The following is a 115,343-nucleotide window of genomic DNA, read 5'->3' as shown; positions in this document are numbered from 1 at the left end:
TGCATCTGCAAGGTGACATTCATGGCATTGATAAACACGATAAAGGTGACCAGACCAATGAGCGCGGCATAGCCTTTATCGCGTGCGGCGAGACCAACGGGAATGCCGACTGCAAACACCAGCGCCAGATTTGCCAACACGGAGACGGCGGATTTAGCAATCAGTTGCCCGGTATGTTGAATCAGCGGATGACCGAGAAACGGCAGGTACTCTGCCAGGTTGCCGTTGCCGAAAATATTTCCGAAGGCGATAAACAAGCCGACAATCGGCAAAATCAGCACCGGACCAAAGAGGGACTTCCCGAAATTTTGTAGGGCGTTAACGGCTCTGCTCATAACGTTCTCTCTTATATGAACCGCGAAAAAGGGGTGAAGATGCATTAACGTTAGCAGGTGCACGCAAAAGTAAGCTACCTATCTTATTGTTTTAAAAACAAATGACCTGAAAGGTAACATGTAACGTTACGACCTGTGATCGCGGTAACATGGCTGATCGAACCGGCTAAACGCAGCGAAGCGCTTTCCAGATTCTGGGAGGCTGTTTGTAATCGGCAAAGTCACGCATAATACTTACGCTTAACGAATTAACAGGCTTTGTGGGCCAGGGATAAAGGATGAAACTGAAACGTTCGACGGCGATCGCTATCGCCTTCTTTAGTGCGTTCATATTGGCAGGTTGTGATAACAACGATAAACCTCAGGAAGCGCAGGCCGCTGCTGCGCCAGCCGCGAGTCAAACGCCACCCGCGACAAAACCGGATGGCGAAAAACTCAAACAACTGGCGGCGAGCAGTGAAGGCAAACCGTTAACGCTGGTAGATGCCTCAGAGGTCCAGCTTGAGGGCGCGGCTGCCCTGGTATTGACCTTTTCCGTTCCGCTCGACCCGGATCAGAACTTTGCCCAGACTGTCCACGTGGTGGATAAAAAGAATGGCAAAGTCGACGGGGCATGGGAACTCTCCACAAACCTGAAAGAACTTCGCCTGCGTCACCTCGAACCCAACCGCGAACTGTTGGTATCCGTTGACCGCGGGCTGGTGGCGCTTAATAAAGCCACTTTTGGTATTGATTACGAAAAGGCGATTACCACCCGTGATATTCAGCCTACCGTTGGCTTTGCCAGCCGTGGTTCTTTACTGCCCGGAAAAGTGGTGGAAGGGCTGCCGGTTATGGCGCTTAACGTCAATAATGTGGACGTTAACTTCTACCGCGTGAAGCCGGAATCGCTGGCGGCTTTCGTTAGCCAGTGGGAATACCGCAACGCGCTGACCAACTGGGAGTCGGACAATTTGCTGAAAATGGCCGATCTGGTTTACACCGGGCGGTTTGACCTCAATCCGGCACGTAACACCCGCGAAAAACTTCTGCTTCCGCTGGGGGAAATCAAGCCCCTACAGCAGGCCGGAGTCTATATCGCCGTTATGAACCAGGCGGGGCACTATAGCTATAGCAATGCGGCGACCCTTTTTACGCTGAGTAATATTGGCCTGTCCGCCCACCGTTACCATAATCGGTTAGATATTTTCACCCAAGGCCTCGAAAACGGTGCGGCGCAATCGGGTGTCGACGTTGTCCTGCTGAACGATAAAGGCCAGACGCTGGCGCAGGCGACCAGCGATGCACAGGGACATGCCACGCTGACCACGGACAAAGAAGCTGCACTGATTCTGGCGCGTAAAGACGGCGAAACAACCTTGCTCGACTTGCAGCTTCCTGCCCTCGATCTGGCGGAATTTGCGATTGCCGGTGATCCAGGTTACAGCAAGCAATTCTTTATGTTTGGTCCGCGCGATCTCTACCGTCCCGGCGAAACCGTGATCGTAAATGCTCTGCTGCGTGACAGCGACGGTAAACCGCTCGCCGATCAGCCCGTGAAGCTTGAGGTGGTCAAACCGGATGGCCAGGTGATGCGTACCGTGGTAAGCCAGCCGACAAACGGTCTGTACCATTTTACCTACGCCCTGGATGCCAGCGCGCAGACCGGTACATGGTCGATTCGCGCCAATACCGGGGATAACCAACTGCGTAGCTGGTCTTTCCATGTAGAAGACTTTATGCCAGAACGCATGGCGCTGAATCTGAGCCCTCAACCGACACCGCTTAAGGCCGATGAGGATGTGGATTTCAACGTCGCTGGCTATTACCTGTACGGTGCGCCGGCCAACGGCAATACCCTGCAGGGCCAGCTCTATTTGCGCCCTTTACGCGAAGCGGTAAAAGCCCTGCCTGGTTTTCAGTTTGGCGACATTGCCGATGAAAATCTGACGCGTACTCTGGATGAAGTGCATCTGACACTGGATGAAAAAGGCCATGGTCAGGTTACAGCCCCCAGCCAGTGGCAGGAAACTCACTCACCGTTGCAGGTTATTTTGCAGGCAAGCCTGCTTGAATCGGGCGGTCGTCCGGTCACGCGTCGTGCTGAACAGGCTATCTGGCCTGCGCCTGTGCTGCCGGGTATCCGTCCGCAGTTTGCCTCGAAAGCGGTTTACGATTACCGCACCGATACCACCGTCAACCAGCCGATTGTTGATGAAAATGGTAATGCCGGTTTTGACATTGTCTACGCCGATGCGCAGGGCGTGAAAAAAGCGGTCTCTGGCCTGCAGGTACGATTGATTCGCGAACGTCGCGACTACTACTGGAACTGGTCGGAAAGCGAAGGCTGGCAGTCACAGTTTGATCAAAAAGATCTGGTAGAGAATGAGCAGACGCTGGATCTCGCCGCTGACGAAACCGGGAAAATTACCGTACCGGTAGAGTGGGGCTCATATCGCCTGGAAGTCAAAGCGCCTGATGAAAGCGTCAGTAGCGTCCGTTTCTGGGCCGGTTATAGCTGGCAGGATAACAGCGACGGCACCGGGGCCGCACGCCCTGACCGTGTCACGATGAAGCTGGACAAACCCGCCTATCAGCCGGGCGATACCATTAAGCTGCACATCACCGCACCGGCGGCAGGCAAAGGCTACGCCATGATTGAGTCCAGCGAAGGGCCGTTGTGGTGGCAGGAAATCGATGTGCCCGCGACAGGGCTGGATCTCTCTATTCCGGTGGATCAGAAATGGCGTCGCCATGACCTCTACCTGAGCACGCTGGTAGTGCGTCCGGGGGATAAGTCCAAATCGGCAACGCCGAAACGCGCCGTAGGCTTGCTCCATCTGCCGATGGGGGACGAAAACCGCCGCCTCTCCGTGGCCCTGGAAAGTCCGCAAAAAATGCGTCCGAACCAGCCGCTGACGGTCAAGGTGAAGGCCAGCCTGAAAAACGGCACCGTGCCAAAACAGGTCAACGTGCTGGTCTCCGCAGTAGATAGCGGAGTGCTGAATATCACGGATTATGTTACGCCAGACCCGTGGGAAGCCTTCTTTGGGCAAAAACGCTATGGCGCCGATATCTATGACATCTATGGTCAGGTGATTGAAGGGCAGGGGCGTCTTGCCGCGTTACGTTTTGGTGGTGATGGTGACGAGCTCAACCGTGGCGGCAAGCCACCGGTTAACCATGTCACCATCATTGCCCAACAGGCGCAGCCGGTTACGCTGGACGACAAGGGTGAAGGAACGGTTACGCTGCCTATTGGCGACTTTAACGGTGAACTGCGCGTAATGGCGCAGGCCTGGACCGCGGAAGACTTCGGTAACAGCGAAAGCAAAGTGATTGTCGCCGCGCCGGTGATTACCGAGCTCAACACGCCTCGCTTCCTGGCCGGTGGCGATACCAGCCGCCTGACGCTCGATATTACCAACCTCACCGATAAGCCGCAGACGCTGAATGTTGCGCTGGCGGTAAAAGGCTTACTGGCGCTGGAAAGCGAGCAATCGAAGCCGGTGAACGTAGCGCCAGGGGCGCGGATGACGCTCTTTATTCCGGTACGTGCGCTGGACGGTTATGGCGATGGCGAAGTGACGGCTGCCATTTCAGGCTTGACGCTGCCGGGGGAAACCTTCGCGACGCAGACTAAATCGTGGAAAATCGGTGTGCGTCCGGCTTACCCGGCACAGACCATCAGCAGCGATGTCATGCTCTATCCGCATGAGACCTGGAATGCACCGGCTGAACATACGAAACGTATTTCGCCAGTGGCCCTGCAGGGGCAGTTGTTGCTGAGCGGACGTCCTTCACTCAACATCGCCCGTTACATTCAGGAGCTGAAAGCCTACCCGTACGGATGCCTTGAGCAGACGGCGAGCGGGTTGTTCCCGTCGTTGTATACCAATGCGGCTCAGCTTAAGGCGATGGGTATCAAGGGCGACAGCGATGAACAGCGCCGTGCGGCGGTGGAAATCGGTATTGCCCGCTTGCTGCAAATGCAGCGTGATGACGGTGGCTTCTCGTTATGGGATAAAAACGGGCCGGAAGAGTACTGGTTGTCCGCCTACGTGACTGACTTCCTGGTCCGCGCCTCAGAGCAGGGTTACAGCGTGCCGGTGGAGGCGCTGAATAATGCCAATAGCCGTCTGCTGCGTTACTTGCAGGACCCGGCGGTGATGGCTGTGCGTTACAGCGACGATGTCCAGGCGACAAAATTTGCGGCGCAAAGCTATGCGGCGCTGGTGCTTGCACGTCAGCAGAAAGCCCCACTCGGCGCGCTGCGCGAATTGTGGCAGCGTCATGCGCAGGCGAAAGCGGGTCTGCCTCTGCTGCAACTGGGGGTGGCACTCAAGCTGATGGGCGATGCTCCACGCAGTGAACAGGCACTGGCGCTGGCGTTAACGACACCGCGAGCGAAAGCGCAGCGCTGGATGGCGGATTACGGTAGCGAACTGCGTGATAACGCGCTGATGCTGTCGTTGCTGGAAGAAAACTCACTGTTGCCGGATGCGCAGAACAAGTTGCTGACCACCTTATCTGAACAAGCCTATGGCCAACGCTGGCTCTCCACGCAGGAAAGCAATGCGCTTTATCTGGCGGGGCGTCATTTGCAGAACTTGCCGGGGACATGGCAGGCACAGACCTCCCTGACCAGTGAAGAGCTGAAAGGCGACAAACCGCAAACCCGTGAACTCAACGCGGACCAGATGACGGCGCTGACGGTGACAAACACCGGTGAAAGCCCGATGTGGCTGCGTCTCGACAGTACAGGGTATCCGGAGTACACCCCGGCACCGGCCAGCAATGTCCTGAATATCGAACGTCAGATCCTCGGTACCGATGGGCAGACAAAATCACTAGCCTCGCTGAAAAGCGGCGAACTGGTGCTGGTCTGGCTTGAAGTACGCGCCAGCCACAACGTGCCAGATGCGCTGGTGGTTGATCTTCTGCCAGCCGGACTGGAACTGGAAAACCAGAATCTGGCCAGCAGCAGCGCGAGCCTGCAGGATAGCGGCAGCGAAGTACAGGAACTCCTTAACCGTATGCAGCAGGCTGATATTGCCCATATGGAATTCCGCGATGATCGCTTTGTCGCCGCCGTCTCCGTTAGCGAAGGGCAGCCAGTCACGCTGGTTTACCTTGCGCGTGCGGTAACGCCGGGAACCTATCAACTGCCGATGCCGCAGGTGGAATCTATGTATGTGCCACAGTGGCGGGCGACAGGGGCCGCAAGTGGTCCGTTGATCGTTCGCCCATAGCATGAATAAAGGGCGCACCTGGCGCTCCCGCGGGCTTTGGCTTGCGGGAGCGTTTCTTCTTATTCCGTTGGTTCTTTTTATCGCCGACAAACTCTGGCCGCTGCCTCTAAAAGAGGTCAACCCGGCGCGCGTCGTTGTGGCGGAGGATGGCACGCCGCTCTGGCGCTTCGCTGATGCCGAGGGGATCTGGCGCTACCCGGTGGCGATAGAAGATGTCTCTCCGCGTTATTTACAGGCGCTTATCGAATACGAGGACCGCTGGTTCTGGAAACACCCTGGCGTAAACCCGCTTTCGGTCGCCCGTGCTGCATGGCAGGATCTGCTGGCTGGCAGAGTTATTTCTGGCGGCAGTACGCTCACTATGCAGGTTGCGCGTCTGCTCGATCCCCATCCGCGTACCTTTGGCGGTAAAGTGCGCCAGCTATGGCGGGCGTTGCAACTTGAGTGGCATCTCTCCAAGCGCGACATTCTGACGCTCTATCTCAACCGTGCCCCGTTTGGCGGTACGTTGCAGGGCGTTGGGGCGGCAAGCTGGGTTTATCTGGGTAAATCCCCCGCGCAGCTCAGCTATGCAGAGGCGGCACTGCTGGCCGTCTTGCCACAGGCACCGAGTCGCCTGCGCCCTGACCGCTGGTCGGAGCGTGCCCAGGCGGCGCGGGATAAAGTACTGGATCGCATGGTTTCGCAGGGCGTGTGGAGCCAAAAACAGGTAGAGGAGTCGCGTGAAGAGCCGGTCTGGCTGGCACCGCGTCAGATGCCGCAACTCGCGCCCCTCTTCTCTCGTTATATGTTGAGCAAAGACCCGGGCCTCAAAATTACCACCACACTTGATGCCAGCCTCCAGCGTCAGCTTGAAGAGCTGGCCGCTGGCGTGAAATCTCGTCTACCCCAGCGTAGCTCGCTGGCGATCATCGTTGTCGACCATACGGACATGAAAGTGCGGGGCTGGGTGGGGTCGGTGGATATTAATGACGATAGCCGTTTTGGCCATGTCGATATGGTCAGCGCCACCCGCTCGCCGGGATCGGTATTAAAACCCTTCATTTATGGCCTGGCGATGGATGACGGTCTGATTCATCCCGCTTCATTACTACAGGATGTGCCACGGCGAACGGGGGACTATCGTCCCGGTAATTTTGACAGCGGTTTTCACGGACCGGTCAGCATGAACGAGGCGCTGGTTCGCTCCCTTAACCTTCCGGCGGTACAGGTTCTGGAGGCCTACGGGCCGAAGAAATTTGCCGCCACGCTGCGCAATGCCGGGTTGCCGCTTAAATTGCCGGAAGGCGCGGAGCCTAACCTGTCACTTATTCTGGGTGGCGCAGGCGCCCGTCTGGCGGATATTACCGCAGCGTATAGTGCCTTTGCGCGCCACGGCAAGGCCGGACAGTTACGCTTTCAGCCAGGCGATCCGTTGATGGAGAGAACGCTGATGTCGCCGGGCGCGGCCTGGATTATTCGCCGCATTCTCGCCGGGGAAGCGCAGCCGTTACCGGACAGCGCGCTCCCGCAAGTGGTGCCGCTGGCCTGGAAAACCGGCACCAGCTACGGTTATCGTGACGCCTGGGCCATTGGGCTGAATAGCCGCTATGTGATTGGCGTCTGGACGGGCAGGCCGGACGGCACGCCGGTTGCGGGCCAGTTTGGTTTCGCCAGCGCAGTGCCATTGCTCAACCAGGTGAACAATATGCTGCAGCCTCGTTCCGCGCTGGAGCTGGCGCGTTTACCGCAGGATCCGCGCCCGGAATCGGTCAGCCGCGATGTCATCTGCTGGCCTGGCGGGCAGAGCTTACCGGAAGGTGACAGTAATTGTCGCCGCCGCCTGGCGACCTGGCTTCTGGATAACAGCCAGCCACCCACGATGTTGATGGCGGAACAAGAAGGGGCGCGCGGCATTCGTTTCCCGGTGTGGGTTAACGCGCAGGGGCAACGGGTTGCGGCAGATTGCCCCGATGCGCAACAACGCACAATCATCGTCTGGCCTTTACCGCTGGAACCCTGGTTACCCGATGGCGAGCGCCGGGCGGCAAGATTACCTCCGCGCTCGAAAACCTGTCCTCCGCGTGATGAGAACGCACCGCCGCCGCTGTTGCTCTCGGGGATCCGCGATGGCGCAGTGATCAAACGGTTACCGGGGCGCTCGCAGGCAACGTTACCGCTACAGGCCACCGGTGGCGAAGGGCGACGCTGGTGGTTTTTAAACGGAGAGCCGCTGGACGGTCATGATCAACTATTAAGCCTCAACCTTGATAAAAGCGGTCAGTATCAGTTACTGGTGATGGATGACGCCGGGCAGGTCGCGGCGGTAGAGTTCGCGGTGCAATAACGCAACACATATACGCATCCTTTTTCACGCTGCCTTTGTGTTGGTTGCACGTGTACGCCCCGGTGACTGATTTATGTAAGTACCGGGGATGCCTGCGCTTGCCGCCTTGATGTAACCTGAATAATGTGGTGAAGAGACGTTTTGGTGAATGGTGTTGCTGAAACTCGTCTTATTTTAAAAAAATGTTACCTTTATCCATAGGCAATGCCCGCGTTGCTCTTTATAATCCGCGCCAGGTCATACGTATGTATGTACGACAACAGAACAACTTACAGGGGTTAACATGGCTATTGAACGTACTTTTTCCATCATCAAGCCGAACGCGGTGGCAAAAAACGTTATTGGTAGTATTTTCGCGCGTTTTGAATCTGCTGGTTTCAAGATTGTTGGCACGAAAATGCTGCATCTGTCCGTTGAGCAGGCTCGTGGTTTCTACGCTGAGCACGAAGGCAAACCGTTCTTCGACGGCCTGGTTGAGTTCATGACCTCCGGCCCGATCGTGGTCTCCGTACTGGAAAGCGAAAACGCGGTGCAGCGTCACCGTGACCTGCTGGGCGCTACCAACCCGGCTAACGCGCTGGCAGGTACTCTGCGCGCTGATTATGCTGACAGCTTCACCGAGAACGGCACCCATGGTTCCGATTCTCTGGAATCTGCGGCGCGCGAAATCGCCTATTTCTTTGGCGAAGGCGAAGTTTGCCCACGCACTCGCTAATTTCCGCAGCCTTACGCACCCTGTTGTGCAAAGCCCATCGGAAATTGTAAGCAGATTTACACTTTATTTTGCCAATGCCGCGCGCAGTCGTGGCATCTGCACAGCAGAATTTGTACAATGCAGCGCCCCGTGAATTGCAAAACGCATTCCCGGGGCGCTTCTTTTTTCAACCCTCCAGGGGCCATAACGTGTAATAACGAGGCCGGAATACACAACTATGTCTGAACAGATTGTCACGCCTGAGAACGTCGCACTGACGGTTCCCAATAAAGATGCAAAAATGAACCTGCTGGATCTGAATCGTCAGCAGATGCGCGAGTTTTTCAAAAACTTAGGCGAAAAACCCTTCCGCGCCGATCAGGTGATGAAGTGGATGTACCACTATTGCAGCGACGATTTTGATGAGATGACCGACATCAATAAAGTGCTGCGTAATAAGCTCAAAGAGGTCGCGGTAATCCGCGCTCCTGAAGTCGTGGAAGAGCAACGTTCCTCCGATGGCACCATCAAATGGGCGATTGCCGTAGGCGATCAGCGCGTTGAAACGGTATACATTCCGGAAGACGATCGCGCCACGCTGTGCGTTTCCTCACAGGTTGGCTGTGCGCTGGAGTGTAAATTCTGCTCCACGGCGCAACAGGGCTTCAACCGTAACCTGAAAGTGTCAGAAATTATTGGCCAGGTCTGGCGCGCGGCGAAAATTATCGGTGCGGTTAAAACGACCGGCGTACGTCCTATCACTAATGTGGTGATGATGGGCATGGGCGAACCGCTGCTGAACCTGACTAACGTGGTGCCGGCCATGGAAATCATGCTGGATGACTTTGGTTTTGGCTTGTCCAAACGTCGCGTTACGCTGTCGACTTCTGGCGTGGTTCCTGCGCTGGACAAACTGGGTGACATGATTGATGTCGCGCTGGCTATTTCACTGCATGCGCCGAACGATACCATTCGTGACGAAATTGTGCCGATCAACAAAAAGTACAATATTGCGACTTTCCTCGAATCGGTTCGCGGCTACATTTCGAAGTCCAATGCCAACCAGGGGCGCGTGACCATTGAATACGTCATGCTTGACCATGTGAACGATGGCACTGAGCATGCGCATGAGCTGGCGGCCTTGCTGAAAGATACGCCGTGCAAGATCAACCTGATTCCGTGGAACCCGTTCCCGGGCGCGCCGTATGGTCGCAGCTCGAACAGCCGTATCGACCGTTTCTGTAAAGTGCTGATGAGCTATGGCTTCACCACCATCGTGCGTAAAACACGCGGTGATGACATTGACGCGGCATGTGGTCAGTTGGCTGGTGACGTTATTGACCGTACGAAACGGACGATGCGTAAACGTATGCAGGGTGAGCCGATTTCGATTAAAGCGGTTTAGTGTTCTGGCGTCGCGGCAGGCTTCTGTGTCGCGACGCATAAACATGCTGATTTAATCGCCTGATTATAGTTGTGCAATCAATAATTACTGTGCGTTTCTCTCGACTTTAAGGCAGTATGTAGCGATGGAACAATAGCTTAGCAAAAGTACGAAAAGCTGTTCTGTTATGACCGGCCTGACAGTCTTATACTGTCGGTCTAAATTTAACTGACCCTGACATTTCGCGGCGCGCCCAGGCAATGCTTACTACGCGCCTGAATCTTAAATTTTCACGTACCAGCAGTTGTAGCGAATGAATACTGAAGCCACTCACGACCAAAACGAAGCACAAACCACGGGCGTTCGTCTGCGCAATGCCCGTGAACAACTCGGACTTAGCCAGCAGGCGGTAGCTGAGCGCCTCTGTCTCAAAGTTTCCACGGTACGCGATATTGAAGACGATAAGGCTCCTGCCGAATTGGCTTCAACATTCCTGCGTGGTTACATCCGCTCGTATGCGCGTTTGGTGCATATTCCGGAAGAAGAATTGCTGCCGATGATTGAGAAACAGGCCCCGATTCGGGCGGCGAAAGTCGCGCCGATGCAGACCTTTTCTCTGGGTAAACGTCGTAAAAAACGTGACGGCTGGTTAATGAGCTTTACCTGGCTGGTGCTGTTTGTGGTTGTTGGCCTGACGGGCGCATGGTGGTGGCAAAACCACAAAGCGCAGCAGCAAGAGATCACCACAATGGCCGATCAGTCATCTGCAGAGCTGAACGCCAGTGGTAGCAGCGAAGGGCAGAACGTTCCGCTGAATAACGATGCGGTCAGCACTCCGACAGAAACACCAAATACTACGGCTGCGACTACGCCAGTTGAGCCAACGGCGCCGACAACAGCAGCGCCTGCAACAGCCGCGCAAACGCCTGCGGCAACCGCGCATTCCAACGCCGTTGTCTCGCCTTCTCAGGCACCTGTTACTCAATCCCCTGCCGCTCAGCCATCGGCTAACGCGAATAACGCGCCACTGCCGACTGACCAGGCGGGTATCGCCTCCCCGGACGCCGCACATGCGCTGGTCATGAACTTCAACGCCGACTGCTGGTTAGAAGTGAGCGATGCAAGCGGTAAAAAATTATTCAGCGGCATCCAGCGTAAAGACGCGACGCTGAATTTGACCGGCCAGGCGCCTTACAAGCTCAAAATCGGTGCACCTGCTGCGGTACAGATTCAATATCAGGGTAAACCTGTCGATCTGAGCCGCTTTATCAGAACTAACCAGGTTGCACGCCTGACCCTCAATGCCGAACAATCAGCAGTACAGTAACAGACGGGCAACGCGGGAGATTTTTCATGCATAACCAGGCTCCGATTCAACGTCGGAAATCGAAACGGATTTACGTTGGTAATGTGCCGATTGGCGATGGCGCCCCCATCGCCGTGCAGTCAATGACAAACACCCGCACCACAGACGTGGACGCGACGGTTGCGCAGATTAAAGCGCTTGAGCGCGTTGGCGCTGACATAGTTCGTGTTTCCGTTCCTACCATGGACGCGGCAGAAGCCTTCAAACTGATTAAGCAACAGGTGAGTGTACCGCTGGTCGCGGATATTCACTTTGACTACCGCATTGCGCTGAAAGTCGCGGAATACGGCGTCGATTGTCTGCGTATTAACCCAGGCAATATCGGTAATGAAGAACGTATTCGCATGGTTGTTGACTGTGCGCGCGACAAAAATATCCCTATCCGTATTGGCGTCAACGCCGGATCGCTGGAAAAGGATCTGCAGGAAAAATATGGTGAGCCCACGCCGCAAGCGCTGCTGGAATCCGCCATGCGCCATGTCGATCACCTCGACAGACTCAATTTCGATCAATTCAAAGTCAGCGTAAAAGCCTCCGATGTCTTCCTGGCGGTGGAGTCATATCGTCTGCTGGCAAAACAGATCGATCAACCGTTACACCTTGGCATCACCGAAGCGGGCGGGGCGCGCAGTGGCGCGGTTAAGTCAGCGATCGGCCTGGGCTTACTGCTGTCGGAAGGGATCGGCGATACGCTGCGTGTCTCGCTGGCGGCGGATCCGGTTGAAGAGATCAAAGTTGGCTTCGATATCCTGAAATCACTGCGCATCCGTTCGCGTGGCATCAACTTTATCGCCTGTCCTACCTGCTCACGTCAGGAGTTTGACGTGATCGGCACCGTAAATGCCCTTGAACAGCGCCTGGAAGATATCATCACGCCGATGGATGTTTCGATCATCGGTTGCGTGGTGAACGGCCCTGGCGAAGCGCTGGTTTCTACGCTTGGCGTGACCGGTGGCAACAAGAAAAGCGGCCTTTACGAAGATGGCGTGCGCAAGGACAGACTGGATAACGACGATATGATTACCCAGCTTGAAGCCCGCATCCGTGCGAAAGCATCAATCCTGGATGAAGCTAATCGTATTGCTGTGCAACAGGTAGAAAAATAACGTGATGGGAAGCGGCTGGCTTCCCGTGTATGATGAACCCGCAAGGCGCAAGCCCTGAGGGTTCATTTTTTGTATTCAAAAAGAGAATAAACGTGGCAAAGAATATTCAAGCCATTCGCGGCATGAACGATTATCTGCCTGGCGAAACCGCCATCTGGCAGCGCATTGAAGGCACACTCAAAAACGTGCTCGGCAGCTACGGTTACAATGAAATCCGTTTGCCGATTGTAGAGCAGACCCCGTTATTCAAACGCGCGATCGGCGAAGTTACCGACGTGGTTGAAAAAGAGATGTACACCTTTGACGATCGCAACGGCGATAGCCTGACGCTGCGTCCAGAAGGTACAGCGGGCTGTGTACGCGCCGGCATCGAGCATGGTCTTCTGTACAATCAGGAACAGCGCCTGTGGTATGTCGGTCCGATGTTCCGCTATGAGCGCCCGCAAAAAGGTCGCTACCGCCAGTTCCATCAGTTGGGTGTCGAAGTGTTTGGCCTGCAGGGCCCGGACATTGATGCCGAACTGATTATGCTCACTGCACGCTGGTGGCGTGCGCTGGGTATCTTCGATCATGTTAGCCTCGAACTGAACTCTATCGGCTCGCTGGAAGCACGTGCGAACTATCGCGATGCGCTGGTGGCGTTTCTTGAGCAGCATAAAGAGCAACTGGACGAAGACTGCAAACGCCGTATGTACAGCAATCCGCTGCGCGTACTGGATTCTAAAAATCCGGACATTCAGGCGCTTCTGAACGCGGCGCCAGCCCTGGGCGATTATCTGGATGAAGAGTCTCGCGAACACTTCGCGGGCCTGTGCCAACTGCTGGAAGCTGCGGGTATTGCCTACACGGTTAACCAGCGTCTGGTGCGCGGTCTTGATTATTACAACCGCACCGTTTTCGAGTGGGTGACCACCAGCCTGGGTTCCCAGGGAACGGTCTGTGCAGGTGGCCGTTACGACGGTCTGGTCGAGCAGCTTGGCGGTCGCGCAACGCCGGCGGTTGGCTTCGCGATGGGTCTTGAACGACTTGTTTTGTTGGTTCAGGCAGTTAATCCGGAATTTAAAGCAGAATCCGTTGTCGATATATACCTGGTAGCGTCAGGCGAAAACGTACAGTCCGCTGCAATGCAACTGGCTGAACAGGTACGCGATGCGTTACCTGACGTTAAGCTCATGACGAACCACGGCGGCGGTAATTTCAAAAAGCAATTTGCCCGTGCCGATAAGTGGGGCGCTAAGCTCGCACTGGTGCTGGGTGAGTCTGAAATCGCTGACGGTAACGTTGTAGTGAAGGATTTACGCTCTGGTGAGCAAAATACGGTAACGCAGGACAGCGTTGCGGCGCATTTGCGCACACTACTGGGCTAATCTCCCCGGTGAATTATCGTTAAGGAGAAGGACTGCGTGGAAATTTACGAGAACGACAACGAACAGGTAGACGCGCTCAAACGCTTTTTTGCTGAAAATGGCAAAGCGCTGGCTGTTGGTGTCATTTTAGGTATTGGTGCGTTAGTTGGCTGGCGCTACTGGACAAGTCACCAAACCGAAACAGCGAGATCGGCTTCACAAGGCTATGAAAACGCCATTACCGCGATTCGTGCTGATAAACCTGAAACGCTGACGGCGGCGGAGAAATTCGCGGCTGAGAATAAAAATACCTATGGCGCGCTGGCATCACTGGAACTGGCACAGCAGTATGTTCAACGCGATGAGCTGGAAAAGGCTTCCGCGCAACTGCAACAAGGTCTTGCCGCCACCAGCGATGACAACCTTAAGGGCATGATTAATATTCGTCTCGCCCGTATTCAGGTGCAGCTTAAGCAGCAAGATGCTGCGCTGAAAACGCTTGATAGCGTGAAAGGCGACGGCTGGGCGGCCATAGTTGCCGACCTGCGTGGCGAAGCGCTGCTTAGCAAAGGCGACAAACAAGGTGCACGCACCGCTTGGGAAAATGGCGTTAAAAACAACGCATCCCCGGCGCTGAGTGAAATGATGCAGATGAAAATCAACAATTTGTCCATCTAAGAGGGACCCGATGCAATTGCGTAAATTACTTCTGCCAGGACTGCTGTCCGTCACCTTACTGAGCGGTTGTTCCCTGTTTAACAGTGAAGAAGACGTTGTCAAAATGTCCCCTCTGCCGACGGTGACTAACCAGTTTAACCCGTCTACCGCGTGGAGTACCTCCGTGGGTAGCGGTATTGGCGATTTTCATTCTAATTTGCATCCGGCGCTGGACAGTGGCGTGGTCTACGCTGCTGACCGTCGCGGTACGGTAAAAGCGGTTAGTGCGAGCGACGGCAAAGAAGTCTGGTCCGTTAACCTGGCAGAAAAATCTGGCTGGTTCTCCAGCAGCCCGGCGCTGTTGTCCGGTGGTGTGACCGTCGCAGGCGGCCATGTCTACGTGGGCAGCGAAAAAGCGAAGGTCTATGCGCTGAATACGAACGACGGTTCCCAGGCATGGAAAACCAACGTTGCCGGTGAAGCGTTATCCCGCCCTGTTGTCAGCGACGGCCTGGTGCTGATTCATACCAGTAACGGTCAGCTACAGGCGCTTAATGAGAGCGACGGTGCGGTGAAATGGACGGTTAACCTTGATATGCCGTCACTGTCCCTGCGTGGCGAATCCGCACCGGCTACTGCCTACGGCGCAGCCATTGTGGGTGGCGACAACGGTCGCGTAAGCGCCGTGTTGATGCAGCAGGGCCAGATGATTTGGCAGCAGCGTATTTCTCAGGCAACGGGTCCGACTGAAATCGACCGTCTGAGCGATGTCGATACAACGCCGGTGATTGTAAACGGCGTGGTTTATGCGCTGGCTTACAACGGTAACCTGACGGCGCTGGATTTGCGTAGCGGCCAGATCATGTGGAAACGTGAACTGGGTTCAGTGAGCAATTTCATTGTCGATGGGAACCGCATCTACATGATTGACCAGAATGACCGCGTCCTGGCGCTGACCACCGACGGTGGTGTGACGCTGTGGACACAAAGCGATCTCCTGCACCGTAACCTTACCGCTCCGGCGTTGTATAATGGTTACATCGTGACCGGTGACAGCGAAGGCTACATGCACTGGATTAACGTCGAAGACGGGCGTTTTGTCGCGCAGCAGAAAGTGGACGGCTCCGGTTTCCTGACCGATCCTGTTGCTGCGGAAGGCAAACTGCTTATCCAGGCTAAAGACGGTACGCTGTACGCCATCACGCGTTAATCGCGCGAAGGTGGTCGTTCGTGAGAAGACGGCTCCTGTTGCAGGGGCCGTTTTACTGTTTTTAAAACGTCGCCAGCGTTGCGACGTTTTGATTTTGAATTCTAAGTAATGAGGCTTTAAACATGATACCTGTGGTCGCGCTGGTCGGGCGCCCTAACGTTGGAAAATCCACGCTTTTTAACCGTTTAACACGCACCCGTGATGCGCTGGTAGCGGATTTTCCGGGGCTGACCCGTGACCGTAAGTACGGTCGTGCTGAAGTCGAAGGTCGTGAATTTATCTGTATCGATACGGGCGGTATTGATGGTACGGAAGACGGCGTAGAAACCCGTATGGCGGAACAGTCGCTGCTGGCGATTGAAGAAGCCGATGTGGTGCTGTTTATGGTGGATGCGCGCGCCGGGCTGATGCCGGCTGACGAAGCCATTGCCAAACACCTGCGTTCGCGTGAAAAACCGACATTCCTCGTCGCGAACAAAACGGACGGCCTGGATCCGGATCAGGCGGTTGTCGACTTCTACTCGCTTGGCCTGGGTGAGATTCACCCGATTGCCGCCTCGCATGGCCGTGGTGTTGTCAGCCTGCTGGAACACGTTCTGTTGCCGTGGATGGATGAAATCGATCCGCCGGAAGAGCTGGATGAGGACGCTGCCTACTGGGCGCAGTTCGACGACGGTAAAGATGAAGACGGCGAAGAGGAAGAGCCGGAAGACGACTTCAACCCGCAGGACCTGCCTATCAAGCTGGCTATCGTCGGGCGTCCTAATGTCGGTAAGTCCACACTGACTAACCGTATCCTCGGGGAAGAGCGTGTTGTGGTTTATGACATGCCGGGCACCACGCGTGACAGTATTTATATCCCGATGGAGCGTGATGGCCGCGAGTATGTTCTGATCGACACCGCGGGCGTGCGTAAACGCGGCAAAATCACCGATGCGGTGGAAAAATTCTCGGTAATCAAAACGCTGCAGGCGATTGAAGACGCTAACGTCGTGATGCTGGTTATTGATGCCCGTGAAGGTATCTCTGACCAGGACCTCTCACTGCTTGGCTTCATCCTCAATAGTGGGCGCTCACTGGTTATCGTGGTCAACAAATGGGATGGCCTCAGCCAGGAAGTGAAAGAGCAGGTCAAAGAGACGCTGGACTTCCGTCTGGGCTTTATCGACTTTGCTCGCGTGCACTTCATCTCCGCACTGCATGGCAGCGGCGTAGGTAACCTGTTTGAATCCGTGCGTGAAGCCTATGACAGCTCGACCCGCCGCCAGAGCACCGCGATGCTGACCCGTATCATGAATATGGCGTCCGAAGATCACCAGCCGCCGTTGGTTCGCGGTCGTCGCGTGAAGCTGAAATACGCGCATGCCGGCGGTTATAACCCGCCGATTGTGGTGATTCACGGCAACCAGGTAAAAGATCTGCCGGACTCCTACAAGCGTTATCTGATGAACTACTTCCGTAAATCGCTGGATGTGATGGGCACACCTATCCGTATTCAGTTTAAGGAAGGGGAAAACCCGTATGCAGATAAACGCAATACGCTGACGCCAAACCAGATGCGTAAACGTAAACGCTTGATTAAGCATATCAAGAAAAGTAAGTAAGGTCGGAAATACCGGTGGCATTATCGCCACCGGTTGACATTCTGGGAGGATATTTATGGATCTTAAATGCCCAACCTGCCACAACCCGCTGGAATTGATTGGCACGCATGGTCACTGTCATGGCTGTGATAAAGATTACGCACTCAACGCGCTATGCCCGGAGTGCCAGCAGCCGCTGGACGTGCTCAAAGCCTGCGGAGCGGTGGACTATTTCTGCCAGCAGGGCCACGGCCTGATCTCCAAAAAGCGGGTGGTCTTCGCCCTGCAGGACGCTTAATCACAGACGCCGCTTTCGCCCTTTTTCCACAAATCCACCAGCGAGGGCGGTGCCTCCTGTTCCGGCACCAGCAAGATGATATCGGTATAGTGCGCCTGATTGTGGTGGGTCCAGATTATCTGAATGCGGAAATAACGCTGGTCGCCGCGCCCTGGAGAATCCGTCTGCCCCGGCGGAAAGCCACGAGGCAGCGCTTGCTGTAACACATCAATCACCCGCGCTCGCTGCTCTGGTGTGAGAGCGGAAAGGGCGATTCTGCGCAGGCCGCTCAACTGTGGGATAAACGCCACCCCCCCTTCGCGGGCAAGCTCAATGACCGCGTCCTCAGTGAGCTCGGGAATATTCATCACAGCACCCCTGTCTCAATCCAGGCCTGTTTAATGGCTTTTGCGGTCTCTTTTCCCGACCGTTTTTCGCCGTGGGCGACGGTCAGACGGGCGAACGCCGCAAAATCCGCGTTCTGCGCCAGCGCCCGATCGCAGACGGTGTCATACCACGCGTAGCCTGCTTTCTCCCAGGCGTGGCCGCCGAGCGCGGTGGCGGCGAGATAGAACGCACGGTTAGGGATGCCGGAGTTAAGATGTACGCCGCCGTTATCCTCGCGGGTTTTTATAAAGTCCTTCATATGCGCGGGCTGGGGGTCTTTGCCGAGCAGCGGGTCGTCATAGGCGGTGCCAGGTTCTGCCATAGAACGCAACCCCTTACCGTTGATGCCTGCGGCCAACAGCCCTTCGCCAATAAGCCAGTCCGCTTCTTGTGCGGTCTGTTTATGCAGATATTGTTTCACCAGCGAGCCGAAGACATCGGATAACGATTCATTAAGCGCCCCGGATTGTTCGAAATAAATCAGCCCGGCTTCGGTCTCCGTTACGCCGTGGCTAAGTTCGTGGGCGACAATATCCGGCGCGATAGTGAAACGGTTAAAGATCTCGCCGTCACCATCGCCAAATACCATCTGCTGACCGTTCCAGAACGCATTCTGGTATTCACGTCCATAGTGAACGGTACCGATAAGCGTCAGGCCCTTATTATCCAGTGAATCGCGATGATAAATTTTCCAGAAAAAATCGTGCGTCACACCCAGATATTCCCATGCTTCATCTACGGCGATATCGCCATTTGATGACTGCCCCTCAAAGCGCACCTGCGTGCCTGGCAACTCCTGAGTCTGTTTCGCATCGTAAATGTCCCGCTGCAACTGGCCCGCTTTCGCGACATGCGGCGCGGCAGGTTTGCCCGGCATATGTGCCATGAGCGTCTGGACATGGGTTAGGGTCTGGCGGGCGCACTTTTGCTGTACGTCGGAGCCGTTATCAATAATGCGGCGCAGGATGTAGGGCGGGATAACACTGTGAAGTCGTGTCGCTGTCATGCTGCTCTCCTGATTGTTGGCAAGGCTGACTACAAGTTTATGTGACATTCGCCTTTTTTACCCCTTACGCGGCAAAACTGTCGGTTTCGACCATCATTAACTGCTCAATCAGAAAAGAGGGTCGGGTGTGGCTAAAACAATTTCACCGCTTGCGTTAACCGGGTTTTTGCTCATCGCCGTGACGTATGGTATGGCGCGTTTTGCCTGGGGGCTGATGCTGCCATCGGTAGGGCAGGATATTGCGCTGAGCCCACGGTCGGCGGGTGTTATCGCCGCCTGTAGCTATATCGCCTACTGTTTTTCTTCGCTCTGGGCCGCCCCGGTAACCGGGCGTTACGGCGCCCGTACCACCGCGATCGTCTCGGCACTCTGCGCTGCGCTTGGGCTGCTGATCCTGGCGTTGTCTTCAGGTGTACTACACCTTGCGCTGGGGCTGTTTATCGCCGGTCTGAGTTCGGGGCTGGCATCGCCGTCACTGGCTGCGGCGGTCAGCCAGGCGGTGGCAGAGCGTCGGCAGTCCACCACTAACACCTTTATCAATGCCGGTACTGGTGGCGGCATCATCCTTTCCGTACCGGTAATGCTTTTTATCCCCTTTGGGTGGCGTGGAGCCTGCGTAGCTTTCGCGGTGCTTGCTCTGCTTTGCCTGCTACCGGTGATGCGCTATTTACCCGCCGCCCGAGCGCCGGGGGCTAAAAATGAACAATCCTGGCGGCAGCTCTTACAGTGCCAGGCACTGCGGCGGCTGGCGCTGATTGCGTTTATCTGTGGGATAGCGAGCGCGGCGTGGTGGAACTTTGGGCCCGATATTCTGCAAAAACATCTGCACCTTGGAAAAGAGACCACCAGCATGCTGTGGCTGGTGAGCGGCGGGGCGGGAATTGCTGGCGTCTTTACCGGCGCGCTGGCCGCCCGGACAGGCTGGAGCCCGGTTTACTGGCTGTCGCTGCTTTTTATGGCCGCGCCGCTGGCGCTACTGGCGGTAAGTCATGGTTATTGCGGGTGGCTTATTCCGGCGGCGGCCCTCTGTGGCGTGGGTTATATCACGCTTTCCGGCGTGCTGCTGGTGTGCGGTGCGTCCGCAACGGCAAATGCTCCCGCCGCTGGGGTGGGCATTGTCTTTTTTATGCTGGCGGTGGGGCAGGTGGCGGGGGCGATAATTTTTGGGCAACTCTATGCAGTACTGGGGACGGCCTGGTCGCTTTTGATTTTTGCCGGGCTGGCGTTTTTTGTTATGTTGCTGACCCCGACGAAGCCGTGAATTAGTCTGCGCTACGGGGTTTAGACGCGCGCGCTTTTTTCGCAGGGATGACGCTTTTCACTTCACTCTCTATCCAGCCATCGGCGAGACGGGTGGTAAGCGTATCGCCCGTTTTGACCTGTTTCGCCTGTTTCAGCACTTTGCCATCGGCGGCCGTGGTGACGCTATACCCGCGTGCCAGCGTCGATAACGGGCTGACCGCCTCCAGGTGCGTCACCGCCTTGCCGAAACGCTCTCGCGTTACGCTTAACTGTGCGCGCAGGCTTTCCGCCAGCCGGTATTCCAGTTGCTGAATACGCGTCTGCGCACGCCAGATCCGCGGCTGCGGGTTTTGCTGATTCAGACGCTGGGCGACGCGGCGTTGTCTCTGGGTAGCCTGTTTAAGCTGGCTATCCAGGGCGACACGCATCCGCTGGCGGAGTTTTTCCAGCACGGTTTGCTGACGGGCGAGGCGCAACTGCGGATGCTGCTGTTGCAGCCTGTGATTAAGTTGGGTAAAACGCCGGGTTCGGTTAGCAATGAAAAAATCCATTGCCATCTCAAGACGTTGTTGAGCAGACTGGATCTGGCGCAGCAGCTCCGTCTGGTTGCGACTGACGATTTCCGCTGCGGCAGAGGGGGTAGGGGCACGTAAATCTGCGACAAAATCCGCAATGGTCACATCGGTTTCGTGACCGACGGCGCTGACCACCGGAATGCGGCTGGCAAAAATGGCGCGCGCCACGCGTTCATCGTTAAAGCTCCATAAATCTTCCAGCGAGCCACCGCCACGGCCAACAATCAGCACATCACATTCCTGACGCGCGTTTGCCAGTTCAATGGCGCGCACAATCTGCCCCGGCGCATCGTCCCCTTGTACCGCAGTGGGGTAAATGACCACCGGCAGAGAAGGATCGCGTCGCCTCAGGACGTGAAGAATATCATGCAGCGCAGCGCCGGTTTTCGAGGTGATAACGCCAATACAGTGGGCCGGTGTGGGGAGCGGTTGTTTGAACTGCTGATCGAAAAGCCCTTCCGCTGACAGCGCCGCTTTCAGTTGCTCATATTTCTGCTGCAGCAACCCTTCACCGGCGGGCTGCATGCTTTCAACGATTATCTGGTAATCGCCGCGCGGGTCATAGAGCGTGACGGAGGCGCGCACCAGTACCTGTTGGCCATGCTGCGGGCGGAACGTTACGCGACGGTTGCTGTTACGGAACATCGCACCGCGAACCTGCGCCGTGTCGTCTTTAAGCGTGAAATACCAGTGACCAGAGGCAGGCTGTGTGAAATTGGAGATTTCACCCGTTATCCAGACCTGGCCCATTTCGCGTTCCAGCAGGCTACGTACTGTTTGATTCAGGCGAGTAACGGTAAAAATTGCGGGGCTTTGAAGAGATGACATGTGAGCTAGATCAAATTCTAAATCAGCAGGTTATTCAGTCGATAGTAACCCGCTCAGAGATGAGTGCAAGTATTTTTCGCAAAAAAATGTGGAAGCAATCGGTTACGCTCTGTATAATGCCACGGCAATATTTAACCACCCAGGTCAGAGATATTGCCCATGCTACGTATCGCTAAAGAAGCCCTGACGTTTGACGACGTCCTCCTCGTTCCCGCTCACTCCACCGTTCTGCCGAATACTGCCGATTTGAGCACTCAGCTCACTAAGACCATTCGTCTGAATATTCCGATGCTCTCCGCAGCAATGGACACCGTTACGGAAGCGCGCCTGGCAATTGCCCTGGCACAGGAAGGCGGCATTGGCTTTATTCATAAAAACATGTCCATCGAACGCCAGGCTGAAGAAGTTCGCCGTGTTAAAAAACACGAGTCCGGCGTGGTTAAAGACCCTCAAACCGTTCTGCCAACCACTACCCTGCGCGAAGTGAAAGAACTGACCGAGCGTAACGGTTTTGCCGGTTACCCGGTGGTTGCCGAAGACAATTCACTGGTGGGTATCATTACCGGTCGTGACGTTCGCTTTGTCACCGACCTGAACCAGCCTGTTAGCGTATACATGACGCCGAAAGAGCGTCTGGTCACCGTTCGCGAAGGCGAAGCGCGTGAAGTTGTATTCGCGAAAATGCACGAAAAACGCGTTGAGAAAGCGCTGGTTGTCGACGATAAATTCCGTCTGCTCGGTATGATCACCGTGAAAGACTTCCAGAAAGCGGAACGTAAACCGAACGCCTGTAAGGACGAGCAAGGCCGTCTGCGTGTCGGTGCGGCGGTTGGCGCAGGTGCGGGCAACGAAGAGCGTGTTGATGCGCTGGTTGCGGCAGGCGTTGACGTTCTGCTGATTGACTCCTCTCATGGCCATTCCGAAGGCGTTCTGCAGCGTATCCGTGAAACCCGTGCCAAATATCCGGATCTGCAAATCATTGGCGGTAACGTAGCGACGGGCGCAGGCGCACGTGCGCTGGCTGAAGCCGGTTGCAGCGCAGTGAAAGTCGGTATCGGCCCTGGCTCTATCTGTACCACCCGTATCGTGACCGGCGTGGGTGTTCCGCAGATTACGGCTGTATCCGACGCGGTTGAAGCGCTGGAAGGCACCGGTATTCCGGTTATTGCTGACGGTGGTATCCGCTTCTCTGGCGACATCGCCAAAGCGATTGCCGCTGGCGCTGCAGCGGTGATGGTCGGCTCCATGCTGGCAGGTACCGAAGAGTCCCCGGGCGAAATCGAACTCTACCAGGGCCGCTCTTACAAATCTTACCGCGGGATGGGTTCTCTGGGCGCGATGTCCAAAGGCTCCTCTGACCGTTACTTCCAGACGGATAATGCCGCTGACAAACTGGTGCCGGAAGGTATCGAAGGTCGCGTGGCGTATAAAGGCCGCCTGAAAGAGATCATTCACCAGCAAATGGGCGGCCTGCGTTCCTGTATGGGGCTGACCGGCTGTGGTACCATCGACCTGCTGCGCACTAAAGCGGAATTCGTGCGTATCAGCGGTGCGGGCATCCAGGAAAGCCACGTCCATGATGTGACCATCACCAAGGAATCCCCGAACTACCGTATGGGCTCCTGATATTTTCCACGCCCGGCTAAATGCCGGGCGATTTTGTTTCACTTGCCTCGGAATTAGCGTCAATGACGGAAAACATTCATAAACATCGCATCCTTATCCTCGATTTCGGTTCTCAGTACACGCAACTTGTTGCCCGCCGCGTGCGTGAGCTTGGTGTTTACTGTGAACTGTGGGCATGGGATGTCACCGAAGCGCAGATTCGTGAATTTAACCCAAGCGGTATCATTCTTTCCGGCGGCCCGGAAAGTACCACTGAAGATAACAGCCCGCGCGCACCGCAGTATGTGTTTGAAGCTGGCGTGCCGGTATTTGGCGTGTGCTATGGCATGCAGACCATGGCGATGCAGTTGGGCGGCCATGTCGAAGCGTCCAGCGAGCGTGAATTCGGCTATGCACAGGTAGAAGTTCTGACCGACAGCGCCCTGATTCGTGGTATTGAAGATTCCCTGACCGCAGACGGCAAACCGCTGCTGGACGTGTGGATGAGCCATGGCGATAAAGTGACGGCTATCCCGTCTGACTTTGTTACTGTTGCCAGCACCGAAACCTGCCCGTTCGCCATTATGGCTAACGAAGAAAAACGCTTCTACGGCGTACAGTTCCACCCGGAAGTGACCCATACCCGTCAGGGCCTGCGTATGCTCGAGCGTTTCGTTATCGATATCTGCCAGTGTGAAGCTCTGTGGACCCCGGCGAAAATCATCGACGACGCTATCGAACGCATCCGCGCGCAGGTTGGCGACGACAAAGTGATCCTCGGCCTGTCCGGCGGCGTTGATTCCTCCGTGACGGCGATGCTGCTGCACCGTGCAATCGGCAAAAACCTGACCTGCGTGTTCGTCGATAACGGTCTGCTGCGTCTGAATGAAGCTGAGCAGGTAATGGATATGTTCGGCGACCACTTCGGCCTGAACATTGTTCACGTGGAAGGCGAATCACGCTTCCTGAGTGAACTGGCGGGCGAGAACGATCCGGAAGCCAAACGCAAAATCATTGGTCGCGTGTTCGTTGAAATCTTCGACGAAGAAGCTCTGAAACTTGAAGACGTGAAATGGCTGGCGCAGGGCACCATTTACCCTGACGTGATCGAGTCTGCCGCATCGGCGACCGGTAAAGCGCACGTAATTAAGTCTCACCACAACGTGGGCGGCCTGCCGAAAGAGATGAAGATGGGCCTCGTTGAACCGCTGCGTGAGCTGTTCAAAGACGAAGTACGTAAAATCGGCCTTGAGCTGGGTCTGCCGTACGACATGCTCTACCGTCACCCGTTCCCGGGGCCAGGCCTTGGCGTTCGCGTTCTGGGCGAAGTGAAGAAAGAGTACTGCGACCTGCTGCGTCGTGCCGATGCCATCTTTATTGAAGAGCTGCGTAAAGCTGACCTTTACAACAAAGTTAGCCAGGCCTTTACCGTCTTCCTGCCGGTCCGCTCGGTTGGCGTGATGGGCGATGGCCGTAAGTACGACTGGGTTGTCTCTCTGCGTGCCGTTGAAACCATCGACTTTATGACCGCGCACTGGGCACACCTGCCGTACGATTTCCTCGGCCGTGTTTCCAACCGCATCATCAACGAAGTGAATGGTATTTCCCGCGTGGTGTATGACATCAGCGGTAAACCGCCAGCGACGATTGAGTGGGAATAAGCGATAACGTCTTCTGCCTTAAATCAACCCTCTGTTTTACAGAGGGTTTTTTTATTTCTCTAATCATTTATCAGAAAAGACAAAACAGCAGGTTTATTGCTGGTGGTCTGAATATGGTCTATATTAAAACCATCTGCATCATGTAGAGCACGAGGGAAATAGGCAATGAAAGTTGAGACAATTAGCTACGTTAAAAAAAATGCGGCCACGCTCGATTTATCAGAACCCATTCTGGTGACGCAAAATGGTGTGCCAGCTTATGTTATAGAGTCCTATGACCAGCAGCAGGAACGGGAAAACGCCATTGCTTTGCTGAAGCTGCTTACCCTGTCAGAGAAAGATAAAGCTGAGGGGCGCGTGTTCTCAAAAGACCAATTACTGGATGGCCTTGCGGATTAAACGCAGAACACGCAATGCTAAGGGACTTCTATGGAACAGCAGGTTACCTTTGAATACACGCTTACTGTAAGACTCTGTGTCGACACCATAGTGAGTTATCTGCGCCGTGTTGATGTCGAGCCGCGTCCGGTTATCGCAGATATTCTTGCACAGTTTGAGAGTACCGTTGGTCAGTTCCCGTTGGGCTGCCAGATTTTCCCTGAACTGCTGAAAATTGGCTGCGCCAAATACCGGGAGTTTAACCACGCTGACGGTTACCGGGTTTTGTATGCAGTAGAGGGAACATTAGTAACAGCGCATGCGATCCTGGCACATCGGCAGGACATCCAGCAGTTACTGTTTAAGCGTTTGATAATGGCCTGATAAACCTGAATGCGCGTTGTCCGGCAATAATACGAACCTACGAAGACACTAGTGAGCCTCAAGCTGCTGGTGTTTTTTTATGTGTGGTTAGCAGATTGATGATATTTACTATGCAGTCGCTAAGTGGCTACCTGGCACAGCTTTTCTGATATCTAACATAAAATTTAGAGGAGCGCGCAGTATGCAGCCTGTACGTTTAATGGGTGATGGATATGAACCTCATGTGGCGCAATTGGGAGAGCAATTGAGCTATTCATTGCCCGTCGACTCCGGATTCGTCAGTTTTAGCTTCACATTTACTATCCGCCAGGCCGACCTTGATGTCCTGCTCTCTGATGACTACCGCCGTGCGGTGCTTGAAGTCATTGCACACACGCTGCTCCAGCGCTCAACTCTGCCCGGTAATACCTGTTTTACCCAAAGCGACTTCGATAGTCTTGTCGCAGATACGCTCCATTCAACGCGCGATTTTCTCGAGGCGTTCATCGCAAAAGTAAGCCAGGAGAACCACATTGTGATTGAAAAATATGTGCACGATATTTTGAACAGGCGTTTAAACACAAAGTAAATGGACTTCTCGCCCCACCATTCCAGGCATTAGACGGGGCGGGCATTTTATGCCAACCTTCTGGCTGAGTGTTCTTTGTATGCCCTGGATTTGCTCATCGACGCTTTATCTTCATTGCGCTTGCGGCCTCATTGGATACGAGGAATGCGAGCGAAGGGCGAATCATCATCGGAACACGGACTTCGGCCCCTCTCACTTGCCACGATGCTCACTATGTTTAAAAAACTTCTCAGCGCCCTTAGTGGCAAAAAAGAACAGACCCCAGGCCCTGTGGAATCGGAACATACGCAGCCAGAACACGCCCCGGTTCCAAATGAAGAGATGATCGTGGCGTATGACGCCAACGGGCGAGAAATGCATATCGCCCGCAGCGACTGGCGAAATAATGTTTTCCTGCCCGGCCTTGAACAAAAGTGGAATAACGCGGCGGAACTTTATGATGCGATCCTGGGAGGCCTGAACGATGGTTTTGCCGCCGATCTCATTCCTGCCGCCGCGCGCCTGGTAGAGATTGATGACGATCCCGAACGCAGCCATACCATTCAGAGCATTGTTCTGATGGAAAATAGACGGCTGGTTGAGGCTGAAAACACCCTGCAGGCCGGTATAGCGAAAGTCGGGGCCACGGGAATTTTGCTGACCAATCTGGCAAAAGTTTTCTCTCACAAGGGTGACGATGCCCGTGCCGAGAAACTGCTCTGGCAGGCTATCGAAGCCGATCCAAATCTGGATAACGGTTTGCTCTGGTGGGCGAGTATTAAGCAGGAGCGTGAAGGGGAAGCGGGATATGTCGCGGGACTACGTACCGTCGCGGCGCTGCCCGGCTCCTGGCGCGCGCAACTCTGGCTGGCGCGCTATCACCTGGAACATAACAATGTAGCGGCCGCCCGTGCACTGTATGACGAAGTTCTCGCCGGTGGGAGATATGACGGCAGTTCGCTGATGATGATCTCCGGCGATCTGGGCAGAAACGGCGAGATTGCGCTGCTTGTTGAACTCATAGCTCCCGTGTATGACGAGCAGCGCCACGATCCGATGGCCGGTATTAACCTGCTGCGTGCTTATCAGGAGCTGGCTAACCCCGACGAAGGGGAAAAGCTGTTGAGCCGGATGTATGCGCTGGACTACCCACCGCTTAAACAGTATCTGGATGAATCCGCCCGCGCCTTTCAGAAAATGCGCGAGCAGTACGCCCAGGGCACACCCACCGATCCTGGCGAGGTGGAAATCAATACGCTTGCCCTTACGCAGCCTGTCTGGCAGTACGGGCTGTGTAATGCCGACTGGCTTTTCGGGCAGAAACCGCAAGGGGCAAACACGGTCGGTTTCTTTGTGCTGAGTAAAATCGACGATGACCCGACACCGTCCGAATCGCAGCGTGAGGATGACCTGGGGCGCCTTACCCGTGCAATCCCACTGTATCTTGCCGAGGCAACCCACTACTGGAGTGATTATGCCGCCCGTTGTTACGTGCAGGTCGCCGCGGGCATCGGGCCGGTTGTCTCAACCCATGCGTTTGATGGCAATGAGCTGTTCGACCTTGTCCCGCCAGAAATGAAATACTTTGTGACCGGGGAGGTGGGTTGCTCAGGAGAAGGGGAACAGCGTCAGTGGCAGCTCACACTCAGCCTTTGGGATTGTACCCAACGAACCCAATGCGGTACTGAGAGCAGCACGGTAGCGCAGTCTGAGCTGGGAGCGCTGGTGCTTGAGCTGGAGCAACGCCTGCTGGCAAAAGTGGGAGCGGTGAACCCTCAGCCGCTGGATGCGTTCTATGCGCGTCCGTCCGTTGATGCGATGGATATCTATCTTGGTGAACTGGGCCAGGCCTTTATGTTAACGCTGGTGGCTAACCAGCAGGTGCCGCGTTCAGCCGTATGGGGTGAGCGGACAATGCTGGAGTGGCCGCTCAACATGGCGTTGCAGTGGCCGCAGGCGGAAGTGCCGAAACTGATGTACATCTCCGGGCTGGGGAAAGCTTTTGATTATCAATCGGAGGTGCTGGGCGAATATAAAAAGCGTACGCTGGAACTGTTGCGCACCGCCACGCAGGAAAACAGCCCGGCGGCACAGCTTGCCCCCCTGGTCTGGAAAATATTCGGCATGCAGGATGAATTCAGCGCCGGGCAGCAAAATATGCCAGCGCACGCCAGCCCGGCTTATGCTGAGTGGCTCACGCGCGTTGCCGAAAAGTAGCCGTTCGAAGTCTGGAATCATGTGAGGAGGAGGGAGAAATGACAACGCGGAACATTGAACAACGCTTCTGGCGCTCTCCGCTTGTGCCGTGGGTCGAATGGCGTTCTACCGTACAAAGTACGCAGGCCTATAAACTGCACCAGCACCCTCAGTTGTCTATTGGCGCGATTATCGACGGCGAGACCGTTACGCGTTGCAGTGGTCATGAATATCACCTCTCTCAGGGCGATATGGTGCTGATAGCGCCCCGTGAAGCACACAGTTGCAACCCGGCAGCCGAACGTCCACGTAGCTATCACATGTTGTACCTTGATGAGGCATGGTGCCTGCAACAGTTGGCGCGCGCGCCAGGGCAGCATCTTCACTGCGCACAAACCGTGTTACGCAATCCTTCATTCTTCACCGCCTTTATGCACATTATCTCCCTGATGGAAGAAAACCAGACAGGGGAATTACAGGAGGCGGTACGTGCGCTGCTTGTCTGCCTGCCCGGCCTGCAAACTGCGGCGAAACCGGCTGGATTCTGCAACCATATGCAAACGACGCTACTGGCCGATATTCAGCAGCCCCCGTCGCTGGATTGTCTGGCACAGCGGTACACGCTGCGTAAAGAGACGTTGATTCGCCAGTTTAAGCTGGCGACAGGGCTGACGCCAGGAGCCTGGATCAATAATGCCCGTGTGGAATTTGCTAAAGCACAGTTGCGGGCGGGCAGTGATATCGCCGATGTGGGCTATCAAAGCGGTTTTGCCGATCAAAGCCATTTTCACCGCACGTTCGTCAGTTTTACCTCTTCCACGCCCCGCCAGTATGCGCAGGGGCGATCAATATCAGACAATAATTAAGTCTGACAACGCCATAAAGTGACCTCGTCTTTTACTGATGAGGTTGCTATGTCTTTGTTACCCGAATTTATTCCCGCCGCGTTTCCACTTCTTGCGCTTTCACACTTTGTGGCGCTGGTCAGTCCTGGCCCTGATTTCTTCCTGTTGGCCGGTTACGCCATCCGCTATCGCCTGCGGGGCAGCGCCGGAATTGGACCGGGGATCGCGTTGGGAAACGCCTTTTATATTGTGCTGGCGATGTGTGGCTGGCGGCTATTACAGGATTACGGGCTGCTGTTTCGTCTGATTGAAATTGCTGGCGCGCTCTATTTAATCTGGATTGGCGGGCATCTGTTGCGCAGCCGTAAGCAGGTGCTGGCGCTCAACGCCACCCGGATGGATTGCCCGTCGTGGCGAAAACAGTTTCTACTAGGGCTGGGGTCCGCGTTACTTAATCCCAAAAATGCGCTTTTTTATCTGGCGCTGATGACCTCGATCCTTGGCGCGAACGTCACATTTGCACAGCAGATCTTTTCCGGCGCATGGATGAGCCTGGCGGTGCTGGCGTGGAATCTTGCCATCGCGACATTGATCGGATTATCCGCCATACAGATACGTCTCACAGCCTGGGTGCATATTATTGAGCGCATAGCCGGAGCTGTCCTCGCCGGATTTGGCGTGGCGATGATCCTGACGATGGTGCGTCATGCGTTGATGTGACAAAACCCGCGTAAAGACGTGTACAAATAAAAACAGTGCGTTAGCGTTGTGCAGAAGAATCGATAGGTTGGCTTACTTGCTGAGACTGGAGCTTATCCTGATGATGATACCAGGCACCAATTGAGGAATAGATAAAACGACCAAAGAAAAAGATAAAGCTGATTAGCAATACGATACGGGTCATGCGACTGTCAAATCGATGGCGTTTTCGCATAGGGGTTGCCTGACTCACAAAAGGTTCCTTAAGGTTTGCCCCATAAAAAGGGCGACCTTGACATTAAGGCACAGAGTGCGGGCGAGGTCAATTCTTAACCATGCAAAATTTCACCGGAGGAAAATATTAATCGATTTTATATAAAATAAATTAAGTATTTAAGTCATGAATGCTAATCTGCGTCTCTTTTTAAAAAGCGTAAAAATTAATTAATTCGGCGAGTTTTATTTGATGTGCATCAATCATTAGTTGCCCTACAGAACTAAAATTCACGCTCATTTTCTATTTACGCACTTACAGTCAGGTTGGATGCCTGCCTGAAATACCCATTGGGAAGCTGGGTTTTTTGTCGAGCATCTATGACTCTGTTAAAAAAATATCATCAGCACAAAGACAAATGGTGGGCATTACCGCTCGTGTTGCCATGTCTTTTACTGCCACTGTTTAACCTGGCGAATACCTATACGCATGTCGCGGGTGAAACGGTTGTCCTTTTCTCCCTGCCGATGGCGCTGATGTTCAGTTTGATGGTGGTCTTTGGCTGGGCAGCGCTACCCGGCATGGTTCTCGCACTGGTCCTGAATATCGGCATGCACGATATCTCTGAGCTTGTGGCGCAAATTTTTCATTTGCTTATTCCCGTGGTCATCAGTTGGGGCGGCTATCGCGTTTTTGTTACGCGTCGGCAGAATATTGCCTACGGAAACGCCGCCTTTATTGCCCAGCGAATTTTCTGGCAGGTGTTTTGCCCGGCAACGATTTATTTGATTATTCTCGAGTTCGTTATCTGGCTGGCGCTGTACGATACGGATTTTAGTAAGACCGATATATTATCGTTAAATATTCATTTACTGATTGATTATCAGGCGTTACTGGTCGGGACCATGACCGGTATTCCGCTCTGCTATTTGGTTATTCGTATCATTCGCCATCCGCGTTATCTGCGAAGCTGGTTATCGCAACTGCGCCATGAATTTGACCCGAAAGTGACCCGCTGTGAGATGGCTATCTGGCTGAGTATCCTGGCCGGATTGGTCATACTGTTGCTCATGCCGCTGAATGAAAATAGCTCCATTTTCAGCACCAACTACACGCTCTCTCTGGTATTGCCTGTCATGTTATGGGGAGCATTACGCTATGGATACCGGTTTATATCGGTGCTCTGGACGCTGCTGTTGATTGTCTCGGTACACTATTTTTATCGTTATCTTCCCGTCTATCCGGCTTATGAAATCCAACTGGCTATCGCCTCGTCGAGTTACCTGGTTTACTCTTTTATCATCCTTTGTGTATCGGTACTGGCAACTCGACAACGGCATGTTCATGCCCGCGCTCGTCGTCTTGCCTATCTTGATCCCGTCGTTCAGATACCCAATCTGCGCGCCCTCAATCGTGCGCTGGCGGGGTCACCCTGGTCTGTTCTCTGCTTTTTAAGTGTGCCGGAACTGGAAGTGCTCGGGCGTAACTATGGCGTGATGCTGCGCATTCAGTACAAGCAAAAACTGTCGGACTGGCTTAAAAACAGCCTCGATGAGGACGAACGTGTCTACCATCTCTCAGGCCATGATCTGGCTATTCGCCTTAACACTCAGTCGCACCAGAGCCGGATTGAAGCGCTGGATGCCCAAATTAAGGCATTTCGTTTCTTCTGGGATGATATGCCGCTGCAGCCGCAGGTGGGCATGAGCTATTGCTATGTGCGCTCTCCGGTACAGCACCTCTACTTGCTGCTTGGCGAACTGAGTACCATTGCTGACTTGTCGCTGGCGACAAATCATCCGGAAAGCCTGCAGCATCGCGGGGCGGCGAACCTCCAGCGTAGTCTTAAGGACAAGGTGGATATGATGAACCGCCTGCAACTTGCGCTGGAGGAGAACCGTTTTAGTTTACTGGTGCAACCTATCGCCGGGATACGCGGCGACAGCTACCATGAAATTCTGCTACGCATGAATGAAGAGAACGGCCAGTATATTAATCCGGATGATTTTCTGCCGGTCGCCCATGAGTTCGGCCTGTCATCACGTATCGATCTTTGGGTTGTGGAGCATGTGCTGAGTTTTATGTCTGCTCATCGCGCAACGCTACCCGCACAGCGTTTTGCCATTAATCTGTCGCCCGCCTCTGTGTGTCGGGCACAGTTTTCTCTGGAAGTGGGGCGGCTGTTGAAAAAATATGGCATCGAGGCGTGGCAGTTGATCTTCGAGATAACCGAGAGTAATTCGTTAACCAATCTGGAACAGGCAAATCAAACGCTCGGCCAACTGCAACAAATGGGCTGTAGCGTAGCGATTGACGATTTTGGTACCGGCTACGCCAGTTATTCCCGGCTGAAAAATGTGAATGCCGATATCCTGAAAATCGACGGCAGTTTTATCCGCAATATCGTTTCCAATAGTCTGGATTACCAGATCGTCGCCTCTATTTGCCATCTGGCGAGAATGAAAAAGATGCAGGTTGTGGCGGAGTATGTCGAAAATGAAGAGATACGCAGCGCAGTGTTTGCGCTGGGTATCGATTATTTGCAGGGATATTTGATTGGTAAACCAGAGCCGCTGGAAAATCTGCCAGGGAAGATTCAGGCGGCCTGATTTTACGCCGCTACGCCGGGCGACTGCTCTTCTTCAACTTTAAGTCGCCAGCCGGTGACGGCTTCCCAGTACTCCTGTTCCCGTTCCAGGTCGAAGAGAACCAGTGCATTCTGGCTGAACCAGTCGTGCGGGAAGCTCAGCGTCCAGTGGTTATCATCGGTCGTAAGACGCAGGGTGGGTGGCGTCGTTGTCGCCTGCCGCTGGTTATTCAGCAACACCCCAAGGCGTAAAAGCTGAATTAACGGCAGATAGTGCTTTTTCTTAAACAACGTGAAGCGCGGTAAGTCATCCAGCTTGATCGCTTTGCGGTGATAGCGCACCAACGTGGCCATCATCAGTTGCTGCTCCTGGTTATAGCCCGGCAGATCGCTGTTTTGCAGGATATAAGCCGAATGACGATGCATACCGCTGTGGTTAATATTTAAACCGACTTCATGCAGCATGGCTGCCCATTTCAGTAGCGCCGCCAGTTGCGGGTTAATGAGCTTCGGATTTTGCGCCTGCCACTGATCGTACATGTGCATGGTGGTTTCCAGCACGCGACGCGCCTGTTCGCGGTCGATATTGTACTGATTCGCAAGGCTCTGCGCCGTACGGCTGCGAATATCCTGATGGCGGAAACGGCCTTCCATTTCATACAGCACGCCTTCGCGCAGCGCACCGTCTGAGAGGCGAAGTTCATTAATTGCCAGCGCGTCAAATACCCCGCAGAGAATTGCCAGACCTGGAACGAAGACCGCTTTACGTTCGTCGGACAGACCCGGCAAGCTCAGTTCGTCGAAGTTTTTGAACTTCACAACTTCGGCGACCAGTTTTTTGAGGCGCTCAGGCGTGATGATGCCGTCCTTTTCCCCTAACGCCAGTAGCACTTCATGGGCCGCTTTGATACTGCCGGACGCGCCAAGCGCGACGTCCCAGCCCTGAATACGGAACTGCCAGGCCAGCGTTTCCAGTTTCTGCGTTGCGGCAACGCGGGCACGCTGGAAGTTTTCCGCATTGATTGTTCCGCCCGCGAAATAAAGCTGTGCGAAGCTGACGCAGCCCATACGACGGCTTTCCACCAGTTTGGGCTCAAAATCTTCGCCAATGACCAGTTCGGTCGAACCGCCGCCGATATCAATAACCAGCTTACGGCCTTTTTCCGGCTGCGTATGTTCAACGCCCATAAAAATCAGGCGCGCTTCTTCGTTACCCGCGATGATTTCGATGGGGTAGGGAATAACCTTTTCTGCCCGTTTAAGAAACTCCGGTGCGTTGAGCGCCTGGCGCAACGTGTGGGTCCCTACAATACACACGCTTGAAGGATCAAAACCCTGCAGGCGTTCTGCGAACAGCGACAGACACGCGAGACCGCGCTCCATAGCCTCTTCGCTCAGCATATTATTGCTGTCGAGGCCATCCGCCAGATGTACGCGTTGTTTCAGACGGCCAATGATCTGCATGGCGCCATCAACAACGCGGGCAATCACCATATGAAAACTGTTCGAACCCAGGTCGACCGCAGCAAATTCCTGTGGTCGTGCTGTCTTTTCATTTATCGGCATAGATTAGTCAGACTGTTCAAGTGATGTCAGATATTCATGAATCGCGAGCTGTGCGCGTACTTTGCGGCGGTTGCCGCGCGGCACATATCGATTACTGAGTTCTTTATCGACGTAGCGTGCTTTGACGGTATCACTGAACAGAATATCAATGATATCCAGTACCTGCTGTTTAAGGCGCGGATCGAGCAACGGCGCCGCTACTTCAATACGGTAATCGATGTTTCGCGTCATCCAGTCAGCAGACGACAGATACACTTTTTTATCGCCGCCATTCTCAAAAATATAGATGCGATCGTGTTCAAGGAAACGGTCAACAATGCTAATTACGCGAATATTATCGCTGATGCCTTCCAGTTCAGGGATAAGCGAGCACATACCGCGCACCAGCAAATTCACCGGCACGCCAGAACTGGAGGCTGTATACAGCCGGTCAACCAGGCCTTTATCCACCAGGTTGTTGATTTTTAGCGTAATGCCCGAAGGAATGCCTTTCTGCGCATTGGCAATTTCGGTATCGATCATTTTGTAGAGCAGATCGCGCGAGTTTTGCGGCGAAACCATCAAATAATCGAAATTTACCGGACGGTACGGGTTCTCAATAAAGTTAAAGACCCGGCGCACTTCATTGGTGATGCGCGCATCGGCGGTCAGCAATGAGTAGTCGGTATAGATACGCGCGGTCTTTTCGTTAAAGTTGCCGGTACCGATATGAGCGTAACGTACCACTTCGTCGTTTTCCATACGCGACACCAGGAACAGCTTGGCGTGGATTTTCAGCCCCGGCGCCGAGAAGATAACCTGCACACCGGCTTCGGTCAGACGCTTGGCCCAGTGGATATTAGCCTCTTCATCAAAACGCGCCTGCAGCTCAACCACCACGGTTACTTTCTTGCCGTTATGGGCGGCGTGGATCATGGAGTCGATGATGCGCGAGTCTTTCGCCACGCGATAGATATTGATTTTTATTGCCAGCACGCTTGGGTCAAACGACGCCTGGCGCAGCAGTTCCAGCACGTGCTCAAAGGTGTGATACGGATAATAGAGCAGCACGTCGCGCTCGCGAATGGCATCAAAGCCGTTGCGGAACTTATCAAACCAGACATGGCGCAGGCGCGGTAATGGCTTGTTCACCAGGTTTGCTTTCCCGACGTTCGGGAAGCTGATGAAGTCTTTAAAGTTGTGGTAGCGACCGCCCGGAATAATGGAGTCGTAGCGGGAAATGGTCAGCTTCTCGCGCAACATCTCAACCATGGCATCCGGCATATCACGCTGATAAACAAAGCGTACCGGCTCTGCCGTCAGACGCTGTTTCAGGCTTGAAGACATCAGCTCCATCAGACTCGATTCCATCTCGTGCACCAGATCGTATTCGGCGTCACGGGTCATTTTCATCGAGTAGGCGTTCAGCGCGTCGTAATCAAAGAAGCCTTTGAAGATATCATCCAGGCAATAACGCAGGATATTATCCAGCAGGATCATCGGCTTGCGGCGGCGCGGCGCTTCCGGCGGCAGGTTTACAAAACGCGGCACTTTGTCAGACGGAATTTCCAGCAGGGCGTAGCGAATATCATCGCCACGGATGATTTCCACCGCCAGGTAGGTGTAGTCGTCTTTTAAGAAGCGAATCAGATTGGTTTCGCGATTAATCAGTGTCGGCGTGATGTGCTGGCGCAGATACTGTCGGAAGTAGTGGCGCAGCCAGTTTTGCTGATTGGCGGAAAGCTGGCGTTCGTTAATCAAAAAGATCTGATTACGTGCCATTTCCAGCAGGAGTTCGTTATACAGGCCGTCAAATTCCTGATCGGCTTTCAGTACGCGGGCCTGTATTTTACCCAGCAGGTGGCGTGAATGGGTGTTGGTGCCTTGTCCTTGTTCTTCGCTAATAATGATGCGGCGTTTAAGTTCTGCGAAGCGAACTTTATAGAATTCATCAAGGTTGTTGGAATAAATCCCTAAAAAGCGCATGCGTTCGATGAGCGGGTTACTCTTATCCGCCGCTTCCTGCAGAACGCGCTCGTTAAAGCACAACCAACTTAGTTCTTTTTCCAGATATAGCTTTTCCTGACCCATTACAACTTACACTCCGGTTAACTCTCGGGACACGGCAATTCCTTCTCGCTATGGCTGTGTCCTCGTGTGCAGGTAAACGTGTTGGCGTTCGTTTGAGTGACACCCATATTATGGCGAGCTTTGCCATTAGATGTCCAACTGTGACAGATAAGTATGACAGTAATCCGGTTTTACCCGCAGAAAGGTGTTGCGCGCAACGATATGTTACGCGCAGGCAAAGAAAAGATTCGCTTACTCGGCCGCGTAGCCCTGTTCTGGCAGGCAAACGCCATCAAGCCAGGCTTTGTTTTCTTGCATAGCCAGACGGCCATCAATAAACCAGCTCACAACCAGCGGGTAAATCGCATGCTCCTGAGTCTGGACGCGGGCGGTCACGTCTTCTTCGGTATCGCCCTCAAACACCGGCACCTGTGCCTGTAAAATGACCGGGCCGCCGTCCAGTTCGTCGGTAACAAAATGCACGGTGGTGCCGTGAACGTCATCACCGTTCTCCAGTACCTGGCGGTGGGTGTGTAAACCGGGATATTTAGGCAGCAGGGAAGGGTGAATATTGATAAGGCGACCGGCGTAATGTGCTACGAAGTCCGGGCTGAGGATACGCATGTAGCCAGCCAGCACAACGATATCCGGGGCGTAAGCGTCAATCTCCTGCATCAGTTCGCGGTCAAACGCTTCGCGACTGGCAAACTGAGAGGCAAGAAGCGCATGGGCGGGAATGTTGGCTTCCCGCGCACGCTCAAGGCCGAATGCATCGGCCTTGTTACTGAATACTGCCCGGATGGTGCCATTGATTTTCTTCTGCTTGCAGGCATCAATTATTGCCTGCAAGTTGCTTCCGTTGCCGGAAATGAGCACCACAATGTTTTTCATTCGATGACCACGCGTTCACTGGAATCGGATGCTTTGATAATACCGATTTTCCACGCGTTTTCACCTTTGGCATTCAGGAATGCGATGGCCTTATCTGCTTCATCAGCAGGCAGGGCGATAACCATACCGACACCACAGTTGAAGGTGCGATACATCTCGTGACGGCTGACATTGCCCGCCGTTTGCAGCCAGTTAAAGACGGCCGGCCATTGCCAGGAGGACTCGTCGATCACCGCCTGGGTATTGTCTGGCAGCACGCGCGGGATGTTTTCCCAGAAGCCACCGCCGGTCAGGTGGGCGATGGCGTGCACGTCTACGTTTTCAATCAGCTCAAGGATCGATTTCACGTAGATGCGGGTCGGAGTCAGCAGGTGATCCGCGAGGGATTTTCCTTCAAGCTGTGTCGTTTCAGGATCGCAACCGCTCACTTCGATGACTTTACGCACCAGGGAGTAGCCGTTGGAGTGCGGACCGCTGGACGCCAGCGCAATCAGCACATCGCCGTCGGCCACTTTGGAACCGTCAATAATCTCGGATTTTTCAACAACGCCAACGCAGAAACCGGCAACATCGTAATCTTCGCCGTGGTACATGCCCGGCATTTCGGCGGTTTCGCCGCCAACCAGCGCACAGCCAGACTGCAGGCAGCCTTCCGCGATACCGTTAATCACGCTGGCTGCGGTGTCGACATCCAGTTTTCCTGTTGCGTAATAATCGAGGAAAAACAGCGGCTCTGCGCCCTGAACGACCAGGTCATTCACACACATGGCGACCAGGTCGATGCCGATGCTGTCATGGCGTTTCAGATCCATCGCCAGACGCAGTTTGGTACCTACGCCGTCAGTGCCGGAAACCAGTACTGGTTCACGATATTTTTGCGGCAATGCGCACAGCGCGCCGAAGCCACCCAGACCGCCCATCACTTCCGGACGACGAGTTTTCTTCACCACACCTTTGATTCGGTCAACCAGAGCATTACCTGCGTCAATATCAACACCGGCATCTTTGTAGCTAAGAGAGGTTTTATCGGTCACTGCTTGAGTCCCCACGCGTTTGCTTGCGGTTCACCCGTCATATTTCAGGCTGTTCCCCGAACTAATCAGGTTTTGGAAATAAAATTCGGCGCAATTCTAACAGTGAAGGCAAACGTTTGCGAGTCCATTATTTCAGGCCGCCGGGGATTCTTACGGTATACTCTTTTCCAGTCTGCTTGATCCGGATCAACGCCGCACCTGTAGCGTGGCGGAGAAAAAGCGGTATAATCCGGCGATTTTTTTTGTGGCTGCCACCGTTTTGGGGAAGGAGAAGAGTATGAAGGTCGTGGAAGTAAAACACCCACTCGTCAAACACAAGCTGGGCCTGATGCGTGAAAATGACATCAGCACCAAACGCTTTCGTGAACTCGCCTCGGAAGTCGGTAGTCTGCTGACCTATGAAGCGACTGCCGATCTGGAAACGGAACGTGTGACTATCGAAGGCTGGAACGGCCCGGTAGAAGTCGAACAAATCAAAGGCAAAAAAATCACCGTAGTCCCTATTCTGCGTGCCGGTCTGGGCATGATGGAAGGGGTGCTGGAACACGTTCCGAGCGCGCGCATCAGCGTGGTGGGTATCTATCGTAATGAAGAGACCCTGGAGCCGGTACCGTATTTCCAGAAACTGGTTTCTAACATCGACGAGCGTATGGCGCTGGTCGTTGACCCGATGCTGGCAACGGGCGGTTCTATGATTGCCACAATCGACCTGCTGAAAAATGCAGGCTGCCACAGCATCAAAGTGCTGGTGCTGGTTGCTGCCCCGGAAGGCCTCGCCGCGCTGGAGAAAGCGCACCCGGACGTTGAGCTGTATACCGCGTCCATCGACAAGGGCCTCAATGAGCACGGATACATTATTCCGGGCCTCGGCGATGCCGGCGACAAAATCTTTGGTACGAAATAAATGCTTTAAAAATCAAAAGCCGACTTTGAAAGTCGGCTTTTTTTTGGCGTAAACCAGAACAGAATCCGCCTGATTTCATCCCGCAGTCCACAACACTGCGGGATGGGTGATGAGCGGAACATATACCCTAACCACATCGAGTTGCCGGCAAGGACAAGCGAGCGAATCCTGATGATCTTACGTAAATAAGTGATTCGGGTGGACGAGTACGGCCAACGCACCAGCGTCTTGACGTGTGAAGGGGATAAACAACAACACTCAGAGGAAAACACTATGACGCGCCGTGCTATCGGGGTGAGTGAAAGACCGCCGCTTTTACAGACAATCCCGCTTAGTTTGCAGCACTTGTTCGCTATGTTTGGCGCAACCGTGCTGGTGCCAATCCTGTTTCATATTAACCCGGCCACCGTACTGTTATTTAACGGTATCGGAACGCTGCTTTATCTGTTTATCTGTAAGGGCAAAATCCCGGCTTATCTGGGATCGAGCTTTGCGTTTATTTCGCCGGTACTGCTGCTTCTGCCGCTGGGTTACGAAGTGGCGCTGGGTGGTTTTATTATGTGCGGCGTGCTGTTCTGCATTGTTTCCTTCATCGTGAAGAAAGCAGGCACCGGCTGGCTGGACGTGATGTTCCCGCCTGCGGCAATGGGCGCAATCGTTGCCGTCATCGGTCTGGAGCTGGCCGGTGTTGCGGCCAATATGGCCGGTCTGCTGCCTGCTGATGGGCAGTCTGCGGATTCCAGAACCGTGCTCATCTCGCTGGTAACGCTGGGTGTGACCGTGTTTGGTTCCGTACTGTTCCGTGGTTTTATGGCGATAATCCCGATTCTGATCGGCGTGCTGGCCGGTTATGCGCTGTCGTTTGCAATGGGTGTTGTTGATACCACGCCGATTGCCAATGCGCACTGGTTCGCGCTGCCAACCTTCTACACGCCACGTTTCGAATGGTTTGCTATCTTCACCATTCTGCCTGCGGCGCTGGTGGTTATTGCTGAGCATGTGGGCCATCTGGTCGTTACCGCCAATATCGTGAAACGCGATTTGATCCGTGACCCTGGCCTGCACCGTTCCATGTTTGCCAATGGCTTCTCAACCATTATTTCCGGTTTCTTCGGCTCAACGCCGAACACCACCTATGGTGAGAATATTGGCGTTATGGCGATCACCCGCGTCTACAGTACCTGGGTTATCGGTGGCGCGGCAATCATCGCGATTCTGCTCTCCTGCGTAGGTAAACTGGCAGCGGCAATTCAGATTATCCCGGTACCGGTGATGGGCGGTGTCTCTCTGCTGCTGTACGGGGTGATCGGCGCATCCGGTATTCGCGTGCTGATCGAATCCAAAGTGGATTACAGCAAAGCGCAAAACTTGATCCTGACCTCCGTCATTCTGATCATCGGCGTCAGCGGCGCGAAAGTGCACATTGGCGCGGCTGAACTGAAAGGAATGGCGCTGGCGACTATCGTGGGTGTTGCGCTGAGCCTGATCTTCAAATTGATCAGTGTCCTGCGTCCGGAAGAAGTGGTACTGGACGCCGAAGACAGCGAAGCAAATCAGCATTAATTGTCGCTCTGCAAACCGGGTGTCATGCCCGGTTCAAACGCGGTAAAGTTTTATGATAAACTTACCGCGTTTTTTAAAGCCCTGTTGAGGTACGTCTGAACACACCGGCGCAGCTTTCCCTGCCACTCTATCTTCCTGACGATGAAACTTTTGCGAGTTTCTGGCCAGGCGATAACCCTTCTTTGCTGGCGGCGTTGCAAAATGTCCTACGCCAGGATCATAGCGGATACATCTATTTCTGGTCGCGTGAAGGGGCAGGACGTAGCCATCTGCTTCATGCTGCCTGTGCTGAACTCTCTCAGCGTGGTGATGCGGTCGGCTATGTGCCGCTTGATAAGCGCACCTGGTTTGTACCGGAAGTGCTTGAAGGGATGGAACATCTCTCGCTGGTCTGTATCGATAATATCGAGTGTGTTGCAGGCGATGAACCCTGGGAGATGGCCATCTTCAATCTCTATAACCGTATTCTGGAATCAGGAAAAACGCGGTTACTGATCAGCGGCGATCGTCCGCCACGGCAGTTGAATTTGGGGTTGCCCGACCTGGCTTCGCGCCTGGACTGGGGGCAAATCTACAAGCTGCAACCGCTCTCTGATGAAGACAAACTGCAGGCGCTCCAACTGCGTGCGCGGCTGCGCGGGTTTGAGTTGCCGGAAGATGTGGGGCGTTTTCTGCTCAAGCGACTGGATCGCGAAATGCGCACGCTCTTTGACACGCTCGATCAGCTCGATCGCGCGTCTATTACCGCTCAGCGTAAGCTGACCATTCCCTTCGTAAAAGAGATCCTGAAACTGTAGGCCCGGCAAGTATCGCACCTGCGGGCCCGTGGTATTAGTAGACGATCTCAAGAACCTGTTCTGGCGGGCGACCAATGCGCGCTTTACCGTTCGCCACAACGATCGGACGCTCCATTAGCTTGGGATTATCAAGCAGCGCCTGCAACAGCGCCTCTTCTGAGAGATGGCTATCTCCCAGTCCCAGTGATTTATAGAGATCTTCTTTCTGGCGCATCAGCTCCCGTGCGCTGGTCATCCCCAGCATTTTCAACAGCGCTTTAAGCGTGTCGGTATCCGGCGGCGTTTCCAGATACAGGACAACTTGTGGATCAATGCCGTTGGCTTTTAGCAGGCTTAGGGTATCGCGGCTCTTGGAGCAGCGAGGGTTGTGGTAAATCTTCACCGCGTCTGTCATCGGTTCTCCTTGTTACATCTTCTGATACGGGCGGAACGTTTTCTGCAACTGACGAAGCTGATCGATACGCGCATCGTAACGGGCCTGCTGCAGACTGCCCAATTTGACCTGCGAACTGGCGCTCCCCAGCAGCGTAATGGCCTGATCCAGCTTACCCGTCAGCGCCAGCCCTTCGGCACGCGCCGCCAGCTCTTCATCGCGATGGCCTAATGTGGCTTCCGCTTGCGCCAGCAGCTCCCAGCCGTTTACATCGTCCTTCCAGTTAAAGGTGTAACGATTGAGTATCGCCTCTGCCTGGGCTGCCTGACCGCTGCTCAGATAGGCGTTTGCCAGGTTGAGCTGCAATACCGGGTTGGTTTTAATTTCCGCCGCATTTTTCAGACGGTTAATCGCTTCGTTGTTTTTGTTCTGCCCTAAATCAATGTCGGTCGCCAGGTCGATATACCAGGCATTTGTCGGATTGGCGCTCAGCAGGGGTTGCAGCGTTTTAGCGGCGTCGGCGAAGTTCTTCGCTTCCATTGCCTGCAGGGCGCGACCATATTGCGCGGCATGCTGCTCGCGCACATTGCCTTTTGCCCAGGCATCTAACATATCGCTGGTGAGCTGATTACGCCCGGAGTTATACATCCCCAGGGCTCTGGCTTTGGCCAGGTAAAATTCTTCGGAGGATTGCACGACCACCGGGCGCATCTGGTTGGCGCGGTTACGCGCATCGGCAAGACGGCTTTCCGGTAAGGGGTGGGTCAGCAAAATTTCCGGTGGACGAGAGGCGTAACGTGATTGATCAAGCAGCTTTTCCAGGAAGGTTGGCATTGCCTGCGGATCAAAACCGGAGCGTTGCAAAACCTGAATCCCGATGCGGTCCGCTTCCTGTTCGTTCTGCTGCGTAAAGGTGATCATGCCCTGCTGCGTACCGGCCAGTGTACCGGTGAGCGCCGCCATCCCGGCCTGCGGGCTTGCCATGGCTAACAGAATGGAGCCCAGTGCGCCGGCCCAGGTCAGGGGGGCGCTACGCTTCTGATCTTCCATGGCACGCGCCAGATGGCGCTGGGTCACGTGGGAAATTTCGTGCGCCATCACCGACGCCAGTTGGCTTTCGTTATCCGCATAGCGAAACAGCGCTGAATGCAGCACCACGTTGCCGCCAAAGAAAGCAAAGGCGTTGATTTCGTCATTATTGACTAAGTAGAAATGAAACGGGGTCTTTACCGAGTTTGCATGCGAGACCAGGCGCATGCCCAGTCCGTTGATGTACTGAACCAGTAAAGGATCGTTGATCAGCGGCGCACTGCCGCGCAGCTGGCGAACATAATAGTCGCCCATCTGCATTTCCTGACCAATGGACAGGGTGCTTCCTGCGGAGGTTCCCATATCGGGCAGACTGTCTGCAGAATCCGCAAAAGCGGGCATCATCTGGCCGAGCGTCAGCGTGGCGATAAGGGTTGCGACCAGCGTTTTTTTCAACTGCCTGAACATAACCTCAATCCTGTAATTTTTGGGGTAATCATTTGACCTGACGAGCCGGGGTTCGTTCCGGCGAAATAAAACAGAGAGTTTATCCCCCCTGAAGGGGGAATAACACCTTTTTGCCCGCTCATCATGTTTCCTGTAAAGGCGACGAAAAGCGAAGTCTTTTTTGTGACATTTCGATACAATTCCTGAACTCACACCGGTCAATCCGGCTCCTGGAAGGAACATATGCTTGAATTATTGATACAGTGGTATCGCCGTCGCTTTAGCGACCCGGAAGCGATCGCGCTGCTGGTCATTTTGCTGGCAGGTTTTGTCATTCTCTTCTTTTTTAGCGGCCTTCTTGCGCCGTTGCTCGTTGCCATCGTGCTTGCCTATCTTCTCGAATGGCCAACCGTCCGTCTGGAAAGAGTCGGTTTCTCCCGCCGCTGGGCCGCCACGATGGTGCTGCTGCTGTTTGTCGGCATTCTGATGATTATGGCATTTGTTGTAATGCCGGTTGCCTGGCAGCAGGGGATGAATCTGATTCGCGACATGCCGGGTATGCTCAATAAACTTTCCGATTATGCTGCCACGCTGCCACGACGTTACCCGATGTTAATGGATGCGGGCATCATCGATGCAATGGCGGAAAACATGCGTGCCCGGATGCTGGGCATGGGCGATTCTGTGGTGAAATACTCCCTTGCATCGCTGGTCGGGCTGCTGACGCTGGCGGTCTATCTGGTTCTGGTGCCTTTGATGGTCTTCTTCCTGGTGAAGGATAAAGAACAGATGCTCAATGCGGTGCGCCGCGTCTTACCGCGTAACCGTGGGCTGGCAGGGCAGGTCTGGAAAGAGATGAACCAGCAGATAACCAACTACATTCGCGGCAAAGTGCTGGAGATGGTTGTCGTCGGTGTTGCCACCTGGTTAGGTTTTCAGCTCTTTGGCCTTAACTATTCATTGCTGCTGGCGGTGTTGGTGGGGTTCTCGGTGCTGATTCCTTACATTGGCGCGTTTGTGGTCACCATTCCGGTGATTGGCGTGGCGCTGTTTCAGTTTGGTGCGGGCACCGAGTTCTGGAGCTGTTTTGCCGTCTACCTGATAATCCAGGGGCTGGATGGCAACCTGCTTGTGCCGTTACTGTTTTCCGAAGCGGTTAACCTGCACCCGTTGGTCATTATCCTGTCGGTAATTATCTTTGGCGGCCTGTGGGGGTTCTGGGGAGTGTTCTTCGCCATCCCGCTGGCGACGCTGGTGCAGGCAGTGATTCACGCATGGCCAGATACCGTGGTGGTTGACGACCATCACGTCTGACGTGATGTCTTCCCCGCTGGCGCGGTGCTTAGCGGGGCTACCAATCGTAGATACTGTGAACGCCTTCAACCTTTTTAGCCATGGCTGATCCGTTTTCCCGCATGACAACTACAGCAACATCTTTGTGCCCCCCTGGCGCAGAGCGTGCAGCGAGCGGGGCGGGAGGCGAACGCAGTGCGAAGCACCGATTTCTTTGCGGGGCCGCGGGGATTGTAAAGGGGAACGCGGTGTTCCCCTTTACCCGTTCACGTGTCCGAAGGTGACATTTCGCCATGAACATAAGGTGAACGGAACCCTCCTCCTGAGCCGCATATTCCCCTCACCCCAACCCTCTCCCCGGGGGAGAGGGAGAAAACCGGTCGTAGCCCTGATAAGTGCTGCGCCATCAGGGACGCGGTTAGTGGCCGTTATTTTGGTTACGCAAATAGATAATCCAGTAAGTAATCCCTACCAGCAGCCCGCCGCCGATAATATTACCTATCGTCACCGGGATCAGATTGGCCGTGATAAAATTGCTGACTGTTAATGCCGGATAATTTTCCGGGCTGGCGTGAATGCTGGTCCAGAATCCTTCGGGTGCAAAATAACGAATAACAATAGAAAGCGGGATCAAAAACATATTCGCGATGCTGTGTTCGAAGCCGCTGGCGACAAACATACCGATAGGCAACAGCATCGCCATAATTTTATCGGTTAGCGTATGCCCGGAATAACTCATCCACACAGCCAGACATACCATTAAATTACATAACGTCCCCAGGCAAACGGCTTCAATGAATGTATGATGCATTTTATGGTCGGCGGTCTGTAATACATTTAATCCCCAAAGACCATTACCACTCATATATTGCCCGGCAAACCAAATCAGCGCGACAAAAAACAGGGCGCCGACAAGGTTACCGAAATAGACAATTATCCAGTTGATAATCAACTGTCGCCAGCTTATTAGCCCGCTGGCTTTTGCCATCACCGTCAATACTGTCGAGGTGAACAAATCTGCGCCACAGACCACCACCAGGATGAGGCCCAGCGAGAAGCACACGCCGCCGGCCAGTTTTGCCAGGGCGGTTGCAGGGGCAGGCCCGGTCGTGACGGTAATATAGAAAACGAATGCAATGGAAATAAATACACCAGCCGTGACCGCGAGAAAGAATGAAAGTTCTTTCTTCTTGCTGACTTTATATAACCCTGCCTGTTCGGCGACCTTTGCCATTTCTGCGGGAAGTCGCAGATCAAAAGCATTGCTGGTATCCATGAGAATCTCCTGAGTCTATGCATTAATGAGGGAGCAATATCGACACCCGCATTTATATGCATAGGGCGTACCAGCCATATAGCCGGTATCGCCTCTAAAGCGTTAATTCGCTCACACTTAAACTCAGAAACTCAATTACAATACTTCCCGAACGGTAATACCCAACCGCTGCATACGTGATAACAGCGTGGTACGTTTCATCCCTAATTTTGACGCCGCACCGCGCGGCCCGGCGACAATACCGTTTGTTTCCCGCAGCACCTGAATAATACGCTGACGTTCCTCTTCATCGTTTTCCGGCGGCTCAGTGTGCATCATTTCCGCCACGCGGGGCAGGGGAAAAGGAAAAGGATCATGGGCCACAGGCTGCACCATGCTACTGGGTTGCGCATTCAAATGCAGGCTCAGCGTATTATCGCGTGAGAGCAGGACCGCACGTTCGAGAATATTTTCCAGTTCGCGCACGTTGCCTGGCCATTCGTAGCGCATCAACTGGCGCATTGCATCGGCAGGAATGGTGTCGATTTGGCGGTTTAAACGGCGCGCCAGTTTTTGTGTGAAGTACCTGACCAGCAACGGGATATCGTCCGGGCGATCGCGCAGCGGCGGCAACACCAGCGGGAACACATTCAGGCGATAGAACAGGTCGTTGCGAAACTCCCGGTCAATGACCATCTGTTTCAGGTCGCGGTTAGTCGCGGCGATGACCCGAACGTTAACGGGAATGGTGCGGGTGCCGCCAATGCGCTCAATCTCCCGTTCCTGTAGCACACGCAATAATTTAGGCTGCAGTTCAATCGGCATATCGCCGATTTCATCGAGGAACAGCGTCCCCCCATCCGCCATTTCAAAGCGTCCACGGTGGGTGTTGATAGCGCCGGTAAATGCCCCTTTATCATGACCAAACAGTTCGCTTTCCAGCAGGGTCGACGGAATGGCGGCACAGTTGATTTTCACCAGCGGTTTATCTTTGCGCAGACTCATCTGGTGAATGGCACGGGCAATAATCTCTTTCCCTGTACCGGTTTCGCCAAGAATCAGCACCGTACTGTCACTCAGGGCAACAATATTGACCTGCTGGAGCACATCGCGCATGGCGTCGCTCTGATAAATAATGTCGCCAAAGCTCTGGCTGGAAAGAATTTGCTCGTTAAGTTTGTTGTTCTCGTTTTTGAGGTTTTCTTTCAGATGCGTCACTTTACGATAGGCATCGGCATTATCGACAGCAATGCCAATTCTGTCGGCAATCTGTCGAAGTAATCGACAGTTTTGTGCGTTAAAAATCGACAAATCCCGGTGTGCCAGTACCAGTACGCCGGTGGACTGATGGCTAAAAGCCAGCGGCAGAATAAAGACCGTCTCCAGACCTTGCGCCTCCAACTGTTGCAGCAAGGGATCATTTAGCCACAATTGCGGCTCGTCCCTTTTTTGCAACAGGGTCGCATGATTTTCATTGAGCGCCGTATGCAGCAACTGGCTATCGCTGCGTAGCGGGTATTGCTGGCTTGTTGGCGGCTGAACTGTGAAATCCGTCGAGTTCCACATAAGCTGGCGCGAGCGCAGGGCATCGCGGAGCACCATTGCGACCGTATCCACGCCAAAGAAGCGGTGGATTTCGCGCGAGACATCAGCCACCAGTTCATCAATATCAAGGTGAGACAGTACCGAGTTGGTGATATCGACCAGAACCCGGTCATGGTCAAGCTCCTGGCGCAACAGCGAAACGGATTGCTCCAGCTTGTCGCGCTCAATATCACCCTCTAAACCTTGCGCCGCGAGGCGTGCCAGCCAGGCAAACATGGTGCTGTCTTTTTCGCAAAATTTACCGCCATCGGTGCGCACAAAGCGCAGCTCAGCCATGGTCTCTCCGGCAAGTAAAATCACCTGTTTTGAGCTGTCGCTGATTGAACCGGCATATTCACTGGTGCAGAACTCAACGCTTCCGTCATCAAAACAGCGGTAGAATCGCGAATTACTGAGGCGAAGTTCGACAAACTGAATGGGGCTGAACGGAGGTGGTAGGGGAATGAACGCCCGCAGGACGGACGCCTTATCTTTCTGTTCCAGCAAATGCTGTAAAATCATGGATACTGCATCCTTCCAGAATCAATTGTACAGAAAAGCAGAAAAAAACAGTCATAAATCAACATAATGTGACTTCCTTATCCGTTTTTTCATATCAAGTGATTGTTCTTCGGTAAGAGAGCGGGCCACCCGGTATACTACTATACCCCCTTATTTTGTAGTGTTACCCGCTTCACGTATAGCTAATTGTCATACGAATTGACGTTTTATTGATATCACTAATGGTTAATCCAGCCGCCGCACCATCAGATAAATCGCCGGCTCACCGGCAATGTCTTTCAATTGCTGCAAGATGAGCTGGCTCCAGCTACGCCAGGGATCATCCGCTTCTTCTGCCAGTTTAGCAAAGGCGGGGGCCAGTTTATTGACGTGACTGGCATCAATGATGATTTCGCCAAACGTCAGTAGCCCCTGCATTTTCTTACGAGCGCCCTCTTCCAGTAGCGCAAGCCAGCGCTCGTAGTCGGCAAGTGGACATTCCAGCACCACGTTGAGGCAGTCGATTACCCCCACGTGGTGACCAATAGCCAGCGAGTAGTACATCACCTGGCGGCTTTTTTCCTCGACATTGACGCTGTCATCGACAAATTTTTGCCGCAGCGTCCAGAACATCACTTTGCTGCCCTTCTCAGACATGCTTTCCCTCCATCTCGGCGCGCAGTTGCTGCACGATGGTGTCCAGACGCGGATCGGCCGCCTGCTGCAACCAGGCATTGATGCGCGCGGAACTTTCGCGTGGATCGCCTTCGGTCAACAGCGCGAAGAAGTGATCGGCAATTTCACGTCCCTGGCGATAGCCTGCCAGACGACGCGCCAGACGCTCGATATTAACGCGCATGGCCAGCGGTACGGCAGGCCAACGGACGGTCGCCGTTTCATTTTCAGCCTGGTGATGATCTTCGGCGTGCAGTTTCTGCTCCAGCAGGCCGAGCGCGACGGCGAAACCGTGCACCGTTGCCGCCGGGGTCGGCGGGCAGCCGGGGATCCATACATCAATGGGGACGATGGTATCGCTGCCGCCCCAGACGCTGTAGAGATCGTGAAAAATACCGCCGCCGACGCCGCATGCGCCATAGGAGATCGCGATTTTGTGGTCAGGCGCGGAATGCCAGGCACGCAGCGCGGGCATACGCATGGCGCGGGTTACCGCGCCGGTAAACAGTAAAATGTCGGCGTGACGCGGCGACGCAACGACTTTAATGCCGAAGCGTTCGGCATCGAACAGCGGGGTGATCGCGGCGAAGATCTCAATTTCACAGCCGTTACATCCCCCGCAGTCCACGCGGTAAACATAGGCAGAACGTTGAATATCGCGAAGCAGCACTTGCTTGAGTTTTTGCGCTTGTTCATCCAGCGTTATGGGCTGACTGACATGCTGCTTTAACGTCAGGGAATCGGCGCTCATGCTTGCTCCTCAATATAATAATGGACGTTGGTGCTGCCGCGATGCTCCAGTGCCGCCCGACGTTTACATGCCGGGCAGACATTCGCCTGGGCGCGCAGGGTTTCCACCAGCGCCGGGTTCGATTGATGAAGCGCCAGTAATTCAGCCGCCAGGGCGACGGATTTTTCCGGCGCAAAGGGGGCGTGGCACTCGCTGCAATGCTGCAGCCGAAAGGTCGCGCGCACATAGAGATCTTCTTTGCGGGTCACTGCCAGCTCAAACTCTTCTGACAGGCGAATGGCGTGCGTTGGGCACACCTCTTCGCAGCGGCCACAGTAGATGCAGCGGCCAATAAACAGTTGCCAGATGCGGGCGTTGTCATCCGGATGGGTTTCCATCGTCAGCGCGTTGGCAGGGCAGGCGGTGGTGCAGGCGCCGCAGGCGATACACTGCTCAGGATTAAGCTCGGGTTTGCCGCGAAATCCAGGGCAGACCTCCAGCGGCGCAAACGGGTATTTCACCGTGACTTCGCCCGCTCTGATAATGGTTTTCCACAATTTAAGCATCGTATCTTCCTTATCTCAGCGGCGAATTGCGACGTTCAATACTGTAACGCTCGATCTCTTTGTACGGCACGGTTGTGGACTTGCGCTTACGTACATCCACCAGCGTGACGCGGTCCGTACAGGAATAGCAGGGGTCGAGACTCCCGATAATCAATGGCGCATCGGAAACGGTATTGCCGCGCAGCATATAGCGCAGCACCGGCCAGTTAGCATAGGTCGCCGCACGGCAGCGCCAGCGGAACAGCTTCTGGTTGTCGCCGAGCATGCTCCAGTGCACATCCTCGCCGCGCGGTGCTTCCACATAACCCAGTGCGAATTTATGCGGCTTGTAGCTGAACCCTTCGGTTAACAGCGCGGTGTCTGGCATATTGTCGAGGGCAAACTCAATCATCGAGAGGGAATCAAGCGTCTCTTTGATACGTACCATCACGCGCGAGAAAACATCCCCGGCAGGCCAGCTAAACAAGGTTTTTGGCAGATTGCCGTAGTCGGCATAAGGATGGTCAAAGCGCAGATCACGGCTAAAGCCACTGCCGCGAATCAGCGGGCCGACCGGGCTATAGTCGCGCGCAATCTGACGGTCCAGCACCCCAACCCCCTGGGTACGCTGTGCCATATTCGGCGTTGAGAGCAGCATATCTACCAGTTGGACGACTTCCGCGCGCATCTCCTTCACCAGTTGGATAGTTTTAATGCGCTGCTCTTTCAGGATGTCGCGCCGCACGCCGCCAATCAGATTCAGGCCATACGTTTTACGCGAGCCGGTCAGCAGTTCTGCCATGGTCATTGATTTTTCGCGGATGCGGAAAAATTGCATAAAACCGGTATCGAAGCCGACGAAGTGGCTGGAAAGCCCAATGTTTAACAGATGGCTGTGCAGACGTTCCACTTCCAGCAGAACCGAGCGGATAGTGTGAGCGCGTTGCGGCACAACAATACCCAGGGCGTTTTCTACCGAGGTGGTGTAGGCCACGCTGTGGGCGAAACCGCATATCCCGCAAACGCGGTCTGACAGGAACGTCACTTCGTTATAACCCATGCGGGTTTCCGCCAGTTTTTCCATACCGCGGTGAACGTAGAACAGGCGGTAATCGGCATCGACAATGCGCTCGCCATCAACAAACAGACGGAAGTGGCCCGGTTCGTCAGACGTGATGTGCAGCGGGCCGATGGGCACGATACGCGCCGAGCTATCGCCATCGTTGATAAACGGGTAGTTTTCCGTATCGGTGGTCGGCTCCGGGCGCAGACGGTAATCCATGGTGTCTTTACGCAGCGGATGCAAATCGTCCGGCCAGTCGTCCGGCAGCACCAGACGGCGCTGATCCGGCAGACCCACCGGGATCAGACCGTACATGTCGCGGATTTCACGCTCGCCCCAGACGGCAGCGGGCACCTTCGGAGTGACGGAGGGGAATTCACGCGTGTTGGCATCCACCAGCGCTTTTACCACAATCCAGCATTTTTCCGCCCCTTCCATAGAAAGGGCGTAGTAGACCGCATAATGACCATTCAGAGTTCGTTCATCGTTACCGAATAACACCGGTAACCAGCCGTCATGCTGGTAATAGAGATAATGCACAATATCCGGCAGCAGATTGAGTTTTACCGTAATGGTGGTCTGCTCAAAAGTTTGCCGCTCTTCTTCAAGAATGGCACCGGGAAATTGCGCGTTTAACGCCGCAAGACAGGCACCGCCACGAGGGGCATCGAGACTGATACTCTCTAAATAACTCACTTTAACTCTCCCTGAACCCGCGCGGGTGTTGCGGTTGCGGCGGTGGTGTCAAACGACGCCCAAAGCCAACTAAATTGTGTTGATTGTTCATCATTACCGGACATCACGATGGCAGAAGCATTTGCCAGCATTTTGCTTACCGGTTGCGGAATATGGGTCCCCATCACCAGCATCATCACCAGCAAAATGACCATCGGCACTGTGGTGAGCCAGCCGAGCTCACCGCTGGCGACTTCCTGAGGCGGCGCGGCAAACAGCGCTTTGGCGACCATGCGCACCAGCCCGCCAAGCACAATCGTCAGCAGCAGCAGCAGTACGATAGTCACCAGCAGATGATCGGCTGCCAGCCCGGCGGTGACGGTCATAAACTCGCTGAGGAAAATATTGAACGGGGGCATGCCGCCCAGTGCCAGCGCGCCGCCGCCGAGCAGAACTGCGGTAAACGGCATGACTTTCAGCATGCCGCATACCACGTCCAGATTGCGGGTGCCGTATTTCAGCAGCACGTTGCCGGAACCGCAGAACAACAGCGTTTTGGCCAGGCTATGATTCAGCGTGTGCAGCAGCGCGGCGAGAATACCCAGCGGGCCGCCGATACCGAGCGCCACCGCCACCAGCCCCATGTTTTCCACGCTCGAGTAGGCGAGCAGGCGTTTCATATCCTGTTGAACGAGGATAAAGAACGCCGCCACCGCCACCGAGAGCAGGCCGAAAATCATCAGCAAGGTATTGGGGAACGTGCTGCCGATGGCATGGCAGATAATGATGTAGTAGCGAATCAGCACCAGCAGCGCGCAGTTCAGCAGTACCGCTGAGAGCAGGGCGCTGACCGGGCTTGGCGCTTCACTGTGGGCATCCGGCAGCCAGGCGTGCATTGGGAATAACCCGGTTTTGGTCCCAAAACCGATCAGCACGAAGACAAATGCCAGCACCATGAGTGTTGGGTCGAGCTTACTGCTCTCTTTAAGAACTTCGGTCCAGAAAATCGCATGGTCAGGCTCCACCATAAAGCTGGCAGCATTGGCATACACCAGGACCGTACCGAACAGGCCAAACGCGACGCCGACAGTACAGATAATGATGTATTTCCACGCGGCTTCCAGCGAAGAACGCTGACCGTAAATCCCCACCAGAAACGCTGAGCTCAGTGTGGTGGCCTCAATGGCTGCCCACATGACAATCAGGTTATTACTGGTGACCACCAACAGCATGGTGAAGAGAAACAGGTGGAAGAAACCGTAGTAGTTGCACAGGGTGCCCACGGTGATTTCTCCATGATCAACTTCATGGCGCATATAGCCAATGGAGTACAACCCGGTGATAAAACCGATAATCCCCAGAAGCGACAAGAACAACCCGCTTAAGCTGTCGATATGTAGCCAGCGATGGGCGGCAAAAATCTCGCCCTCTGTTACAGCCTCCGCGACCGTCCACAGCGCCACGACCATCAGCACGACGATACCGACAAAATGCACGGTGGTGACCAGAGCGCGCGCGGCATTCCCTCGCAGACGGCACAGGAAGCAGAGTGCGGAGATGACCAGCGGCGTGAGCAACAGCAAGGTAAACATCAATGCGTGACTCATGTTGTTATCCTTTCAGCGCCGTAAGGTTATTAACGTCCAGCGTGCCGTGGGTACGCCAGATTCTTCGCGCCAGTATTGTCATGACGATCACCGCGAAAATGGCGTCGGTGGCGATACCGATTTCAACCAACTCCGGCGCACGCCATGCCAGCAGTGCCAGCACCAGATGCGAACCGTTCTCCATCAGGCAGTAGCCAAACACCTGGCGCAGGATATTGCGTTGGCTGACGATGCACAGTAGCCCCAGCAGGAAGTGGCCGAGCGCCACCGCCAGCGCGGGTTTCAGTTGCGCGACCAGCGGCAACTGCACCGGACGCACCACAAACCAGCACAGCAGCACGATGCCTGCGGCCATTAGCACCAGTGCGGCAGGGCCAAACAGGCGTTCTCCCTGACCCTCTGGCGCCATTTTGCGAAATGCATAGCCCATAATCAGCGGCACCATCAGAACCTTGGTGAAGAAGGCGCTGATGGACCACATCCGCAGTTGTTCTGCATCCAGCAGTTGTGAGAGGGTGAAAAATATCGACACCAGCACCAGTGATTGCAGGGCGTACAACCAGCAGGAGACGGTGTAGCGTCTGGCGCAAGTGACTAATAACGAGGTGAACATCATCAGCCCCGCCAGATTGTTAACTACCAATGTTCCCGTCATCTTCGACTCCCTTTATCCAATCCACGCTGCGGCAATGAGACTTGAGCACAGCGACATCACCACCAGAATCCCCAGCACCAGTTTCATGGCATACGGTAGCGGTGCCGCCTGTGCCACCTCTTCGCTGGGTTCACCCGGCACCACGCGCCCGAACCAGTAGATAAACCAGCCGAAGCTGGCGACCGATTCCACCAGCGCCAGGATCATCACCGCGAGCAGAATGGGGTGCTGATCGGAGAGGGCGAACCCGGCGGCAAACAGGGGGAACTTGCTGAAAAAACCGTTGAAGGGCGGCACACCGGTAATGGCGAGCGCCGCAACGCAAAAGCCGATCCCGGCGATAGGGAGCGTGCGCATCACGCCACGAAGACGCGGCAGCATACGCGTACCGCAGCTATAGCTGAGTGCCCCGGCTACCAGGAAGAACAGGCTCTTGGCGAAGGCATGGTTAAAGATGTAAACAATCCCCGCGTTGAAGGCCATTTTCGAACCGAAAATCGACATCGACAGGGCGAGGAAAATCCACGCCAGTTGGGAAATGGTCGACCAGGCAAGCAGGCGCTTCATGTCTTTTTGCGGCAGGTACATCAGGAAACCGTACACCAGGGTGATGGTCGCCATGGTGACACCGACCCAGCCAATGACTTCCGGGATCTGCCCACCTTCGGAAATAGCGCGGGCAAAAATGTAAACGCCCACTTTCACCATCGACGCGGCGTGCAGGTATGCACTGACTGGCGTCGGCGCTTCCATAGCATCCGGCAGCCAGGCCTGCAGCGGCAGTTGTGCCGATTTCCCCCAGGCGGCAAACAAAATCCCACCGTAGACGATTAAGGCGCCGCTGCCGTTTAACTGGCTTAAGGCGCTCAGCGCGAAGGTGCCGGTTTGCAGAAACAGCGTGGCCGCCGCCAGATACAAGCCCAGCGAACCGACGTGGGTGATCAGCAGCGCTTTCATCGCCGAGCGTTGGGATTTCTCGGACTGGTAATAGCTGATGAGCGCCCAGGAGCAGCCGCCGGTGATTTCAAAAAACAGCAACTGGCCCAGCAGCGTGGAGGAGAGCACCAGGCCGGACATCGCACCGATAAAAATCAGCAAGAATGCGTAGTAGCGATTGCTGCCATCGTGCGGGTGTTCCTTATTGCCACGGGTCAGATAGCCCGTGGAGTAGAGCGCCACCAGCAGACCGAGGAAGACCACCACAAACAGAATCAGAGTACTGATTTTGTCTACCGTCATCCCGAACAACGCTATCTGTCCGGCGCTAAGCAGCGGGATATCTACAACCTCGCTGCCTGCGGCATGAAAGCCCGCCGCCAGTGCGACCGTGGCAATAGTTGCCAGCAGCGCGAACACGGTGGACAGCATGGGGGCGGTCTGTCTGGGGGCCAAAGAGACGACCAGCGCGCCGATAAACGGCAGGAGCAGGGTCGTCAGGGCAATTGTTTCCATAGTAATTCAGCGCTCCTTACAGACCGGTTAACCAAAGAACATATGACAGCGCGGCGAGACTAAAACCGAGCCAGGTAAGGTGGTGCGTCAGTAAAAACCGCCCGCGAGCGAGCGAGTTTTCCACCACTGACGCAATGACAAACACCACCAGTAATTTGACCAGCGTGATGGCCAGCGAAAGCAGCATGGCCCCGACGGTCAGCGAGCCGGCATTGCCAAACGGGAAGAAGAGCGCCAGGAACAGCGAGGCCATCACCACCTGTTTCAGGCCGATCCCCCATTTCACCAGCGCCAGTCCTGCCCCGGAGTATTCGGTCAGCGGCCCTTCCTGTAACTCTTGTTCCGCCTCTGCAACGTCGAAGGGGATTTTGCCCATTTCAATAAAACAGGCGAATCCACAGGCGAGCATCGCCAGCAGCGTGGCAACAGGGGAGACCCAACCGGCCGCCAGCGTAGTGCTGATCGCGCCGATATTGGTCGACCCGGCCAGCAGCGCCAGCACCAGCAGCGAGAGAATCAGCATCGGTTCCACCAGAATGCCGAGCGTCAGTTCGCGACTGGCGCCAATCCCGGAAAACGGACTGCCGGTATCGAGGCCGGAGAGCGCAAAGAAGAAGCGGAACAGGGCGAACAGGTAAATCAGCGTGATTAAGTCGCCCGCGCCGGCGAAAGGCGAGGTGCGCACAAACAGCGGCAATGTCATCGCCACCACCAGCATGCTGCTCAGCAGCACCCAGGGCATGACGCGGAACATCATGCCGGACGAGGCCGGAGCCACCTCCTGACGCTTAAGCAGTTTTTGCAGATCGCGATAGTCCTGTAAGACGCCAGGACCCTGGCGAGAGTGCATCCGTGCGCGAATCTGCCGGGAGATCCCGGTAAATAATGGCGTTAATGCCAGCAGAAACGCCGCCTGGCAGAGGGCAAACAGACCCAGTGACCAGTCAGGGGTTGGTTGTATCATCTTCTCTCCCTCCTTAGACGGCGATAGTCAGCAGCAGGATCACCAGCGCGGCGATCACATACAGACAATAGAGACGGAAATCGCCGCTTTGCAGATACTGCACCGCACGTGCAATTCGTTTGGTTATCCTGACCAGCGGCAGGATGATTTTGTCGTCCCAGAACGGCTCTGTGCGGGTGGCAGCAATAGTTACGCCCCCCAGGCTGCGCTGTAACGGCTGGGCAGGATCGAGCTGTTTACGCATGCGATAAAGCGGGCCAAATACCACGCGCAGAGGCTGCGTAAAGCTGCCGGCAGACGGGGCCATCCCTTTTTCCCAGGCATAGCCGCATGCCCATGCATCACCGGTGCGCCGGAAGTTGCCACGGGTGTGACGGTTGATGTACCAGAACAGGCCCGGCAGTATGGGCATCGCGATAAGCAGCAGGAAGATCACCGAGGGGGTCAGTACTGCCTGCTGTGCGTCGCCTGGCATCAGCGTTGCGCCTTGCGCCACGGCCAGCGTTTGCTGGGAAGAAAGCGACTGGGCAATGTGCAGCAGGTGTGGCGCAACCAGATTTGCCCCGACGCCTGCCAGTACGCAGAACAGCGCCAGCAGACACATAGCAATCACCATCGGCCAGGGGACTTCCCGCGCATGGTCGGCTTTTTCGCTGCGCGCGTTACCGCAGAAACTCACACCGTAAACTTTGACGAAGCACATCGCGGCCAGTGCGCCGGTGATAGCCAGCATGACGATGGCGATGGGCCCTGCCAGCCGGGGAATAATGGCGTCCACGCGGGTGAGGGAGAACAGCGACTGGTAGGTATACCATTCACTGATAAAGCCATTGAGCGGCGGCATGGCGGAAATGGCCAGACAACCAATCAGGAACGCGCCTGCGGTCCACGGCATCCGTTTGGCCAGCGCGCCCATTTTTTCCATATCCCGTGTGTGCAGGCGAAAGATAATGGCTCCGGCGCCGAGGAACAGCAGCCCTTTAAACAGCGCGTGGTTGAGCAGATGGAAGAGTGCGCCGAGCAGACCGATGGCGGCGATCACCGGATGGTGGAGCGCAATGCCAGCCATGCCGACGCCGACGCCCATCAAAATGATGCCGATGTTCTCGACCGTGTGCCAGGCAAGCAGGCGTTTGATGTCATGTTCTGCCAGCGCGTAGAGCACGCCAAGCACCGACGACACTGCGCCGAAGGCCAGCACCACCACGCCCCACCACAGCGGAATACCGCTATGTCCGAGCAGGTCGATACCAACTTTAATGATCCCAAAGATACCAATTTTGACCATCACCCCCGACATTAATGCCGACGCGTGTGACGGCGCGGCCGGGTGCGCGCGCGGTAGCCAACTGTGCAGTGGCAGCATCCCCGCTTTGGCGCCAAAACCGAAGAACGCCAGCAGGAAGACGGCGGAGGCGACGCCCGGTGATAGCGACAACTCACGGAAGCTGGCGAAATCCAGGCTACCGCTCTGACGCCACATCAGGAAGAAGGCAACCATGATCAGTACCGACCCGGCGTGGGCGATAAAGAAGTAGAGCAGACCGGCGTGAATGGATTCGTCGTCCTGATCGGTGATGACCAAAAACCAGGAGGCCAGCGACATCATTTCAAACAGCACGATGAACCAGAACGCGTTGTCCATCACCACCAGACCGACCATCGATGCGATGAACAGGTTCATAAAGAAGCCCATCGCGCCGACGCCTTTGCCGACATATTCGCGCACGTAGGAGAGCGAATAGAGGCCGCAGACGGTCACCAGCAGGGAAATCACCAGCACCATAAAGGCCGCCAGACTGTCCATCCGCACGATAAAATGGGCAAACGCGAAGGGACCGACGGCCTGCCAGTGCAGCGTCTGCGCACCCGTTAACGCGGTGACGGCGCTCGCCAGTCCGAGCAATCCGCCCGCCATCGCCGACAGACCGGCGACCTTAATCGCCAGCTCCTCCTGGCGGGCCAGTAACAGTGACGCGACGCCGCCAGCGACATATAACAAGATTGACCACATCAATAATTGCAGGGCATCCATTAGCGTTGCTCCGGCGTGGGTGAAGAAGAGTCGAAGGTCATGTCCGTCGTGTTGAGCGCGGCCAGCAGCCGGCGCGCTTTCAACTGTTTATTGAGCGCGTCTTCCTGTACCAGATGCAGCGCATGTGTCGGACAGGATCTGATGCAGGCGGGACCTTCCGGCAGGAAGTGACAGAGGTCGCATTTGACAGCGATAGTCTGTACCCCTGCGTTCCAGCGTAAAAACGGCTGCATGGTCGGCGGGCTGGCGGGAACATCCCGGAGTTGTTCTTCCGGAACGAAGTTTTCGTAGCGTGCAGGAATGTTGAGTGGACGGCTGCCTGACGGGGTAATCGCACCGAACGGACAGACCAGACCGCAGAGTTTGCAGCCGATACAGAGCGTTTCGTTGAGATAGACCGCGTCATCCTTGAAGGAAATCGCGTTCACCGGGCAAACCTGTTTACAGGGCGCATCGTCACAGTGTCGGCACATGACCGGCGCGGTTTTGGTGTCCGTTTTAACCAGCGTTAATCGTGGGTGGTACTGCAACCCTTCAGTCTTATGAACATCCGAACACGCGGCAAGGCAGGTATTGCATCCTATACACCACTCGGGATCTGCAATCACAAAGCGGTTCATGTCGGCTCCTTGAGAAGAAAGCGAGAAAATCGTTGAGCCTTCTTAAGCACAAGTCATGCCAGATGTTAAAGTTATTATTTATCAGGTTGTTATGTGTTTCGTCGGTGGTGAGGCAACAAAAGTGATGGTCAGGGGCGAACGAGAAGTAGCCATTGTCGGCACTAGTGTCGAAATGAGTGAAAAAGTGTGATCAAGTTCAAATAATTGGCGGGAGAGGCAAAGACAGAAAACAAGGGCGGCCTTAGACGGGACGCCCGGAAGAGGGGGGGATGCAATTTGAGCCCGCTTAGGCGTTCTCTTTCAGCCAGTTGAGCACGATGTCGTGATGATTGCTGGTTTTGAAATCATCAAAAACATGCTCGACTTTGCCATCGGCGTCGACAAGGAAACTAATGCGGTGAATGCCGTCGTAGGTTTTGCCCATAAAGGTCTTTTCACCCCAGACGCCAAACTGCTCGCAAATTTGGTGATCTTCATCGGACAGCAGCGTGAAGTTCAGCAGCTCTTTTTCGGCAAAACGGGAAAGTTTTTCCGGTTTGTCAGTGCTGATACCCAACACTTCAACGCCCGCTTTCTTCAAATCATCCATGTTATCGCGCAGGCCGCATGCCTGGACGGTACAGCCTGGCGTCATCGCTTTCGGGTAGAAATACACCAGAACACGCTGTCCCTGGAAGTCGGCCAAATTTACTTGTTCTCCGTCTTGATCCGGCAAGCTAAATTTCGGTGCGATATCACCGGCTTTCAGTGGATTCATTACTTAACTCCATCCTGTTCATCATGCTGTGAATAGTTGACCACGTTTATACTGCCTTGTGCATTCAATTCTGTACATAGTGCTTTGAATGCCTGGTCAATATTTGATGCGTCCTGCGAGGCAGGACTGTGAGCGGTTATCTGAATAAAAAGCTGCGCGGCCCTGGTGGCGTCGCCCGGTTGTGTGCGGGAGACCAGCTCAGCGATATTCATCTGAAAGGTGTCGAACAAGGCAGTAAAACGCTCAATCAGATGCGGCGAGTCAGGAACTTCAACCTGAACCCAGACGGTGGCAGGCATGGCAGGGCGAGGACGCGCGGCGGTACGCTTCATCACGATCAATAAATCCAGCTCTGCGCCCTTAAGCGGCAACGTTGATTCAATCAGCGTAATAGCGTTCCATGAGCCGGAGAGCAGCATAATAAACGTGAACTCTTCTCCCAGCATAGCCAGACGACTGTCTTCAATGTTGCAACCGCAACTGCTGACGTGGCGCGTGATGGTATTAACGATACCCGGCCTGTCGGCACCCAGCGCAGTAATAACCAGAAAATGTTGTGATGAGGCAGTCAAACCTGTGCTTCCTGTCAAACCTGAGATAATCATAAGGAAAGCATAAAAAAAACCGGCATACAACCGCCGGAACGCCTCACGTCACTTGCTTTTATTACAGCACCACACGTACCATTGAGATTCTTGTTTGCACAGAGGATGGCCCATGTTCACGGGAAGTATAGTCGCGCTTGTTACGCCAATGGATGATAACGGTAAAGTCTGTCGGCCAAGCCTGAAAAAACTGATTGATTACCATGTCGCCAGTGGAACATCGGCGATTGTTTCTGTAGGAACGACCGGCGAATCCGCCACGCTCAGCCATGAAGAACATGGGGATGTGGTGATGATGACGCTGGAACTGGCAGACGGGCGTATTCCTGTTATCGCAGGGACTGGCGCAAACGCCACCGCGGAGGCCATCAGCCTGACGCAACGTTTCAATGACAGCGGCATCGTGGGCTGTCTGACAGTAACCCCTTATTACAACCGTCCGACACAGGAAGGCCTGTTCCAGCATTTCAAAGCCATCGCTGGACACACCGATCTGCCTCAGATTCTGTATAATGTGCCATCGCGCACCGGCTGCGATTTGCTGCCGGAAACCGTGGGTCGTCTGGCGGAAATTAAAAATATTATCGGTATTAAAGAAGCGACCGGGAACTTAAGTCGCGTTCATCAGATCAAAGAGCTGGTTTCAGATGACTTTCTGCTGCTCAGCGGCGACGATGCAACCGCGATGGACTTTATGCAACTCGGTGGTCACGGCGTTATTTCCGTTACCTCGAACGTGGCGGCACGTGATATGGCCGACATGTGCAAACTGGCAGCGGAAGGGCAGTTCGCCGAAGCGCGTGTGATCAACAAGCGCCTGATGCCGTTACACAACAAACTATTTGTCGAACCCAATCCTATCCCGGTGAAATGGGCATGTAAGGAGTTGGGGCTTGTGGCAACCGATACGCTGCGCCTGCCGATGACACCGATCACCGATCATGGTCGTGAAGTGGTTCGCTCCGCGCTTAAGCATGCCGGATTGCTGTAAAGTTTAGGGAGATTTGATGGCTTACTCAGTACAGAAGTCGCGCCTGGCGAAGGTGGCGGGAGTTTCATTTGTAATGTTACTCGCTGCCTGCAGTTCGGATTCACGCTACAAACGTCAGGTCAGTGGTGACGAGTCCTATCTGGATGCCGCACCGCTTGCGGAACTTCATGCGCCAGCTGGCATGATCCTGCCGGTGCAGAATGGCGAATATAACATTCCTGCCACTAACGGCAGTGGTGCTGTGGGTAAAGAGCTGGATATCCGTCCGCCGGCGCAGCCGCTGGCACTGGTAACGGGTGCGCGCACTCAGTTTACTGGCGATACGGCAACCCTGTTGGTTGAAAATGGCCGCAACACAAACCTGTGGCCGCAGGTTGTCAGCATTATCCAGGCGAAAAACTACGCCATCGCGAAGCGTGACGACGCCAGTCAGACGTTGACGACCGACTGGGTTGACTGGAACCGCCTCGATGAAGATCAGCAGTATCGTGGCCGTTATCAAATCTCGGTGAAACCGCAGGGTTATCAGCAGGCGGTGACCGTTAAACTCGTAAATCTGGAGCAGGCGGGTAAGCCGGTTGCAGATAGCGCATCGTTACAGCGCTACAGCACGGAAATGCTGAATGTTATCTCCCAGAGCCTGGATAAAACATCCACTGACGCTCAGGCTGCCGCCGAAAACCGCAGCGTGAAGTCGCTTGATGTTCAGTCCGGCGCGGATGATACCGGTCTGCCGATGCTGGTGGTGCGTGGTCCGTTCAACATAGTGTGGCAGCGCCTGCCGACAGTGCTGGAAAAAGTGGGCATGAAAGTGACCGACAGCACCCGTTCTACCGGTAGCATGGCCATCACCTACAAACCGTTGTCCGATAGCGCATGGCGCGATCTGGGCGCGCGTGACCCGGGCCTGGCGTCTGGCGACTATAAACTGCAGGTCGGTGATTTAGATAACCGCAGTAGCCTCCAGTTTATTGACCCGAAAGGTCATACGTTAACACAGTCGCAAAACGACGCCCTGGTGGCAGCGTTTGAGGCCGCGTTTAACAAGTAATAATAAGGGCCGGATACCTCCGGCCTTTTTTTATTTGGCTGACGCAAACGTGTGCGTCGGTGTAAAATAGCTTTTTTAGTTAAATCATCACACCTGGAGTGACAAAGATGCAAAAGCAAGCTGAGTTGTATCGTGGCAAAGCGAAGACCGTATACAGCACGGAAAACCCGGACCTGTTGGTGCTCGAATTCCGCAATGATACGTCAGCAGGGGACGGCGCGCGTATTGAGCAGTTCGAGCGTAAAGGCATGGTTAACAACAAATTCAACCATTTCATTATGAGCAAACTGGCAGAAGCGGGTATCCCAACTCAGATGGAAGCGTTGTTGTCCGATACCGAATGCCTGGTGAAAAAGCTGGACATGGTACCGGTAGAGTGTGTGGTGCGTAACCGTGCTGCGGGTTCACTGGTAAAACGTTTAGGAATTGAAGAAGGTATCGAGCTGAATCCGCCGCTGTTCGATCTGTTCCTGAAAAACGATGCCATGCATGACCCGATGGTGAACGACTCCTACTGTGAAACGTTTGGCTGGGTGAGCAAAGAGAATCTGGCGCGCATGAAAGAGCTGACTTACAAAGCGAACGATGTACTGAAAAAACTGTTTGATGATGCAGGCCTGATCCTGGTCGACTTCAAACTGGAGTTCGGTCTGTTCAAAGGTGAAGTGGTTCTGGGCGATGAATTCTCACCGGACGGTAGCCGTCTGTGGGATAAAGAAACGCTGGCAAAAATGGACAAAGACCGTTTCCGTCAGAGCCTGGGCGGCGTGATTGAAGCGTACGAAGCCGTTGCCCATCGTCTGGGTGTTAAGCTGGACTAAGCGATAATCCGCTGCAAACCGGGGGATGCGCGCATCCTCTGGTTCCTTGCCTCTTTTTTCTTATGGTAATCCTCCCCGCAACCGCCTACGATCATTATTAATACGTTAGATAATGAGGTGGTTATGCGCTGGCAAGGGCGTCGTGAAAGCAACAATATTGAAGACCGGCGCGATGAATCGGGCGGACCCGTTATTCGGGGGCCAGGATTTCGTCTGCCGGGCGGTAAGGGCGGCATCATTCTGCTGGTGGTGGTCATTTTCGCCAGTTACTACGGTGTGGATTTAACGGGCCTTATCACCGGGGAACCGGTCGGCAACAGTTCTCAGCAGCGCTCCATCAGCCCTCAGGAAGATGAAGCGGCGAAATTCACCAGTGTTATCTTCGCCACGACCGAAGACACCTGGGGGCAACTTTTCGAAAAAATGGGGCGCTATTACCAGCAACCCAAACTGGTGATGTACCGTAACCGGGTGACAACGGGCTGCGGTACCGGGCAATCCGTTATGGGGCCGTTTTATTGCCCGGCGGACAGTAAAGTCTATATTGATCTCTCCTTTTATGACGACATGAAGCACAAGCTTGGGGCGAACGGTGATTTCGCTCAGGGGTATGTCATTGCTCATGAAGTCGGACATCACGTGCAAAAATTACTCGGTACAGAGGCTAAAGTACGCCAGCTCCAGCAAAATGCGTCACAAACCGAGGCCAATGCGCTGTCGGTACGTCTGGAATTGCAGGCCGACTGCTATGCCGGGGTCTGGGGACACAGCATGCAACAACAAGGCGTGTTGGATGCAGGCGATCTGGAAGAGGCGCTGAATGCCGCGACCGCAATGGGCGACGATCGATTGCAGAAACGTAGCCAGGGGCTGGTTATCCCCGATACGTTTACCCATGGCACCTCCGAACAGCGTTATAACTGGTTCAAACGCGGGATGGACAGCGGCGACCCAGCCCAGTGCAATACGTTTAGCGGTACGCTTTAGTGTTCGGTGCCGGGACATCTGAATGTCATTAACTGTATTAAGTGCCCAAATGGCGGATCAGGGGATCCGCCGTTTGCTGGTTATCGCGGGTGAAGGTGAGGTGTGCCTGCAACAGGCCAATCACCTTCGAGCCTCATTACCCGGCGACTGGCTGTGGGTAGGTGAATCAACAGACTGGCCGCTACACTGCGCGCCGCGTGCGCTCACCACCTTGCTTGGCCGCGAATTCACCCATGCCGTGCTGGATGCCCGTTACGGTTTTGATGTCGCCGCGCTCGCGGCGCTCAGTGGTACGCTGAAACCGGGCAGTTTTCTGGTCCTCCTTACTCCGCCGCTTGATGCATGGGCGCAACGGCCTGATAACGACAGTTGTCGTTGGAGTGACACCGCCGAGCCGATTGCCACGCCGCGCTTTGTTGAACACTTTTGTCGGGCGCTGCGGCAAGACGAAAACGTGATGCTCTGGTCGCACGCACATCCATTCCGTCCCCCTGATTTTTCTGCGCGCCCCGCCTGGCATGCCGCGACAGGCGCGCCCGAAGAGGAACAGCGAGCGATTCTGGCTGAACTTGCCGTGATGCCGCCGGGTGTCATGGTGGTGACGGCACCGCGCGGGCGAGGGAAGTCAGCCCTGGCGGGTATGCATATTGCGCGTCTGGCAACGTCGGCCATTGTTACCGCACCGGGACGTTCTGCAACGGATGTGCTGGCACACTATGCCGGAGAGATGACTTTTATTGCCCCGGATGCGTTACTCGCACGCATTGCCCAGGGGGAGCCGCTGTCAGAGTGGTTAGTCGTCGATGAAGCGGCAGCCATTCCGGGGCCGCTGCTGACGACGCTCGTCTCGGCGTTCCGTTATGTATTGTTGACCACCACGGTACAAGGTTACGAAGGGACCGGGCAGGGCTTCTTATTAAAATTCTGTGCCGGTTTTCCTCATCTCATACACCGCCAGTTGCACACTCCCCTGCGCTGGGCAGAAGGCTGCCCGCTGGAAGCGTTTATCAACAGGGTGTTGTTGTTTGACGATGCGTCGGCGCTGACGAAACCGACGGGCGAGGCGACAATCCTTTCGCTTGACCAATCCGCATGGTCCACAGACCCCTCACTTCCGTCTGCACTCTATCGGCTGCTTGCCAGCGCCCATTACCGCACCTCTCCTCTGGATTTGCGCCGTATGATGGATGCGCCGGGGCAACATTTCTGGCTCACGAAAACGCCGGATGCATTACTGGCAGCGCTCTGGCTGGTGGAGGAGGGGGGATTGTCAGCCGGACTCAGCCAGGCTGTCTGGGCGGGATTTCGTCGTCCTCGTGGGAATCTGGTGGCGCAGTCGCTGGCGGCCCACGGGGGCAGCCCACTTGCTGCGACGTTGCGCGGTTTACGCGTGAGCCGCATTGCCGTCCATCCGTCACGTCAGCGGGAAGGGCTTGGGCAGGCGTTAGTTGCGCATGCCCGCCAGCATGTGACGGGCTGCGATTACCTCTCGGTGAGTTTCGGCTATACGGCTTCGCTGTGGCATTTCTGGCAGCGATGCGGGTTCCAACTGGTCAGGCTTGGCAGCCACCGGGAGGCGAGCAGTGGCTGCTATACCGCCATGGCAGTATTGCCGCTGACGGCGGCAGGACAGGCGCTTGCCGCCAATGAGCAGCGCAGGCTGGCGCGAGATTTACCCTGGCTTGATACCTGGAAAGGGGAAAAGTTACCCCTTACTGTCAGTCCAGAGACTACCCTTAATGAAGATGACTGGCAGGAACTGGCCGGGTTTGCCTTTGCTCATCGCCCGCTCTCTTCGTCAACGGGTGCGTTGCAAAGGTTGCTGGTGCAGGTCGATTTACCCCTGAATGCATTACGGATGCAGCTCACAGAGAAGCGCAGTGAGGCAGATATTTGCCACGCACGGGCGCTTTCGGGCCGCAAGGCTCTGCTGGTCGCACAGCGCCAGGAGGCCGCATCGGCACTGTCCTTACTCAATCCTGAACGCACGATTTTGCTGAAAGAGCAGGTGCGCCAACTGCAATTTTTTTAACTAACTCATTCAGTTAAATGGCATGGTGATTATTCCTCCCCGGCGTAAACTGCAGGCAACGAATTAAGGAGACCGCCATGAAACATGATCATTTTGTTGTTCAACAACCGGCAGGCGCCGCGAAACAGTTACTGCTTTTCTTTCATGGCGTTGGCGATAACCCGGCGAACATGGGGCAGATTGGCAGCTACTTCGCACCGCTGTTTCCTGAGGCGATGATTGTCAGCATCGGGGGTGTGGAGCCCTGCGGTCCAACGGGGCGTCAGTGGTTCTCCGTGCAGGGTGTTACCGAAGAAAACCGCCAGGCACGCATTGATGCCATTATGCCGGTATTTATTGAAACGGTTCGCTACTGGCAGCAGCAAAGCGGCGTAAACGCACAGGCCACCGCCCTGATTGGTTTTTCGCAAGGCTCCATCATGGCGCTGGAGGGCGTAAAAGCGCAGCCCGATTTGGCATCCCGCGTGATCGCCTTTAATGGACGTTACGCCAGTCTGCCGCAGACGGCCTCGACGGCATCAACCATTCACCTGATTCACGGCGGTGAAGATCGCGTCATTGATTTGGCCCATGCGGTTGCGGCGCAGGAAGCGTTGCTACGTGCAGGTGGCGATGTGACGCTCGATATTGTGGAGGATTTAGGGCATGCGATTGATGATCGCAGTTTGCAGTTCGCCCTCGATCACCTGCGTTATACCGTACCGAAGCACTATTTCGATGAAGCGCTGAGTGGCGGTAAACCGGATGACGATGACATTATTGAATTGATCTAACAAAACGTGCCCGGCTCATGACGCAGCCGGGCAGATTGGGCGGGATTACTTCTTCTGGTCTTTCTTCGGCCAGTCGTCCTCATCATCCCACTTATCGTTAAAATCACGATGCGGTGGGAGCTCCGGTTTGTTAGCCATAAATTTTTTGTGATCGACGCGGTTAAGGTCTTTGATCACATTCAGCAGTACACCGAGTAAAAAAACCAGCACCAGAATCCACCAGTATTTCGCGAACCATTCCATGCGTTCCTCCCCGTCAGGCGATGAGTTGTTCCATGATGCGTTGATACATGCGGGCGAGCAGCTGCAAATCCGCCGCATTCACACATTCATTGATTTTATGAATAGTGGCGTTAACTGGCCCCAGTTCAACGACCTGCGCGCCCATACGCGCAATAAAGCGACCATCTGATGTGCCGCCAGTGGTTAACAGCTGCGGTTTAATCTCATTATAGTGCTCAACGGCATTGACCACCGCATCAACCAGCTTACCCCGACCGGTCAGGAACGGCTGACCAGAGAGCCACCAGTCAATGGTGTAGCGCAACTGATGTTTCTCCAGCAGTGCGGCAACGCGTTCTTTGATCATCCCATCGGTAAGTTCGGTGCTAAAGCGGAAATTGAACTGTAGATAGAGATCGCCTGGGATCACATTATTACTGCCAGTACCTGCCTGAATGTTCGCCACCTGCATGCTGGTCGGTGGGAAATATTCATTACCCTGATCCCATTCGATCGCCACCAGCTCATTGAGCATGGGCGCCGCGCGATGTACCGGGTTATCCGCCAGATGCGGATAGGCAACATGCCCCTGCACGCCGTGAATGGTTAAATTGCAGGTCAGCGAACCGCGACGACCATTTTTGACCACATCGCCCACCACTTCGGTACTGGAGGGTTCACCCACCAGGCAGTAGTCCAGGCGTTCATTGCGCGCCATTAAGGCTTCAACGACTTTCACTGTACCGTTGGCGGCGCTGGCCTCTTCGTCAGAGGTGATCAGAAACGCCAGACGGCCTTTGTGCCTGGGGTGAGCCGCAACAAAACGTTCAGCGGCGACAACCATGGCCGCCAGCGAGCCTTTCATGTCGGCCGCGCCGCGACCAAACAGCATGCCATCGCGGATGGTAGGTTCAAACGGCGGGTTGATCCAGCGGTCAGCATCCCCGGAAGGCACAACGTCAGTGTGTCCGGCGAAGGCCAATGTTTCACCCTGTCCACGCCATGCCCAGAAATTCAGTGTGTCGCCAAAATTCATCGGCTCAACGGTAAAACCGATGGCGCGAAGACGTTCGATCATTAACGCCTGACACCCTGCATCATCGGGGCTCAGAGAAGGGCGACGAATAAGCTGTTGCGTCAGCTCAATAACCGGGCACGACATAAACTACACCTCGTTGATAAACGTCTCATAACTGGATTCATTGAAACCCAGCAGCATAGGCTTACCGGGCGCGCAGAGCAATGGGCGTTTGATAATTGCCGGCATTTCTAACATCAGCGCGGCGGCGGAATCCGCGTTTGTGATGGTTGCGCGCAGCGATTCATCCAGTTTGCGCCAGGTGGTACCCCGGGTATTGAGCAGCGCTTCCCACCCCAGTTCCGCAATAAATTGCTGCAATAGATCGGCATCAAGACCGTCTACGCGATAATCGTGAAAACGATAATCAACCTGATGTGCTTCCAGCCAGCGGCGGGCTTTTTTGATGGTGTCGCAGTTTTTGATGCCAAACAGAGTAAGCATGGTGAATCCTTTTGTCTTATCTTTGGTTAATTGCCCAAAAAATTAGAATAATAATGGGCGAATAAACATATAATATCATTTCATTCGCAGGGTAATCATACTTCCTGTTATTAAATTTACCCGCCAGGGTTTGCCATCAGCAATATGTACGAGTTTAAAGAAATACTAAGGGTGATAATTAATAATGTGAAAATGATGTCATTTACGAGCCTGGCCAGCTTGTTAAATAAACAAAAGTTTCACCTGATGGCAAAAAATCATCTTATTAGCTACTTCAAAGATACGTTCTGACTACACCTTGATGACGCTACAGGCCGGGGTACATCAGGGTTTGTACTAAATGTTTCCGAATATTGCTATCGCTCACATTAAATAGCCAAATTCTGGAGCATAGTTATTTCGTCAATGCAAATACTATGAGAGACCAATCAAAGCAATTGGTTGAAATATCTTCACAGCGATGTCGGATTCTCGTAGAATAAGCACAATAATAAGAGAGGTAGTTATGATTGAACATGAACTGGGGAACTGGAAAGACTTTATCGAAGGCATGCTTCGTAAATAATTCCAGAAGAATCATAAAAGCAGTGATTGCTTAAAACGATAAAAGTGTGAAATTAATCACGCAATAAAAGGCGACCTTAACAGGCCGCCTTTTTGTTTGCTCATTATTCCTGACGTTCTTTCAGCGGAAAGCGCCGTCTGACCAGCACAAAGAACAGAGGAACAAAAAAGATTGCCAGCACAGTTGCTGAAATCATCCCGCCCATTACCCCGGTACCCACAGCATGTTGGCTACCGGAGCCTGCGCCCGTACTGGTTGCCATCGGCAAAACGCCAAAGACAAAGGCAAGAGAGGTCATCAGAATCGGGCGCAGACGCTGACGGCAGGCGTGCAGTGTTGCCGACAGCAGATCCTGACCCTTCTGGTTCATTTCGTTGGCGAACTCGACAATCAGGATGGCGTTCTTCGCCGATAGCCCGATAACCGTCAGCAGGCCCACCTGAAAGTAGACGTCATTTTCCAGTCCGCGCATCCAGGTGGCGAGCAGCGCGCCAATCACCCCGAGCGGTACGACCAGCATCACCGAGAACGGCACTGACCAGCTTTCATAAAGCGCGGCCAGGCAGAGGAACACCACCAGCAGAGAAATCGCATAAAGCGCCGGTGCCTGTGAGCCTGACAAGCGCTCCTGATAGGACATGGCCGTCCACTCCAGACCAAAGCCGCCGGGAATCTGGCTAACCAGTTTTTCCATGGTATCCATGGCGGTACCGGTACTGATACCCGGTGCCGCTTCACCGACAATCTCTACTGCCGCATAGCCGTTATAACGTTCCAGACGCGGGGAGCCGGTTTCCCAGTGCGAGGTGGCAAAGGCGGAGAAGGGCACCATGCCGCCGCTGCTGTTACGCACATACCAAAGATTAATGTCGCTCGGCAGCATGCGGTATTTTGCCGCTGACTGAACGTAGACTTTCTTCACGCGGCCGCGATCCATAAAGTCATTCACATAACTCGAACCCCAGGCAGTTTGCAGCGTGTCGTTGATATCATTGATTGAGACCCCGAGCGCCTGAGCTTTACGCTGATCGATATCGACCTGTAATTGCGGGCTGTCATCGAGGCCGTTGTGACGCACGCGCGTCAGCATCTTATTGCTGTCGGTCATTTGAATCAGTTTGTCGCGCGCCGCCATGAGCGCATCGTGCCCGGCCCCCGCGTGATCCTGCAATTCCATATCGAAACCGGCGGAGCTGCCCAGGCCACTGATTGCCGGCGGACTGCTGGCAATCACGCGGGCTTCGTTGATATGGCGAAACGCTTTGGTGGCACGCTCAATGATGGCAAAGGAACTGCCGGTTTTCGGATCGCGTTCGCCCCAGTCTTTCAGACGCACAAACATACGTGCGACGTTCTGGCCGTTCCCGCCGGGGCCGGAACCAACGGTGGCGAAGACGGACGCGACATTGTTTTTCTCATTTTTGAAGAAGTAATCTTCAACCTTTTGCACCACTTTCAGCGTCTGCTGCTGCGTCGCGCCGCTCGGCAGTTGTACCGATGCCATAAACATCCCGCGATCTTCAAGCGGTAAAAAAGACGTTGGCAGGCGCAGGAATAAAAACACCATGCCGCCCAGCAACAAAACGTAGAGCAGGATCCAGCGCAGGCTGCGGTGCAGAATTTTCGCCACGCCATTTTCGTAACGGTCGGCGTTGCGGTTAAACATGCGGTTAAACGCGCCGAAGAAACCTCTTTCCCCGTGGTGCTCGCCTTTATGCAGAGGTTTAAGCAGCGTGGCGCACAGGGCTGGTGTGAGGATCATCGCCACCAGCACGGATAACACCATAGCGGAAACGATAGTGATGGAGAACTGACGATAAATCGCCCCGGTGGTACCGCCAAAAAACGCCATCGGGACAAATACCGCCGAAAGCACCATCGCGATACCCACCAGTGCACCCTGGATTTGCGCCATCGATTTTCGCGTCGCTTCTCTGGGCGAAAGACCTTCCTCGCTCATGATACGTTCGACGTTTTCCACCACGACAATCGCGTCGTCCACCAGAAGGCCGATGGCGAGGACCATCGCAAACATGGTGAGGGTGTTGATGCTATAGCCAAAGGCGTAGAGAACGGCGAAGGTCCCCATTAACACCACCGGCACGGCAATCGTCGGGATGAGCGTTGCGCGGAAATTCTGCAAAAAGAGATACATCACGAGGAAGACCAGCGCGATAGCTTCCAGCAGCGTTTTCACCACATCGATAATGGATTCTTTAACGAAAGAGGTTGTCTCGTAGGCGACCCGATATTCCAGGCCATGCGGAAAATATTGCGACAGCTCATCCAGGCGTTTTAGCACTAATTCCGAGGTCGCCATCTCATTCGCACCGGAGGCCAGCTTAATCCCCAGCCCGGAGGCGGCGAGACCGTTAAAGCGGCTCAGGAAGTCATATTTCTCAGCACCCAGTTCAACCTCGGCGACATCGCCAAGGCGCACTTCGGAACCATCCTGATTAACCCGCAGGGTGATATTTCGAAACTGCTGCGGTGTCTGGAGTAGCGATTGTGAGTTAATCGAGGCGTTCAGCGCCTGACGGTCTACCGAAGGTGAGCCGCCGAGCTGACCAACGGCGACCTGGGCGTTCTGGGATTTAATCGCGCTGGTCACATCGTCAGTGGTCATCTGGTAGCTGTTAAGCTTCGCCGGGTCGAGCCAGATACGCATAGCATACTGTGAACCGTAGGCATCGATATCGCCAACACCATTCACGCGGCTTATGGGATCCTGAATATTACTGGCGACATAGTCGGCGATATCTTGTTTATCCATCGAGCCGTCGGTAGAGACAAACGCCAGCGTCAGGATGTTGGTGTCACCGGTTTTTCTTACCGTTACCCCCTGGTTCTGAACGGCCTGGGGGAGTTTACGCAGAGCAGACTGTAACTGGTTTTGTACCTGCTGCACGGCCTCGTCGGGGTCCGTACCGGCGGAGAAACTGAGTGTAATCGTGGCCTGCCCGGCGCTGCTGCTTTGTGATGACATGTACATCAGATTATCGAGGCCGGTCATGTTCTGCTCGATAACCTGCGTCACGGTGTTTTCCAGCGTCTGGGCAGATGCGCCCGGGTAGTTAGCGGTAATACGGACATTAGGTGGGGCCAGATTAGGGTATTGCTCCACTGGCAGAGAAATAATGGCAAGGGTTCCGGTTAAACAGATCAGGATCGCCAGTACCCACGCAAAAATGGGGCGATCAATAAAAAAATTCGCCATCAGAAACAAGACCTCGTTGTTTTGCTGCGCATTGTTATTTTGACATTGCTGAAATCAATGAATGTGTGCTCAATGTAGCGGGAACAGATAAAGCAAACGTGGAGAAAAAAAGGAGATAATGTAAATTATCATGCTTTTTCAAGGCACAATTATGCTGTGTCTCCTTTATCCCCGTTTTGCTGCATCCGTTTCAGAAATTCTTTTCTTTTCCTTACGTTTGCTGGCTTTTAAGCGTACGCGGCGCCGGGAAACGCAGTTCGACTAATGTCCCACCGCCAGGCGGGCGCGCAAAGTTCAGCGTGCCGCCAAGACGGCTTGCTCGTTCGCGCATAATATTCAATCCGTAATGTCCCTGAGGTTCATCGGTCGTGCCGATGCCTTTTCCATTATCGCGAATATAAACCGAATACTGATCGTCCGGGTCCGTAACGCAACTGACGGTGATGGTACTGGCGTCGGCATGTTTAATCGCGTTGATCACCGCCTCGCGCACTATCTGCAAGATGTTTACCTGCTGCTGTGCATCCAGCATAAGCGTTGGCAGGCGGCAATCCAGCTCGAGCTTCGCGGTCGTCTGGCTCTGGAGAAGCGCCATTGCTTCATTCAGAACGGCGGGCAGATCGCTTTGGGAAACCGTCAGGCGGAAGGTCGCCAGTAATTCCCGCAACTGACGCCAGGCATCGTTCAGGGCACGGGAAAAATCGGTGATGATGGTTTGGGCGGGCGCGTTGTCCTCGGGCACTGCTCGTTTGAGCAATGCCAGTTGAATACGCAGATAAGAAAGCACCTGGGCCAGCGAATCATGAAGTTCCATGGCGATGGTGGCGCGCTCTTCCATCAGAATCAGTTGCTGGTGCTGTTTTTGCGCCTGATTAAAATAGAACCCGCGCCCCATAATCGTGGCCACGCTTTGCAGTAATGGCGTGGAAGCCTGGGCATTGACGCTTTGCCAGCGTAATTCGCCAAAAACGCTCTCTTGCATGCTGACGGGTAACACGTTAACCGGAAGGTCTTCCTGCGCCTCACCGTGATGAATGGACCAGTGATCGCCCATTGTTAACTCCAGATAGCTTGCCGCTTCGTGCTCATAGACTATCTGCAGAATGTGACGAAAACACATAACGTCGATCTGGCTGGTGTTGAGCGCCTGCGAACATTGATACAACACTTCGAGGCGACGGTGGGCTTCCTGCAGGTCATACGTCTTCTCTGCGACCTGGGCTTCGAGTGTGCGGTAGAGTTTGTGCAATTCACCAGACATTCGGTCAAACGTGGACGCCAGCAGCCCCAATTCGTTATCCAGATGGGTATTGAGTAACGGATAGGTAAAATGTCCTCGCTGAATCTCCTGGCTCGCCACCATCATTTGCGCAAGGGGGTTAACGACCTGCTGGCGAATGCGCCGTAGCGTAAAAAAGACCAGCAGGAAAATCCCCATCGCGCCAATGAGCGAGATGCCCAACACCAGCAACATTTTCCGTTCCGAATAGTGTTGTAGCGCCAGAACAAACTGGTCGATGTTATCGACATATTGCTGAATATTATGCTGATACCAGACCGAGTCGGCTGTGCCTAATCGGGCATCCATCTCCTGCCAGCTTTCCTGTAACTGCGCATAGCGCTGCCCAACAATTTCAGGCACATACCAGCGGTTTAACGTGTGTAAAACCGGTGAGTTCAGCGATTGCTGATAGATTTGGCGATGTGCATTTAATTCTGCGGAGCCGCGTTCCAGGTCATACCCCAGACGATAGCTTTGCATACGCAGAGAACCGGCGATATTAACGGCTTCCGCATCGCGCAAGCTGCTGGCAAGCGTCATTAGCGCCGCGCCCGTTGAGAGCAGCGAAAGCAAGACGATATAAAAAAAGGCTCTGGCAAGGCTGGATGAAACAGGTCGTTTTACAGTCACAACAGCAATTCCCGCTATCCAGGGGTGGCGGACGAAATGGCATCGCCGGACGGCTCATCAAATGAGATTAATTTTGACTTATGCCACGATAAATTGATCTGCAACATGCGCGTGACAATTAAGTAACGCTTCTGGGCAAATGTACATTGCCTGCGCTGAACAGCCCAGGTAAATACATTGTTCATATAAAAAATAAGGTTTATTAAACCAGAAAAGAAGACCGCCATGAATCGTTTTATTATGGCTAACAGCCAACAATGTATAGGGTGTCGCGCCTGTGAAGTGGCCTGTGTAATGGCACATAACCAGGAACAACACGTTTTAAGTCACGAACATTTTCATCCCCGAATTACGGTCGTAAAGAATAAACGCCAGCGCAGCGCGGTAACATGTCACCATTGTGAAGCCGCTCCTTGTGCCCGCAGTTGTCCGAACGGCGCAATTAGTCGTGTAAATGATTCGGTGCAAGTTAACCAGGATAAATGCATCGGTTGTAAATCCTGTGCGGTGGCGTGCCCCTTCGGCACCATGCAGATCCTTGTCACACCGGTCGGCAATGGCATGGTAAAAGCCACGGCACACAAATGTGATCTCTGTGTCGATCGCGCTGAAGGCCCCGCCTGTGCGCAAAACTGCCCGGCAGACGCTATTCAGGTCGTGAGTCGTGATGATCTGGCTGACCTGGCGAAGGCGCGCCGTTTACGTGCGGCCAGCCAGGAAGCTCAACCGTGGCACAGTATGGCGGCGTTGGTCCCGGCATTTAACGATCGCAAGGTCAAACAGATGCTCAAAACGTCGCCGCGTGGAGAGCCCGATAAGCTGGCGCTGGCGGCGCGCAAAACCGGCTTTGCTGAAATCTATCTGCCGTTCCGCGCCGATCAGGCTCAGCGTGAAGCGGAGCGTTGCCTGAAATGCGGTGAGCACAGCGTCTGTGAATGGACCTGCCCGCTGCACAACCATATTCCCCAGTGGATTGAACGTGTAAAAGCCGGGGATATCACCGCAGCCGTTGAGTTATCGCACCAGACGAACTGCTTACCGGAAATCACCGGGCGCGTCTGTCCGCAGGATCGTCTGTGCGAGGGGGCGTGTACCGTTCGCGACGATTACGGCTCGGTCACTATCGGCAATATTGAGCGTTACATTTCCGACCAGGCGCTGGCAAAAGGGTGGCGGCCTGACCTTAAGCATGTGGCAGCGGTAGATAAACGCATTGCGATCATTGGCGCGGGGCCTGCCGGTCTGGCATGCGCCGACGTGCTGGCGCGCAACGGCGTGAGTACCACTGTGTTTGATCGTCACCCGGAAATCGGCGGCCTGCTGACTTTCGGTATTCCGGCCTTCAAACTGGATAAATCACTGCTTGCGCGCCGCCGGGAAATTTTCAGCGCGATGGGTATTCGCTTCGAACTGAATTGCGAAATTGGCCGGGATATTACCCTGGACACCTTGCTTGAAGAGTACGATGCCGTGTTTGTCGGCGTCGGTACGTACCGGTCGATGAAAGCGAATTTACCGAATGAAGATGCGCCTGGCGTCTATGACGCGCTGCCGTTCCTCATCGCCAACACCAAACAACTGATGGGGCTACCGGATTCGCCGGAAGAACCCTTTATCAACACCGCCGGGTTGAATGTAGTGGTGCTGGGTGGCGGTGATACGGCGATGGACTGTGTACGGACATCGCTGCGTCACGGGGCCAGCAAAGTGACCTGCGCCTATCGTCGCGATGAGGCCAATATGCCGGGCTCGAAAAAAGAGGTAAAAAACGCGAAGGAAGAGGGGGCTGAATTCGAGTTTAACGTCCAGCCGGTCAACCTGGAGCTGGATGAATCGGGCTGTGTCACGGGGGTTCGCCTGCTACGCACGCAGTTGGGTGAAGCGGATGCGAAAGGGCGTCGCCGTCCGGTACCAATAGAGGGCAGCGAGTTTGTGATGCCAGCAGATGCCGTCATCATGGCTTTTGGTTTCAATCCGCACTCCATGCCGTGGCTGGAAACGCACGGCGTGGAGGTTGATGACTGGGGCCGTATCGCGGCGAACGTCAACAGCGCATACCGTTATCAGACCAGCAACCCGAAAATCTTCGCCGGTGGCGATGCGGTTCGCGGTGCAGATTTGGTGGTGACAGCCATGGCGGAAGGTCGTCATGCTGCACAGGGGATGATGGACTGGCTGGGCGTTACAGCACCGAAAGGCCACTGATTACCCGTCGCGACAAAACAGACTTCGCAGCGTAATATGAGAGTGACCGTATTACGTTGTGGAGTCGGTATGTCGTTCAACATAGAAGTCATTAAAGATAAAGTCCTTTCAGATAACTATTTCATTCTTCGCAATATTACCTACGATTTGACCCGCAAAAATGGTGACGTGATTCGCCATAAACGCGAGGTTTATGACAGAGGAAATGGCGCCACTATTCTGCTGTATAACCCGGATAAAAAGAGCGTGGTCCTGATTCGCCAGTTCCGCGTCGCGACCTGGGTTAACGGTAACGAAGACGGTCGCCTGATTGAAACCTGCGCCGGCCTGCTGGACGACGATGAACCGGAAGTGTGCATTCGCAAAGAGGCCGTTGAAGAGACGGGATATGCAGTGAGTGAGGTTCGTAAGGTATTCGAGCTTTATATGTCCCCCGGTGGCGTCACCGAAATCGTCCATTTCTTTATCGCCCGCTATGACGACAGCATCCGGGCAAATAATGGCGGCGGTGTCGAAGATGAAGACATTGAAGTGCTGGAACTCCCCTTTGCGCAGGCCCTTGAGATGATGAAAAGCGGCGAGATACGCGACGGCAAGGCGGTGATTTTACTGCAATATTTGCAATCATCAGGTCTAATGGATTGATTTTACTAGGGTTAAAAAATAAATTTTAGATAAAGCTATCCGACAAATCCGATTGAGCGGCAGGCGCGGGAACACGAAGATACGCGGGTTGTGTGTTGCGATTCTCTTCCGGGGCTGTTTTATTCATGCGTTACCGCGTTTTGCTTGCTTTCATTCTGGGTGTGTGCCCGACGTCCTTCCTGTGGGCTGCACCCGCGCAGCAGGCTTTTTCCGACTGGCAAGTAACCTGTAATAATCAAAATTTCTGCGTGGCACGAAATACGGGTGAGCACCATGGCCTCGTCATGACTCTGGGGCGCAGTGCCGGGGCGCAGACCAGTGCTGCTTTGCGCATCGATCTGGGCGGCAAAGAACTTCCCCCCTTAAAAGAGGCGCCCATTGCGCCACGCCTGCGCCTGGACGACAAACCGCTCGGGCTGGTCGGTCAACGCTGGCAAATCACTCCCTGGCATTTAATGACCGATAACGCACAGACCATTACGGATTTTTTGCAAACTATTCAGGAAGCCCAGGCGATCACTTTGCAAGACGGGAAGGGGACGATTTCCCTGGTTGGCCTAAAAGCGGCATTGCTGTTTATTGATGCCCAGCAAAAACGCGTCGGTAGCGAAACGGCGTGGATCAAAAAAGGGGACGATCCACCGCTGAGTGTACCGCCGGCCCCGGCCCTTAAAGAAGTCGCGCTGACTGACTCCAGCCCCTCACCGTTAACGCAGCGAGAACTCAATGACTTACTAGATTATGGCAACTGGCGGATGAATAACAGCCAGTGCTCGCTTGACCCCATGCGCCGGGAGGTTCGGGTCACGGCGTTAACGGATGATAAAGCCCTGCTGATTATTGACTGCGAAGCAGGCGCGTACAACACGGTGGATTTAGCCTGGATGGTCTCGCGGGAAAAACCGTTCTCTTCACGCCCGCTACGCTTACACCTGCCATTTACCCCTTCGCGCGGTACCAACGAACTGGAATTGATGAACGCCAGGTTTGATGAGAAAACCCACGAGTTGACGACGCTTGCCAAAGGTCGTGGGTTAGCGGATTGCGGCGTAATGACACGCTGGCGTTTTGATGGCCAGCGCTTTCGCCTGACGCGTTACGCCGAAGAGCCTGAATGTGATAACTGGCATGGACCAGATGCCTGGCCCACCCTGTGGATCACGCGTTAAAAAAGCAAAACGCCAACAAACGTTGGCGTTTTTTAGAGTTTGTACCCTCATCCCCATGGGAGAGAGTATCATGCGGCACAGCCGGGCAGGGCGCTTACAGCAGGCGCTTTGCTTTTTCGACAATATTCTCGACGGTGAAGCCGAAGTACGGGAAGAGCTTATCCGCAGGCGCGGATTCGCCGTAGCCAGTCATACCGACAATCGCGCCTTTCAGCCCGACATATTTGTACCAGTAGTCGGCAATACCAGCTTCAACGGCAACGCGGGCGCTGACATCCGAAGGCAGGACCGACTCGCGGTATTGCTCATCCTGGGCATCAAAAATATCGGTTGAAGGCAGCGATACCACGCGGACTTTATGCCCCTCCTGAGTCAGTTTTTCCGCCGCTTTTACCGTGATTTCAACCTCAGAGCCGGTGGCGATCAGGATGATATCCGGCTTACCATCGGCATCTTTCAGGATATAACCGCCTTTGGCGATTGCTTTAACCTGCTCCGGTGTCCTGTCCATTTGCGCCAGGTTTTGTCGGGACAGAATTAAGGCCGTCGGGCCGGTGTGGCGTTCCACCGCCAGCTTCCAGCCAACCGCAGCTTCGACCTGATCGCAGGGGCGCCAGGTACTGAAATTCGGTGTCAGGCGCAGGCTGGCCAGTTGTTCCACTGCCTGGTGAGTTGGACCATCCTCCCCCAGACCGATAGAGTCATGGGTATAGACCATGATTTGTCGGGCTTTCATCAGCGCCGCCATACGTGCCGCGTTGCGCGCATACTCCACAAACATCAGGAAGGTGGCGGCGTACGGCACAAAGCCGCCGTGATGGGCGATGCCATTGGCGATGGCGGTCATCCCGAATTCACGCACGCCGTAGTGGATGTAATTCCCGGCTGGATCTTCTTTTAATGAGTGGGAACCCGACCAGATCGTCAGGTTACTGGGGGCAAGGTCGGCGGAACCACCGAGCAGTTCCGGCAGAACCGGACCAATCGTATTCAGGGCATTTTGTGACGCTTTGCGGGTAGCAATTTTTGCCGGCTCCGCCTGCAGTTTCTCAATATACGCCTGGGTGGTTTGTTCCCAGTTTTCGGGCAGACCACCGCTCAGGCGACGTTTAAATTCCGCAGCCAGTTCCGGGTATGCCTTTTCATAGGCCGCAAATTTCTCCTTCCATGCCTGCTGCGCTTTCTCGCCGCTTTCGCGCGCGTCCCATGCTTTATAGATCTCTTTTGGGATCTCAAAAGCCGGGTATTTCCAGCCCAGTTTCTGACGGGTTAAGGCGACTTCCTCTTCCCCAAGCGCAGCGCCATGGGACTCTTCTTTCCCGGCCTTATTGGGGGAACCGAAACCAATGACCGTGCGACAGATAATCAGTGACGGTTTATCTTTAACGCTTTGCGCTTCCAGAATGGCCTTTTTCACCGCCTCGGGATCGTGGCCGTCGATTTCATGTACCACATGCCAGTGGTAGGCCTCGAAACGTTTGGCCGTATCGTCGGTAAACCAGCCTTCGGTTTCGCCATCAATTGAGATGCCGTTGTGATCGTAAAAGCCGATCAGTTTGCCGAGCCCCAGGGTGCCCGCCAGCGAACTGACTTCATGCGAGATCCCCTCCATCAGACAGCCATCGCCCATAAACACATAGGTATAGTGGTCGACAATCTCATGATCAGGGCGGTTGAACTGTGCGGCGAGCGTCCGTTCAGCAATCGCCAGCCCGACAGCGTTCGCCAGCCCCTGCCCAAGCGGACCGGTGGTGGTTTCGACGCCTGGCGTATAGCCAATCTCCGGGTGACCCGGGGTTTTCGAATGTAGCTGGCGGAAGTTTTTTAACTCATCCAGCGACAGGTCATAACCGCTTAAGTGCAGCAGGCTATAGAGCAGCATAGAGGCGTGGCCGTTAGACAGAATAAAACGGTCACGATCGTACCAGGTCGGGTCTGTCGGATTATGTTTTAAGAAGTCGTTCCACAGGACTTCGGCAATATCCGCCATCCCCATCGGTGCGCCAGGGTGGCCGGAATTCGCTTTTTGTACCGCATCCATACTCAGGGCGCGAATCGCATTGGCGAGCTCTTTACGAGACATAACTCTCTCCTTGCTAAGGGTTAAAATTTGGCGGCGATCAGATCTTCGAGTTTGCGCTGGTCAACGGCGAACTGGCGGATGCCGTCCGACAGTTTCTCCACCGCCATAGCGTCCTGGTTGTGTTCCCAGCGGAACTGCGCTTCGGTCAGAGGTTCAGGGCGCGGGAAGGTTTGCGACGGCGGAACCAGTTTGCGTTCAACAACGCCTTCCTCGCCGTGCAGGGCCTTGAGCAGGTCGGGAGAAATAGTCAGTCTGTCGCAGCCTGCCAGCGCCAGAACCTGTTCTGTACGACGGAAGCTTGCGCCCATGACGATGGTTTCGTAGCGATGCTGTTTAAAATAATCGTAGATATTCCGCACGGATTTCACGCCGGGGTCTTCATCCACCACGTACGGGTCCATGGGCTTACGTTGCTGATACCAGTCGTAGATACGTCCAACAAATGGGGAGATTAAAAATACCCCGGCTTCGGCACAGGCACGCGCCTGGGCGAAGGAGAACAAGAGCGTCAGGTTGCACTTGATCCCCTCTTTTTCGAGGATTTCCGCCGCGCGGATCCCTTCCCAGGTTGAAGCCAGTTTGATCAGAATGCGTGATTTATCGATGCCTGACTCCTCATAGAGCTGCACCAGCTTGCGGGCTTTGGCGACGCTTTTTTCTTTATCGTAGGAGAGGCGGGCATCCACTTCGGTTGAAACACGTCCGGGGATACTTTTCAGAATTTCTTGACCGAAATTTACCGCCAGCTTGTCGCAGGCTTCTGCTACCTGCTGCTCCTGGGTTTTGCCGTGGCTTTTGCCATAGACAATTGCGTCTTCAATCAAGTGCTTAAAGTGGTCCAGCGCGGCTGCTTTCAGTAGTAGCGAGGGGTTGGTGGTTGCATCTTCGGGTTGATAATGTCGAATGGACTCAATATCGCCGCTATCGGCTACCACGGTAGTGAACTGTTTGATGCCGTCTAAATAATTCATAGAAAAATACTCCTTAAAAAGCAAGGTGTTATATGAATGATTTCGAGAGTGTTGTTATCGGAATCGTGTTGTGCATAACAAAAAAGCATAGCAGACGAGGAGTGTCTTGCTTTCAACGGGTTGTAACATTGGTGTTATGAATTGATAGCAATTTTTGTTATGGGTTGGTCAGAGTTTGGTTGTGTTCAAAGTTTGCGGGCGTGGCTGGGGGCATACTATGCGGCGCATCAGGACGGTTATCACGCTTCAATTATCTGAAAGATACGCGTTAAGGAACAGCAAATGGACGACCAACTCAAACAAAGTGCCCTCGATTTCCACGAGTTCCCGCATCCTGGGAAAATTCAGGTGTCTCCAACGAAGCCCCTGGCCACACAGCGCGATCTGGCGCTGGCTTACTCGCCGGGTGTTGCGGCTCCGTGTCTTGAAATCGAGAAAGATCCGCTGGCAGCTTATAAGTATACGGCGCGTGGCAACCTGGTTGCCGTCGTCTCAAACGGTACCGCCGTGCTTGGGCTGGGTAACATTGGCGCCCTCGCCGGGAAGCCGGTGATGGAAGGCAAGGGCGTTCTGTTTAAGAAATTCGCCGGCATTGATGTATTTGATATCGAAGTCGACGAGCATGATCCGGACAAGCTGATCGATGTGGTGGCGGCGCTGGAGCCGACCTTCGGTGGCATCAACCTGGAAGATATCAAAGCGCCAGAGTGCTTCTATATTGAGGCAAAACTGCGCGAACGCATGAACATTCCCGTTTTTCACGATGACCAGCACGGGACGGCCATCATCAGTACCGCAGCCATTCTGAACGGCCTGCGCGTGGTAGAGAAAAATCTGTCTGACGTGCGTATGGTGGTCTCCGGAGCAGGGGCGGCGGCAATCGCCTGTATGAACCTGCTGGTGGCGCTGGGCATGCAGAAACACAACATTGTGGTATGCGACTCCAAAGGGGTTATCTACAAAGGCCGTGAAGCCAACATGGCGGAAACCAAAGCGGCTTATGCCGTGGAGGATGATGGCAAACGCACGCTGGCAGATGTGGTTGACGGCGCGGATATTTTCCTCGGCTGTTCCGGTCCGAAAGTGCTGACGCCGGAGATGGTCAAAAAAATGGCGCGTCAGCCGCTGATTCTGGCGCTGGCAAACCCGGAACCGGAAATTCTGCCGCCGCTGGCGAAAGAGGTTCGCCCGGATGCGATCATCTGTACTGGCCGTTCCGATTACCCTAACCAGGTCAACAACGTACTCTGCTTCCCGTTTATCTTCCGTGGTGCGCTGGATGTGGGTGCGACGGCGATTAACGAAGAGATGAAGCTGGCGGCGGTACATGCGATTGCCGAGCTGGCGCATGCCGAGCAGAGTGAGGTGGTGGCCTCCGCCTATGGCGACCAGGATCTGAGCTTTGGCCCGGATTATCTGATCCCGAAACCGTTCGATCCGCGTTTGATTGTGAAGATCGCCCCCGCGGTGGCAAAAGCAGCGATGGATTCCGGCGTCGCAACCCGTCCGATCGCTGATTTTGACGCCTATGTCGATAAGCTCACCGAGTTTGTCTACAAAACCAACCTGTTTATGAAGCCTATCTTCTCGCAGGCACGTAAAGAGCCAAAACGCGTTGTGTTGACCGAAGGGGAAGAGCCGCGCGTGCTGCATGCGACGCAGGAGCTGATCACTCTGGGGCTGGCGAAGCCGATTCTGGTGGGCCGTCCGGGCGTGATCGAAATGCGTATCCAAAAACTGGGGCTGCAAATTCGACCCAACGTTGACTTTGAGATCGTCAACAATGAATCGGATCCTCGCTTCAAAGAGTACTGGACCGAGTATTACAGCATCATGAAACGGCGCGGTATCTCTCAGGAACAGGCGCAGCGTGCGGTGATCAGCGATACCACGGTGATTGGCGCGATCATGGTTCACCGCGGTGAAGCGGATGCGATGATCTGCGGCACCATCGGTGATTATCATGAACACTTTAGCGTCGTGCAGGAGATCTTCGGCTACCGCGAAGGCGTGCATGCGGCCGGGGCGATGAACGCGTTGTTGCTGCCCAGCGGGAACACCTTTATCGCCGATACCTATGTGAATGAGAACCCCAGCGCTGAACAACTGGCGGAGATTACCTTGCTGGCGGCAGAAACTGTGCGCCGTTTTGGTATCGAGCCGAGAGTGGCGCTGTTATCCCATTCGCAGTTTGGTTCCTCGAAATCGCTGGCTGCGCTGAAAATGCGTGAAACGCTGGAGCTGGTGCGCGAGCGTGCACCCGAGCTGATGATTGACGGGGAGATGCACGGGGACGCCGCGCTGGTGGAGAGTATCCGCCATGAACGTATGCCGGACAGTCCGCTGAAAGGCTCGGCGAATATCCTGATTATGCCAAACGTTGAGGCTGCCCGTATTAGTTACAACTTACTACGGGTGTCGAGCTCCGAGGGGGTGACGGTGGGACCGGTGCTTATGGGCGTATCGAAGCCGGTGCATGTCCTGACGCCTATCGCCTCCGTAAGGCGTATCGTTAACATGGTGGCGCTGGCGGTGGTAGAGGCGCAGACGCAGCCGCTGTAAGCTGGTTGTCGGGATTTCCCGGATGCGGCGGCTGCTTTGTCCGGGCTACGAGCGGTTTTCTCCCTCTCCCCCGGGGAGAGGGTTGGGGTGAGGGGAATATGCGGCTCTGGAGGAGGGTTCCGTTCACCGTATGTTCATGGCGAAATGTCACCTTCGGACACGTGAACGGGTAAAGGGGAACACCGCGTTCCCCTTTACAATCCCCGCGGCCTCGCAAAGAAATCGGTGCTTCGCACTGCGTTCGCCTCCCGCCCCGCTGCCTGCGGTCGGTTTGACTCGAGTTACTCGCCCCATCCCTGGGGCTCGCCCTTCGGGCCAACGCATTGCGTTGTTCAAAATCGTTCCGGACGATTTTGTCGTGTCCCGACAAACCTCAGTCCGCCATCCCTGGCGGACTGACCTTGTCATCGGGTCTTCGTCTCACCAATTTCAGCGGGGACTCAACCCCCTCGCTGTACGCTCTGCGCCAGGGGGGACAAAGATGTCGCTATGGTTGCCATGCGGGAAAACGAATCAGCCGTGGCTAAAAAGGTTGAAGACGTTCACAGTATCTACGCGATAATCCAGTCCCGAGGTTTTATAAACGCACTTAAGGCAGCCTCCGGGCTGCCTTCTTCTGGCTGGTAGTTGTATTCCCAACGCACCAGTGGCGGCATCGACATTAAAATCGACTCTGTACGCCCGCCCGTTTGCAGGCCAAACAGCGTGCCGCGATCCCACACCAGATTAAACTCCACATAACGTCCGCGACGATAGAGCTGAAACTCACGCTCACGCTCCCCCCATGGCATCCCTTTGCGCCGCTCGACAATCGGCAGCCAGGCATCGGTATAACCTTTGCCCACGGCCTGCATAAAGGCGAAGCAGGTGTCAAAATCCGGTGTGTTCAAATCGTCGAAAAACAGCCCGCCAATCCCGCGCTGCTCGTTCCGGTGCTTAAGATAGAAATAGTCATCGCACCACTTTTTATAGCGCGGATAGACCTCTTCCCCGAACGGCTGGCACAGGTCATGCGCCGTCTGGTGCCAGTGAATGGCATCTTCCTCGAAACCGTAGAATGGCGTCATATCAAAGCCGCCGCCAAACCACCAGACCGGGTCGGCGCCGGGTTTTTCAGCAATAAAAAAGCGCACATTGGCATGGCTGGTTGGCACATACGGGTTGCGCGGATGCACCACCAGTGAAACCCCCATGGCTTCGAAACTGCGCCCGGCCAGCTCAGGGCGATGCGCTGTTGCCGAAGCGGGCATTGCACTACCGGTGACATGAGAAAAGTTAACCCCCGCCTGCTCGAAAATCGCGCCATCACGCAAGACCCGGCTGCGACCGCCGCCGCCGGCATCGCGCTGCCAGTTATCTTCAATGAAAGCGGTGCCATCCAGCGCGGAAAGCTGTTGGCAAATGTCGTCCTGCAGTGACAGCAGAAAGGATTTTACATCGTGGGTATCCGGTATGGTCATCAGCGTTTCTTCGAATGGGCCTTGTGATTATCGAACCAGTTAAAGTAACTGATAATACCGTCAGCAATCGCGTTGGCTATCTTTTGGCGAAATGCGGTGGTGCCAAGCAGCTTCTCTTCCTGCGGGTTGGTGATAAACGACGTTTCCACCAGTACCGAAGGGATGGACGGCGATTTCAGCACCACGAACGCCGCTTGTTCCGTATTCCGGCTGTGCAGGCGGTGTACCGGTTTAATCTGGCGCAGAATATGTGAGCCGAGCGTCAGGCTATTTTTGATGGTATCGGTCTGAACGAGATCAAACAGCACCTGCTGTAGCAAATGATCTTTATCTTTCGCTTTCTTACCCGCGAGATCATCGGCGGCGTTCTCGCGATCGGAGAGGTACTTCGCCATGGCGCTACTGGCCCCACGGTTAGACAACGCAAAGACCGATGCCCCTGCCGCGCTGGGATTGGTAAAACCGTCAGCATGAATGGACATAAACAGATCGGCTCCGTGCTGATGGGCAATCTCCACGCGATCGTAAAGCGGGATAAAGGTATCGCCGGTGCGCGTTAAGCGCGCGTCAATGCCCCGGTTACGCAGAATGGTGCGGACAATTTTGGCAATTGCCAGCACAACATGTTTCTCTTTCGAACCGTTGCCGCCTATTGCGCCGGTATCAATGCCGCCGTGGCCTGGATCCAGCATCACGATACGCCGTGAACCGGCTTTCTTTGCTTTCGGCTGGCTATGCCCATTGCTGGTTTTAAGGGATGAATCGTCTTTTGCGATGGCCCGCGACATGCCTGAGAGCGTTAAAGCGGCAAGGCCGGCTTTCAGAACCTGACGACGCGAGGTGAATATTTTTAAGGGTTTGAAAGTGCTCATACAGCCTGTTCTTTTTATCCGTAGTCCCTGGAGTTATATCGTATTGGGTTGGCCGTTACGACAGTCCTTACTAAGAAATGTTTTACTTTTCATTTCAATACGTGACAGAGTGACATTATGCCATTTTCCTGCTGCGATTTCGCCGCATATTGGCTACGGCGGCTGGTCGCGCGATAATCTCTCTTTGACCGTAAAAAAGGGCAGGTAACACCATGGAAATACGTGTTTTTCGCCAGGAAGACTTCGAAGAAGTGATCACCCTGTGGGAGCGCTGCGAACTGCTGCGCCCGTGGAACGATCCGGAAATGGACATCGAACGTAAGATTAATCACGACGTCAGCCTGTTCCTGGTCGCCGAGGTCAACGGTGAAGTCGTCGGCACCGTGATGGGGGGCTATGACGGACACCGTGGTTCAGCCTACTACCTGGGGGTTCATCCGGAATTTCGTGGTCGTGGTATTGCCAACGCGTTATTAAGCCGCCTGGAGAAAAAACTGATTGCTCGCGGCTGTCCCAAAATCAACATCATGGTACGTGAAGACAATGACGTGGTTTTGGGAATGTATGAACGCCTGGGCTATGAGCATTCAGACTCGCTGTGTTTAGGTAAGCGCCTGATAGAAGATGAAGAATATTGAGTTAACGCCTGCTGATTTTGACAGCCATGGCCGTTTGCGGCTGCCGTTTTTATTCTGGTGTGTATTGTTATTACAGGCGCGAACCTGGGTTTTATTTGTGATTGCGGCAGCGTCGCGGGGGCAGGGCGATGCGCTGTTGACCTTGTTTTATCCCAATCATGATACTTTCTGGCTGGGCCTGTTGCCCGGTGTCCCGGCCGTTTTCACGTTTTTACTGAGTGGTCGCAGGCACCTCTTGCCGCGTCTCTGGCGTCTGATGCGCCTGTTGCTGATTCTCGCGCAGGCCACGTTATTACTCTGGCAGCCACTGCTGTGGTTGTACGGAGAGGCTATCACTGGCGTGGGACTCGGGCTTGTCGTGGCGGATATCATAGCGCTGGTGTGGCTGCTGAGTAATCCGCGCTGTCAGGCCTGTTTTCACCCGGATCATCATTAACGGGCACTTTTTACTGTTCCGGCACTCCAATAGCCGTCAAGTTAACAAGAAAGGATGTAAAGATGAAATCCCTGCGTATAAGCGTCTGCGCGCTGGCACTGGCACTGTCCGGTTGTTCAACGCTCTCTTCGGTCAACTGGTCTGCTGCCTTACCCTGGAACTGGTTTGGCTCATCCATCGAGGTGAGTGAACAGGGCGTCGGGGGGATCGCAGCGACTACTGCGCTTGATGAAAAAGCGATCAACGATGCGCTGGACGGCAATTATCACCTGCGTAGCGGGATGAAAACAGCGAAAGGCAAAATCGTCCGTTATTTTGAAGCATTGAAAGATGACAAAGTGGCGCTGGTGGTGAACGGCGAGAACGGTACCGTAAGCCAGGTGGATGTTCTCGACGGCAGCATTGAAACGGTTAATGGGGTTAAAACCGGCACCGCGTTTAGTGGGCTTTACGATAAAGCATTTGGTAACTGTGTTGCTGCAACGGGTGACGATGTCAAAGGCGTTGAGTGTAAGGCTCCGGGTAGTGCGCATATTAGCTATGTGTTCACCGGCAACTGGAATGGGCCAGAAGGGTTAATGCCGTCTGACGATGCGCTCAAGACCTGGACATTGCACAAAATTATCTGGCGCCGCTAATTTGATCCTACGCGCCGCGTCCTGAACAAAAAACGGGTACAATACGCCCATCAATGCCACGGTTGCGTGGCATCTTTTTTTCAGGAGGAATGATGTCTCAGGTTCAGAGCGGCATATTGCCAGAACATTGCCGTGCGGCGATTTGGATTGAAGCGAATGTAGTGGGTGACAAAAACGCCCTGCGTGAAGGCTGCCGGGTGTTTATCGACAAACTGGCGACCCTGCAGGCGAAATTCCCCGATGCGGCCCTCGGCGCAGTTGTTGCCTTTGGGCATGATATCTGGCGTGAGCTGAGCGGCGGCGAAGGCGCGCAAGAGCTGAAGAATTTTACACCGCTGGGTAAAGGTCTGGCGCCTGCCACACAGTTCGACGTGCTTATCCATATCCTCTCTGTGCGTCACGACGTCAATTTCTCCGTCGCGCAGGCGGCGCTGGCCGCGTTTGGCGACACCCTTGATGTGAAAGAAGAGACTCACGGTTTCCGCTGGGTTGAAGACCGCGATCTGAGTGGCTTCGTTGATGGGACTGAAAACCCGGCTGGCGATGAAATTCGTCGCGATGTCGCCGTCATCAAAGACGGTGTGGATGCAGGCGGCAGCTATGTGCTGGTACAGCGCTGGGAACACAACCTCAAACAGCTTAATCGCATGAGCGTGGGCGATCAGGAGATGATGATTGGCCGCACCAAAGAGGCGAACGAAGAGATTGATGGCGACGATCGTCCGGTCACTTCTCATCTGACCCGCGTCGATTTAAAAGAAGACGGCAAGGGTTTAAAAATTGTACGTCAGAGCCTGCCATACGGCACTGCCAGCGGAACGCATGGCCTCTATTTCTGTGCCTATTGCGCGCGCTTATATAACATTGAGCAGCAGTTACTGAGTATGTTTGGCGACGCTGACGGTAAACGTGATGCGATGTTGCGCTTCACCAAACCGGTAACCGGCGGCTACTATTTCGCCCCTTCTGTAGAACGTTTGCTGTCGTTGTAATTTCTTCACCCTCCCTCTGTTGCTCACCGGAATGCGGGTAGCGTGGGGGGAGGGCAATCTACCCCTCATTGCTTATTCCCTTTTCAACTTCCAAAGCACCAAACGGTATATAAAACCGTTACTGGTTTCACACGCGTTATAAATAAACTGATGCTTGTATCGTCATCATCTTATAAGGGTGCGCAATGGCCGTTAACTTACTGAAAAAAGGATATCTGACGCTGGCAGCGATGACCTTACTGGTCTCCCAGGCGCAGGCGACGGAGTTGTTAAACAGTTCCTATGATGTCTCTCGCGAGCTGTTTGCCGCCCTCAATACCCCGTTTGAGCAGCATTGGGCGAAGGATAACGCGGGCGACACGCTGACGATTAAACAGTCTCACGCGGGTTCCTCTAAGCAGGCGCTGGCGATTTTACAGGGCCTGAAAGCCGATGTCGTCACCTACAATCAGGTAACTGACGTGCAGATCCTGCATGACAAAGGCAACCTGATCCCGGCGGACTGGCAGAGCCGTTTGCCGAACAATAGCTCACCGTTTTACTCCACCATGGGTTTCCTGGTGCGCAAGGGCAACCCGAAAAACATCCACGACTGGAGCGATCTGGTGCGTCCGGATGTGAAGCTGATTTTCCCGAACCCGAAAACGTCCGGTAACGCCCGCTATACCTATTTAGGCGCCTGGGGCGCGGCGGACAAGGCGGACGGCGGCGATAAAGCCAAAACTGAACAGTTCATGACCCAGTTTCTGAAAAACGTCGAAGTGTTTGATACCGGCGGTCGTGGCGCGACCACCACCTTTGCCGAACGTGGCCTGGGTGATGTGCTGATAAGCTTTGAATCGGAAGTAAACAACATTCGTAAGCAATATGAAGATCAGGGCTTTGAGGTGGTGATTCCGAAGACCAACATTCTGGCGGAATTCCCGGTGGCATGGGTCGACAAAAACGTCGAAGCGAATGGGACTGAGAAGGCCGCGAAAGCCTACCTTAACTATCTTTACAGCCCGCAGGCACAGACTATTATCACGGACTTCTACTACCGCGTGAATAATCCGCAGGTGATGGCCAAACTGAAAGATAAATTCCCGCAGACTGAGCTATTCCGCGTGGAAGACAAATTTGGCAGTTGGCCTGATGTGATGAAAACACATTTCGCCAGCGGCGGTGAGTTAGACAAACTGTTGGCGGCGGGGCGTAAGTAATGTTTGCAGTCTCCTCCAGACGTGTGCTGCCCGGTTTTACCTTAAGTCTCGGGACCAGCCTGCTGTTCGTCTGTCTGATTTTGCTGTTGCCCTTAAGCGCGCTGGTGATGCAACTGGCGCAAATGAGCTGGTCGCAGTACTGGGAGGTCGTCACTAATCCGCAGGTGGTGGCCGCCTACAAAGTGACGCTCCTGTCGGCATTCGTGGCATCGCTTTTTAACGGCGTGTTTGGCCTGCTGATGGCATGGATCTTGACCCGTTACCGCTTTCCGGGACGCACGCTGCTGGATGCGCTGATGGACTTACCGTTCGCATTGCCCACGGCCGTTGCGGGCCTGACGCTGGCTTCGCTGTTTTCAGTCAATGGCTTTTACGGCGAGTGGCTGGCAAAGTTCGATATCAAAGTGACCTATACCTGGCTCGGTATCGCGGTGGCGATGTCTTTCACCAGCATCCCTTTTGTGGTGCGTACCGTCCAGCCCGTTCTGGAAGAGCTGGGTCCGGAGTACGAAGAGGCGGCTGAAACGCTCGGCGCAACCCGTTGGCAGAGTTTTAGCAAGGTCGTGTTGCCGGAGCTTTCCCCTGCGCTGTTAGCAGGCGTGGCGCTCTCTTTTACCCGTAGCCTTGGTGAATTTGGCGCGGTGATTTTTATCGCCGGGAACATTGCGTGGAAAACCGAAGTGACCTCGCTGATGATTTTTGTGCGCCTGCAGGAGTTTGATTACCCGGCGGCCAGTGCGATTGCGTCTGTGATTCTGGCGGCCTCGCTGCTGTTGCTGTTTTCCATCAATACGCTGCAAAGTCGTTTTGGTCGACGTGTGGTAGGTCACTAATGGCGGAAGTTACTGAATTGAAACGCTATGACAGCCCCCGCATCAACTGGGGGAAATGGTTTCTGATTGGCACCGGGATGATAGTCTCAGCCTTCATTCTCGTGGTGCCGATGGTCTACATTTTTGTGCATGCCTTTAGCAAAGGGCTGCTCCCGGTATTACAGAATCTCGCTGATCCAGACATGCTGCACGCCATCTGGCTCACGGTACTGGTTGCGTTAATTTCGGTTCCGGTGAATCTGGTGTTCGGTACGTTACTGGCCTGGCTGGTGACGCGTTTTGATTTTCCCGGGCGCCAGTTGCTGCTCACGCTGCTCGATATTCCGTTCGCGGTTTCACCGGTGGTGGCAGGCCTTGTGTATCTGCTTTTTTATGGCTCCAATGGTCCGTTGGGTCCGTGGCTTGAAGCTCATAACCTGCAAATCATGTTTGCCTGGCCGGGCATGGTCCTGGTGACTATCTTCGTCACCTGTCCGTTTGTGGTGCGCGAACTGGTGCCTGTCATGCTGAGTCAGGGCAGCCAGGAAGATGAGGCCGCGGTTCTGCTAGGCGCATCAGGCTGGCAGATGTTTAAGCGTGTAACGTTGCCAAACATCCGCTGGGCGCTGCTCTATGGCGTGGTGCTGACCAATGCGCGCGCTATTGGTGAGTTTGGCGCGGTATCGGTGGTGTCAGGTTCGGTCCGCGGCGAGACGCTCACGCTGCCGCTGCAAATTGAATTACTTGAGCAGGATTACAATGCGGTGGGGTCATTTACCGCAGCCGCCCTGCTGACATTGATGGCTATTTTGACGTTGTTTTTAAAGAGTGCGCTGCAATGGCGTTTGAACAATCAGGAAAAACGCGCGCAACAGGAGGGAAATCATGAGCATTGAGATTGCCAATATTAAGAAGTCGTTTGGTCGCACCCAGGTGCTGAATGATATCTCTCTGGATATCCCTTCGGGTCAAATGGTCGCGTTGCTGGGGCCGTCGGGTTCCGGGAAAACCACGCTGCTGCGCATTATTGCGGGTCTGGAACACCAGACCAGCGGACGTATTCGTTTTCACGGTACCGATGTCAGCCGCATTCACGCGCGCGAGCGCAAAGTGGGGTTTGTGTTCCAGCATTACGCACTCTTCCGCCATATGACCGTGTTCGACAATATCGCGTTCGGTCTGACCGTACTGCCGAAGCGCGAGCGCCCGGATTCCGCAACCATTAAAGCGAAAGTTACCCGTTTGCTGGAAATGGTCCAGTTGGCCCATCTGGCGGATCGTTTTCCGGCCCAGCTTTCCGGCGGGCAGAAACAGCGCGTTGCGTTAGCGCGTGCACTGGCGGTAGAGCCACAGATTCTGCTGCTTGATGAGCCTTTCGGCGCGCTGGATGCGCAGGTGCGTAAAGAACTGCGTCGCTGGCTGCGTCAGCTCCACGAAGAGTTGAAATTTACCAGTGTCTTTGTGACTCACGATCAGGAAGAGGCGATGGAAGTCGCGGATCGCGTGGTGGTGATGAGCCAGGGGAATATCGAACAGGCCGATGCGCCTAATCAGGTGTGGCGCGAGCCTGCTACCCGCTTCGTGCTGGAATTTATGGGTGAAGTTAACCGTCTGAAAGGCACCATCAGCGGCGGGCAGTTCCATGTGGGGGCCCACCGCTGGCCGCTGGGTTATACACCATCGCAGCAGGGTGAGGTCGATCTGTTCCTGCGTCCGTGGGAAGTCGACATCAGTCGTCGTACCAGCCTTGATTCACCACTGCCGGTACAGGTACTCGAAGCTACCCCTAAAGGTCATTACACCCAACTGGTGGTACAGCCGCTGGGTTGGCATAACGAACCTTTGAGCGTGGTACTGACCGGGAATGACGCGCCAGAGCGCGGCGATCGCCTGTTTGTCGGCTTACAGAAGGCACGCCTCTACGCAGGTAATGAGCGGATTGAAAACCGCGAGGAGCTTGCTCTCGCAGAATCTGCCTGATAGGTTATTGCATCAGAAATTGTTGCCGGGTGGCGCTGCGCTTACCCGGCCTACACGGTAAATGCAAAGCAACCCTCGGGCTGTTTATAGTATTTGCACCCTCTCCCACAGGAAGAGGGTTGAGGTGAGTGCATCAGAACGCACTTGCCCGTAGGCCCGGTAAGCGAATGCGCGACCGGGCTTTTTTATTGGACAGGGTGAGTGAACAATACATTAGAGCAAACCATCGGCAACACGCCGCTGGTCAGATTGCAACGTCTTGGACCCGATAACGGTAGTGAGATCTGGGTCAAACTGGAAGGGAATAATCCGGCGGGTTCGGTCAAAGACAGAGCCGCGTTATCGATGATTGTTCAGGCGGAAAAGCGCGGCGAAATCAAACCGGGCGATGTCCTGATCGAAGCGACCAGTGGCAACACCGGTATTGCTCTGGCAATGATTGCTGCGCTCAAAGGCTACCGCATGAAGCTGCTGATGCCGGATAACATGAGTCAGGAGCGTCGCGCCGCGATGCGCGCCTATGGCGCAGAACTGATTCTGGTCACCAAAGAGCAGGGTATGGAAGGCGCGCGTGACCTGGCGCTATCCATGGCTCAGCGCGGCGAAGGCAAGCTGCTGGATCAATTTAATAATCCCGATAACCCCTACGCACACTACACGACCACCGGGCCAGAAATCTGGCAACAAACGGCGGGGCGAATCACCCATTTTGTCTCCAGCATGGGGACGACCGGGACTATCACCGGCGTATCACGTTTCCTTCGCGAGCAAGAAAAAGCGGTCTCCATTGTTGGCTTACAGCCGGAAGAGGGGAGCAGCATTCCGGGTATTCGTCGTTGGCCTGCGGAGTACATGCCGGGCATTTTCAATGCTTCGCTGGTGGATGAGGTGCTGGATATTCATCAGCGTGATGCGGAGAATACCATGCGCGCGTTGGCGGTACAGGAAGGTATTTTTTGTGGCGTGAGTTCGGGCGGCGCGGTTGCTGGCGCACTGCGTATTGCGAAAGTAAATCCGGGAGCGGTCGTTGTTGCTATCATTTGTGATCGTGGCGATCGTTATCTCTCAACGGGCGTATTTGGCGAAGAAAGCTATTCACAGGGAGCAGGGATCTAAGTATGGAGATGATCTTATTCAGGGACAAAACCCGTGCGCAGCAGACCGATATCGTTGCTGTACAGTCGCAAGTCGTCTATGGCAGCGTAGGCAACAGTATTGCGGTACCGAACATCCGTCAGCATCGTTTGAGCGTGACGGCAGTGCCTACTGTGCTTTTCAGTAATACACCCCATTACGATACCTTTTATGGCGGCATCATTCCTGACGAATGGTTCAGCGGCTATTTGCAGGCGCTGGAAGAGCGCGATATCTTGCGCGAACTGAAAGCGGTAACAACAGGCTATATGGGCAGCGCCAGCCAGATTGCGCTTCTGGCGCAGTGGTTAAAAACGCTAAAAGAGAAGCACCCACATTTGCCGGTGCTCGTCGACCCTGTCATCGGCGATATCGACAGTGGTATGTACGTGAAGCCTGAAATTCCCGAAGCCTATTGCCAACATTTGTTGCCGCTGGCGCAGGGGATTACGCCCAATGTTTTCGAGCTCGAAATTTTGAGCGGTAAACACTGCCGTGATATGCAAAGCGCGGTGGAGGCGGCGAAAGGACTGCTCTCTGACACCTTGCAGTGGGTTGCCATTACCAGCGCGCCGGTCCCTTCTGATGATAACTGCATCCATGTGGTTCTGGTGACGAAGGAGAGCGTTGAAATAAGTGCTCACCCGCGTATTGCGGCGGATTTAAAAGGAACCGGGGATCTGTTCTGCTCTGAGCTGGTCAGTAATATTGTTCAGGGGAAACCGTTGGCCGAGGCGGTAAATGGGGCGGGGGCGCGCGTGACTGACGTTATGCGCTATACGCTGGAGAAAGGCTACGACGAGCTGATTCTTCCGGCGTAACAAACAAAAATGGCACCGCAAGGGTGCCATTTTTATATGCATCAAGAATTACTTCTTAATACGAATAACCGGGGTTTCACCAACGGTAACGCTACCGGTCAGTTTAATCAGTTCTTTGATTTCGTCCATGTTGGAGATAACAACCGGAGTCAGGGTAGACTTGGCTTTCTCTTCCAGCAGCGGCAGATCGAATTCAATAACCGGGTCGCCGACTTTCACGCGCTGACCTTCTTCTGCGATACGTTTGAAACCTTCGCCTTTCAGTTCAACGGTGTCGATACCGAAGTGAACGAACAGCTCAATGCCGCTATCGGATTCGATAGAGAAGGCATGGTTGGTTTCAAAGATTTTGCCGATAGTACCGTCAACAGGCGCTACCATTTTGTTGCCAGTTGGTTTGATAGCGATGCCATCACCAACGATTTTCTCAGCGAATACAACATCCGGAACATCTTCAATGTTGACGATTTCGCCGGAAAGCGGAGCAACAATCTCAATGGTTCCAGTGTCTTTTTTATCATCAGAAACCAGAGATTTCAGTTTATCGAACAAACCCATGATCTTCTCCTAAGCAGTAATTTGGGCCGCATCTCGTGGATTAGCAGATTGTTTTTTCTTCAATGAACTTGTTAACCAGCGTCATTAACTCGTCCGTTGTCGGTTGGGCAAGAGCCTGCTCTGCTAAAACCTTCGCATCTTCGAAGTTAGTATTGCGAATAATCTTCTTAATGCGCGGGATAGAAATGGCACTCATACTGAATTCATCCAGACCCATCCCCAGCAACAGAAGTGTAGCACGTTCGTCGCCTGCAAGCTCACCACACATACCGGTCCACTTACCTTCGGCATGAGATGCATCAATAACTTGCTTGATGAGAGTCAGTACAGACGGCGACATCGGCTGGTAAAGATGTGAAATCATATCATTACCACGGTCAACTGCCAGAGTGTACTGCGTTAAATCATTGGTACCGATACTAAAGAAATCAACTTCTTTGGCTAAATGACGAGCAATAGTGGCGGCGGCAGGGGTTTCGACCATCACGCCAACTTCAATTGTCTCGTCAAAAGCTTTACCTTCGTCACGCAGTTCCTGTTTGTAGATTTCGATCTCTTTTTTCAGTGCACGCACTTCTTCAACAGAGATGATCATCGGGAACATGATGCGCAGTTTACCGAAAGCGGAAGCACGCAGAATCGCACGTACCTGATCGCGCAGGATCTCTTTGCGATCCATGGCGATACGCACTGCACGCCAGCCCAGGAACGGGTTTTCTTCTTTCGGGAAATTCATGTATGGCAGCTCTTTGTCGCCGCCAATGTCCATGGTACGAACGATAACGGCCTGAGAACCACAGGCTTCGGCAACCGCTTTGTATGCTGCAAACTGTTCTTCTTCAGTCGGCAGGGACTCGCGGTCCATGAACAGGAATTCGGTACGGTAGAGACCTACGCCTTCCGCGCCGTTGCGCTCAGCACCTGCGACGTCGCGCACGGTACCGATGTTGGCACAGACTTCGACCTGATGGCCGTCCAGCGTGATGGCTGGCAGGTCTTTCAATTTAGCCAGTTCGGCTTTCTCTTCGGCTACCTGAGCCTGAGTGCTACGCAGCGTCTCAATTTCTTGCTCGGTCGGGTTAACGTATACTTTGTTATTAACCGCATCGAGAATCAGATAGTCGTCATTTTTTACCTGAGAGGTGACGCTGCCGGTACCCACAATCGCAGGCAGTTCGAGAGAACGCGCCATGATGGAGGTGTGTGAAGTACGGCCACCCATGTCAGTAATGAAACCGAGGACCTTGTTCAGGTTCAACTGTGCGGTTTCTGACGGGGTCAGGTCAGCGGCAACCAGAATCACTTCGTCCTGAATGGCGCTCAGGTCGATGATAGGCATGCAAAGAATATTGCGCAGCAGACGCTTACCGATATCACGTACGTCAGCCGCACGTTCTTTCAGGTATTCATCGTCCAGCTCTTCAAGGGCAGTCGCCTGACCTTCGATAACTTCATGAGCCGCCGCGTCGGCAGTCATGTGCTTATCTTTAATCAGGGCTATGATTTCCTGCTCCAGCTCCTCATCTTCGAGCAACATAATGTGGCCTTCGAAGATGGCTTCTTTTTCTTCACCGAAAGTTTCGCCAGCTTTCGTTTTGATCGCTTCAAGCTGCGCTGATGCCTTGGCACGACCGCTCAGGAAACGCTCAACTTCCTGGTCAACCTTATCGGCAGAAATTTTTTTCCGGTCAATGACGATTTCGTCTTCTTTCAGCAGAAGTGCTTTGCCAAAAGCGATACCCGGGGATGCTAAAATGCCTGAAATCATAACCCTACCTTACTTGTGACTGATCTTTAAAAGAACCCGGAAAATTACTCGAGTTCTGCCATCAGTTTAACCAGATGTTCAACTGCTTTTTGTTCGTCTTCGCCTTCTGCGGTCAACGTCACGACAGTACCCTGAGTCAGGCCCAGAGTTTGCAGTTTGAACAGGCTTTTTGCGCTGGCGCTTTTGCCGTTGGAAGTCACAGTGATCTCAGAAGTGAAGCCTTTCGCTTCTTTAACAAACTGAGCAGCAGGGCGGGTGTGCAGACCGTTCGGAGCGGTAATGGTAACTTCTTGCTGGAACATTGTATTTCCCCAACTTATAGGTTTAGTGTTGTGGAACTAAAGTCTAGCCTGGCGGCTGGACTTTAGCCTGTATCGTTAGCGCCGGCGTTACGGTATACGACTCAGAAGCGTGGAAAACACGATCCGGTGCTGGCGCTTCTGGCCTTTGACGTTTCGCACGTCATTAAACATTATGCAGCGAAAGCGAGAATTGAACCAAATCATAAAATCGATTCAGCTTCGTGAAATCAGAAACCGATTAATTTCGCGCATCAAAATAAATGTGATGGTTAAATACCAGACCCGAGGAGTCTAATCAATGCCAGGAGGGGTGAAACTTTGATGTGCTCCACAAAAAAGCACCTTCTCAGGTGCTTTTTTGCGCTTTTTTAACAATCTGGCATCACTGTTGCAGTTCTTTTTCAGTAAACAGATCGGCAAACAACGCGGTGCTCAAATAACGCTCACCAGAGGATGGCAGGATAACCACAATATTCTTGTTAGTAAAGGTTTCGTCTTCCTGCAGTTTCAGTGCAGCGGCGACAGCAGCGCCGGAAGATATGCCCGCAAGAATACCTTCTTCTTCCATCAGACGGCGTGCAGTACTGATCGCTTCTTCATTGGTAATTTTCACCACTTTGTCGATCAGTTTTAAATCAAGGTTGCCCGGAATGAAACCAGCGCCAATCCCCTGGATTTTGTGCGGACCAGGTTTCAGCTCTTCGCCCGCCAGCGCCTGGGAGATAACCGGGGAGTCGGACGGCTCAACCGCTACGGTGATCAGATCAGATTTGCCTTTTGTGCCTTTAATATAGCGAGACACGCCAGTCAGCGTACCGCCGGTACCTACGCCGGAGATAAAGACATCTACCTGACCATCGGTATCTTCCCAGATTTCCGGGCCCGTGGTTTTTTCATGAATTTCCGGGTTAGCCGGATTGCTGAACTGCTGCAGCAGGAGATATTTAGAGGGATCGCTGGCGACAATTTCTTCCGCTTTCTGAATCGCGCCTTTCATGCCTTTCGCACCTTCGGTCAGCACCAGATTCGCGCCCAGCGCTTTGAGCAGCTTACGGCGTTCGATGCTCATGGTTTCAGGCATTGTCAGGGTCAGTTTGTAACCGCGAGCTGCGGCAACGTATGCCAGTGCGATACCGGTGTTACCACTGGTCGGTTCAACCAGTTCAATACCCGGTTTCAGCACGCCGCGTTTTTCGGCATCCCAAATCATATTGGCACCGATACGGCATTTAACGCTAAAGCTCGGGTTACGGGATTCTACCTTTGCCAGGATGCGTCCATTACCGATGCGGTTCAGTCGAACCAGCGGCGTGTGACCGATAGTCAGCGAGTTATCTTCAAAAATCTTACTCATGGCCTGTCCTTAACTGTATGAAATTTGGGAACCACTCCAGCATACCCACTTACTGTCCCTGGGGAAGTAAGGAATTCGCATATCTATATGCTGAGCCGAAATAATGGTAACCAGTATGGAATAAGAACCGGAATAATTCCTTTAGCGCCAGGCGGCGTTCTTTTCACGATAACAGTCGACCCACATTGCTGTTGCGCCGCAGACTGCAACTGGCATCACGACCAGATTCAATACCGGAATCAGGGTGAACAGGCTGGTTAGCGCGCCAAATTGCATGTTCGTCACCTTACGTGTCCGCAAGGCGACGCGCATCTCTTTGAACGGCACTTTGTGATTATCAAACGGGTAATCACAGTACTGGATGGCCAGCATCCAGGCGCTGAACAAAAACCACAACACAGGCGCGACGGTTTGACCGATACCCGGAATGAAATAGAGCAGTAATAAAATGAGCGCGCGTGGCAGATACCAGGCAAACTTCTGCCATTCGCGCTTCATAATACGCGGGATATCTTTAATGATGGCGGCCACGCCAGCATCGGGCGGCGTCGCACCGGTTAAGCGAGCCTCAAGCTGTTCGGCGAGCAGGCCATTGAACGGTGCGGCAATCCAGTTGGCGATAGTGGAGAAGAAATAGCTGAACACCAGCAGGATTGAAATAACCGCAATTGGCCAGAGCAAATAGCTAAGCCACTGTAGCCAGCCAGGAACATGGCTCATAAGCGCGGGGATCCAGTTATCGAGGCGGGAAAATAGCCATGCAAAAGCGCCCCCCATCAATATGATATTGACGAGAAGCGGCAAAATAACGAAACGGCGAATGCCCGGCAGCGTGATGAGCTTCCAGCCTTGAGAAAAATAGAAAACGCCGCTGCGTGATGAGGTTGGGGAAGAGGAAACCATAGCCGGGCAATACTCCTTTTATTACAGCCAGAAAAGCAAAAACCTATATTATCTGTTCGCAGGTGAAAAAACCCGTTCGGAAATGTTCGAAAAAACAGCAAAAAGCACAATTTCGTTCATCTTTATGCTGTGAAAGGCATGTGTACACTTGCACTTGACGTAATCGGCAAATACTCTTAGTGAGTAAATGTTTGCCGTGTTGGCAAGGTGTTAGAACAACAGAGAATATAATGATGCAGGATTTGCGTCTGATATTAATCATTGTTGGCGCGATCGCCATAATCGCTTTACTGGTTCACGGTTTCTGGACCAGTCGTAAAGAACGTTCCTCAATGTTCCGCGATCGACCGTTAAAACGTATGAAGTCGCGACGTGACGACGATGACGCCTACGACGAGGATGTCGAAGAAGATGACGACAGCGTGGGCGAAGTCCGCGTTCATCGGGTAAACGCACCGCCAAAAGCGGGAAGTGAGCCTGAGGCGCCGCGTCAACAGCCACAGCATCAGTATCAGCCTCCGTACGCGTCGGCGCAGCCTCGCGCAACAGCCCCTGCCCGCCATGAAGAGCGCCAGGCGCAGCCGTCTGCTCAGCCGGTACAACGTGCGCCGCAGGTGGAGCCGCAGCAGCCCGTTCAGGAGCCGCGTGAGCGCGAATTTGCTCAGCCTGTGGCACCCGCACAGCCACAGCAACCTGCGTTTACGGCGGCACAGCCTTCGCATCATGAACCTGTCGCGCAACCTGAGCCTGAACCTGAGCATATTGAAGAAGCCCCGGTTGCGGAAAAACCGCAGCGTAAAGAGACGGTCATTATTATGAACGTCGCGGCGCATCAGGGCAGCGCGCTACAGGGTGAGCTATTGCTCAACAGTATTCAGCAGGTTGGTTTCAAGTTTGGCGATATGAGCATTTTCCATCGCCATCTCAGCCCGGACGGTAGCGGTCCTACGCTGTTCAGCCTGGCCAATATGGTTAACCCAGGAACATTTGATCCGGAGCGGATGAGCGAACTCACCACGCCTGGTATCACCATGTTTATGCAGGTGCCATCTTACGGTGACGAGCTGCAAAACTTTAAATTGATGCTGCAAGCCGCGCAGTATATCGCCGATGAAGTTGGCGGCGTGGTGCTTGATGACCAGCGTCGTATGATGACACCGCAGAAGCTGCGTGAATATCAGGACAGAATCCGTGAAGTCAGGGACGCAAACGCGTAACGGCCACGGTTGCTTCGTTATTTCCCCAGAACCCCCGCCCGTCGGGGGTTTTTTATCATTGATGGTGCGACATGGAATCAATCGAACAAAAGCTCACTGAACTACGAACCACTCTTCGCCATCACGAATATCTTTATCATGTCATGGATACGCCTGAGATCCCGGATGCGGAATATGACAGGCTGCTGCGTGAACTCCGCGAGCTTGAGGCGCAGCATCCTGATCTCATCACGCCGGATTCACCCACACAGCGTGTGGGTGCCGCGCCGCTGGCCTCATTTAGTCAGGTACGCCATGAAATCCCGATGCTGTCGCTTGATAACGTCTTCGATGAGCAGAGCTTTCTTGCCTTCAATAAACGCGTTCAGGATCGGCTGAAAAGTACCGATGCGCTCATTTACTGCTGCGAGCTGAAACTTGATGGCCTGGCTGTCAGTATCCTCTATGAAAACGGTGTGCTGGTGCGTGCCGCAACCCGTGGTGATGGTACGACCGGTGAGGACATTACCACCAACGTACGCACGATCCGCGCTATTCCGTTGAAACTGCATGGCGACAATATTCCGGCGCGTCTGGAAGTGCGTGGCGAAGTTTTCCTGCCCCAGGCCGGGTTTGAAAAAATTAATGAAGAAGCGCGTCGCACCGGAGGCAAAGTGTTTGCTAACCCACGTAATGCGGCGGCTGGCTCTCTGCGTCAGCTTGACCCACGTATTACGGCGAAGCGACCACTTACTTTCTTCTGTTATGGCGTGGGCGTGCTTGAAGGCGGTGAACTGCCCGATACCCACCTCGGACGCTTGTTGCGCTTTAAAGAGTGGGGTTTACCGGTCAGCGACAGGGTGACGCTGTGCGACTCGCCGGAGGCGGTGCTGGCTTTTTATCACAAGGTAGAAGAGGACCGCCCGACGCTGGGCTTTGATATCGATGGCGTGGTCATTAAGGTCAATTCCCTGGCGCTCCAGGAACAGCTTGGTTTCGTTGCTCGCGCGCCGCGTTGGGCGGTGGCTTTCAAATTCCCTGCCCAGGAGCAGATGACGTTTGTTCGTGACGTCGAATTTCAGGTGGGGCGTACTGGGGCGATTACCCCCGTTGCGCGGCTGGAGCCGGTACATGTCGCAGGTGTGCTGGTGAGTAATGCTACGTTGCATAATGCGGATGAAATCGCCCGTCTTGGTCTGCGCATTGGCGATAAAGTCGTGATTCGTCGTGCGGGCGATGTGATCCCCCAGGTGGTCAATGTGGTGGAGTCTGAGCGTCCTGATGGTACCCGGGAAATCGTATTTCCAGCCCACTGCCCGGTATGTGGTTCGGACGTGGAGCGCGTGGAAGGCGAAGCGGTCACTCGCTGTACCGGAGGGTTGATTTGCGGCGCACAGCGCAAAGAAGCACTGAAACATTTTGTCTCCCGCCGGGCAATGGATGTTGACGGGATGGGCGTTAAGATTATCGACCAACTGGTGGAAAAAGAGTACGTCCATACGCCTGCCGATCTGTTCCGTCTGACGGCAGGTAAGCTGACGGGTCTGGATCGTATGGGACCGAAATCGGCACAAAACGTAGTCAATGCATTAGAAAGCGCAAAAGAGACCACATTTGCCCGTTTCCTGTACGCGCTGGGTATCCGTGAAGTAGGCGAAGCCACAGCGGCGGGGCTTGCGGCGTACTTCGGTACGCTGGAGGCGCTGGAAGCGGCTTCCATTGAGGAACTGCAAAAAGTACCCGATGTAGGCAAAGTGGTCGCGGCGCATGTCTTTAACTTTTTTGCCGAAGAGAGCAACCGCGATGTGATTGGCCAATTGCTGGCAGAGGGCGTGCGCTGGCCTGCGCCGGTCGTTATTAACGCCGAAGAGATAGACAGCCCCTTTGCCGGTAAAACCGTAGTGCTGACCGGTAGCCTGAGCCAGATGTCGCGCGATGATGCCAAAGCCCGCCTGGTTGAGCTTGGCGCGAAAGTGGCAGGCAGTGTGTCGAAAAAGACGGATCTGGTTATCGCCGGCGAGGCCGCAGGTTCCAAATTGGCGAAAGCACAGGAGTTGGGCATTGCGGTGATTGATGAAGCGGAAATGTTACGGCTGCTGGGTGCGTAAATGGAAAAAGAGCAGCTTATTGAGATTGCGAACACTGAGATGCCCTTCGGGAAGTATCAGGGGCGGAAGCTGATTGATTTACCTGAGGAGTACCTGCTGTGGTTTGCCCGTAAGGATTCGTTTCCTGCCGGGCATCTTGGCGAACTTATGCAACTGGTTTTGCTGATTAAAACGGAGGGGCTGGCCCATCTGGTGCAGCCCCTGAAACGCCGTTAAGCTTTCGCCGTTTCCTGTGCCTGCAGTTTTTCTGTCTGGCGTTTGTAGCGACGTGCCAGCACCGCACAGACCATCAGCTGGATTTGATGGAAAATCATCAGAGGCAGCACCATCATTCCTATCACTGATGTCGGGAACAGAATGTTGGCCATCGGAATACCGTTGGCCAGACTTTTCTTGGAGCCGCAGAATACGATGGTGATTTCATCCGCTTTATTAAACCCGAGTTTACGGGCTGCGAAGATATTAATCGCGATAACAATCGCCAACAGAACCATGCTGAACACCACGATAAACAGCAGTGAACCTACGCCTACCTTGTGCCAGATCCCATTAACAACGGCTTCGCTAAACGCGGAATAGACGACCAGCAGAATGGATGTCTGATCGGTTTTCGAAATCCACTTCTTATTACGCGCCACCCACGCGCCCGTCCACCGGCGTGACAGATGACCCAGGACAAAGGGCAACAACAGTTGCAGCATAATTTTGCCAACCTGTTCCAGGCTTCCGTCAGCGCCATGCAGATTCATTAGCAGGCCAACCAGCAGCGGGGAGAGGAAGATACCTAACAGGCTGGAGGCGGAAGCGGAACAGACGGCAGCCGCGACATTTCCTCCGGCAAGTGAGGTAAAGGCAATAGCCGATTGTACGGTCGCCGGCAGAATACACAGATAGAGGAAACCGGTGTAGAGCTCCTGGCTCACATTGACGGGTGACCACCAGACAAACAGTACCCCTAAAACGGGAAATAAAATGAATGTGCTGCACATCACCCACAGATGCAGTCGCCAGTGGCTACCCCCCGCAATAATCGCTTCTCGAGACAGTTTCGCGCCATGCATAAAAAACAGCAACGCAATGGCTGCGGTGGTCAGCCCTTCAAAGAAGGGAACAAAACCGCCGCGGGCCGGGAAGAAAGTGGCCAGCAGAACGGTACACACCAGCGTCAATGTAAAAGGGTCAAGGACACGAAAAAGTTTCATAAACACTCCTGAAATTCGGTGCCAACAGTTTGCGTTTTTTGTTTTGAGAAATAAAATTAATTTATTGAATCCATATATGAATTTATTAGATGAATTATTCGTTGCGACAGCTTCGTGTCTTTGTCACGGTAGCACATGCCAGAAGTTTCAGCCGGGCAGGGGATATTATTGGGTTAAGCCAATCGGCAGTGAGCCACAGCGTGAAAGAACTGGAGCTGCAGACCGGTGTCCGATTACTCGATCGTACTACGCGTGAAGTGGTGCTGACAGAAGCCGGGCAGCAGCTCGCAGCCAGACTGGAGAGATTGCTCGAGGAACTGAATAACACGCTGCGTGACGCCGGACGTGTGGGCCAGCAACTATCCGGTACAGTGCGCGTGGCGGCAAGTCAGACGATTTCGGCTCATTTGATTCCGCAATGTATTGCGCAGAGTAACCGTCTCTATCCGGAGATCGACTTTATGCTGCATGATCGGCCACAACAGTGGGTACTGGAGAGTATTCGTCATGGTGAAGTGGACTTTGGCATCGTTATCGATCCCGGTCCGGTGAGTGATTTGCAGTGTGAAGAGATCCTGGAAGAGCCGTTCTTTTTGCTCTGTCGTCACGATCACGCCTGGGCGACATCGCAAACCATACCCTGGTCAGCACTGCAAGACTCACGTCTTGTGGTTCAGGACTACGCTTCGGGCAGCCGTCCTTTGATTGATGCCGCCCTGGCACAATTTGGCATCACAGCCGCTATCGTTCAGGAGATAGGGCATCCGGCCACGTTATTTCCTATGGTAGAAGCGGGGATTGGGATTAGCATCATGCCCGCGCTGGCGTTACCGTTGCCGCAGGGGAGCCAACTGTGTGTGAAACGCTTAAAGCCAGAGATTAAGCGTAAGATCATGCTGGTGCAGCGAAAAAATCGTTCGCTTTCGGGAGCAGCGCAGGCGCTATGGGATGTGGTGCGTGAACAGGCCCGGTGTTTGAACCAGGCCCGGGAAGAAGACCCATTATTCCATCAGATGTAAATATCGATCTGGTTGTTGTCAGAAGGGGTGTTAACACCTTCTGGTTTAACGGCGGACTGGGCCTGTTTTTCGTCATTTTTTTTCTGCGCTTCCTCTGCCTGTTTGTATTCCAGTTGGGCCAGTTGCGCTTGTAACTGTTTGATCTCAGCCTGTAGCAGCTCCCGCTGTTTCTGGCTGTCAGCATCGGCACTGCCTGATGTCGCGAGATCTTTCAATTGCTGACTCAATTTAGAGATTTGCTGCATAATATTGCTGATCTGCGAAGCAATATCGCTGTTTGAGGAAGACGAGCCACCGGTGCTACTGGTGCTGCTTTTGCCACCGCTGATGCTGCTGGAAATCACTGTTGATGTGGTTGCCTGAATTGTTGTCATTTTTCTCTCCTCTCTAGCCCAAAACACCATTAACGGTGGAAAAGTACCGCTGGCACGTGCGGATCTGTGCCGCGCTCAGGGTATTATATCTCTATATTAAGCATAAATTATGGCAAAGCGTTATCAGACCTGCCTGCAGATAACTTAATGGTTTTATTGTTTTTACTTTATGGGATAAGTTGGTTTTTTCGACTGGCTTTTTGGTGTTTTTAAGGGTTTATTATCCTGCCAGGTAGGGCGAGTTTAATGGTTTTTGTATTCTTTCCTGTTCCTGAGCAGAAGAGAAGTAACAAAGTACGTGTCGGAAGAAGAACGGTATATCGCAGATAGCAAAAAAGCGCCGCCAGCGCCATTTTTACATTGGTGGGTCGTGCAGGATTACTCGCTTCGCTCGCCCTTCGGGCCGTCGCCGCAGGCGGCTCCGTTGTCTCACTTCGCTACTCGTCTCATCCTGAGACTCGCCCTTCGGGCCAACGCTATCGCGTTGTTCAAAATTGTTCCCGACAATTTTGTCGACTCGAACCTGCTGCAGGTTCGAATCTTTTATATCGCAGATAGCAAAAAAGCGCCTTTAGGGCGCTTTTTTACATTGGTGGGTCGTGCAGGATTCGAACCTGCGACCAATTGATTAAAAGTCAACTGCTCTACCAACTGAGCTAACGACCCGAAGTGGTGGGTGATGACGGGATCGAACCGCCGACCCCCTCCTTGTAAGGGAGGTGCTCTCCCAGCTGAGCTAATCACCCACTTCGGTACTTCATATTGTTGTAAGAAACCCAGCTGGCGAGAAAGTGGTGGGTGATGACGGGATCGAACCGCCGACCCCCTCCTTGTAAGGGAGGTGCTCTCCCAGCTGAGCTAATCACCCACTTCTCAATTTCTTACATTACACGGCGGAGACTACTTAAGTAGTGGTGGGTGATGACGGGATCGAACCGCCGACCCCCTCCTTGTAAGGGAGGTGCTCTCCCAGCTGAGCTAATCACCCCCGCTGTGTGGAGTCGCATTATAGGGAGAGTTGAAAATGAGTCAACGCATTTTCAAAAGAAATTGTTCGTTCGTCGTAAAATTAAACAAACCGCTGTTGAATCGAGCGTGGACGCATGATTTATATACAAAATACATATAGACGCTTGTGATTGTGGCAACAACATTGAGGAATCACCCCACAGTGATAGAATATTGCGACCTCAATTTCCAGGATTTGCCGGTTGTCGGCATATTTATCAAACGTAAGGCCTTTTCATGAAAATCAAAACTCGCTTCGCGCCAAGCCCGACTGGCTATCTGCACGTCGGCGGTGCGCGTACTGCTCTTTACTCCTGGCTTTTTGCACGTAACCACGATGGTGAGTTCGTGCTGCGTATTGAAGACACCGATCTTGAGCGCTCAACGCCAGAAGCTATTGAAGCCATCATGGATGGTATGAACTGGCTGAATCTGGAATGGGACGAAGGTCCGTATTTCCAGACCAAACGTTTTGATCGCTACAACGCGGTTATTGATGAGATGCTGGAAGCGGGCACTGCTTATAAATGCTATTGCTCCAAAGAGCGTCTTGAAGCGTTGCGTGAAGAGCAGATGGCGAAAGGTGAAAAACCGCGTTATGACGGTCGCTGTCGCCATAGTCACGAACATCATGCCGCGGATGAGCCATGCGTTGTTCGTTTTGCTAACCCGCAGGACGGCTCCGTTATATTTGACGACCAGATCCGCGGGCCGATCGAATTCAGCAACCAGGAACTGGACGATCTGATTATTCGTCGTACGGATGGTTCTCCGACCTATAACTTCTGCGTAGTTGTCGACGACTGGGATATGCAGATCACACATGTGATCCGTGGTGAAGACCATATCAACAACACACCGCGTCAGATCAACATCCTGAAAGCACTGAATGCACCGGTACCGGTTTATGCGCATGTATCCATGATTAACGGTGATGACGGTAAAAAGCTCTCCAAACGTCATGGCGCGGTCAGCGTGATGCAGTATCGTGACGACGGCTATCTGCCAGAAGCGTTGCTGAACTACCTTGTCCGCCTGGGCTGGTCGAGCGGCGATCAGGAGATTTTCTCCCGTGAAGAGATGATCAAGCTGTTCTCACTTGGCGCGGTGAGCAAATCTGCGAGTGCGTTTAATACCGATAAACTGCTGTGGCTGAACCACCACTATATCAACACCCTGGCGCCTGAGTATGTGGCGACCCATTTGCAGTGGCACATTGAGCAGGAAAATATCGACACCCGCAACGGCCCGCAATTGGCGGATCTGGTGAAACTGCTGGGCGAGCGTTGCAAAACGCTAAAAGAAATTGCGGCAAGCTGCCGTTACTTCTATGAAGATTTCGCTGAGTTTGATGCTGATGCCGCGAAAAAACACCTGCGTCCGGTCGCACGTCAACCGCTGGAAGTGGTGCGTGATAAACTCGCCGCGCTGACTGACTGGACTGCGGAAAACGTGCACCACGCGATCCAGGCAACGGCTGATGAGCTGGAAGTAGGGATGGGGAAAGTCGGTATGCCTCTGCGTGTGGCCGTAACGGGGGCAGGGCAGTCTCCTGCGCTGGACGTTACCGTACATGCGATTGGTAAATCCCGTAGCATTGAGCGTATCAATAAAGCGCTGGATTTTATTGCTGAGCGCGAAAGTCAGCAGTAAGACGGCACATAAAACGAAAACGGCAGGTTTTACCTGCCGTTTTTTTTACTCCGAATCTATCGCTGAAATGCCAAGTCTTTGTAGAAAACCCTGAATTCCTTCGCGCGCGAGTAACACCACCAACCGTTCTTGCTCAAGCGGCGTCATGTTTTGCAGCACGCCATTAATTTTCAAAAGCGCCGAGGTCTGTTTATCCGCCTCATAGTGTGGAAAGGGTTCAGCCAACGATGCCGGGGAGTGGCGTTGGCGCATGGTGGGTGTTTTCATAATGAAATGACGAACATTCTTATCGATATGGATAAGACGCGCACGGCCGCCTTTTACTCCGGGCAAATTCTCGGTGGACCATTTTTGCTCTCGGATCCAACGATTCACCGTCTGTTTTGCCACGCCGAGAAAATCCGCCAATTCCTCAGTCGTCATTTTATCAGGTAGTTTCATCTTATTTCTGTTCACGAATACCCAGACGAGACAGCAAACCGGTAATGCCGTCGCGAAGTAACAATGAGGAAAGCTGTTTCTGTTCGGGCATTGTCATCTCTTTGGCCAGCGTCAGAAGCAGTGTTTCCAGAGTAGGGTCTTTAGCAGTCAGAGAAGAGAACGTTATTTCATTGGCCGAGCGTTGGGCATTGCGGATAAATTCACGGACCTGCTCATTAACATGCACCAGCCGGGCTTTTCCACCCTGTACGCCTGGTTTAGGGGAAGTGACCCAGCCTTCTTTACGCACCCATTTGTTGATGGTCTGGCGGCTGTAACCGGTAAGCTGCGCGAGCTCTTCCGGGGTCATTCGTTCCTTGAGCATGTTATTTCCAGAGTGGTTGTAGGGATAATTAGTGAATAATGTTATAGCATCATTTTATGCGAAAATGTGACATGTTTAACTACTGGCTGCGAGATGTTTCGCAATGTCTTTCATTTGCATGCTTTTTCAGCGATTGATTGCGACCAGATAATTTTGCCGTTGACACCTGGCGAGGGAATTCATATTATGCCGCCCGTCAACACGACACGCTTTACGCGATGGGGCTATAGCTCAGCTGGGAGAGCGCTTGCATGGCATGCAAGAGGTCAGCGGTTCGATCCCGCTTAGCTCCACCAAATCCTCTACCCAGGTGGTTTGGTGCGTAAAGAACATTGTGGGGCTATAGCTCAGCTGGGAGAGCGCTTGCATGGCATGCAAGAGGTCAGCGGTTCGATCCCGCTTAGCTCCACCAAAATTTGAACCCTCGCTACGGCGGGGGTTTTTTATTTTCCCGTTTTGTCTCCTCATGTACATCCTTTCCAGGTTTAATTGCAATTACGGGTTTATGAATATTGCGCTGGTAAAAACAGTGATTGGGGAATTTGCCGGGACCAGGAAATAGCGCGCATTGTTAATGAACGCATCGGGACTATCTGCACGGGATATTAACGGGGAAAGCGCAGCCGTTATTTGCGGCGGGGAAGAAATAAACCGGGGTTGCCCCCGGTTTATCTGAATTACAGTACCAGTGCCGCAATAGAGGCGGACAGGACGCTCACCAGCGTTGAACCGTAAACCAGTTTCAGACCGAAGCGGGAAACCACGTTACCTTGTTCTTCGTTCAGGCCTTTGATCGCACCGGCGATAATACCGATAGAAGAGAAGTTAGCGAAGGAAACCAGGAAGACAGACAGGATGCCTTCCGCACGCGGAGACAGGCTGGATGCGATTTTCTGCAGATCCATCATGGCCACGAATTCATTGGAAACCAGTTTGGTTGCCATGATACTGCCCACCTGCAGCGCTTCTGAGGACGGTACACCCATTACCCAGGCAATCGGGTAGAAGATGTAGCCCAGAATACCCTGGAAGGAGATGCCGAGGATGGCAGCGAACAGGGCGTTCAGACCAGAAATCAGTGCGATAAAGCCGATCAGCATCGCCGCAACGATAATCGCGACTTTAAAGCCCGCCAGAATATACTCGCCCAGCATTTCGAAGAAGCTCTGTCCTTCATGCAGGTTAGACATCTGCAGGTTTTCTTCGCTCTCATCGACACGGTACGGGTTGATCAGGGACAGCACGATAAAGGTGCTGAACATGTTCAGAACCAGCGCCGCGACCACATATTTTGGCTGCAGCATGGTCATGTACGCGCCAACAATTGACATCGAAACGGTAGACATCGCGGTAGCCGCCATGGTGTACATGCGGTTGCGGGACATTTTACCGAGGATATCTTTATAGGCGATGAAGTTTTCAGACTGACCCAGAATCAAGGAGCTGACTGCGTTAAACGATTCCAGTTTACCCATGCCGTTGACTTTGGACAGGACGGTACCGATAGCGCGAATAATAATTGGCAGTACGCGGATATGTTGCAGGATACCGATCAGCGCAGAAATGAAGACAATCGGGCAGAGCACTTTCAGGAAGAAGAATGCCAGGCCTTGATCGTTCATTTTGCCGAAGACGAAGTTTGTCCCTTCGTTGGCAAATCCGAGCAGTTTTTCAAACATCTCGGAGAAGCCTTTCACAAAACCCAGACCCACGTCAGAGTTCAGGAAGAACCAGGCAAGCAAGACTTCGATTACGAGCAGTTGGACAACAAAGCGAATGCGGATTTTTTTGCGGTCACTGCTTACAAGTAATGCAAGCAGCGCCACAACAGCAAGCGCCAGAACAAAGTGCAGAACGCGGGACATATTTGCTCCAAATATGAGACGGGTAGAAATTTCGTGCACATTCTATGTAACAAGCGGAAAGAAAACGAGATCAAACACACAGTATATTAATGACCTGTGACCAGACTCAAAAATAGTGATCCGCCATACATTTCTGTTATGTTAAGTAAAAGAATGAAAAGTTGCACTGTAATGCTAAACTCTTTACAAGACGGTGTGATTTGCATCTCATCGTCCCTGTCTTAAAAACATCCGGCCCGTCATCGTTTCTGACTATCGAAGAAATCAATCGAATCTACCCTAAATGAACTTGATAATCATTCTCATTTTGGTAGCATGAAACATAGCAAAGGCTATATTTAGGGGCAAGAAATGAACAACAGTCGCGTTGAGAGTAGCAGTGGACGTGCAGCGCGCAAGTTAAAGCTCGCGTTAATGGGACCTGCGTTCATTGCGGCGATCGGGTATATCGATCCGGGTAACTTCGCCACTAATATTCAGGCCGGGGCCAGCTTCGGTTATCAACTGCTTTGGGTGGTTGTCTGGGCGAACCTGATGGCTATGCTGATTCAACTGCTGTCAGCAAAATTAGGGATTGCTACGGGTAAGAACCTCGCAGAACAAATTCGCGACCATTACCCGCGTCCGTTGGTCTGGTTCTATTGGGTACAGGCGGAAATTATCGCTATGGCCACAGACCTTGCCGAGTTTATCGGCGCCGCCATCGGTTTTAAGCTGATCCTCGGCGTGTCGCTGTTACAAGGTGCGGTACTGACCGGTATTGCCACTTTTTTAATTCTGATGCTGCAACGCCGCGGGCAGAAACCGCTGGAAAAAGTCATTGGCGGGCTGCTGCTGTTTGTTGCGGCGGCTTATATCGTTGAGCTGGTTTTCTCACGTCCTGAACTGGCTCCGCTCAGTAAAGGCATCTTGATCCCAAGCCTGCCGGGTACCGAAGCCGTGTTCCTTGCCGCCGGTGTGTTAGGGGCAACAATCATGCCGCACGTGATTTACCTGCACTCCTCATTGACCCAGTATCTGCATGAGGGAACGCGCCGCGAGCGGTATTCCGCGACCAAATGGGATGTGGGTATCGCGATGACTATCGCCGGTTTCGTCAATCTGGCGATGATGGCGACTGCCGCTGCCGCATTTCACTTCAATGGTCATACCGGCATTGCCGATTTGGACGAAGCCTATTTAACGCTTGAACCGCTGCTCAGTCATGCGGCGGCTACCGTGTTTGGCCTGAGCCTGGTGGCTGCCGGGCTTTCTTCCACCGTGGTAGGGACGCTGGCCGGGCAGGTGGTGATGCAGGGGTTTGTGCGTTTCCACATTCCATTATGGGTACGCCGGACCATCACCATGATGCCATCGTTTGTCGTTATCCTGATGGGGCTTGATCCCACACGCATTCTGGTGATGAGCCAGGTACTGCTCAGTTTCGGCATCGCCCTGGCGCTGGTGCCATTGCTGATCTTTACCAGTGACCGAGGGTTAATGGGGGAACTGGTGAATACGCCGACGGTCAGGCGCGTTGGCTGGCTGATTGTGATCCTGGTGGTGGCGCTAAATGGCTGGCTGCTGGTGGGAACCGCTTTAGGGGTATAACGCTAAATATTGGCAAAGAAAAAGGAGCGCATGCGCTCCTTTTTGCTTATAGCCTGTTTGTTAACGCCAGTGACCATGGCCGTGACCACGTCCCGGGCCGCGACGATCATCGCGATCATTCCAGCCTTCACGGTAACCACGTTCGTAAGCATCACGTTTATCCCAGCCACGGTGGTAGCCACGGTCATGCATACGCCAGCGATGGTCACGCCATTCGTAATTACGATGCCAGTAGTCGCGATCGCGCCAGCGTCCGCCGTCCCAATAATTGCCGTAATTGTCGCGATCGCCAATTTGCAATTTTACAGAAGGCAGCAGTGTTATTTCGCCAGCGTTAGCGACCAGCGGGGCACATGCCATTAATACTGCTGCGAGAATCAGTGACCTGAACATAGTTTTCTCCTTCACGATCGGGTCTGTTGCAGCAATATTATGTAACGTTTATGCCCGCATCTTCGGCGGAACTCCTAAATCCGTAGTGACAGCACTTTTTGCTAAAAGTGCTGTTATTTTGCGCTGTTCAGGATCGCGTCAATGTTGGCGCATTCCGCTTCGCTGAACTGGCGATTAGCCAGCATGCCGACGGCGTCATCAAGCTGGCTGGTTTTACTGGCGCCGATCAGTACGGAGGTCACCTTGTCCCCGCGCAGAACCCATGCCAGCGCCATTTGCGATAATTTTTGCCCACGGGCAATCGCCAGATCATTCAGCTTGCGGACTTTTGCCAGCTTTTCATCCGTAATCTGATCGGGATTGAGGAAACGGCTGCCGCTGGCGGCGCGTGAATCTGCCGGAATACCGTTCAGATAACGGTCGGTAAGTTGTCCGCCTGCCAGCGGCGAAAACGCAATGCTGCCAACCCCTTCTTGTTGCAGCACAGTCAACAACTCGTCTTCCACCCAACGCTCGAACATCGAATATTTGGGCTGATGGATAAGGCAGGGCGTGCCCAGATCATTGAGTATCTCAATGGCCTGGCGCGCTAAATCGGCCGGGTAATTCGACAGACCGACATACAGCGCCTTGCCCTGGCGGACAACGTGGTCCAGCGCCCGCATGGTCTCTTTCAGCGGCGTTTCTGGGTCCGGACGGTGGTGATAGAAGATATCGACATAATCGAGCCCCATCCGGCGCAGGCTTTGATCGAGGCTGGCAATCAGGTATTTGCGCGAACCCCAGTCGCCATAGGGGCCATCCCACATGGTATAGCCTGCTTTGGTCGAGATGATCAGTTCATCCCGATAAGGCAAAAAATCTTCCTGCAGCAGACGACCAAAATTGCGCTCGGCAGAGCCGGGAGGCGGGCCGTAGTTATTGGCGATATCGAAATGGGTTATCCCCAAATCGAAAGCATGTCTGAGTAGCTGACGGCTATTTTCAATGAGTGTGGCATCGCCAAAGTTATGCCACAGTCCAAGTGAGATTGCCGGAAGCTTAAGCCCACTGTCACCGCAGCGGCGAAATTCCATTTTCTGATAGCGATCCCCGGAGGCCAGATAAACCATACATATGCCCTTAATGTCAGTGTATACGTTTACACTCGTGGTCTTCGAGCTTACACCAGCTTGCCGGTTCTCGCTGATTTCCTTTGCTAAATTCTGCCGTTACGCACTATTTTTTGCGCGGTGCGATCATTACCGGCTTTCCTGCCAGCAGCAGCCAGGCGGGTAACATCACAATGCATAACAGGGGCAGCAGACTGGTATCCGGCACCACGGCGGCAGCCATAAACAGGCTCAACCAGGCGTCGCGGGTGACGACCAGCACCATGCCGAGAATGGCACACGAGATAGTGATTGCTGCCGGGACGGCATTGACGTGTTCATGCAGCATCAGGCCGAGAGCGACGCCAACAAACACCGCCGGGAAGATGCGCCCGCCGCGAAAACCACAGGCTGCCGCAACCACCAGCGCCGCCAGTTTTATCACTGCGAATAGCAGATAATCCGTTACGGTAAAGGTCTGAGCGAACGCCATTTGCTGCATCTCATCCAGCCCTTTAAACAGAGTGATATTGCCGCCAATAACGCCGAGCACGCCCAGAATAAATCCGCCGATCCCGAGCATCAGTACCGGGCTTTTCAGGCGATGCATCAACTGGTGCAAACGCGGCAGGCACCAGACTGCTACCATCCCCAGCGCAATCGCGATGGCGCAGACGACCGCACCGCTGATGATATCGACCAGATGCATCTGCGGATAATGCGCAACAGGCAGAGCGAAGTGGGGATGGAAAAACAACCCGGTGGTCAGGGCGCCTGCGGCGGCGGCCATCAGCGGGGCGAACAGGCGGTCCCATAGCGGCAGGTCAGTATTTGAATTCAACGTCTGGGAGAAAATCAGCGCGGCTGCCACGGGGGTGCCAAACAGTGCGCCAATGGTTCCGGCAGAGGCGAGAATAGTCCAGTCGAGAGGGGCAACGCGCGGGAACAATTTTCCACCCAATGCCACAGCCAGGGCAATATTGAGCACCATAATAGGATGCTCCGGCCCAAGGCTCACGCCACCGGCCAGGCCAAGTACCAGGGCAACCAGCAGGCCGGGCAGGGCAGAGACATGTACAGGTGCGCCAATCAGCGGCTCGGTT

99 protein-coding genes and 6 tRNA genes (2 of these 105 cut by a window edge) are annotated in these 115,343 nt (G+C 54.1%); 54 read left to right on the top strand and 51 right to left on the bottom strand.

Annotation, left to right across the window (positions count from 1 at the left end):
- Window positions 1-335: the beginning of a PTS transporter subunit EIIC gene (locus IP582_RS18835; RefSeq protein ID WP_193794094.1), read on the bottom strand. The gene continues 1,210 nt to the left of window position 1, outside the view; 335 of the gene's 1,545 nt are visible here — the first part of the coding sequence; its start codon is at window positions 333-335; its stop codon lies off the left edge, out of view.
- Window positions 336-613: 278 nt separating this feature from the next.
- On the opposite strand from IP582_RS18835, the gene IP582_RS18830 reads away from it, so the two are divergent.
- The 11 genes from IP582_RS18830 (at window position 614) to IP582_RS18780 (ending at window position 17,536) form a co-directional block, all read left to right on the top strand.
- Entirely contained in the window at window positions 614-5,566 is a 4,953-nt protein-coding gene (locus IP582_RS18830) for an alpha-2-macroglobulin (protein WP_193794093.1), read from the top strand.
- Between the two features lies 1 nt (window position 5,567).
- The gene (gene pbpC / locus IP582_RS18825; RefSeq protein ID WP_193794092.1) at window positions 5,568-7,892 is read left to right on the top strand and encodes a peptidoglycan glycosyltransferase PbpC; all 2,325 of its coding nucleotides are present in this window, start codon (window positions 5,568-5,570) and stop codon (window positions 7,890-7,892) included.
- A gap of 283 nt (window positions 7,893-8,175) precedes the next feature.
- Window positions 8,176-8,607 (top strand): nucleoside-diphosphate kinase, encoded by a 432-nt coding sequence (ndk, locus tag IP582_RS18820; protein WP_039079665.1) that lies wholly within the window; start codon window positions 8,176-8,178, stop codon window positions 8,605-8,607.
- A gap of 217 nt (window positions 8,608-8,824) precedes the next feature.
- Window positions 8,825-9,991 carry a bifunctional tRNA (adenosine(37)-C2)-methyltransferase TrmG/ribosomal RNA large subunit methyltransferase RlmN gene (locus IP582_RS18815; RefSeq protein WP_193794091.1) on the top strand — a complete coding sequence of 389 codons (1,167 nt, stop codon included), beginning with the start codon at window positions 8,825-8,827 and terminating at the stop codon, window positions 9,989-9,991.
- 292 nt (window positions 9,992-10,283) lie between these two features.
- Window positions 10,284-11,297 (top strand): cytoskeleton protein RodZ, encoded by a 1,014-nt coding sequence (rodZ, locus tag IP582_RS18810; RefSeq protein WP_071193420.1) that lies wholly within the window; start codon window positions 10,284-10,286, stop codon window positions 11,295-11,297.
- A 26-nt stretch (window positions 11,298-11,323) separates the two neighbouring features.
- Window positions 11,324-12,442 carry a flavodoxin-dependent (E)-4-hydroxy-3-methylbut-2-enyl-diphosphate synthase gene (gene ispG / locus IP582_RS18805; protein ID WP_039079668.1) on the top strand — a complete coding sequence of 373 codons (1,119 nt, stop codon included), beginning with the start codon at window positions 11,324-11,326 and terminating at the stop codon, window positions 12,440-12,442.
- 92 nt (window positions 12,443-12,534) lie between these two features.
- Window positions 12,535-13,809, top strand: coding sequence for a histidine--tRNA ligase (gene hisS, locus IP582_RS18800; RefSeq protein WP_193794090.1), 1,275 nt, complete (start codon window positions 12,535-12,537; stop codon window positions 13,807-13,809).
- Between the two features lie 36 nt (window positions 13,810-13,845).
- Window positions 13,846-14,466, top strand: a complete 621-nt coding sequence (locus IP582_RS18795; RefSeq protein WP_193794089.1) for a YfgM family protein — start codon at window positions 13,846-13,848, stop codon at window positions 14,464-14,466.
- Window positions 14,467-14,476: 10 nt separating this feature from the next.
- A complete protein-coding gene (gene bamB / locus IP582_RS18790) occupies window positions 14,477-15,655 on the top strand; it encodes an outer membrane protein assembly factor BamB (protein ID WP_193794088.1) in 1,179 nt (392 codons plus the stop codon).
- Window positions 15,656-15,777: 122 nt separating this feature from the next.
- Window positions 15,778-17,259, top strand: a complete 1,482-nt coding sequence (gene der, locus IP582_RS18785; protein ID WP_193794087.1) for a ribosome biogenesis GTPase Der — start codon at window positions 15,778-15,780, stop codon at window positions 17,257-17,259.
- 55 nt (window positions 17,260-17,314) lie between these two features.
- Window positions 17,315-17,536, top strand: coding sequence for a zinc ribbon domain-containing protein (locus tag IP582_RS18780; protein WP_071193419.1), 222 nt, complete (start codon window positions 17,315-17,317; stop codon window positions 17,534-17,536).
- Here the strand turns inward: IP582_RS18780 and IP582_RS18775 are convergent.
- A complete protein-coding gene (locus IP582_RS18775) occupies window positions 17,533-17,883 on the bottom strand; it encodes a protealysin inhibitor emfourin (RefSeq protein WP_039079673.1) in 351 nt (116 codons plus the stop codon). The two genes, IP582_RS18780 and IP582_RS18775, sit on opposite strands and share 4 nt — an antisense overlap.
- Window positions 17,883-18,908 carry a M4 family metallopeptidase gene (locus tag IP582_RS18770; RefSeq protein ID WP_193794086.1) on the bottom strand — a complete coding sequence of 342 codons (1,026 nt, stop codon included), beginning with the start codon at window positions 18,906-18,908 and terminating at the stop codon, window positions 17,883-17,885. The genes IP582_RS18775 and IP582_RS18770 overlap by 1 nt, the downstream gene beginning before the upstream one ends.
- Before the next feature lie 127 nt (window positions 18,909-19,035).
- Between IP582_RS18770 and IP582_RS18765 the strand changes: the two genes are divergently transcribed.
- The gene (locus IP582_RS18765) at window positions 19,036-20,169 is read left to right on the top strand and encodes an MFS transporter (protein ID WP_228007911.1); all 1,134 of its coding nucleotides are present in this window, start codon (window positions 19,036-19,038) and stop codon (window positions 20,167-20,169) included.
- Between the two features lies 1 nt (window position 20,170).
- Here the strand turns inward: IP582_RS18765 and xseA are convergent, their stop codons facing one another.
- Window positions 20,171-21,553: an exodeoxyribonuclease VII large subunit gene (gene xseA, locus IP582_RS18760; RefSeq protein ID WP_193794085.1), complete on the bottom strand. Its 1,383-nt coding sequence runs from the start codon at window positions 21,551-21,553 to the stop codon at window positions 20,171-20,173.
- Window positions 21,554-21,712: 159 nt separating this feature from the next.
- Here xseA and guaB point away from each other — a divergent pair, with 159 nt between their 5' ends.
- From guaB to IP582_RS18720, 8 genes are all read left to right on the top strand, one after another.
- Window positions 21,713-23,179 carry an IMP dehydrogenase gene (gene guaB / locus IP582_RS18755; protein WP_039079791.1) on the top strand — a complete coding sequence of 489 codons (1,467 nt, stop codon included), beginning with the start codon at window positions 21,713-21,715 and terminating at the stop codon, window positions 23,177-23,179.
- A 62-nt stretch (window positions 23,180-23,241) separates the two neighbouring features.
- A complete protein-coding gene (gene guaA, locus IP582_RS18750; RefSeq protein ID WP_039079792.1) occupies window positions 23,242-24,819 on the top strand; it encodes a glutamine-hydrolyzing GMP synthase in 1,578 nt (525 codons plus the stop codon).
- A 165-nt stretch (window positions 24,820-24,984) separates the two neighbouring features.
- Window positions 24,985-25,218, top strand: a complete 234-nt coding sequence (locus tag IP582_RS18745; protein ID WP_004853132.1) for a type II toxin-antitoxin system Phd/YefM family antitoxin — start codon at window positions 24,985-24,987, stop codon at window positions 25,216-25,218.
- A 30-nt stretch (window positions 25,219-25,248) separates the two neighbouring features.
- Window positions 25,249-25,581 carry a type II toxin-antitoxin system RelE/ParE family toxin gene (locus IP582_RS18740; RefSeq protein WP_193794084.1) on the top strand — a complete coding sequence of 111 codons (333 nt, stop codon included), beginning with the start codon at window positions 25,249-25,251 and terminating at the stop codon, window positions 25,579-25,581.
- 181 nt (window positions 25,582-25,762) lie between these two features.
- Window positions 25,763-26,149, top strand: coding sequence for a hypothetical protein (locus IP582_RS18735; RefSeq protein WP_193794083.1), 387 nt, complete (start codon window positions 25,763-25,765; stop codon window positions 26,147-26,149).
- A 213-nt stretch (window positions 26,150-26,362) separates the two neighbouring features.
- Entirely contained in the window at window positions 26,363-28,345 is a 1,983-nt protein-coding gene (locus tag IP582_RS18730) for a lipopolysaccharide assembly protein LapB (protein ID WP_193794082.1), read from the top strand.
- A gap of 38 nt (window positions 28,346-28,383) precedes the next feature.
- Window positions 28,384-29,190 carry an AraC family transcriptional regulator gene (locus IP582_RS18725; RefSeq protein ID WP_193794081.1) on the top strand — a complete coding sequence of 269 codons (807 nt, stop codon included), beginning with the start codon at window positions 28,384-28,386 and terminating at the stop codon, window positions 29,188-29,190.
- Window positions 29,191-29,238: 48 nt separating this feature from the next.
- Window positions 29,239-29,889, top strand: coding sequence for a LysE family translocator (locus IP582_RS18720; protein ID WP_039079682.1), 651 nt, complete (start codon window positions 29,239-29,241; stop codon window positions 29,887-29,889).
- A 40-nt stretch (window positions 29,890-29,929) separates the two neighbouring features.
- On the opposite strand, the gene IP582_RS18715 is transcribed toward IP582_RS18720, so the two are convergent.
- Window positions 29,930-30,121 (bottom strand): YfgG family protein, encoded by a 192-nt coding sequence (locus tag IP582_RS18715; RefSeq protein WP_064572410.1) that lies wholly within the window; start codon window positions 30,119-30,121, stop codon window positions 29,930-29,932.
- Between the two features lie 341 nt (window positions 30,122-30,462).
- Here IP582_RS18715 and IP582_RS18710 point away from each other — a divergent pair, with 341 nt between their 5' ends.
- Window positions 30,463-32,691 carry an EAL domain-containing protein gene (locus IP582_RS18710; protein ID WP_193794080.1) on the top strand — a complete coding sequence of 743 codons (2,229 nt, stop codon included), beginning with the start codon at window positions 30,463-30,465 and terminating at the stop codon, window positions 32,689-32,691.
- A gap of 2 nt (window positions 32,692-32,693) precedes the next feature.
- On the opposite strand, the gene ppx is transcribed toward IP582_RS18710, so the two are convergent.
- From ppx to purM, 4 genes are all read right to left on the bottom strand, one after another.
- The gene (gene ppx / locus IP582_RS18705; RefSeq protein ID WP_039079684.1) at window positions 32,694-34,235 is read right to left on the bottom strand and encodes an exopolyphosphatase; all 1,542 of its coding nucleotides are present in this window, start codon (window positions 34,233-34,235) and stop codon (window positions 32,694-32,696) included.
- Between the two features lie 3 nt (window positions 34,236-34,238).
- Window positions 34,239-36,305, bottom strand: coding sequence for a polyphosphate kinase 1 (gene ppk1, locus IP582_RS18700; protein ID WP_193794079.1), 2,067 nt, complete (start codon window positions 36,303-36,305; stop codon window positions 34,239-34,241).
- A gap of 231 nt (window positions 36,306-36,536) precedes the next feature.
- On the bottom strand, window positions 36,537-37,175 hold the full coding sequence (purN, locus tag IP582_RS18695; RefSeq protein WP_193794078.1) for a phosphoribosylglycinamide formyltransferase: 639 nt from the start codon (window positions 37,173-37,175) through the stop codon (window positions 36,537-36,539).
- Window positions 37,172-38,209, bottom strand: a complete 1,038-nt coding sequence (gene purM / locus IP582_RS18690; RefSeq protein WP_039079687.1) for a phosphoribosylformylglycinamidine cyclo-ligase — start codon at window positions 38,207-38,209, stop codon at window positions 37,172-37,174. The genes purN and purM overlap by 4 nt, the downstream gene beginning before the upstream one ends.
- A 277-nt stretch (window positions 38,210-38,486) precedes the next feature.
- Between purM and upp the strand changes: the two genes are divergently transcribed.
- From upp to IP582_RS18675, 3 genes are all read left to right on the top strand, one after another.
- Complete coding sequence (gene upp / locus IP582_RS18685) at window positions 38,487-39,113, top strand: uracil phosphoribosyltransferase (RefSeq protein WP_039079688.1); 627 nt, start codon at window positions 38,487-38,489, stop codon at window positions 39,111-39,113.
- Window positions 39,114-39,386: 273 nt separating this feature from the next.
- Window positions 39,387-40,676, top strand: coding sequence for a uracil permease (gene uraA / locus IP582_RS18680; protein ID WP_039079689.1), 1,290 nt, complete (start codon window positions 39,387-39,389; stop codon window positions 40,674-40,676).
- A 95-nt stretch (window positions 40,677-40,771) separates the two neighbouring features.
- Complete coding sequence (locus IP582_RS18675) at window positions 40,772-41,473, top strand: DnaA inactivator Hda (RefSeq protein WP_193796307.1); 702 nt, start codon at window positions 40,772-40,774, stop codon at window positions 41,471-41,473.
- A gap of 34 nt (window positions 41,474-41,507) precedes the next feature.
- On the opposite strand, the gene arsC is transcribed toward IP582_RS18675, so the two are convergent.
- Window positions 41,508-41,867, bottom strand: coding sequence for an arsenate reductase (glutaredoxin) (arsC, locus tag IP582_RS18670; RefSeq protein WP_193794077.1), 360 nt, complete (start codon window positions 41,865-41,867; stop codon window positions 41,508-41,510).
- 12 nt (window positions 41,868-41,879) lie between these two features.
- Window positions 41,880-43,343 (bottom strand): beta-barrel assembly-enhancing protease, encoded by a 1,464-nt coding sequence (gene bepA / locus IP582_RS18665; RefSeq protein WP_193794076.1) that lies wholly within the window; start codon window positions 43,341-43,343, stop codon window positions 41,880-41,882.
- Window positions 43,344-43,565: 222 nt separating this feature from the next.
- On the opposite strand from bepA, the gene IP582_RS18660 reads away from it, so the two are divergent.
- A complete protein-coding gene (locus IP582_RS18660; protein ID WP_193794075.1) occupies window positions 43,566-44,636 on the top strand; it encodes an AI-2E family transporter in 1,071 nt (356 codons plus the stop codon).
- Window positions 44,637-45,033: 397 nt separating this feature from the next.
- On the opposite strand, the gene focA is transcribed toward IP582_RS18660, so the two are convergent.
- The 14 genes from focA to IP582_RS18590 form a co-directional block, all read right to left on the bottom strand.
- Complete coding sequence (gene focA, locus IP582_RS18655; RefSeq protein ID WP_110294614.1) at window positions 45,034-45,891, bottom strand: formate transporter FocA; 858 nt, start codon at window positions 45,889-45,891, stop codon at window positions 45,034-45,036.
- A gap of 135 nt (window positions 45,892-46,026) precedes the next feature.
- The gene (locus IP582_RS18650) at window positions 46,027-47,976 is read right to left on the bottom strand and encodes a sigma 54-interacting transcriptional regulator (protein ID WP_193794074.1); all 1,950 of its coding nucleotides are present in this window, start codon (window positions 47,974-47,976) and stop codon (window positions 46,027-46,029) included.
- 225 nt (window positions 47,977-48,201) lie between these two features.
- Entirely contained in the window at window positions 48,202-48,612 is a 411-nt protein-coding gene (locus IP582_RS18645; protein WP_193794073.1) for a formate hydrogenlyase maturation HycH family protein, read from the bottom strand.
- Window positions 48,605-49,381: an NADH-quinone oxidoreductase subunit B family protein gene (locus IP582_RS18640; RefSeq protein ID WP_071193407.1), complete on the bottom strand. Its 777-nt coding sequence runs from the start codon at window positions 49,379-49,381 to the stop codon at window positions 48,605-48,607. The genes IP582_RS18645 and IP582_RS18640 overlap by 8 nt, the downstream gene beginning before the upstream one ends.
- The gene (gene hyfH, locus IP582_RS18635; protein ID WP_039079698.1) at window positions 49,378-49,926 is read right to left on the bottom strand and encodes a hydrogenase 4 subunit H; all 549 of its coding nucleotides are present in this window, start codon (window positions 49,924-49,926) and stop codon (window positions 49,378-49,380) included. The genes IP582_RS18640 and hyfH overlap by 4 nt, the downstream gene beginning before the upstream one ends.
- A gap of 10 nt (window positions 49,927-49,936) precedes the next feature.
- Window positions 49,937-51,646, bottom strand: a complete 1,710-nt coding sequence (locus tag IP582_RS18630; RefSeq protein WP_370551813.1) for an NADH-quinone oxidoreductase subunit C — start codon at window positions 51,644-51,646, stop codon at window positions 49,937-49,939.
- A 14-nt stretch (window positions 51,647-51,660) separates the two neighbouring features.
- A complete protein-coding gene (locus IP582_RS18625; protein WP_193794071.1) occupies window positions 51,661-53,250 on the bottom strand; it encodes a hydrogenase 4 subunit F in 1,590 nt (529 codons plus the stop codon).
- A 4-nt stretch (window positions 53,251-53,254) separates the two neighbouring features.
- Window positions 53,255-53,905, bottom strand: a complete 651-nt coding sequence (gene hyfE / locus IP582_RS18620; RefSeq protein ID WP_193794070.1) for a hydrogenase 4 membrane subunit — start codon at window positions 53,903-53,905, stop codon at window positions 53,255-53,257.
- A gap of 12 nt (window positions 53,906-53,917) precedes the next feature.
- Entirely contained in the window at window positions 53,918-55,357 is a 1,440-nt protein-coding gene (locus IP582_RS18615; RefSeq protein WP_039079702.1) for a hydrogenase 4 subunit D, read from the bottom strand.
- 16 nt (window positions 55,358-55,373) lie between these two features.
- Window positions 55,374-56,321 carry a respiratory chain complex I subunit 1 family protein gene (locus IP582_RS18610; RefSeq protein ID WP_193794069.1) on the bottom strand — a complete coding sequence of 316 codons (948 nt, stop codon included), beginning with the start codon at window positions 56,319-56,321 and terminating at the stop codon, window positions 55,374-55,376.
- Window positions 56,322-56,334: 13 nt separating this feature from the next.
- Window positions 56,335-58,356, bottom strand: coding sequence for a hydrogenase 4 subunit B (gene hyfB / locus IP582_RS18605; RefSeq protein WP_193794068.1), 2,022 nt, complete (start codon window positions 58,354-58,356; stop codon window positions 56,335-56,337).
- Complete coding sequence (locus IP582_RS18600; RefSeq protein WP_110294611.1) at window positions 58,356-58,976, bottom strand: 4Fe-4S dicluster domain-containing protein; 621 nt, start codon at window positions 58,974-58,976, stop codon at window positions 58,356-58,358. The genes hyfB and IP582_RS18600 overlap by 1 nt, the downstream gene beginning before the upstream one ends.
- A gap of 286 nt (window positions 58,977-59,262) precedes the next feature.
- Window positions 59,263-59,733 (bottom strand): thioredoxin-dependent thiol peroxidase, encoded by a 471-nt coding sequence (gene bcp / locus IP582_RS18595; RefSeq protein WP_039079706.1) that lies wholly within the window; start codon window positions 59,731-59,733, stop codon window positions 59,263-59,265.
- Entirely contained in the window at window positions 59,733-60,305 is a 573-nt protein-coding gene (locus IP582_RS18590; protein WP_197687997.1) for a glycine cleavage system transcriptional repressor, read from the bottom strand. The genes bcp and IP582_RS18590 overlap by 1 nt, the downstream gene beginning before the upstream one ends.
- Window positions 60,306-60,450: 145 nt before the next feature.
- Between IP582_RS18590 and dapA the strand changes: the two genes are divergently transcribed.
- The 6 genes from dapA (at window position 60,451) to ypfH (ending at window position 66,993) form a co-directional block, all read left to right on the top strand.
- Complete coding sequence (gene dapA / locus IP582_RS18585) at window positions 60,451-61,329, top strand: 4-hydroxy-tetrahydrodipicolinate synthase (protein WP_071193403.1); 879 nt, start codon at window positions 60,451-60,453, stop codon at window positions 61,327-61,329.
- Window positions 61,330-61,345: 16 nt separating this feature from the next.
- Window positions 61,346-62,380: an outer membrane protein assembly factor BamC gene (gene bamC, locus IP582_RS18580; protein ID WP_193794067.1), complete on the top strand. Its 1,035-nt coding sequence runs from the start codon at window positions 61,346-61,348 to the stop codon at window positions 62,378-62,380.
- A 107-nt stretch (window positions 62,381-62,487) separates the two neighbouring features.
- Window positions 62,488-63,201, top strand: coding sequence for a phosphoribosylaminoimidazolesuccinocarboxamide synthase (gene purC / locus IP582_RS18575; protein WP_039079709.1), 714 nt, complete (start codon window positions 62,488-62,490; stop codon window positions 63,199-63,201).
- 123 nt (window positions 63,202-63,324) lie between these two features.
- A complete protein-coding gene (locus IP582_RS18570) occupies window positions 63,325-64,188 on the top strand; it encodes a neutral zinc metallopeptidase (protein ID WP_193794066.1) in 864 nt (287 codons plus the stop codon).
- A gap of 22 nt (window positions 64,189-64,210) precedes the next feature.
- Window positions 64,211-66,220: a tRNA(Met) cytidine acetyltransferase TmcA gene (locus tag IP582_RS18565; RefSeq protein ID WP_193794065.1), complete on the top strand. Its 2,010-nt coding sequence runs from the start codon at window positions 64,211-64,213 to the stop codon at window positions 66,218-66,220.
- A 77-nt stretch (window positions 66,221-66,297) separates the two neighbouring features.
- Window positions 66,298-66,993 (top strand): esterase, encoded by a 696-nt coding sequence (ypfH, locus tag IP582_RS18560; protein WP_107223197.1) that lies wholly within the window; start codon window positions 66,298-66,300, stop codon window positions 66,991-66,993.
- 45 nt (window positions 66,994-67,038) lie between these two features.
- On the opposite strand, the gene IP582_RS18555 is transcribed toward ypfH, so the two are convergent.
- The 3 genes from IP582_RS18555 to IP582_RS18545 are packed head-to-tail and all read right to left on the bottom strand — an operon-like array spanning window position 67,039 to window position 68,737.
- Window positions 67,039-67,236: a YpfN family protein gene (locus IP582_RS18555; RefSeq protein WP_193794064.1), complete on the bottom strand. Its 198-nt coding sequence runs from the start codon at window positions 67,234-67,236 to the stop codon at window positions 67,039-67,041.
- 13 nt (window positions 67,237-67,249) lie between these two features.
- Window positions 67,250-68,377 (bottom strand): succinyl-diaminopimelate desuccinylase, encoded by a 1,128-nt coding sequence (dapE, locus tag IP582_RS18550; protein WP_193794063.1) that lies wholly within the window; start codon window positions 68,375-68,377, stop codon window positions 67,250-67,252.
- Window positions 68,378-68,380: 3 nt separating this feature from the next.
- Window positions 68,381-68,737, bottom strand: a complete 357-nt coding sequence (locus IP582_RS18545; protein ID WP_039079715.1) for an ArsC family reductase — start codon at window positions 68,735-68,737, stop codon at window positions 68,381-68,383.
- A 505-nt stretch (window positions 68,738-69,242) separates the two neighbouring features.
- On the opposite strand from IP582_RS18545, the gene ypfM reads away from it, so the two are divergent.
- The gene (ypfM, locus tag IP582_RS18540; RefSeq protein WP_100181659.1) at window positions 69,243-69,302 is read left to right on the top strand and encodes a protein YpfM; all 60 of its coding nucleotides are present in this window, start codon (window positions 69,243-69,245) and stop codon (window positions 69,300-69,302) included.
- 103 nt (window positions 69,303-69,405) lie between these two features.
- Here ypfM and acrD read toward each other — a convergent pair whose 3' ends face one another.
- Complete coding sequence (acrD, locus tag IP582_RS18535; protein ID WP_193794062.1) at window positions 69,406-72,519, bottom strand: multidrug efflux RND transporter permease AcrD; 3,114 nt, start codon at window positions 72,517-72,519, stop codon at window positions 69,406-69,408.
- A gap of 211 nt (window positions 72,520-72,730) precedes the next feature.
- Window positions 72,731-74,431, bottom strand: a complete 1,701-nt coding sequence (gene narQ, locus IP582_RS18530; RefSeq protein ID WP_193794061.1) for a nitrate/nitrite two-component system sensor histidine kinase NarQ — start codon at window positions 74,429-74,431, stop codon at window positions 72,731-72,733.
- A gap of 225 nt (window positions 74,432-74,656) precedes the next feature.
- Here narQ and aegA point away from each other — a divergent pair, with 225 nt between their 5' ends.
- From aegA to IP582_RS18515, 3 genes are all read left to right on the top strand, one after another.
- Complete coding sequence (gene aegA, locus IP582_RS18525; RefSeq protein ID WP_108700854.1) at window positions 74,657-76,636, top strand: formate-dependent uric acid utilization protein AegA; 1,980 nt, start codon at window positions 74,657-74,659, stop codon at window positions 76,634-76,636.
- Window positions 76,637-76,705: 69 nt separating this feature from the next.
- Window positions 76,706-77,281, top strand: coding sequence for a GDP-mannose pyrophosphatase NudK (nudK, locus tag IP582_RS18520; protein WP_039079719.1), 576 nt, complete (start codon window positions 76,706-76,708; stop codon window positions 77,279-77,281).
- 125 nt (window positions 77,282-77,406) lie between these two features.
- Window positions 77,407-78,450, top strand: a complete 1,044-nt coding sequence (locus IP582_RS18515; protein ID WP_193794060.1) for a DUF1176 domain-containing protein — start codon at window positions 77,407-77,409, stop codon at window positions 78,448-78,450.
- A 94-nt stretch (window positions 78,451-78,544) separates the two neighbouring features.
- On the opposite strand, the gene tkt is transcribed toward IP582_RS18515, so the two are convergent.
- A complete protein-coding gene (tkt, locus tag IP582_RS18510) occupies window positions 78,545-80,533 on the bottom strand; it encodes a transketolase (protein ID WP_193794059.1) in 1,989 nt (662 codons plus the stop codon).
- 20 nt (window positions 80,534-80,553) lie between these two features.
- Entirely contained in the window at window positions 80,554-81,504 is a 951-nt protein-coding gene (tal, locus tag IP582_RS18505) for a transaldolase (protein ID WP_193794058.1), read from the bottom strand.
- A 282-nt stretch (window positions 81,505-81,786) separates the two neighbouring features.
- Here tal and maeB point away from each other — a divergent pair, with 282 nt between their 5' ends.
- Window positions 81,787-84,066 carry an NADP-dependent oxaloacetate-decarboxylating malate dehydrogenase gene (maeB, locus tag IP582_RS18500; protein ID WP_071193722.1) on the top strand — a complete coding sequence of 760 codons (2,280 nt, stop codon included), beginning with the start codon at window positions 81,787-81,789 and terminating at the stop codon, window positions 84,064-84,066.
- A gap of 551 nt (window positions 84,067-84,617) precedes the next feature.
- Here the strand turns inward: maeB and hemF are convergent.
- Together hemF and amiA are read right to left on the bottom strand one after the other, a co-directional pair.
- Window positions 84,618-85,526, bottom strand: a complete 909-nt coding sequence (gene hemF, locus IP582_RS18495) for an oxygen-dependent coproporphyrinogen oxidase (RefSeq protein WP_193794057.1) — start codon at window positions 85,524-85,526, stop codon at window positions 84,618-84,620.
- Entirely contained in the window at window positions 85,526-86,398 is an 873-nt protein-coding gene (gene amiA / locus IP582_RS18490; protein WP_039079725.1) for an N-acetylmuramoyl-L-alanine amidase AmiA, read from the bottom strand. The genes hemF and amiA overlap by 1 nt, the downstream gene beginning before the upstream one ends.
- A 212-nt stretch (window positions 86,399-86,610) precedes the next feature.
- On the opposite strand from amiA, the gene IP582_RS18485 reads away from it, so the two are divergent.
- From IP582_RS18485 to pdxK, 10 genes are all read left to right on the top strand, one after another.
- Window positions 86,611-87,036 (top strand): GNAT family acetyltransferase, encoded by a 426-nt coding sequence (locus IP582_RS18485; protein WP_193794056.1) that lies wholly within the window; start codon window positions 86,611-86,613, stop codon window positions 87,034-87,036.
- Window positions 87,023-87,472: a DUF2919 domain-containing protein gene (locus IP582_RS18480; RefSeq protein WP_193794055.1), complete on the top strand. Its 450-nt coding sequence runs from the start codon at window positions 87,023-87,025 to the stop codon at window positions 87,470-87,472. Before IP582_RS18485 ends, IP582_RS18480 begins: the two co-directional genes overlap by 14 nt.
- A gap of 62 nt (window positions 87,473-87,534) precedes the next feature.
- Entirely contained in the window at window positions 87,535-88,110 is a 576-nt protein-coding gene (locus IP582_RS18475; RefSeq protein WP_193794054.1) for an RpoE-regulated lipoprotein, read from the top strand.
- Between the two features lie 92 nt (window positions 88,111-88,202).
- Window positions 88,203-89,102, top strand: coding sequence for a Dyp-type peroxidase (locus IP582_RS18470; RefSeq protein ID WP_039079729.1), 900 nt, complete (start codon window positions 88,203-88,205; stop codon window positions 89,100-89,102).
- A 185-nt stretch (window positions 89,103-89,287) separates the two neighbouring features.
- Window positions 89,288-90,304 (top strand): sulfate ABC transporter substrate-binding protein, encoded by a 1,017-nt coding sequence (locus IP582_RS18465; RefSeq protein WP_193794053.1) that lies wholly within the window; start codon window positions 89,288-89,290, stop codon window positions 90,302-90,304.
- Complete coding sequence (gene cysT / locus IP582_RS18460; RefSeq protein WP_079496187.1) at window positions 90,304-91,137, top strand: sulfate/thiosulfate ABC transporter permease CysT; 834 nt, start codon at window positions 90,304-90,306, stop codon at window positions 91,135-91,137. The genes IP582_RS18465 and cysT overlap by 1 nt, the downstream gene beginning before the upstream one ends.
- Window positions 91,137-92,012, top strand: a complete 876-nt coding sequence (gene cysW / locus IP582_RS18455) for a sulfate/thiosulfate ABC transporter permease CysW (protein WP_193794052.1) — start codon at window positions 91,137-91,139, stop codon at window positions 92,010-92,012. Before cysT ends, cysW begins: the two co-directional genes overlap by 1 nt.
- On the top strand, window positions 92,002-93,096 hold the full coding sequence (gene cysA / locus IP582_RS18450) for a sulfate/thiosulfate ABC transporter ATP-binding protein CysA (protein ID WP_193794051.1): 1,095 nt from the start codon (window positions 92,002-92,004) through the stop codon (window positions 93,094-93,096). The genes cysW and cysA overlap by 11 nt, the downstream gene beginning before the upstream one ends.
- Before the next feature lie 201 nt (window positions 93,097-93,297).
- Complete coding sequence (cysM, locus tag IP582_RS18445) at window positions 93,298-94,212, top strand: cysteine synthase CysM (protein WP_193794050.1); 915 nt, start codon at window positions 93,298-93,300, stop codon at window positions 94,210-94,212.
- Window positions 94,213-94,214: 2 nt separating this feature from the next.
- Entirely contained in the window at window positions 94,215-95,051 is an 837-nt protein-coding gene (gene pdxK, locus IP582_RS18440; RefSeq protein WP_193794049.1) for a pyridoxine/pyridoxal/pyridoxamine kinase, read from the top strand.
- Window positions 95,052-95,099: 48 nt separating this feature from the next.
- On the opposite strand, the gene crr is transcribed toward pdxK, so the two are convergent.
- From crr to cysZ, 5 genes are all read right to left on the bottom strand, one after another.
- Complete coding sequence (gene crr / locus IP582_RS18435; protein ID WP_039079736.1) at window positions 95,100-95,609, bottom strand: PTS glucose transporter subunit IIA; 510 nt, start codon at window positions 95,607-95,609, stop codon at window positions 95,100-95,102.
- A gap of 40 nt (window positions 95,610-95,649) precedes the next feature.
- Entirely contained in the window at window positions 95,650-97,377 is a 1,728-nt protein-coding gene (ptsI, locus tag IP582_RS18430) for a phosphoenolpyruvate-protein phosphotransferase PtsI (RefSeq protein WP_193794048.1), read from the bottom strand.
- Between the two features lie 44 nt (window positions 97,378-97,421).
- Window positions 97,422-97,679, bottom strand: a complete 258-nt coding sequence (gene ptsH, locus IP582_RS18425) for a phosphocarrier protein Hpr (protein WP_039079738.1) — start codon at window positions 97,677-97,679, stop codon at window positions 97,422-97,424.
- Window positions 97,680-98,061: 382 nt separating this feature from the next.
- Entirely contained in the window at window positions 98,062-99,033 is a 972-nt protein-coding gene (gene cysK / locus IP582_RS18420) for a cysteine synthase A (protein ID WP_193794047.1), read from the bottom strand.
- 141 nt (window positions 99,034-99,174) lie between these two features.
- A complete protein-coding gene (gene cysZ, locus IP582_RS18415) occupies window positions 99,175-99,936 on the bottom strand; it encodes a sulfate transporter CysZ (protein WP_193794046.1) in 762 nt (253 codons plus the stop codon).
- 230 nt (window positions 99,937-100,166) lie between these two features.
- Here cysZ and zipA point away from each other — a divergent pair, with 230 nt between their 5' ends.
- From zipA to IP582_RS18400, 3 genes are all read left to right on the top strand, one after another.
- Complete coding sequence (zipA, locus tag IP582_RS18410) at window positions 100,167-101,153, top strand: cell division protein ZipA (RefSeq protein ID WP_228007910.1); 987 nt, start codon at window positions 100,167-100,169, stop codon at window positions 101,151-101,153.
- Between the two features lie 71 nt (window positions 101,154-101,224).
- A complete protein-coding gene (ligA, locus tag IP582_RS18405; protein ID WP_193794044.1) occupies window positions 101,225-103,240 on the top strand; it encodes an NAD-dependent DNA ligase LigA in 2,016 nt (671 codons plus the stop codon).
- Entirely contained in the window at window positions 103,241-103,456 is a 216-nt protein-coding gene (locus IP582_RS18400) for a DUF3820 family protein (protein WP_193794043.1), read from the top strand. It begins immediately after the preceding gene.
- Here IP582_RS18400 and IP582_RS18395 read toward each other — a convergent pair.
- Complete coding sequence (locus IP582_RS18395; RefSeq protein ID WP_039079744.1) at window positions 103,453-104,442, bottom strand: bile acid:sodium symporter family protein; 990 nt, start codon at window positions 104,440-104,442, stop codon at window positions 103,453-103,455. The genes IP582_RS18400 and IP582_RS18395 overlap by 4 nt on opposite strands.
- A gap of 89 nt (window positions 104,443-104,531) precedes the next feature.
- Between IP582_RS18395 and IP582_RS18390 the strand changes: the two genes are divergently transcribed.
- Window positions 104,532-105,461, top strand: coding sequence for a LysR family transcriptional regulator (locus IP582_RS18390; RefSeq protein ID WP_193794042.1), 930 nt, complete (start codon window positions 104,532-104,534; stop codon window positions 105,459-105,461).
- Here the strand turns inward: IP582_RS18390 and IP582_RS18385 are convergent.
- The 5 genes from IP582_RS18385 to IP582_RS18365 all read right to left on the bottom strand — a co-directional run bounded on the left by IP582_RS18385 (window position 105,452) and on the right by IP582_RS18365 (window position 106,823).
- Window positions 105,452-105,835, bottom strand: coding sequence for a FlxA-like family protein (locus tag IP582_RS18385; protein WP_039079746.1), 384 nt, complete (start codon window positions 105,833-105,835; stop codon window positions 105,452-105,454). The genes IP582_RS18390 and IP582_RS18385 overlap by 10 nt on opposite strands.
- Before the next feature lie 590 nt (window positions 105,836-106,425).
- A tRNA-Lys gene (locus IP582_RS18380) sits at window positions 106,426-106,501 on the bottom strand.
- Between the two features lie 4 nt (window positions 106,502-106,505).
- Window positions 106,506-106,581: transfer RNA gene (locus tag IP582_RS18375), tRNA-Val, on the bottom strand.
- A gap of 46 nt (window positions 106,582-106,627) precedes the next feature.
- A tRNA-Val gene (locus IP582_RS18370) sits at window positions 106,628-106,703 on the bottom strand.
- Window positions 106,704-106,747: 44 nt separating this feature from the next.
- A tRNA-Val gene (locus IP582_RS18365) sits at window positions 106,748-106,823 on the bottom strand.
- A 257-nt stretch (window positions 106,824-107,080) separates the two neighbouring features.
- Between IP582_RS18365 and gltX the strand changes: the two genes are divergently transcribed.
- Window positions 107,081-108,496 carry a glutamate--tRNA ligase gene (gene gltX / locus IP582_RS18360; RefSeq protein WP_079496193.1) on the top strand — a complete coding sequence of 472 codons (1,416 nt, stop codon included), beginning with the start codon at window positions 107,081-107,083 and terminating at the stop codon, window positions 108,494-108,496.
- Window positions 108,497-108,541: 45 nt separating this feature from the next.
- On the opposite strand, the gene IP582_RS18355 is transcribed toward gltX, so the two are convergent.
- Together IP582_RS18355 and IP582_RS18350 are read right to left on the bottom strand one after the other, a co-directional pair.
- The gene (locus IP582_RS18355) at window positions 108,542-108,937 is read right to left on the bottom strand and encodes a YfeC-like transcriptional regulator (protein WP_193794041.1); all 396 of its coding nucleotides are present in this window, start codon (window positions 108,935-108,937) and stop codon (window positions 108,542-108,544) included.
- A 1-nt stretch (window position 108,938) separates the two neighbouring features.
- On the bottom strand, window positions 108,939-109,301 hold the full coding sequence (locus IP582_RS18350) for a YfeC-like transcriptional regulator (RefSeq protein WP_193794040.1): 363 nt from the start codon (window positions 109,299-109,301) through the stop codon (window positions 108,939-108,941).
- Window positions 109,302-109,521: 220 nt separating this feature from the next.
- Between IP582_RS18350 and IP582_RS18345 the strand changes: the two genes are divergently transcribed.
- A tRNA-Ala gene (locus IP582_RS18345) sits at window positions 109,522-109,597 on the top strand.
- A gap of 40 nt (window positions 109,598-109,637) precedes the next feature.
- Window positions 109,638-109,713 (top strand) — tRNA-Ala (locus tag IP582_RS18340).
- 265 nt (window positions 109,714-109,978) lie between these two features.
- Here IP582_RS18340 and IP582_RS18335 read toward each other — a convergent pair.
- Complete coding sequence (locus IP582_RS18335; RefSeq protein ID WP_193794039.1) at window positions 109,979-111,166, bottom strand: NupC/NupG family nucleoside CNT transporter; 1,188 nt, start codon at window positions 111,164-111,166, stop codon at window positions 109,979-109,981.
- 351 nt (window positions 111,167-111,517) lie between these two features.
- On the opposite strand from IP582_RS18335, the gene IP582_RS18330 reads away from it, so the two are divergent.
- The gene (locus IP582_RS18330) at window positions 111,518-112,756 is read left to right on the top strand and encodes an Nramp family divalent metal transporter (protein WP_193794038.1); all 1,239 of its coding nucleotides are present in this window, start codon (window positions 111,518-111,520) and stop codon (window positions 112,754-112,756) included.
- Between the two features lie 60 nt (window positions 112,757-112,816).
- Here IP582_RS18330 and ypeC read toward each other — a convergent pair whose 3' ends face one another.
- The 3 genes from ypeC to IP582_RS18315 form a co-directional block, all read right to left on the bottom strand.
- Window positions 112,817-113,149, bottom strand: coding sequence for a DUF2502 domain-containing protein YpeC (gene ypeC / locus IP582_RS18325; RefSeq protein WP_039079752.1), 333 nt, complete (start codon window positions 113,147-113,149; stop codon window positions 112,817-112,819).
- 113 nt (window positions 113,150-113,262) lie between these two features.
- Entirely contained in the window at window positions 113,263-114,261 is a 999-nt protein-coding gene (mgrA, locus tag IP582_RS18320) for an L-glyceraldehyde 3-phosphate reductase (protein ID WP_193794037.1), read from the bottom strand.
- 106 nt (window positions 114,262-114,367) lie between these two features.
- Window positions 114,368-115,343 carry the 3' portion of an ion channel protein gene (locus IP582_RS18315; RefSeq protein ID WP_039079754.1) on the bottom strand. It continues 257 nt past the right edge of the window, so the window shows 976 of its 1,233 coding nt (coding positions 258-1,233); its start codon lies off the right edge, out of view — the gene reads right to left on this strand; its stop codon occupies window positions 114,368-114,370.

The organism is Citrobacter sp. BDA59-3 (assembly GCF_015167655.1).
Lineage (GTDB): Bacteria > Pseudomonadota > Gammaproteobacteria > Enterobacterales > Enterobacteriaceae > Phytobacter > Phytobacter diazotrophicus.
This window is presented reverse-complemented; position numbering and strand designations above follow the sequence as displayed.

What these genes read in the sequence shown, in the direction of transcription:
- IP582_RS18640 (WP_071193407.1), bottom strand. Translation starts at nt 49,381, where the DNA reads ATGAGCGCCGATTCCCTGACGTTAAAGCAGCATGTCAGTCAGCCCATA.
- IP582_RS18385 (WP_039079746.1), bottom strand. Translation starts at nt 105,835, where the DNA reads ATGACAACAATTCAGGCAACCACATCAACAGTGATTTCCAGCAGCATC.
- IP582_RS18465 (WP_193794053.1), top strand. Translation starts at nt 89,288, where the DNA reads ATGGCCGTTAACTTACTGAAAAAAGGATATCTGACGCTGGCAGCGATG.
- IP582_RS18400 (WP_193794043.1), top strand. Translation starts at nt 103,241, where the DNA reads ATGGAAAAAGAGCAGCTTATTGAGATTGCGAACACTGAGATGCCCTTC.
- amiA (WP_039079725.1), bottom strand. Translation starts at nt 86,398, where the DNA reads ATGAGCACTTTCAAACCCTTAAAAATATTCACCTCGCGTCGTCAGGTT.
- cysT (WP_079496187.1), top strand. Translation starts at nt 90,304, where the DNA reads ATGTTTGCAGTCTCCTCCAGACGTGTGCTGCCCGGTTTTACCTTAAGT.
- IP582_RS18745 (WP_004853132.1), top strand. Translation starts at nt 24,985, where the DNA reads ATGAAAGTTGAGACAATTAGCTACGTTAAAAAAAATGCGGCCACGCTC.
- IP582_RS18475 (WP_193794054.1), top strand. Translation starts at nt 87,535, where the DNA reads ATGAAATCCCTGCGTATAAGCGTCTGCGCGCTGGCACTGGCACTGTCC.
- hyfB (WP_193794068.1), bottom strand. Translation starts at nt 58,356, where the DNA reads ATGGATGCCCTGCAATTATTGATGTGGTCAATCTTGTTATATGTCGCT.
- IP582_RS18330 (WP_193794038.1), top strand. Translation starts at nt 111,518, where the DNA reads ATGAACAACAGTCGCGTTGAGAGTAGCAGTGGACGTGCAGCGCGCAAG.
- cysZ (WP_193794046.1), bottom strand. Translation starts at nt 99,936, where the DNA reads ATGGTTTCCTCTTCCCCAACCTCATCACGCAGCGGCGTTTTCTATTTT.
- IP582_RS18615 (WP_039079702.1), bottom strand. Translation starts at nt 55,357, where the DNA reads ATGGAAACAATTGCCCTGACGACCCTGCTCCTGCCGTTTATCGGCGCG.
- ppx (WP_039079684.1), bottom strand. Translation starts at nt 34,235, where the DNA reads ATGCCGATAAATGAAAAGACAGCACGACCACAGGAATTTGCTGCGGTC.
- arsC (WP_193794077.1), bottom strand. Translation starts at nt 41,867, where the DNA reads ATGACAGACGCGGTGAAGATTTACCACAACCCTCGCTGCTCCAAGAGC.
- IP582_RS18355 (WP_193794041.1), bottom strand. Translation starts at nt 108,937, where the DNA reads ATGAAACTACCTGATAAAATGACGACTGAGGAATTGGCGGATTTTCTC.
- der (WP_193794087.1), top strand. Translation starts at nt 15,778, where the DNA reads ATGATACCTGTGGTCGCGCTGGTCGGGCGCCCTAACGTTGGAAAATCC.
- ndk (WP_039079665.1), top strand. Translation starts at nt 8,176, where the DNA reads ATGGCTATTGAACGTACTTTTTCCATCATCAAGCCGAACGCGGTGGCA.
- pbpC (WP_193794092.1), top strand. Translation starts at nt 5,568, where the DNA reads ATGAATAAAGGGCGCACCTGGCGCTCCCGCGGGCTTTGGCTTGCGGGA.
- ppk1 (WP_193794079.1), bottom strand. Translation starts at nt 36,305, where the DNA reads ATGGGTCAGGAAAAGCTATATCTGGAAAAAGAACTAAGTTGGTTGTGC.
- IP582_RS18775 (WP_039079673.1), bottom strand. Translation starts at nt 17,883, where the DNA reads ATGAATATTCCCGAGCTCACTGAGGACGCGGTCATTGAGCTTGCCCGC.
- IP582_RS18650 (WP_193794074.1), bottom strand. Translation starts at nt 47,976, where the DNA reads ATGATTTTACAGCATTTGCTGGAACAGAAAGATAAGGCGTCCGTCCTG.
- IP582_RS18625 (WP_193794071.1), bottom strand. Translation starts at nt 53,250, where the DNA reads ATGAGTCACGCATTGATGTTTACCTTGCTGTTGCTCACGCCGCTGGTC.
- IP582_RS18660 (WP_193794075.1), top strand. Translation starts at nt 43,566, where the DNA reads ATGCTTGAATTATTGATACAGTGGTATCGCCGTCGCTTTAGCGACCCG.
- IP582_RS18390 (WP_193794042.1), top strand. Translation starts at nt 104,532, where the DNA reads ATGAATTATTCGTTGCGACAGCTTCGTGTCTTTGTCACGGTAGCACAT.
- IP582_RS18645 (WP_193794073.1), bottom strand. Translation starts at nt 48,612, where the DNA reads ATGTCTGAGAAGGGCAGCAAAGTGATGTTCTGGACGCTGCGGCAAAAA.
- uraA (WP_039079689.1), top strand. Translation starts at nt 39,387, where the DNA reads ATGACGCGCCGTGCTATCGGGGTGAGTGAAAGACCGCCGCTTTTACAG.
- IP582_RS18480 (WP_193794055.1), top strand. Translation starts at nt 87,023, where the DNA reads ATGAAGAATATTGAGTTAACGCCTGCTGATTTTGACAGCCATGGCCGT.
- bamC (WP_193794067.1), top strand. Translation starts at nt 61,346, where the DNA reads ATGGCTTACTCAGTACAGAAGTCGCGCCTGGCGAAGGTGGCGGGAGTT.
- IP582_RS18470 (WP_039079729.1), top strand. Translation starts at nt 88,203, where the DNA reads ATGTCTCAGGTTCAGAGCGGCATATTGCCAGAACATTGCCGTGCGGCG.
- IP582_RS18545 (WP_039079715.1), bottom strand. Translation starts at nt 68,737, where the DNA reads ATGCTTACTCTGTTTGGCATCAAAAACTGCGACACCATCAAAAAAGCC.
- IP582_RS18600 (WP_110294611.1), bottom strand. Translation starts at nt 58,976, where the DNA reads ATGAACCGCTTTGTGATTGCAGATCCCGAGTGGTGTATAGGATGCAAT.
- IP582_RS18610 (WP_193794069.1), bottom strand. Translation starts at nt 56,321, where the DNA reads ATGATACAACCAACCCCTGACTGGTCACTGGGTCTGTTTGCCCTCTGC.
- IP582_RS18770 (WP_193794086.1), bottom strand. Translation starts at nt 18,908, where the DNA reads ATGACAGCGACACGACTTCACAGTGTTATCCCGCCCTACATCCTGCGC.
- ispG (WP_039079668.1), top strand. Translation starts at nt 11,324, where the DNA reads ATGCATAACCAGGCTCCGATTCAACGTCGGAAATCGAAACGGATTTAC.
- IP582_RS18565 (WP_193794065.1), top strand. Translation starts at nt 64,211, where the DNA reads ATGTCATTAACTGTATTAAGTGCCCAAATGGCGGATCAGGGGATCCGC.
- IP582_RS18720 (WP_039079682.1), top strand. Translation starts at nt 29,239, where the DNA reads ATGTCTTTGTTACCCGAATTTATTCCCGCCGCGTTTCCACTTCTTGCG.
- IP582_RS18515 (WP_193794060.1), top strand. Translation starts at nt 77,407, where the DNA reads ATGCGTTACCGCGTTTTGCTTGCTTTCATTCTGGGTGTGTGCCCGACG.
- cysA (WP_193794051.1), top strand. Translation starts at nt 92,002, where the DNA reads ATGAGCATTGAGATTGCCAATATTAAGAAGTCGTTTGGTCGCACCCAG.
- IP582_RS18555 (WP_193794064.1), bottom strand. Translation starts at nt 67,236, where the DNA reads ATGGAATGGTTCGCGAAATACTGGTGGATTCTGGTGCTGGTTTTTTTA.
- cysK (WP_193794047.1), bottom strand. Translation starts at nt 99,033, where the DNA reads ATGAGTAAGATTTTTGAAGATAACTCGCTGACTATCGGTCACACGCCG.
- ptsH (WP_039079738.1), bottom strand. Translation starts at nt 97,679, where the DNA reads ATGTTCCAGCAAGAAGTTACCATTACCGCTCCGAACGGTCTGCACACC.
- ypfH (WP_107223197.1), top strand. Translation starts at nt 66,298, where the DNA reads ATGAAACATGATCATTTTGTTGTTCAACAACCGGCAGGCGCCGCGAAA.
- dapA (WP_071193403.1), top strand. Translation starts at nt 60,451, where the DNA reads ATGTTCACGGGAAGTATAGTCGCGCTTGTTACGCCAATGGATGATAAC.
- bcp (WP_039079706.1), bottom strand. Translation starts at nt 59,733, where the DNA reads ATGAATCCACTGAAAGCCGGTGATATCGCACCGAAATTTAGCTTGCCG.
- nudK (WP_039079719.1), top strand. Translation starts at nt 76,706, where the DNA reads ATGTCGTTCAACATAGAAGTCATTAAAGATAAAGTCCTTTCAGATAAC.
- crr (WP_039079736.1), bottom strand. Translation starts at nt 95,609, where the DNA reads ATGGGTTTGTTCGATAAACTGAAATCTCTGGTTTCTGATGATAAAAAA.
- hemF (WP_193794057.1), bottom strand. Translation starts at nt 85,526, where the DNA reads ATGACCATACCGGATACCCACGATGTAAAATCCTTTCTGCTGTCACTG.
- guaA (WP_039079792.1), top strand. Translation starts at nt 23,242, where the DNA reads ATGACGGAAAACATTCATAAACATCGCATCCTTATCCTCGATTTCGGT.
- gltX (WP_079496193.1), top strand. Translation starts at nt 107,081, where the DNA reads ATGAAAATCAAAACTCGCTTCGCGCCAAGCCCGACTGGCTATCTGCAC.
- IP582_RS18730 (WP_193794082.1), top strand. Translation starts at nt 26,363, where the DNA reads ATGTTTAAAAAACTTCTCAGCGCCCTTAGTGGCAAAAAAGAACAGACC.
- IP582_RS18815 (WP_193794091.1), top strand. Translation starts at nt 8,825, where the DNA reads ATGTCTGAACAGATTGTCACGCCTGAGAACGTCGCACTGACGGTTCCC.
- tkt (WP_193794059.1), bottom strand. Translation starts at nt 80,533, where the DNA reads ATGTCTCGTAAAGAGCTCGCCAATGCGATTCGCGCCCTGAGTATGGAT.
- IP582_RS18710 (WP_193794080.1), top strand. Translation starts at nt 30,463, where the DNA reads ATGACTCTGTTAAAAAAATATCATCAGCACAAAGACAAATGGTGGGCA.
- IP582_RS18830 (WP_193794093.1), top strand. Translation starts at nt 614, where the DNA reads ATGAAACTGAAACGTTCGACGGCGATCGCTATCGCCTTCTTTAGTGCG.
- focA (WP_110294614.1), bottom strand. Translation starts at nt 45,891, where the DNA reads ATGGATACCAGCAATGCTTTTGATCTGCGACTTCCCGCAGAAATGGCA.
- IP582_RS18780 (WP_071193419.1), top strand. Translation starts at nt 17,315, where the DNA reads ATGGATCTTAAATGCCCAACCTGCCACAACCCGCTGGAATTGATTGGC.
- ligA (WP_193794044.1), top strand. Translation starts at nt 101,225, where the DNA reads ATGGAATCAATCGAACAAAAGCTCACTGAACTACGAACCACTCTTCGC.
- IP582_RS18350 (WP_193794040.1), bottom strand. Translation starts at nt 109,301, where the DNA reads ATGCTCAAGGAACGAATGACCCCGGAAGAGCTCGCGCAGCTTACCGGT.
- upp (WP_039079688.1), top strand. Translation starts at nt 38,487, where the DNA reads ATGAAGGTCGTGGAAGTAAAACACCCACTCGTCAAACACAAGCTGGGC.
- cysW (WP_193794052.1), top strand. Translation starts at nt 91,137, where the DNA reads ATGGCGGAAGTTACTGAATTGAAACGCTATGACAGCCCCCGCATCAAC.
- IP582_RS18395 (WP_039079744.1), bottom strand. Translation starts at nt 104,442, where the DNA reads ATGAAACTTTTTCGTGTCCTTGACCCTTTTACATTGACGCTGGTGTGT.
- pdxK (WP_193794049.1), top strand. Translation starts at nt 94,215, where the DNA reads ATGGAGATGATCTTATTCAGGGACAAAACCCGTGCGCAGCAGACCGAT.
- IP582_RS18570 (WP_193794066.1), top strand. Translation starts at nt 63,325, where the DNA reads ATGCGCTGGCAAGGGCGTCGTGAAAGCAACAATATTGAAGACCGGCGC.
- IP582_RS18335 (WP_193794039.1), bottom strand. Translation starts at nt 111,166, where the DNA reads ATGTCCCGCGTTCTGCACTTTGTTCTGGCGCTTGCTGTTGTGGCGCTG.
- ypeC (WP_039079752.1), bottom strand. Translation starts at nt 113,149, where the DNA reads ATGTTCAGGTCACTGATTCTCGCAGCAGTATTAATGGCATGTGCCCCG.
- guaB (WP_039079791.1), top strand. Translation starts at nt 21,713, where the DNA reads ATGCTACGTATCGCTAAAGAAGCCCTGACGTTTGACGACGTCCTCCTC.
- dapE (WP_193794063.1), bottom strand. Translation starts at nt 68,377, where the DNA reads ATGTCGTGCCCGGTTATTGAGCTGACGCAACAGCTTATTCGTCGCCCT.
- maeB (WP_071193722.1), top strand. Translation starts at nt 81,787, where the DNA reads ATGGACGACCAACTCAAACAAAGTGCCCTCGATTTCCACGAGTTCCCG.
- purC (WP_039079709.1), top strand. Translation starts at nt 62,488, where the DNA reads ATGCAAAAGCAAGCTGAGTTGTATCGTGGCAAAGCGAAGACCGTATAC.
- ptsI (WP_193794048.1), bottom strand. Translation starts at nt 97,377, where the DNA reads ATGATTTCAGGCATTTTAGCATCCCCGGGTATCGCTTTTGGCAAAGCA.
- IP582_RS18725 (WP_193794081.1), top strand. Translation starts at nt 28,384, where the DNA reads ATGACAACGCGGAACATTGAACAACGCTTCTGGCGCTCTCCGCTTGTG.
- xseA (WP_193794085.1), bottom strand. Translation starts at nt 21,553, where the DNA reads ATGTCATCTCTTCAAAGCCCCGCAATTTTTACCGTTACTCGCCTGAAT.
- IP582_RS18735 (WP_193794083.1), top strand. Translation starts at nt 25,763, where the DNA reads ATGCAGCCTGTACGTTTAATGGGTGATGGATATGAACCTCATGTGGCG.
- tal (WP_193794058.1), bottom strand. Translation starts at nt 81,504, where the DNA reads ATGAATTATTTAGACGGCATCAAACAGTTCACTACCGTGGTAGCCGAT.
- aegA (WP_108700854.1), top strand. Translation starts at nt 74,657, where the DNA reads ATGAATCGTTTTATTATGGCTAACAGCCAACAATGTATAGGGTGTCGC.
- purN (WP_193794078.1), bottom strand. Translation starts at nt 37,175, where the DNA reads ATGAAAAACATTGTGGTGCTCATTTCCGGCAACGGAAGCAACTTGCAG.
- rodZ (WP_071193420.1), top strand. Translation starts at nt 10,284, where the DNA reads ATGAATACTGAAGCCACTCACGACCAAAACGAAGCACAAACCACGGGC.
- bamB (WP_193794088.1), top strand. Translation starts at nt 14,477, where the DNA reads ATGCAATTGCGTAAATTACTTCTGCCAGGACTGCTGTCCGTCACCTTA.
- hyfE (WP_193794070.1), bottom strand. Translation starts at nt 53,905, where the DNA reads ATGACGGGAACATTGGTAGTTAACAATCTGGCGGGGCTGATGATGTTC.
- IP582_RS18740 (WP_193794084.1), top strand. Translation starts at nt 25,249, where the DNA reads ATGGAACAGCAGGTTACCTTTGAATACACGCTTACTGTAAGACTCTGT.
- IP582_RS18485 (WP_193794056.1), top strand. Translation starts at nt 86,611, where the DNA reads ATGGAAATACGTGTTTTTCGCCAGGAAGACTTCGAAGAAGTGATCACC.
- zipA (WP_228007910.1), top strand. Translation starts at nt 100,167, where the DNA reads ATGATGCAGGATTTGCGTCTGATATTAATCATTGTTGGCGCGATCGCC.
- bepA (WP_193794076.1), bottom strand. Translation starts at nt 43,343, where the DNA reads ATGTTCAGGCAGTTGAAAAAAACGCTGGTCGCAACCCTTATCGCCACG.
- hyfH (WP_039079698.1), bottom strand. Translation starts at nt 49,926, where the DNA reads ATGCTTAAATTGTGGAAAACCATTATCAGAGCGGGCGAAGTCACGGTG.
- acrD (WP_193794062.1), bottom strand. Translation starts at nt 72,519, where the DNA reads ATGGCGAATTTTTTTATTGATCGCCCCATTTTTGCGTGGGTACTGGCG.
- mgrA (WP_193794037.1), bottom strand. Translation starts at nt 114,261, where the DNA reads ATGGTTTATCTGGCCTCCGGGGATCGCTATCAGAAAATGGAATTTCGC.